Here is a 115343-nt window from a genome sequence, read left to right as displayed (position 1 = left end):
GCCCACCTGGCCAAGATCCGCCAGACCCTGGGCGAAGACGACATCACTGACGAAATGGCGGACCTGCGCCTGTAACCGGACACGGTGGCGGCGCAGCGCAGCAGTACATGGGACGGGAGCGGGAGTGCGGCATGGCCGAGCAAGTGTTGCGGCACATCCCGGTGATGCTGGGTGAAGCAGTGGAGGGTCTCGCCGTGCGGGCTGGCGGGCGTTATCTGGATGGCACCTTCGGACGCGGCGGTCACGCCCGCGCCGTGCTGTCGCGCCTTGGCCCCGACGGCCGCCTGCTGCTGATGGACCGCGACCCCACCGCCATCGCCACCGCCCAGGCCGAATTCGCCGCCGACGCGCGTGTGTCGATCCGCCACGCCAATTTCTCCAGTCTGGCCGAGTGGGACGAAACCGCCGCCGGCCTCGACGGCGTGCTGCTCGATCTGGGCGTCTCCTCGCCGCAGCTGGACGAAGCCGCGCGCGGCTTCAGCTTCATGGCCGACGCGCCGCTCGACATGCGCATGGACCCGACCCAGGGCGAAAGCGCCGCCGACTTCCTCGCCCGCGCCGACGAGCGCGAGATCGCCGACGTGCTGTGGGTCTACGGCGAGGAGCGCTTCAGCCGCAAGATCGCCCGTGCCATCGTCGAAGACCGCGCCGAGCATCCGCTGGCGCGTACCGGCGAACTGGCCGGGCTGATCGAACGCGTGATCGGCCGCCGCGAGCCGGGCAAGCATCCGGCCACGCGCAGCTTCCAGGCGCTGCGCATCCAGGTGAACGGCGAGCTGGACTCGCTCAAGCAGGGGCTGGCCTCGGCGCTGGAATGCCTGAACGTCGGCGGCCGCCTGTCGATCATCAGCTTCCACTCGCTGGAAGACCGCGCGGTCAAGCTCTTCATCCGCGACCACTCCGGCCGCGTGCAGGGCAGCCGCCGCGGCCCGCCCGTCGCCGCCGCGCCCGCGCGCCTGGCGGCGGTGGGCAAGGCGCAGTTCCCGTCCGAGGCCGAGCAGGCCGCCAATCCGCGCTCCCGCTCGGCGGTGCTGCGCGTGGCGGAGAAGCTCTCATGAAAGTGATCGGCACCATCTTCCTGCTGCTCCTGCTCGGCGCCACGCTGGCCAGCGCGGTGGGCGTGGTGTGGACGCGCCACGAGAGCCGCACCTTGTTCGTCGAGCTCAGCCGCCTGCAGAACCAGCGCGACGACCTCAATATCGAATACGGCAAGCTGGAACTGGAGCAGGCCACCTGGGCCGAGCCGCGGCGCGTGGACAGCGAAGCGCGCCAGAAGCTGGGCATGGTCAATCCCAAGCCGCAAGACATCCAGCTGGTGCGCCGATGAACATGCGCACCCGCTTCCCGACCCAGCCCACCGCCCGCCGCCGCCAGCATGGCCCCAGTCCCCGCCGCCGCATGATCGCGGTGGTGGCGATACTGTCGCTGGCCTCGCTCGGCCTGGTCGCGCGCGCGTTCGACCTGCAAGTGGTGCGCAAGGAGTTCTACCAGAGCCAGGGCGACGCACGCTTCCTGCGCGAGGTGCCGATCGCGGTTTCGCGCGGCACCATCTTCGACCGCAACGGCGAGCCGCTGGCGGTGTCGACGCCGGTGATGTCGATCTGGGCCAACCCATCCGAAGTGCTGGAAAGCGAAGACCGCCTGCCGCAGCTGGCCAAGGCCATCGGCATGGACGCGGGTGAGCTTAAGCAATACCTGATGCAGCGCTCCGAGCGCGAGTTCGTCTACCTGCGCCGCCAGATGCGCCCGGACGCGGCGCAGGCCGTGCTGGACTTAGGTATCCCCGGCGTCAACGGCCAGCGCGAATACCGCCGCTATTACCCGTCGGGCGAAGTGACCTCGCACATCCTGGGCTTCACCAATATCGACGACCACGGCCAGGAAGGCCTGGAGCTGGCCTTCGACGACTGGCTGGCCGGCAAGCCGGGCGCCAAGCGCGTGATCCGCGACCGCATGGGCCACATCGTGGAAGACGTGGAGCAGGTGCGTGCGCCGCAGCCGGGCCGCAACCTCACGCTGAGCATCGACCGCCGCATCCAGTTCCTCGCCTACAACGAGCTGAAGAACACGCTGGAGCAGTCGCAGGCCGATTCCGGTTCGATGGTGATCCTGGACGTCACCACCGGCGAAGTGCTGGCGATGGTCAACCTGCCCACCTACAACCCCAACGCCCTGCGCAGCAGTACGGCCTCGCAGCGGCGCAACCGTTCGATGACCGACGTGGTGGAACCAGGTTCCACCATCAAGCCGGTGGTCATGGCCGCGGCTCTGTCCAGCGGCAAATACACGCCGAACGGCCCGCTGGTCGACACCGGTAACGGTCATTTCTATTACATGACCCATGACATCCGCGACACCCATGCCTACGGCATGTTGTCGCCCACCGGCGTGATCCAGAAATCCAGCAACATCGGCGCCGCCAAGATCGCGATGACGCTGGACACCGGCCTGCTCTACGACACCTACCGCGCCTTCGGCCTCGGCAGCAGCACCAACAGCGGCTTTCCCGGCGAGGCTTCCGGTTACCTCAAGGTGGGCCGCGACTGGCGTCCGCTGGAAAAGGCCATCATGGCCTACGGCTACGGTCTCAACGTCACCGCGCTGCAGCTGGCCAACGTCTACGCCACCATCGGCGACGGTGGCCTGATGCACGAGCCTTCCTTCGTGAAGGGCGCCGCCGGCGAGACCAGGCAGATCATCGCGCCGGAAATCGCGCGCAAGCTGGTCACCATGCTGGAATCCACCACCCAGCCGGGCGGCACCGCCGCGCCGTACGCGTGGATCGCCAACTACGCGGTGGCCGGCAAGACCGGCACGGCGCACAAGGCGCAGGCCGGCGGCTATGCCAAGAACAACTACAGCGCCGCCTTCGCCGGCATCGTGCCGGCCAGCAATCCGCGCATGGCCGCGGTGGTGGTGATCGACGATCCGAAGAAGGGCAGCTACTACGGCGGCCTGGTTTCGGCGCCGGTGTTCGCCAAGGTGATGGACGGCGCGCTGCGCCTGCTCGATGTGCCGCCCGACAATATCGGCCGCTGGTACGTCGGCGGTCCGGTGCAGGGCAATAACGGACTGGTCGGCAGCAAGCCGCCGGACGCGCCGCTGGTCGAGGACGCGCCGGTCGAGGGAGCGACCCCATGAGCCAGCGCCTCGAACAGTTGCTGCACGGTATCGCCGACACGGACAGTGCCGGCGATATCGTCGTTTCGGGCCTGGCGCTGGATTCGCGCCGCGTGCGTGCGGGCGAGGCCTTCTTCGCGCTGCGCGGCACGCGCGGCCACGGCATCGAATTCGCCGCCGGCGCGGTGGCGCAGGGCGCGCGCGTGGTGCTGGCCGAAGCGCCGGCCACGGCGGCGCCCGCGCTCGGCGTGCCGGTGATCTGGATCGAACGCCTGCACGCGCAGGTGGGCGAGATCGCCGCCCGCTTCTACGGCCGTCCGTCCGAAGCGCTGCAGGTGGTGGGCGTCACCGGCACCAATGGCAAGACCTCCACCGTGCAGCTGATCGCGCAGGCGCTGCATCACCTGGGCCACAGCGCGGCCACCATCGGCACGCTCGGCGCCGGCCTGCACGGCCAGGTCGAGGAAGGCGAGCGCACCACGCCGGACGCCATCCACGTGCAGGAACTGCTGGCTTCGTTCCGCGAGCAGGGCGCCACGCACGTGGCGATGGAAGTGTCCTCGCATGCGCTGGAGCAGGGCCGCGTCGGCGCGGTGAAGTTCGGCACCGCGGTGTTCACCAATCTCACCCGCGATCATCTGGATTACCACGGCAGCATGCAGGCCTATGGCGACGCCAAGGCCAAGCTGTTCGCCTGGCCCACGCTGACCCATGCGGCGATCAACGTGGACGACGCCTTCGGCCGCGAACTGCTGGGCCGCACGCCGGAGCACGTGCGCAAGCTGCGCATCAGCGCGGCCGGCGACCTGGCTTCGGATATCCGCGCAAGCAACATCCTTACCTCGGCCGAGGGCCTGCGCTTCGACCTGCACACCCCATGGGGCACGCGCGCGCTGCAGACGCACCTGATCGGCCGCTTCAACGTCGACAACCTGCTCGCCGTGGTGGCGGTGCTGGGCGCGCTGGGCGAATCGTTCGAGCGCATCGTCGAGGCAGTGTCGGCGCTGCATCCGGTCAACGGCCGCATGAGCCGCCTCGGCGGCCAGCATGGCCTGCCGCTGGTGGTGGTCGACTACGCGCACACGCCGGACGCCCTGGAGCAGTCGCTGCACGCCGTGCGCGCGCATTGCGAGGGCCGGCTGATCTGCGTGTTCGGCTGCGGCGGCGAGCGCGACGCCGGCAAGCGTCCGCTGATGGGCGCGATCGCCGAGCGGCTGGCCGACGTGGCGATCATCACCGACGACAACCCGCGCGGCGAAGACGGCGACGCCATCGTGGCGCAGATCGTGGCGGGCCTGGCGCATCCGGAGGCCGCGCGCGTGCAGCGCAACCGCGCGCTGGCGATTACCGAAGCGCTGCAGCTGGCCCAGTCCGGCGACGTGGTGCTGATCGCCGGCAAGGGCCACGAAACCTATCAGGAGGGCGCGCACGGCAAGCGCCCGTTCGACGATCTTGCAGTCGCCCGAGCTGCATTGGAGCTGCACGCATGATGCGTTTGTCCGCCATCGCCCTGTGGACCCGCGGGCACCTGCACGGTGCCGACGTGGAAGTCCTGGGCGTGGGCATCGATACCCGCAAGCTGCGCGCGGGCGACCTGTTCGTCGCGATCAAGGGCGAGCGCGTGGACGGCCACGATTTCCTGGCGCAGGCCGCTGCCGCCGGCGCGGTCGCCGCGCTGGTCGAGCGCCGCGTCGATGCGCCGATCGCCCAGGTGGTGGTGAACAACACGGAGCTGGCGCTGGGCGACCTGGCCAGCGCGGTGCGCGCGCAGAGCAACGTGCGCGTGGTGGGCATCACCGGCTCCAACGGCAAGACCACGGTGAAGACGCTGACGGCATCCATCCTGTCGCGCCACGGCCGCACCCACGTCAACGCCGGCAATTACAACAACGAGCTGGGCCTGCCGCTGACCTTGCTGGCGATGCCACAGGACACCGAATACGCCGTGCTGGAAATGGGCGCGGGCAAGCCGGGCGACATCGCTTATCTCGCTGCGATCGCGCGGCCGGATATCGGCATCGTCAACACGGTGGCGCCGGCGCACCTGGAACGCATGGGCAGCGTGGAAGGCGTGGCCGAGACCAAGGGCGCGCTGTACCAGGCGCTGCCGGCGGACGGCGTGGCGGTGATCAATGCCGACGACGCTTTCGCCAAGTTCTTCGAAGGCCTGGCCACCGGCCGCCGCCAGCTGCGCTTCGGCCTGGATCATCCGGCGGAAGTGGTGGCGGAGATCCTGGAGCAGCGCGTGGACGGCTCGCGCTTCGTGCTGGCCACGCCGGCCGGCGACGCCGAAGTGAACCTGCCGCTGGCCGGCCGCCACAACATCGCCAATGCGCTGGCGGCGGCTTCGCTGGCGCTGGCGCTGGACGTACCGCTCGCCACGATCGTCGATGGCCTGGAGCAGGTGCCCGGCGTCGCCGGCCGCCTGAAGCTGGAGCGCATGCCGGGCGGCTGGACCCTGATCGACGACAGCTACAACGCCAACCCCGGTTCGGTCGGCGCGGCCATCGACACGCTGGCGCTGGCCGGCGGCGAGCGCTGGCTGGTGCTCGGCGACATGGCCGAACTGGGCCCGGACGCGAAGGCGCTGCACGCCGGCATCGGCACGCGCGCCCGCGAGCGCGGCATCCAGCGGCTGTTCGCGGTCGGTCCGCTCGGCGCCGCCACCGTGGCCGCGTTCGGCGCCAACGGCGAACACCATGCCGACAAGGCTGCGCTGGTGGCTTCGCTGCAGCAACACCTACACGGCGGCGTTACCTGCCTGGTCAAGGGCTCGCGTTCGGCGGGCATGGAACAGGTAGTGGCCGCGCTTCGCAACGCTCAACCGAAGGAGGGCGCATCCGATGCTGCTTGAACTCGCAGACTGGATGGCCCGCCACTTCACGGCGCTGCATCTTTTCCAATACATCACCTTCCGCACCATCATGGCCTCGCTGACCGCGCTGGCCATGTCGCTGCTGTTCGGCCCCGCGCTGATCCGCAAGCTGGCCGCACTGAAAGCGGGGCAGGTGGTGCGCAAGGACGGCCCGCAGACGCATCTGTCCAAGGCCGGCACGCCGACCATGGGCGGCGTGATGATCCTGCTGGCAGTGGCCATCGCCACCTTGCTGTGGGCGGACCTGCACAACCGCTATGTGTGGGTGGTGCTGGCCGTGCTGCTCAGCTTCGGCGTGATCGGCTTCTACGACGACTACAAGAAGCTGGTGCTGAAGGACAGCCGCGGCCTGGCTTCGCGCTGGAAGTATTTCTGGCAGTCGGTGTTCGGCCTGATCGCTGCGCTGTTCCTGTACTTCACCGCGCCCACCACGCCGCCGCCCTGCGTGCGCCCGGCCGTGCCGGCGGTGGTGCAGCACGTGGAGACCACGGCGACCGCGCTGGACAGCCGCCTCACCCTGGAGCCGCCGGCCAATGCCGCGCCGGTGTGCACCAAGGAAGTGGCCGAGACCGCGCTGTTCGTGCCGCTGTTCAAGCAGGTGGCGGTGCCGCTGGGCCTGTTCTTCGTGGTGCTGACCTATTTCATGATCGTGGGCTTCTCCAACGCGGTGAACCTCACCGACGGATTGGACGGCCTGGCGATCATGCCCACGGTGCTGGTATCGGGCGCGCTCGGCGTGTTCGCTTACCTCGCGGGCAACCGCGTGTTCTCCGAATACCTGGGCATTCCTTCGATTCCCGGTGCCGGCGAGCTGGCGATCATCTGCGGTGCGCTGTCCGGTGCGGGCTTAGGCTTCCTCTGGTTCAACACCTATCCCGCCCAGGTCTTTATGGGCGACGTCGGCGCGCTGGCCATCGGCGCGGCGCTGGCGGCGATCGCGGTGATCGTGCGCCAGGAGATCGTGCTGCTGATCATGGGCGGCGTGTTCGTGATGGAAACCGTGTCGGTGATGCTGCAGGTGGCGAGCTTCAAGCTCACCGGCAAGCGCATCTTCCGCATGGCGCCGATCCATCACCATTTCGAATTGAAGGGCTGGCCCGAGCCGCGGGTGATCGTGCGCTTCTGGATCATCAGCGTCGTGCTGGTGCTGATCGGCCTCGCCACGTTGAAGGTGCGCTGATGCTATTCGACGCCACCCAGGCCAAACGCCGGCAAGGTCCGCAGGGCAGCTTCGATCTGCCGCTGCTGATCGCGCTCGTCGGCCTGGCCTGCGTCGGGCTGGTGATGATCACCTCCAGCTCGATCGCGGTGGCGGACAGCCAGCACCTGGGTGCGTTCTATTTCCTCAAGAAGCATCTGATGTTCCTGGGGCTGGGCATGGTGCTGGCCGGCGCGGCCATGCGCACCGAGCTGAAGGTGCTGGAGAAGCACAGCTTCCTGCTGCTGCTGCTGGCCTTCATCCTGCTGCTGGCGGTGTTCCTGCCGTTCCTGGGCATGCGCCTGAACGGCGCGCGGCGCTGGCTCAACCTGATCGTCACCAGCTTCCAGCCGGTGGAAGCGGTGAAGCTGATCCTGGTGGTCTATATCGCCAGCTACCTGGTGCGCCACCGCGAAAGCGTGGAAACGCGCTTCCTCGGCCTGCTCAAGCCCATCATGGTGGCCGGCCTGATGGTCGTGCTGCTGCTGCTGCAGCCGGACTTCGGCTCGGCGATGCTGGTGATCTCGGTGACCATCGCGATGGTGTGGCTGGGCGGCGCGCGGCCGATCTTCCTGTTCGGCATGGGCCTGCCGCTGATGCCGCTGCTGGCGATCGCGGCGACCAGCGAAAGCTATCGTATGAAGCGCCTCACCTCGTTCATGGATCCGTGGAAGGATCCATTCAACGATGGCTTCCAGCTGACCCAGTCGCTGATGGCGATCGGCCGCGGCGAATGGACCGGCGTGGGCCTGGGCTCGAGCGTGCTGAAGCTCTCCTACCTGCCGGAAGCGCATACCGACTTCATCTTCGCGGTGATCTCCGAAGAGCTCGGCCTGGCCGGCATCCTTGGCGTGATGAGTCTGTTCGCGCTGGCCGTCGGTCGCGGCCTGTATCTGGGCCTGAAGGGCGTGGAACTGGGCCAGCGCTTCGCAGGCTACGTGGCCTTCGGCATCTCGCTGATGATCGGCCTGCAGACCATGGTGTCGATCGGCGTGAACCTCGGTGCGCTGCCGACCAAGGGCCTGACCCTGCCGCTGATCAGCTACGGCGGTTCGTCGATGGTGCTGACCTGCGCCATGGCCGGCGTGCTGCTGCGTGCCACCTACGAGATCAACCGCGCGATCGATGCGCGCCAGATGGCTACGCGCGTGCCGGCGCTGGCGGTGGCCGACGCCCATGCGGCCGCGGCGCGCGAGGCGGTGAACGCATGAGCGCGAGCAACGCACCCGTGCTGATCATGGCCGGCGGCACCGGCGGCCATATCTTCCCCGGCCTGGCCGTGGCCGAGACGCTGCGCGCGCAGGGCGTGCCGGTGGTGTGGCTGGGCGCGGATGGCGGCATGGAAACCAAGGTGGTGCCGGCGCACGGCGTACCGCTGCGCACCGTGCCGGTCGGCGGCCTGCGCGGCAAGGGCCTGAAGACCCGCGTGCTGGCGCCGCTGATGCTGGCGCGCGCGCTGCTCGCTTCGCTGCGCGTGGTCGGTGCGGTGAAGCCGCGCAGCGTGCTGTCGATGGGCGGCTATGTGGCCGGCCCCGGCGGCATCGCCGCGTGGCTGCTGCGCAAGCCGCTGCTGGTGCACGAACAGAACGGCGTGGCGGGCTTCACCAATCGCAAGCTGGCCGCGCATGCGGCGCGCGTGCTGGTGGGTTTCAACGACACCCTGCCGGGCGCGGAGTGGGTGGGTAATCCGGTGCGCGCCACCATTGCGGCATTGCAGGCTCCGGCCGCACGCATGGCCGGCCGCGACGGCAAGCCGCGACTGCTGGTGCTCGGCGGCAGCCTCGGTGCGCGCGCCTTGAACCTGGCGCTGCCGCAGGCGCTGGCGCAGCTGCCGCTGGCGGCCCGCCCCGAGGTGCTGCACCAGTGCGGCAACCGCGGCATCGACGAAGCGCGCGACGCCTATGCCAAGGCCGGCGTCGACGCGCAGATCGTGCCGTTTATCGAAGACATGGCTGGCGCCTATGCCTGGGCCGACTTGGCCGTATGCCGCGCCGGCGCGCTCACCGTGGCCGAGCTCACCGCCGCCGGCCTCGGCGCCGTGCTGGTGCCTTTCCCTCATGCGGTGGACGACCACCAGACCCGCAACGCCGAGGCCCTGGTGGCCGCCGGCGCCGCCGAAGTCGTACAGGAACGAGATTTGGACGTACAGCAGTTTGCCCAGCGCCTGGATGCGCTGTTGAACGATCGCGCGCGCACCGTGGCCATGGCCGCCGCCGCGCGTGCCCTGGCCAAGCCCGACGCCGCCGCGGTGATCGCGCGCGCCTGCCTGGAGGTGCGCGCATGACGCCCCGCCGCCTGCTGGCCCACGAAGACCTGATGACCACCTTCCGCCGCGTGCATTTCATCGGCATCGGCGGCGTGGGCATGAGTGGCATCGCCGAAGTGCTGCACAACCTCGGCTATCAGGTGTCCGGTTCCGACAGGTCGAACTCGCCGACCGCGCAGCGCCTGGCCGCGCTGGGCATCGTGGTGCACGTCGGCCACGCCGCCGAGCACATCGGCGATGCCGACGTGGTGGTCACCTCCAGCGCGATCCGCCAGGACAACCCCGAGCTGGTCGCCGCCCGCGAGGCGCGCATCCCGCTGGTGCCGCGCGCGGAGATGCTGGGCGAGCTGATGCGCTTCCGCCGCGGCGTGGCGATCGCCGGCACGCACGGCAAGACCACCACCACCAGCCTCACCGCCAGCGTGCTGGCCGAAGCCAACTACGACCCGACCTTCGTGATCGGCGGCCAGCTCAACGCGGCCGGCGCGAATGCGCGCCTGGGCACCGGCCAGTACATCGTGGCGGAAGCCGACGAGTCGGATGGCTCCTTCCTGATGCTGTCGCCGGTGGTGGCGGCGATCACCAATATCGACGCCGATCATCTGGAGAACTACCAGGGCGACTTCGCGCTGGTGAAGAAGGCCTTCGACGATTTCCTGCACCGCCTGCCGTTCTACGGCCTGGCCGTGCTGTGCGTGGACGATCCGGAAGTGGCCGCGCTGGCCAAGCGCACCACGCGCCGCGTGATGACCTACGGCATCGACTCGCCCGACGCCGACGTGCGCGCCAGCAATCTCACCCAGCACGGCTTCGAGATGCACTTCGATCTGTGGCTGCCCGGCCGCAACGAAGCGCTGCAGGTGAAGCTCAACCTGCCGGGCCGCCACAACGTGCTCAACGCGCTGGCCGCCGCCACCATCGGCTGGCAGCTGGGCGTGGAAGCGGGCTCGATCGCGCGCGCGCTGGAGCAGTTCGAAGGCGTGGGCCGCCGTTTCCACCGCCGCGGCGAGATCGCGCTGGACAAGGGCACGGCGCTGCTGGTCGACGACTACGGCCACCATCCGCGCGAGCTGGCTGCGGTGTTCTCCGCCGTGCGCGGCGGCTGGCCGGAGCGCCGCCTGGTGGCGGCCTTCCAGCCGCATCGCTACAGCCGCACGCGCGACCTGCTGGACGATTTCGCCAATGTGCTGAGCGACGTCGACGTGCTGGTGCTGACCGACGTCTACCCGGCCGGCGAAGCGCCGATCGCCGGCGCCGACGGCCGCGCCCTGGCGCGTGCGGTGCGCGCGCGCGGCAAGGTCGACCCGGTGCTGGTCGAGCATCCGCGCGAACTCAAGGAAACCCTGCCGGCGCTGCTGCGCGACGGCGACCTGTTGCTGCTGCTCGGCGCCGGCGATATCGGCGCGGCGGCGGTGGAGCTGGCTGCGGCCGGCAACCTGAGGAGCAAGAAGTGACGGCGCAGAAGAAGGGCGAGTTGAAGACGGTCAGCGACCCCGCGCAGTTCGGCCGCGTCGCCGTGGTGATGGGCGGCAGCTCGGCCGAGCGCGAGGTCTCGCTCAACTCCGGCGACGGCGTGCTGAAGGCGCTGCGCGCGCGCGGCGTCGACGCCGAGGCGATCGACGGCATCCCCGCGCTGCTCGATGCGGCGCGCGCCGGCCACTTCGCGCGCGTGTTCAACATCCTGCACGGCGGCGGTGGCGAGAACGGCGAGCTGCAGGGCGCGCTGCAGTCGCTGCGCATTCCGTTCACCGGTTCCGGCGTGCTCGGTTCCGCGCTGTCGCTGGACAAGATCCGCGCCAAGCTGGTGTGGCAGGCGCTGGGCCTGCCGACGCCGCGCTTCAAGGCGCTGCCGCGCGGCGCCGACGTGCATGCCGCGGCGCGCGAGATCGGTTTCCCGCTGATCGTGAAGCCGGCCTGGGAAGGCTCCAGCGTGGGCGTCACCCGCGTGTTCGAGGAAAAAGACCTGGACGCTGCGGTGGAACTGGCGCAGCGCTATCCCGGCGACATGCTGATGGAGACGCTGATCGAAGGCGGCGAGTTCACGGTGGGCATTCTCGGCCGCGACGTGCTGCCGACGATCAAGATCGTACCCAAGGGCGAGTACTACGACTACAACGCCAAGTACATCGCCGAAGACACGCAATACATCTGCCCCGGCCTGGAAGGCGAGGCCGAGCGCGAAATGCAGGCGCTGGCGCTGCGCGCGTTCGACGCGCTGGCCTGCGGCGGCTGGGGCCGCGTCGACGTGATGCGCGACCGCGACGGCCGCAACTGGCTGCTGGAGGTGAACACCGCCCCCGGCATGACTTCGCACTCGCTGGTGCCCAAGGCGGCCAAGGTGGTCGGCATCGACTACGAGACGCTGTGCTGGCGCGTGCTGGAAACGAGCTTCCGGGAGGGCGTGTGAGGGGAGCGATTCGCCTCGTTGCCTGGTGTCTGGCCATCGCGCTCGTGGCGCTGCCGATCGTCGGCGTGCTGCGCGGATGGTTCGCGGCCAATCGCTGGCCGGTGACCCAGTTGACGGTGCAGGCCGAGTTCAAGCACGTGAGCGCGGACGCCATCCGCGCCACCGTGCTGCCGCGCCTGGGCAAGGGCTTCTTCGCGCTGGACCTCGACGCCGTACAGAAGGCCGTGGCCGCGCTGCCGTGGGTGGAATCGGTGGAGGCGCGCAAGCGCTGGCCGGACACCTTGATCCTGCGCATCTACGAGCGCCAGCCGTTCGCGCGCTGGAACGACAAGCAGCTGATCAGCCGCCAGGGCCTGGTGTTCGACGCACCCGGCGCCGACGGCTTCGACAGCCTGCCGCAACTGCGTGGCCCCGACGCGCGCCTGGCCGAGGTGGTGAGCTTCTATGCCGAGACGCAGAAGGCGTTCGGCAGCACGCATCTGAAGATCACCGGCGTGTCGCTGACCGAGCGCGGCAGCTGGAGCCTCAGCACCTCCAGCGGCGCGCAGATCGTGCTCGGCGATCGCGACCAGGCCGGCCGCCGGCTGCGCCGCTTCCTCGACGTCTACCCCCAATTGATGGCGAACCGTCCCGACGGTTTCGCCTACGCAGACCTTCGCTATACCAACGGATTCGCCGTGCGCTGGCCGCAGACGCAAGTACCGGCCGCCGTCACCACCAAAGGCACGCCCAGCACATGAAAACCCGCAACGACAAGCAACTGGTCGTCGGCCTCGACATCGGCACCTCGAAAGTGGTGGCGATCGTGGGCGAGTACGAGCCGGGCGAGCCGATCGAAGTGATCGGCATCGGCACGCATGTGTCGCGCGGGCTCAAGCGCGGCTCGGTGGTGGACATCGAATCGACCGTGCACTCGATCCAGCGCGCGGTGGAAGAGGCCGAGCTGATGGCCGGCTGCGATATCCGCTCGGTCTACGCCTCGATCTCCGGCAGCCACCTGGAAACCAAGAACTCGCACGGCACCGCCGCCATCCGCGACCGCGAAGTCACTCCGGGCGACCTGGAACAGGTGCTCGAAGCCGCCAGCGCGGTGGCGATCCCGGCCGACCGCAAGGTTCTCTATAAGGAGTCGCAGGAGTACCGCATCGACGGCCAGGACGGCATCCGCTCGCCGGTGGGCATGAGCGGCGTGCGCCTGGAGGCGAGCGTGCACCTGGTCACCGGCGCGGCCGCCGCGGTGCAGAACATCAGCAAGTGCATCCAGCGCTGCGGCCTGAGCGTGGACGAGCTGGTGCCTTCCTCGGTGGCCAGCGCCAAGTCGGTGCTGACCGACGACGAGCGCGAGCTGGGCGTGTGCCTGGTCGACATCGGCGCTGGCACCACCGACATCGCGATCTATACGCAGGGTTCGATCCGCTACACCAAGTCGCTGCCGGTGGGCGGCGACCAGGTCACCAACGACATCGCCTACGGCGTGCACACGCCGACCGCGCATGCCGAGGAGATCAAGATCAAGTACGCCTGCGCGCTGGCCCAGCTGGCGCACGCCGAGGAAACCATCCAGGTGCCCAGCGTGGGCGACCGCCCGCCGCGCCGCCTGGCCCGCCAGTCGCTCGCGCAGAGCGTGCAGGCGCGCTACGAGGAAATCTTCGAGATGGTGCAGGACGAGCTGCGCCGCTCCGGCTACGAAAGCCTGGTCGCGGCCGGCGTGGTGCTGACCGGCGGCGCCTCGCGCATGGAAGGCGCGCTGGAGCTGGCCGAGGAGATCTTCCACAAGATGGTGCGCATCGGCGTGCCGCAGCACGTCAGCGGCCTGGGCGAAGTGGTCACCAACCCGCTGCATTCCACCGGCGTGGGCCTGCTGCTGCACGGCGCGCGCGCCGGCGGCATGCGCGCGGGCGGCTCCTCCGGCGGCAGCGTGGGCGGGCTGGTGGATCGCCTGCGCGGCTGGCTGGCGAAGAATTTCTGAGCCGGCGGGCCGTAAGGCCCGGCAGCTCGAAGCGATATCGGCGGCGCAGGACGCGCAGCCGCGGGCGACGGGAAGTCGCCCACCACTCGCGGGACCGCAAGGAGCGGAACCCGCGGGTTACAACGACAACGAAAGCTCTACGGAGGACGGGAAATGTTTGAACTGGTCGAAAAACTCGCACCGAACGCAGTCATCAAGGTCATCGGCGTGGGCGGTGGCGGCGGCAACGCCGTGGCCCACATGCTGGGCGCCAACATCGAGGGCGTCGAATTCGTCGTGGCGAACACGGATTCGCAGGCGATGAAGACTTGCGGTTCGCGTACCCACCTGCAGCTCGGCGCCAACGTCACCAAGGGCCTGGGCGCGGGCGCCAACCCTGAAGTGGGCCGCCAGGCCGCCCTGGAAGACCGCGAGCGCATCGAGGAAATGCTCGAAGGCGCGGACATGGTCTTCATCACCGCCGGCATGGGCGGCGGCACCGGCACCGGCGCGGCGCCGGTCGTGGCCCAGCTGGCCAAGGAAAAGGGCATCCTGACCGTGGCCGTGGTCACCAAGCCGTTCCCCTTCGAAGGCCGCCGCCGCATGCAGGTGGCGATGAAGGGTATCGAGGACCTGTCGCAGCACGTCGACTCGCTGATCACCGTGCCGAACGAGAAGCTGCTGTCGGTGCTCGGCCGCGAAGTCACCCTGCTGAACGCCTTCAAGGCCGCCAATGACGTGCTGCTGGGCGCGGTGCAGGGCATCGCCGACCTGATCACGGCCCCGGGCCTGATCAACGTCGACTTCGCCGACGTGCGCACCGTGATGTCCGAAATGGGCATGGCGATGATGGGCTCGGGCACCGCCCGCGGCGACGACCGCGCGCAGGCCGCCGCCGAGGCCGCCATCAACAACCCGCTGCTGGAAGACGTCAACCTCAACGGCGCCTGCGGCATCCTGGTCAACGTCACCGCCGGTCCGAACCTGACCATGCGGGAGTTCGACGAGATCGGCCGCGTGATCCACGACTTCGCCAGCGAAGACGCCACCGTGGTGATCGGCACCTCGCTCGACCCGGAAATGCAGGACGACGTCCGCGTCACCGTGGTGGCCACGGGCCTGAACCGCGCCGCGGCCGTGCGCCAGCCGCAGCGTCCGCAGGTGACCCAGCAGGTGGAGATGCGCCAGCGTCCGCGCCCGGTGGTGCTGCGCACCGGCACCGGCAACGAAGTGGTGGACTACGCCCAGCCCGACGTCGTGGCCAGCCGCAGCGATGCTGCCCCGGCCAAGGGCGCCGACCCGAGCTTCGACTACCTGGACATCCCGGCCTTCCTGCGCCGCCAGGCGGACTGAAGCCGGACTGGTCGAAATAAGGTCAATAGAAAAAAAATGTTCAAAAAGGAGTGAACAAACGTCAGATTGACTTGTCAGTCACATTACGTGCCTGGCGGCTGCTGCAAAGTTGGCCGCTTGTGCGTTCTCCCGCCCAGGGGCGGGGGAGTGTGCTGACGCCGGTCTGCGTGCTCCTGGAGGAACATGACAAGACTGTGCGTCCGGGATGACGCACGACTTGACCGGGGTATTTCCGCCCCGGCCGGTCCGACGCCCGCCACCGGATTTCCCGTCCCGGTGCGGGCGTCGTGTCGACCCTAACTAGCTGACGGAATTGAGGTATTTCGCCGTCTGTACTGCCTTCTGCTTTTCACAAGGATGAAACTGGCATGAAAGCGCGAACAGACTGTACGGGCCGGTTTGCTATTTTCAGTGGTTAAGACTGTGTTAGCATCCGTCTCCTGTTGGCTGCTGCCCCTTGCAGGTACCAAAAAAATGATCAAGCAGCGTACGCTCAAGAACATCATCCGGGCCACCGGCGTCGGTCTGCATACCGGCGACAAGGTCTACATGACGCTCCGCCCCGCCGCACCGAACACCGGCATCGTTTTCCGCCGCACGGATCTCAATCCGCCGGTGGATATCGCCGCCCGCCCCGACAACGTCGGCGACACCCGCCTGTCGACCACCCTGGTCAACGGCGACGTGCGCGTCTCCACCGTGGAGCATCTGCTCTCGGCGATGGCCGGCCTCGGCATCGACAACGCTTACGTCGATCTGTCGGCGCCCGAAGTGCCGATCATGGACGGCAGCGCCGGTCCCTTCGTGTTCCTGCTGCAGTCGGCGGGCATCGAAGAACAGAACGTCGCCAAGCGCTTCATCCGCATCAAAAAGCCGATCAAGGTGCAGGACGGCGACAAGTGGGCCAGCTTCGAGCCGTTCGAAGGCTTCAAGGTCGGCTTCTCGATCGAGTTCAACCACCCGATCATCAGCAAGCGCACTTCCAAGGCGGAGATCGATTTCTCCACCACTTCGTTCGTGAAGGAAGTGAGCCGCGCGCGCACCTTCGGCTTCATGCGCGACATCGAGATGCTGCGCGAACACAACCTCGCGCTCGGCGGTTCGATGGACAACGCCGTGGTGCTGGACGACTACCGCGTGCTCAACGAAGACGGCCTCCGCTACGAGGACGAATTCGTCAAGCACAAGATCCTGGACGCCATCGGCGACCTGTACCTGCTGGGCCACAGCCTGATCGGCGCCTACTACGCGCACAAGTCCGGCCATGAGCTCAACAACAAGCTGCTGCGCACGCTGATGGCCGACGCCACCGCGTGGGAAGAGGTCGTCTACCAGGACGATCCCGCCACGGCTCCGATCTCCTACGCGCATCCCGCCCAGGCGATCTGAAGCATTCGCCTCCGGGCGAAGCTGAACAAACTGAACGGCCGCGTCCTCCGGGACGCGGCCGTTTGTTTTGTGATATACCTCGCCCCTTCGTCCTGGCACGACTCACGTATTCGGGATGTCAACGTCTTACGTGACCGTGGAGCCATGCTATAAACCCGCCACTGCCGATCGGGCATGCGGGCGAACTGGCCGCTGGCGATCTCAGGGTGACTTGTCTGAACCGGGGTGGCGAGTCGAACTCAGCCCTTCGGTTTCCGGGAATCAGCAGTTTCGGCGATGGACGCCAGCTCGAGGAACAGACGCTGCAATTCGCTGTCTGTCTGAGAGATCGCCGCGGCCCTCAAATGGTCTGCGGCAGCAGGCGAAAGCGGTTTTGACCGATCCGGCAAGGTTTCAGCCGGTGGTAGGGGGGCCACTTTCACGGTGAGGTATCCGGCGCGCACGCCAATGGCATGCGCGGCAGCGAGGATTTGCGTCTGCATAAGACGAAGCCTCGAAGCCAACGCCGGCGTAGGAGCCAGGAACACAAGACGGCCGTCGCGCAGGTTGGCGAATCTCACCTGCTCGCGGAGCGGTGACGGCAGCGTCTGGCGCAGTGCACGATCCAACGCCTCCAGCTCACTGGCCTTGCGGGCCAGCTTGGCGAAGGGGCCACATTCGGTGAGGGATTTCAGTCCTGAGCCGGTGCGGCGGGGAGCGTAGGGAACGTCGCGCTGCATGGGTGCCGACATCTTCGACGTGGAAAAACATGCAAATCATACTCGTGTCACGCACCAAGCGGGTGCCGAAAACCCTTGATCTGGCCGACCGGCGCCTGCGCTATCGGCTGGTGGCAACGGCAGTCGCGGCGGTGCTGGCTTGTGCGGCGCTCGGCGCCACGGTGGCCCTGGCGGTCGCCAGTCCGCGCGATCGCGCGCTCGCCGAAATCAGCCAGCTCCATCAGCAGGTGTCCAAGCAGAACGTGCAGCTGGGCGACGTCCGCAAGGACGCGCAGCGCGACATCGACGCGCTCGCCGCCAAGCTCGGCCAGCTGCAGGCGCAGTCCACCCGCCTCAATGCCCTGGGCGAACGCCTGGCGCAGATGGGCAAGCTCGACAGCACCGAATTCAATTTCGACGAACAGCCCCCGGTCGGCGGCGTCGAAGACGTCAACGACAGCGCCTACGCGCTGCCGCAGGCGCTGGATGCCGGCATCGACCAGCTGGCCAGCCGCTTCGACAGCCAGCAGGCCCAGCTCTACGCGCTGCAGAGCCTGCTGCTCGACGCCAAGATCGAATCCAATCTCAAGCCCACCGGCATGCCGGTCGAAGGCTATATCTCCTCGTATTTCGGCGGCCGCCCCGATCCGTTCAGCGGACATGCGGCCTACCACACGGGCCTGGACATCTCCGCCCCCACCGGCACGCCGGTGCATGCGGTGGCAGAAGGCATGGTCACCTTTGCGGGGCTGCGCAGCGGCTATGGCGACGTGATCGAGATCGACCACGGCAACGGCTACATGACCCGCTACGCCCACAACAGCTCGCTGATCGTGCGTCCGGGCCAGCGCGTGCACGTGGGCGACGTGATCGCCAAGGCCGGCTCCACCGGCCGTTCCACCGGCTCGCACGTGCATTTCGAGGTCTGGTACAAGGGCAACGTGGTCAATCCGCTCGCCTACGTGCGCAACCATCGCTGATCTCGCGGCGGTCCGAGGCCCCGCGCGCCGGGGCCTCTTGAAACACCCCTCCAGCGCCGCCAAACACTCCACCGGGAAGGATGACGGGGTCTGCCGCAAGAGGTTGCGGCCGATACGGGCCACCGGCTGGGGCAAGCCCCGGCCCGGCGTTCGTTTGGGATCGCCCGGCGACCCTAGTATCATCAATCCTTTCGTCCCGCCCCTTCTCCGGCGGCGGGCGTCTACGACTCATGCAGATCCGGAAGATCGATGCTCAATCGCGCCCTGACCAGCCTTTTCGGTAGCCGCAACGAACGCGTGCTGCGACAGCTTTCCAAGTCTGTCACCCGCATCAACGCGCTCGAGCCCGAGTTCGAAAAGTTGAGCGACGCCCAGCTGCGCGCAAAGACCGACGAGTTCAAGGAGCGCATCGCCGGCGGCGAAGCGCTGGACAAAGTGCTGCCCGAAGCCTTCGCCGTGGTGCGCGAAGGCGCCAAGCGCGTGCTCGGCATGCGCCATTACGACGTGCAGATGATCGGCGGCATGGTGCTGCATTCGGGCCGCATCGCCGAAATGCGCACGGGCGAGGGCAAGACCCTGGTCGGCACCCTGCCGGTGTACCTCAATGCGCTGGAAGGCAAGGGCGTGCACGTGGTCACGGTGAACGACTACCTGGCCCGCCGCGACTCCGCCCAGATGGGCAAGCTGTACAACTTCCTCGGCCTGACCGTGGGCGTGGTGTGGCCCGGCATGAACCACGCCGACAAGGGCGAGGCCTACGCCGCCGACATCACCTACGGCACCAACAACGAATTCGGCTTCGACTACCTGCGCGACAACATGGCTTCGAGCAAGGACCAGCGCTACCAGCGCGGCCTGCACTACGCCATCGTCGACGAGGTGGACTCGATCCTGATCGACGAAGCGCGCACCCCGCTGATCATCTCCGGCCCCGCCGAGGATTCCCCGCAGCTGTACATCGCGGTGAACAAGATCGTGCCGAAGATGATCCGCCAGGAGAAGGAAGACTCCCCGGGCGATTACTTCGTCGACGAGAAGCAGAAGCAGGTGCACCTGTCCGAAGAGGGCATGTCGCACGCGGAAGACCTGCTTCAGCGCGCTGGCGTGATCGAAAGCGAGACCGGCCTGTACGACTCCAAGAACCTGGCCGTGGTGCATCACCTGAATGCGGCACTGCGCGCCAACGCCATCTACCACCGCGACGTGGACTACATCGTCCGCGACGGCGAGGTGGTGATCGTCGACGAATTCACCGGCCGCACCCTGGTGGGCCGCCGCTGGTCCGACGGCCTGCACCAGGCGGTGGAAGCGAAGGAAGGCGTGCCGATCCAGCGCGAGAACCAGACGCTGGCGACCATCACCTTCCAGAACCTGTTCCGCATGTACAAGAAGCTGGCCGGCATGACCGGTACGGCCGACACCGAAGCGTACGAGTTCCAGCAGATCTACGGCCTGGAAGTGGTGGTCATCCCCACCCACAAGCCGATGATCCGCAAGGACAACGCCGACATGGTCTTCCTCGGCCAGCATGCCAAGTACGACGCCGTGGTCGAAGACATCACCGACTGCCACAAGCGCGGCCAGCCGGTGCTGGTGGGCACCACCTCGATCGAAGTGTCGGAGTTGCTGTCCAAGCTGCTCAACAAGGCCAAGATCCCGCACGAAGTGCTCAACGCCAAGCAGCACGAGCGCGAAGCGCACATCGTGGCCCAGGCCGGCGCGCCGGGCTCGGTCACCATCGCCACCAACATGGCCGGCCGCGGTACCGACATCGTGCTGGGCGGCAGCCTGGAAGCGGCCGTGGCCGCGCTGCCGGAAACCGCCACCGACGCCGAACGCGCCAAGATCAAGACCGAGTGGAAGAAAAAGCACGAGCAGGTGCTGGAAGCCGGCGGCCTGCACATCGTCGGCACCGAGCGGCATGAATCGCGCCGCATCGACAACCAGCTGCGCGGCCGCTCGGGCCGCCAGGGCGACCCGGGCTCCTCGCGCTTCTATCTGTCGCTGGAGGACAACCTCCTGCGCATCTTCGCCGGCGACTGGGTCGGCCGCTGGATGCGCATGTTCGGCATGAAGGAAAACGAGGCGCTGGAAGACCGCATGGTCAGCCGCCAGATCGAAAAGGCGCAGCGCAAGGTCGAGCAGCACAACTTCGACATCCGCAAGCACCTGCTGGAATTCGACGACGTCGCCAACGACCAGCGCAAGGTCATCTACGCGCAGCGCGACGAACTGCTGGAAACCGACAGCATCGCCGACACCGTTGCCGACATCCGCGACGACGTGGTCAGCGGCGTGGTGCGCCGCCACGTGCCGGCCGACAGCATCGACGACCAGTGGGACCTGCCCGCGCTCGATCGCGAACTGGAAAGCGAATTCGGCCTGCCGCTCGACGTGAAGCACTGGGTCGAGAAGCAGGACGACGTCGACGCCGGCATGATCCTGGAGCACGTGCGCGAAGCGGTCGAGAACCTGTTCAAGGCCAAGGAAGAGCAGATCGGCGTCGACACCATGCGCCAGCTCGAGAAGCACATCATGCTCAGCGTGCTGGACAACGCCTGGAAGGAGCACCTGGCCAGCATGGATTACCTGCGCCAGGGCATCTACCTGCGCGGCTATGCGCAGAAGCAGCCCAAGCAGGAGTTCAAGCGCGAGTCGTTCGAGCTGTTCTCCAACATGCTTGACCGCATCAAGACCGAAGTGATCCAGATGCTGGCGCGCATCCGCATCCGCAGCGAGGAAGAAGTCGCCGCGATGGAAGCCGAGCAGCAGCGCATGGCCGAGCGCCTGTCGCGCCAGATGCAGGCCACCGGCGGTGGCGCCCCGGTCGGTGCGCTGGGCGCCGATCCGGAAGCCGTGGCCGCCGGCAGCCTCAGCGCCGCCGTGGCCGCGGGCAACGAAGGCCCGAAGGTCGGCCGCAACGATCCTTGCCCCTGCGGCTCGGGCAAGAAGTTCAAGCATTGCCACGGCCAGCTGAGCTGACGCCAGCCGGCATCGCGCACGAAAAAGGCGGCCATGGGCCGCCTTTTTCTTTTGCTCATCGGGCGGTGGAGTTCAGTCCTCGCCCGGCATCCGCTTGCGGTGCGGTTCGGCATCCACGGTGATGTACTGCGGCTCCTCACTGTCTAGGCGCAGCGCGGTGAGCTTGCCGCCCCACACGCAGCCGGTGTCGATGGCGTAGATGCCTAAGCCCGCGAAGCGGCCCAGCGCCGACCAGTGACCGCACACGATGCGGCCCTCGCGCCGCTTCATGCCCGGCACTTCGAACCATGGATACATGCCCGGCTTCTGCGTGCCGGGAATGTCCTTGCTCTCGAAATCGATGCGGCCCTGGATGTCGCAGTAGCGCATCCGCGTAAAGGTGTTGATCGAGGCGCGCATGCGCTCGATGCCCTGCAGGCGGCTGGTCCAGGCTGCCGGCCGGTTGCCGAACAGGTTCTTCAGGATGCGGCCGTGGCGTGGGCTGGACAGCTCGCGCTCCACTTCCTGCGCCGAGCGCAGCGCCTGGCGCAGGGTCCAGATCGGCGCCAGGCCGGCGTGCACCATGGTCCAGCCCAGGGCTTCGTCGTGGTGCATCAGCTTCTGCGAGCGCATCCACTCGAACAGCACCGGCGCGTCGTCCGCGAACAGCACTTCGCGCAGTTCGGGATTGACCTTGGACTGCGCCTCCGGCCGCCGCTGCGCGATGGCCAGCAGGCTCAGGTCGTGGTTGCCCAGGGTGAGCACCACCTGCTCGCGCAGGCTGTGGATGAGGCGCAGCGTGTCCAGCGACTGCCCGCCGCGGTTGACCAGGTCGCCGCAGAACCACAGCCGGTCGGCGGCCGGGTCGAAGCGCAGTTTTTCCAGCAGGCGTTGCAGTTCGGGGAGGCAGCCCTGCACGTCGCCGATCGCATACGTAGCCATCAGTGCAGCGTACGCGGAATGGACAGGGTGAACGGCGCGATCGGTGCCTCGAAATGGGTGCCGTCGTCGGCCAGCATCTGGTAGCTGCCCTGCATGATGCCTACCGCGGTCTCGAGCACCGCGCCGGAGGTGTATTCGTAGTCGTCGCCGGGACGCATCCACGGCTGCTCGCCGACCACGCCTTCGCCGCGCACTTCCTCCACCTTGCCATTGGCATCGGTGATCACCCAGTGGCGGGCGATCAGGCGCGCGGGCACGTCGCCGGCGTTGTGCAGCGTGACGGTGTAGGCGAACACATAGCGGTTGTCGCCGGGCTTGGATTGGTCGGGGACGAAGCGTGTTTCGACCTGCACGTCGATCGTGTAGGAGGCTTTCTCGGTCATGACGGGATTGTAAGGCTTGCCGACACGCATGGAGCAAGCCTGACCGCGCACGCCTGAACCGGGCATGCCCGCGGCGCGCTTGTCACGTCGCGGTTGGCACCTTGGCCAGCCGGACGAAATCCAGCGGCGCCAGGGTTTCGGCGCGCGCCTTGGGGTCGATGCCGGCCGCTTCGATCGCGGCCGCATCCATCAACTGTTTCAGGCCGTTGCTGAGGGTCTTGCGCCGCTGCGCGAAGGCGGCCTTGACGATGGCGTAGACGCGCTCGGGATCCGCATCGTGGCGCTGTTCCGCCGGCAGCGGCACCACACGCACCACGGCCGAATCCACCTTCGGCGGCGGACGGAACGCGCCGGGCGGCACGGTGAACAGCGGCTCCACCCGGCAGGCCAGCTGCAGCATCACGGATAGACGTCCATACACCTTGCTGCCGGGCTCGGCCGCCATGCGGTCGACCACTTCCTTCTGCAGCATGAAGTGCATGTCCTGGATTGCCGCGGCGTGGTCCACGCAATGGAACAGGATGGGGCTGGAGATGTAGTACGGCAGGTTGCCCGCGATGCGCACGCGCTCCACGCCGAGCTCGCGCGCCAGCGCGGTGAAATCCACCTTCAGCACGTCGGAGTGCACGATGCGCAGCTCGCCCACCGCATCCGCGCGCGCCTGCAGGCCGGGGATCAGGTCGGTGTCGAGTTCGATCGCGGTGAGCTTGCCGGCCGCGGCCAGCAGGGGCAGGGTGAGCGCGCCCTCGCCGGGGCCGATCTCCACCACCACGTCCGCAGGCTTGGGCGCGATCGAGCTGACGATGCGCTCGATGTAGCGCTTCTCGTGGAGGAAGTGTTGGCCGAAGCTTTTCTTGGGACGGGCGTTCATGGCATTCCGGAAAGCGGGCTCAGCCGCGTGCGGCGCGGCGGGCGGACAGGTCGAGCGCCATGCGCGCGGCGGCAATCAGGCTGGACGGATCGGCGCGGCCGCTGCCGGCCAGGTCCAGCGCCGTGCCGTGGTCCACCGAGGTGCGGATAAAGGGCAGGCCGAGCGTGAGATTGACGGTGCGGTCGAAGGCTTCGCTCTTGAGCACCGGCAGCGCCTGGTCGTGGTACATCGCCACCACCGCGTCGTAGCCGGCGCGCTGCGCGGGCACGAAGGCGGTGTCGGCCGGCAGCGGGCCGAGCAGCTGCATGCCTTCGGCGCGCAGCGTTTCCATCACCGGCGCGATCGTGTCGATCTCTTCGCGGCCCAGGTGCCCGGCCTCGCCGGCATGCGGATTCAAACCCAGCACCGCGATGCGCGGCGCGGCGAAGCCGAACTTGTCGCGCAGCTCCGCATGCACGATGCGCAGCGTGCGGGCCAGGCTTTCGGCGGTGATGGCGGCGGACACCGCGGCCAGCGGCAGGTGCGTGGTGGCCAGCGCCACGCGCAGTTCCGGGCTGGCCAGCATCATCACCACGTCGCTGCGGCTGCGCTCGGCGAAGAATTCGGTGTGGCCGCTGAAACGGATGCCGGCGTCGTTGATCGAGGCCTTCTGCAGCGGCGCGGTGACCACGGCCTCGTAGCGGCCGCTCATGCAGCCGTCGGCGGCTTCGGCCAGGGTGGTGAGTACGTGGGTGGCGTTGCGCGGATCCGGCTGGCCGGGGCGTTCCTCGGCGGCCAGCGGGATATGCCGCACGCGCAGCGTGCCGGCGGGGCGCTCGCTGAGCGGGGCGCCGTCGTCGTCGATCAACGCGATGGGGCTGCCGCAGCGGCGCGCGGCGCGTTCGAGCAGGCCGCGATCGGTAACCGCAATGAAATTGGCCGCCAGCGAAGTGGCGGCCAATCGGATCAGCAGCTCGGGGCCGACGCCCGCCGGTTCGCCAGCGGTGACGGCGAGCCGGGGTAGCGCGACCGCGTTCAAGGCATCCCTCAGGAGGACTTGCCCGGCGCGGGATCGCGCAGTTCCGGCACCAGGATGTTGACGTAGGCGCTGGAGCGCATGTCGCGCAGGAAGTCCTCGTAGGCCTGCTCGGCCTTGCGGTTGCCGATGGCCTGGCGGGCCTGGTCGCGCGCGATCTGGTCGGTCAGGTCGCTCTGGCGCATGCCCAGGCGCTGCATGATGTGCCAGCCGGCTTCGCTCTGGAACGGCTTGGAGACTTCGTTGTCCTTCAGATCGGTGATCTGCTGGGCGATGGTGGTGCCCCAGGCCTGCTGCGGGAACCAGCCCATGTCGCCGCCGTTGTTGGCGGTGGTGTTGTCCTTGGACTCGTCCTTGGCCAGCTTGGCGAAGTCTTCCTTCTTGTTGACGATGCGGTTGTACAGGTCCTCGGCCTTCTGGCGAGCCTGCTCCGGCGTCACGATCTCGCTGGGCTTGATCAGGATCTGGCGGGCGTGGAATTCCGGCACCACCTGGCGGGTCGGCGCGCGCTGTTCCATCAGCTTGATGATGTGGAAGCCGGTCGGGCCGCGCAGGGCCGGGCTGACGTCGCCCACCTTCATGCCGGCGACGGCGTCGGCGAAAGCCGGCGGCACTTCGTCCATGCGGCGCCAGCCGAGGTCGCCGCCTTCGAGGGCGTCCTGGGCGTCGGAGTAGCGGATCGCCGCGGCCTTGAAATCCATGCCGCCCTGCACCGCGTTGATGGCTTCCTCGGCCTTCTTCTGCGCCGCGGCGATCGCCGCGGCGTCGCCGCCGGAGGGCACGCCGATCTGGATGTGCGCGAGGTGGATCTCGCCGGCCTTGTAGGTGGGGCTGGCCAGCAGGTTGTTGATCTCGCTGTCGGTGACGTTGACCGAATCGCGCACCACGCTCTCGTGCAGGCGCTGGGCGATCAGCTGCTCGCGCAGCTGCTGGCGGAACGCGGCGAAGCTGGAGCCTTCCTGTTCCACCGCGGCGCGCAACTGGTCGGCGGACATCTTGTTCTGCTGGGCCACGGCGCCCACGGCCTGATCGACGTCGGCGTCGGACACGCGGATGCCCTGGTCGTCGGCCTTCTGCACCTGCAGCTTCATCAGCACGAGGCGGTCGAGCACCTGGCGCTGGAGCACGTCCATCGGCGGCAGCTGGCCCGGTTGGCTGGCGTACTGCTGCTGCACCGAGCGGACGGCGTCATTGAGTTCGCTCTGCAGGATCACGCCGTCGTCCACCACGGCCACGATGCGGTCCAGCGGCTGGTTGGACTGGGTGCCGGGCAGCAGCTGGGCATGGGCGGGAACGACGACCGCGGCGGCAACCGCGAGCAGGAACAACGCGAAAGGCTGTTTCATTACGTTTGGGACCTTCAATCGCCTCAGGCGGCGACCGGGAAGTTATTGATAGCCAAGGATACCACGGCGCAGCACCCCTTCCGTCTGGCCGTTGAAGGCGCCCAGACCCTTGAACTGCAGCTCGAACATGATGGCGTTGTTGGCGCGGGCGTTGGCGGTGGTGAAGTTGTAGGTGTTGACGTAGTGGCGGCCCACCACGCGCACCGCGACGCAGCAACTGTCGTACTCCACGCCGGCCAGCGCTTCCACCGTCCGCTTCTCCATCACCGAATACGTCCAGCGGCCGACCAGGCGCCAGCGTTCGGAAACGGGGTAGACCGCGGAGGCGTCGTATTGTTCCAGCAGGCCGCGGCGGTAGCGGTAGGTGAAGTTGAGGATGCCGTCCGTGCCGATCCGGCGCTGCACGCTCACCGCCGCCAGGTCCGTGCTGCGGCCGATGAAGTACGCCTTGCCGGTGATGTCGACGCCGCCCTGCTGGCGCTTGTGCGGGTCCCACTGGTACTGCGTGCTCACGCGCCAGTTGTCGTCCAGCTGCATGTTCAGCTGGGCCACGTAGTTGGAGCCGGACCAGTCGGTCGGCGCACCCGTGGTGTTGTTGGAGTTCGGCAGCTGCACGCGCTGCTGGTTGAAGTAGCGGATCTGGCCGAAGCTGGCCGACAGGCGTTCCACGCCGTTGTCGTCCAGCAGGCGCGTGGTCAGCGCCGCGGTCAGGTTGTTCGCATTCATCTGGCGGTCCGCGCCGGAATACTGGTTCGGCGAGAACAGCTGCCAGTAGTCGAACGACATCAGGTTGGTGTCGAACAGCGGCAGGTTGTTCTGGTTGCGGTACGGCACGTACAGGTAGTACAGCCGCGGCTCCAGGGTCTGCGTATAGCCCTTGCCGAACAGCGTGGTGAGGCGGTCGAACACCAGGCCGGTGTCCAGGCTGGTGATCGGCACCGAGCGGCTGGGCGAGCGGTTGCTGAAGGGCGAGGTCTGCCCGGCGGCCAGCGGCGTGTAGTAGCCGTAGCGGTCGTAGCCGCCGCTCAGCTCATACGTGGTGTAGCGGTAGGCCACCTTCGGCCGGATGAACCACGCGGCGCCGCGGAAATCCGCCGCCAGATAGGGGTACAGGTCCAGGCGGTTGCCTTCGACCACGTCGTCCTTGCGGAACGCCACGGCCTCGGTGCTGGCGCCGAATTCCAGCCACTTCTGCAGCGGCACGTTGACGTTGAAGGTGGCGCGCGGCCAGCGCTTGTACTGCACGGCGCTGTCCGGCAGCGTCGGGTCCACGTTCTGGTAGCTGTCCGCGCCGAACGTCGCGGTCCACCAGTTGCCGCCGCCGACGATGTAGGCGCTGGAGGTCAGCGTGCCGATCGCCGAGGTATACAGGTCGTTGCCGAAGTCGCGCAGGTAGTTGCGGTCCGACGCACGGTTGATGCTGGTGGTGAAGGTCCACGGGCCGATCAGATGCGACTGGTCGTTGAACTTCACCAGGTAGCGGTCGTCGCCCTTGGTCTGCTCCACGCTGTCCGGGTCGTTGGCGCCGCGGTCGTTGTGCAGGTATTCGATGTTCAGCTGGCCGGTGGTGCCCGGGATCAGGTTCAGATAGCGGAACTCGCCGGCCAGCATCAGGCCGCGCGAGGTGTAGATGCGCGGCTCCAGCGTGGCGTCGTAGTTCGGCGCCAGGTTGAGGTAGTACGGCGCGCCCAGCATGAAGCCGGAGCGGTTGGAGTTGCTGAAGGTCGGATACAGGAAACCGCTCTTGCGCCGGTCGTCGATCGGGAAGGTGAAGTAGGGCAGGTACAGGAACGGCACGTTGGCAAAGCGCATGGTGGCGCCGTGCGCCGTGCCCACGCCGGTTTCCTTGTCGATGCGCAGGTCCTTCGAGCGCACTTCCCACAAGTGGTGGCCGACATCGCAGGTGGAGTAGCTGACGCGGGTGTAGTGGGTGCGCTGCGCATCCAGCATCTGGCCCTGCTGGGCCGTGCCGTTGCCGCGCGAGGCGAGCATCTGGTAGCGCACCGTGTCGGCGATGCCGGTGCTGGAATCGGTATTGCCGCGGATGTGCTCGGCGTTCAACAGCTGGCCGGCTTCCTGATAGCGCACATTGCCGCGCGCGTCGTAGTCGGTGCTGTCGCTGTTGTAGTCGGCGGTGTCCGACTGCAGCTTCTGGTCGGCGCGCTCCAGCAGCACGCGGCCCTGCAGGTGGTAGACGGTCTGGTCAGAGCTGTCGACCTGCTCGGCGTACACCTCGGTGTTGGCGGTGTCGCGCAGCGTGGTGTCCTTGGGCAGCGCCGGGTCGTAGAACTCCAGCAGCGCGTTCGGACGGCACATGGTGTAGTTCAGCGGGCGCGGCTTGCAGTGGAACGAGCCGAGCGGGCAGGACGGCGTGTCCGGAGTCTGGTTCTCGGCGCCCTGGGTCCCGTCAGAGGTCGACTGGGCTTCGGCCTGGCCGCCCATCAGGGCGAGGGCCGCGGCGACGGCCAGCAGGCGGCGCGGGGGCAGGTGGCGCGAGGTCGGCTTGGGCGTCACGATGGCGGTCTGCTGGTTTCGGAAAGGTCGTTAAGCTAGCAGAAAGACCCCATATACGGCAGGCAAGCCCTTCCCCCTAAGCACGAGGATTCAGCATGAGCGAGACCAAGCTGACCAAGACCGATGCCGAGTGGCGCGCCGAGCTCACCCCCGAGCAGTACGCCGTCTGCCGCTGTTCCGCCACCGAGCGCCCGTTCAGCGGCAAGTGGTACCAGCACCACGACGCGGGAACCTACGTCTGCGCGGCCTGCCACAGCCGCCTGTTCGGCTCGGATGCCAAGTACGACTCCGGCTCCGGTTGGCCCAGCTACTACCAGCCGGTCGAGCCGGGCACGGTCACCGAGCATGCCGACGACAGCCACGGCATGAGCCGCATCGAGGTGCGCTGCGCCCACTGCGATTCGCACCTGGGCCACGTCTTCCCCGACGGCCCGCAGCCGACCGGCCTGCGCTACTGCATCAATTCGGCGGCCTTGGATTTCAAACCCGCCGGTTCGTAAGAACTCAGTCCATCAGCTCGGCGACGTGCGCGCCGACGCTGGCCGCCAGGGCCTGGAGGTCGTAGCCGCCCTCCAGGGTCGAGACCAGGCGGTCGGCGGCGTGCGCGCGGGCCAGGTCGAGCAGGCGGCCGGTGATCCAGGTGTAGTCCTCGGTGCCCAGCTGCAGCTGGGCCAGCGGGTCGGCGCGATGGGCGTCGAAGCCGGCCGAAACCAGCACCAGCTGCGGCCTGAAGGCGAACAGCTTGGGCAGCAGGGCGCCTTCCCACAGTCCGCGGAATTCCTCGGAACCCTCGCCCGCGGCCAGCGGCGCATTGACGATATTGCCGACGCCGCGCTCGTCCGCGCGGCCGGTCTGCGGATACAGCGGTGATTGGTGGCTGGAGACGTACATCACGCGGCCATCGCGCTCGAAGATGTCCTGCGTGCCGTTGCCGTGGTGCACGTCGAAATCGACGATGGCCACGCGCTTCAGGCCATGCTCGGCGATGGCATGCGCCGCGGCCACGGCCACGTTGTTGAACAGGCAGAAGCCCATCGCGCGATCCGGCGTGGCGTGATGTCCTGGCGGGCGTACCGCGCAGAAGGCGCGTCCGCCGCCGGCCATGGCCATGTCCACCGCCGCCACCACGGCTCCGGCGGCGCGCAGGGCGGCCTCGGCGGAGCCGGGCGACATCAGGGTGTCCTCGTCCAACCGCACGGTGCCTTCGGCCGGGGCGATGGCGAGGATGCGCTCCACGTGCTCCGCCGCATGCACGCGCAGCAGCTGCTCGCGCGTGGCGCGCGGCGCCTCGATGCGGTCCAGTCCGGCGTAGCGGTCGTGGTCCAGCGCGCGCAGCACGGCGCGCAGGCGCGAGGGCGATTCGGGATGGCCTTCGCCGGGGTCGTGCTGCAGGCAGGCCGGATGGGTGTAGAGCCGCAGCATGCGGCGGCTCAGCCCGCGGCGGGCTTGCGGCGGCGCTCGTGCTGCCACAGCACTTCGCCGTGGCCGCCGGCGCGCGCCAGCACGCGGCAGATCACGAACAAAAGATCGGACAGCCGGTTCAGATAGCGCTGCGCCTGCGGGCGCACCGCTTCCACGCGGGCCAGCGCGATCACTTCGCGCTCGGCGCGGCGGCACACGGTGCGCGCCAGGTGGCAGCAGGAGGCGGCCATGCCGCCGCCCGGCAGGATGAAATCCTTCAGCGGCGGCAGCGGTTCGTTGAAGCCATCGAGCACCTGTTCCAGGCGGTCGATGTCGCTGTCGTCGATCATCGCCATGCCGGGAATGCACAGCTCGCCGCCCAGATCGAACAGGTCGTGCTGCACCTGGGTGAGCGCCTCGCGCACGGCGTCGTCCACGCCGTCGCTGGCCAGCACCATGCCGATGGTGCTGTTGAGCTCGTCCACCGTGCCGTAGGCGCCGACGCGCAGCGAATCCTTGGCCACGCGCGAACCGTCGCCGAGGCCGGTGCTGCCGTCGTCGCCGGTGCGCGTGTAGATCTTGGAAAGACGATTGCCCACGCCGGAACTCAGCGCGTCAGCTTGGAATGGTCGGCATGGCCGAGCGTGCGCGAGAGCTGGGTGGCCAGCGCATGCACCACCAGGCCCAGGCCCGCCCACAGCGCGGTGGTTTCCAGGAAGAACAGGTACCAGTCGGCCATGTTGGCGAACCAGGCCGCCACGCTGCGCGGCTGCGGCACGGTGGCGCTCAGCCAGTAGTAGCTGCCGTTGGAGACCACGTAGCAGGCCGCCCAGCTCACCAGCAGGGCGCCCACCGCCAGGCCCAGGCCGCGCAGGTTCAGGCCCGGCTTGCGCGCGGCCAGCCAGCTGCCGCCCATCCACAGTGCGAAGTACGACGGCACCAGGAACCAGTAGCCGGCCGAGACGCAGTAGTGCTGCCAGAAATCGATGCCCTGGCCGGTGATCACGAAATAATCGGCCAGCACCGCCAGCGCCATCAGCAGCGGGAAGGCCCAGCGCGCCGAGCCGCGCAGCCAGAAGCCGGCCAGGAAGAACACGCCCCAGGAGGCGTCCCACACGTCGTGGTGCAGGATCGAGATATGTACGCGGGTGGCGGCCATGACCAGGGCGAGGGCCGCGAAGATGCCGAGGCGCTGGGATTGCGTCGTAGCCATGAGCTGCTCCAGAAGAAAGTGTCACTAGAAAATGCAGACGCGAAGTCTATCGCAAGTGGGTGCTGGCTTGATTGGCCGGGGCTGGCGGTAAGCCCCTCTCCCGCTGGGAGAGGGGTTGGGGTGAGGGTACGGCCGGAGCGCAAGAGTGATATGCACCGCTCCGGCCGGACCCTCATCCGGCTGCCGCCACCTTCTCTCCCACGGGGACTACCTTCGGGTCGCCGATGGGAGAAGGCTCCGACCTGAGGGACTGAGGCAAAGACCAACTGGCCGAGCGCGTATCATCCCGGGACCCTTCCCCCGGTGCCCCGCCAGCGATGACTTCGTCCCCGCCTTCTTCCGCCCGCTCTCCCGTGCTCATCGTCGGCGGCGGCCTGGTCGGCGCCAGCCTCGCCATCGCGCTGGATGCGGCCGGGGTGGATGCCGTCATGGTCGAGGCCGCCGCGCCGCGCGCGGATGCCCAGCCCAGCTACGACGAGCGCAACCTCGCGCTGTCCCGCGCCACCGTCAACGGCCTGCAGGCGATCGGTGTGTGGCGGCATGCGGCTGCGCTGGCTACGCCGATCCGGCATATCCACGTCAGCCGCGCCGGCGATTTCGGCAGCGTGCGGCTGGCGGCGGAACGCGAAGGCGTCGACGCTCTGGGCTGGACCTTGCCCGCCCGCGAACTCGGCAACGCCCTGCTGCGCCGCCTGGACGAATGCCAGCACCTGCGCCGCCTCGCCCCGGCCCGGCTGGAGGCGCTGGAGCCGCTGGCCGAAGGCTGGCGTGCGCGGATGAGCACGGCGGAAGGGACGCAGCAGATCGACGCGGCCCTGCTGGTCGGCGCCGACGGCACGGCTTCGTCGGTGCGTGACCGCCTCGGCATCGATGCCGAAACGTACGACTACGGCCAGACCTTGTTCGTCTGCACCATCACCCCCGAACGCCCGCACGCCAACCGCGCCTACGAGCGTTTCGCCGACCACGGCCCCGTGGCCCTGCTGCCGCTGGCCGAGCGCCGCTGTGGCCTGGTGCTGACCGTGCCGACGGAACAGGCCGCCGAAGTGACGGCGCTGGACGACGAGGGTTTTCTCGCCTTCGCGCAGCAGCGCTTCGGCTGGCGCCTCGGCCGCCTGGCGCGGCCGGGCAAGCGGCATCCATATGCGATCAAGCGTGTGGCGGCGGGGCGGCTCACCGGTCCGCGTGCCGTACTGGTGGGCAATGCGGCGCAGACGGTGCATCCGATCGGCGCGCAGGGTTTCAACCTCGGCTTGCGCGATGCGCTGACCCTGGCGGAACTGGTCGCCGCGGCCGCCGACCCCGGCGCGCCTGCGCTGCTGGAGCACTACGCCGCGCGTCGCGCGCCGGACCGCGAAGGCACCATGGGCATGAGCCACGGCCTGGTGCAGCTGGCCTGCCTGGAACAGCCATTGCTTGGCCCGCTGCGCTCGCTGGCCCTGCTGGCCTGCGACCGCGTGCCGCCGCTGCGCAGCCTGCTGGCGCGCAAGGGCATGGGCTTCCGCGCCGAGCCGCCGCAGGCGGTGCTGGAGCGCCTGCCATGAATCAGGCGATGGCACGTGGTGAAGCGCGTCGCCGCGCTCCGGCGCTGGATGTGGCAGTGGTCGGTGGCGGTATGGTCGGCGCGGCTGCCGCGCTTGCGATGGCGCGTGCGGGTTTCGCCACCGCACTGATCGAGGCGCGCGAACCGGCACCGTGGTCGGCGGAGCAGGAAGTCGATCTGCGCGTGGTGGGACTGGCGCCATCGTCCATCGCGTTGCTCGACGAACTCGGCGTGTGGGCGTCCATCCGCGAATCGCGTTCCAGCCCCTACGCGCATATGCATGTGTGGGACGCCGAAAGCGGCGCCGCCATCCATTTCGACGCGGCCAACGAAGGCCGCGACCTGCTCGGCCATATCGTCGAGAACAGCCTGGTGCAGTGGCGCCTGTGGCTGGCGCTGGATGCGGCCGGCGTGCAGCGGCTGTGCCCGGCGGAAGTCAAAGGCTTCGAAGCGCAAGAAGACCGCATCCAACTCGATCTGGCCGACGGCCCATCCATCGCCGCACGCCTGCTGGTCGCCGCCGACGGCGCCGGCTCGCCGCTGCGCAAGCTCGCCGGCATCGACACGCGCGGCCGCGATTACGCACAGCGCGCAGTGGTGGCGCATGTACACACCGAGCGGCCGCACGATGGCACCGCGTGGCAACGCTTTCTTCCCGACGGCCCGCTGGCGCTGCTGCCGCTGGCCGATGGGCGCAGCTCCATCGTGTGGTCGCTGCCGGAAGATGAAGCGAAGCGCGTGCTCGCGCTGGACGACGCAGCCTTCCTCGCCGAACTCGGCACCGCCAGCGATTTCCGCCTGGGCCGCATCGTCGGCGCCACGAAGCGCGCGGCGTTCCCGCTCAAGCTGCAGCTTGCCGAAACCTACCAGGCCGAACGCTTCGTGCTGCTCGGCGACGCCGCGCACGCGGTGCATCCGCTGGCGGGGCAGGGCGTGAATCTGGGCCTGCGCGACGTGGTGGAACTGCGCGACACCTTGCTCGCCGCGCGCGAAGCCCACCGCGATATCGCCGCCGCCCACGTACTGCGCCGCTACGCGCGCCGCCGGCGCAGCGCCGACACGCTGGACGCGCTGGGCTTCGACGCGCTGGCACGCATCTACAGCTGGCGCGCTTCGCCGCTGGTCGCCGCGCGCGGCCTGGGCGTGCGCCTGGTCGACAAGCTGTCGCCGCTGAAGCGCCGCCTCGCGGAGCATGCCGCCGGGCGCTGAGCCGCCGTCACCGCAAGCTTTCTTCGTACACCGTCAAGGAGTGGATCATGCGTATCGCACGACTCGGTTGTCTGCTGTTGCTGTCCGGCCTGGCCTTCGCCGCGCAGGCGAAGATGGTGCACAAGCCGGTGGAGTGGACGCTGGACGGCACCAGGTTCCACAGCGTGCTGGTCTACGACGACGCGGTGTCCGCCAAGCGCCCCGCGCTGGTGATGGTGCCGAACTGGTACGGCGTGAACGACCTGGCGCTGACCAAGGCCGAAGGCATCGCCGGCAAGGACTACGTCATCCTGGTCACCGACATGTACGGCGCCACCGTCCGCCCGAAGAGCGACAAGGAAGCGCAGGCCGCGGTAAAGCCGCTGTACGGCGATCGCGCGCTGATGCGCAAGCGCGTGTCCTACGCATTGGACCAGCTGAAGGCGCAGGCCAAGGACGCGCCGATCGACGTATCGAAACTCGCCGCGATCGGCTTCTGCTTCGGCGGCTCCGCCGTGCTGGATCTGGCCCGCGCCGGCGCCGACGTGGCCGCGGTGGTTTCCTTCCACGGCGGCCTGGCCACCGACAACCCGGAACTGGCCAAGCAGATCAAGGCCCGCGTGCTGGTGTTCAACGGCGCCGACGACAAGGGCACCATGCCCGACGCCGACAAGTTCATGGACGAGATGCGCGGCAGCAAGGCCGACTGGCAGTTCGTAGTGCTGGGCAATGCGGTGCATTGCTTCACCGAGACGGACCAGCACCGCGAAGGCTGCGCGTATGACGAGCGGGCGGCGAAGCGGAGCTATCGGATGATGGGGGATTGGTTGCGGGGGGCGTTTACCAATACCCCATAAACCCCGGCGCCAGACGTAGGTTGGGGTGAGCCGCAGGCGAACCCCAACGTTGCGAGACGCATGAAGGTAGCGATGTTGGGGTTCGCCTGCGGCTCACCCCAACCTACGCCAGCGGTGCGATGCGCGGATCAGTAACTCCGCTGCACCGAATAATCAGCCAACGCCGCCAGCGCATCGCGATACCGCGACGGCGGCAGCGCTTCCAGCGCATCCCGCGCCGCATGCGCATGGAACACGGCGCGCTCGTGCGTGCGGTCCAGCGCACCGGAATCGCGGATCGCCGCGATGATCCGCTCCAGCGAATCCAGCCCGCCATGCTCGATGGCGTGGCGCAGCGACTGCACCTGTTCCGGGTCGGCCTTCTGCATGGCGTAGATCAGCGGCAGGGTCGGCTTGCCCTCGGCGAGGTCGTCGCCGATGTTCTTGCCCAGGGTGTCGGCGTCGCTGACGTAGTCGAGCAGGTCGTCGGCGATCTGGAACGCATAGCCCAATTCCATGCCGTAGCGGCGCAGCGCGGCGATCTGGTCTTCCGGCAGGCCGCCGAGCACGCCGCCCAGTTCCGTAGCGGCGGCGAACAGCACGGCGGTCTTGCGCTCGATCACCGCCAGGTAGGCGGCTTCGTCCACGTCGGCATTGCCGATATTGAGCAGCTGCAGCACCTCGCCCTCGGCGATGGTGTTGGTGGTGTCGGCCAGGATGCGCATCACGCGCATGTCGTCCAGTTCCACCATCAGCTGGAACGAGCGCGAATACAGGAAGTCGCCGACCAGCACGCTGGCCGCATTGCCCCACACCGCGTTGGCGGTCTTGCGGCCGCGGCGCAGGTCGGATTCGTCGACCACGTCGTCGTGCAGCAGGGTGGAGGTGTGGATGAACTCGATCACCGCAGCCAGCTTGATGTGCTGCTCGCCGCCATAGCCGGCGGCACCGGCCGCCAGCACGTGCAGCATCGGGCGCAGGCGCTTGCCGCCGCCGGCGATGATGTGGTCCGCGATCTGGTTGATCAGCACCACGTCGGAAGAGAGCCGGCGGCGGATCAGGGCGTCTACCCGCTTCATGTCGTCGTCGGCCAGCGCGCGCACGTCGGCGAAATCGGTCGGGCGGATGGCGGTGGCGGGCATCGTGGTCATGGCGGGGTCGCGGCTTCGTAGCGAACGATTATAGGGGGAGGCCGCGCCATTTCGCCGCCGGGAGGTCATGGTGCGTCTGGAGACACAGCCTGTTTCCCCGCTGGAACGTTTGCAAACCGGCCGCCGCGCCCCAATCATCGCGGTACTCAAACCGGCCTCGCGCCGGCTATCCCGGGGTGCCGACGATGGCCCATGAAATCATTGCCCTCCTGGCCGAATACGGCCTGGTGCTGGTGTTCTTCAACGTGCTGGTCGAGCAGGCCGGCGCGCCCGTGCCGGCGGTGCCCACCCTGGTCGTGGCCGGCGCCCTGGCCGCCAACGGCCAGCTGCCGCTGCTGGGCGTGGTGGGGCTGGCCCTGCTGGCCTGCCTGCTGAGCGACCTGGTCTGGTACTGGGCCGGCCGCCGCTACGGCGCCGGGGTGATGCGCACCCTGTGCCGCATCTCCCTGTCCCCCGATTCCTGCGTCAAGCAATCCGAACTGCGCTTCCAGCGCTGGCGCGGGCAGGTGCTGCTGGTAGCCAAGTTCGTGCCCGGCCTGTCCACCGTGGCCCCGCCCCTGGTCGGCGCGCTGGGCCTGCGCCCGGCCATGTTCGTGCTGATGGACGGCCTGGGTTCCCTGCTGTGGCTGGGCCTGGCCGTGGGCCTGGGCTATATGCTGGCGCCGCAGATCGACCAGGTGCTGGTGGCGCTGGGTAATGCCGGCACCATCGCGCTGGAAGTGGTCGGCAGCCTGCTGGCGCTGTACATCCTGATGAAGTGGTGGCAGCGCCACCGCCTCATCGCCACCCTGCGCATGGCGCGCATCACCGTGGACGAACTCAAGCGCGCCATCGACGAAGGCCTGGAGCCGGTGCTGGTGGACGTGCGCTCGCCGGCCTCCCGCATGGTCGACACCCGCGTGATCCCCGGCGCCCTGCTGGCCGACGTGGCCGGCATCGACCGCGCCGTGCACGACGTGCCGCTGGACGCCGAACTGGTCATCTACTGCAGCTGCCCCAACGAGGCCTCCGCCGCCGTCGCGGCCAAGAACCTGATGCAGCAGGGATATCGCCGCGTGCGCCCGCTGCTGGGCGGCCTCGATGCCTGGGAAGCGGCCGGCTTCGCCATCCTGCGCCTGCCGCCGGAAGGCGCCGACGCCGAGGACGGACACCTGCCTACGCAGCACGCGGCCTGAGGCTTACCCGGGGCGAGGGCGTGCAGTCCTGACTCTTGAGACCCTGGGACCAGTATCATGACCGGCCATATCAACCCCGGCCGTACTCATCCCTATTTACGGCCGGCCAACAGAGGACATTCATTCCATGGCCCGTGGCATCAATAAAGTCATCATCGTCGGCAACCTGGGCGCCGACCCCGAAACGCGCTACACCAGCAGCGGCACCGCGATCACCAGCCTGCGCATCGCCACCTCCGAGCAGTGGACCGACAAGCAGAGCGGCGAGCGGCAGGAGCGCACCGAGTGGCACCGCGTGAAGCTGTTCGGCAAGCTGGCCGAGATCTCCGGCGAATACCTGAAGAAGGGCCGCCAGGTCTATATCGAAGGCTCCCTGCGCACCGACAAGTACACCGACAAGGACGGCGTCGAGCGCTACAGCACCGACATCATCGCCAACGAGATGCAGATGCTTGGTGGTGGCGGTGAAGGCGGTGGCGCGGGTGGTGGTGGCGGCGGTTACCAGCGTTCGCAGGGCGGCGGTGGTGGCGGTCAGCGTCAGAGCGGCGGCGGTGGTGGTGGCTACGGCAACCGCGGTGGTGGCGGTGGTGGTGGCGATTACGGTAATCGCGGCGGCAGCGACTTCGGTGGCGGCGGCGCCAGCGGTGGCGGCAACCGCGGCGGCAACGACTACGGCTCGCGCCAGTCTTCTCCGCCGCCGGTGGAGAACAACAGCTTCGACGACGATGACATTCCGTTCTGAACAACCCGCACTCGGAAGCGTCGATCCGAACTTAAAAGCCCCTGCTCACGCGGGGGCTTTTTCTTTTCCTCGCTTTTCCGCGCCTCGCTTCCGCAGACGGTCTACAGCGTCTTCGATGTGCGCTGCGTTATCCCCATAACCTGCATCACCGCCTTGACCACCGCCTCCGGCTGATCGATCTGGATGTCATGCGAGCTATCTGCAACATGCACCAGCGTACCGCCTTTGGAAGTGGCGACGATCTGCGCCTGCGTGCGCGCCTTGGCTTCCTCCAGTCCTCCGCGATCACGCGGCAATGCATCGGCATAGGTGTTGGCCGCGGACAGCACGATCAGCGGCGTCGAACCGTGCGTCTCTTGCTTCGACACCGGCGGCTTGAACACCACGGCATTGTTCTGCAGTACCGACAACACCGTGTGCCAATACGCAGGCTTCGACATGAGCGCGAGGTTCGCCGCGTTGACCTTCGCGCTGGCGTTCGGATCGGGCTCGCCGAGACACCGGCTTAGTTCCTTATCGGTGGACGGCAATGCGTGCTTTTCGGCAGCAGCCGCGCACTGGCGAAGAAACGCGAAGCGCTGCACCGAGAGAGTGTCCTCATCCTTCTGCCAGCCGGGAGCAAACCGCCCGATGTCCTGCGCAGGCGGGTCCAGCAGGACGATTGCGCTCACCTCCGCCGGATAGCGGCTCGCATACTGCCGAACGATATTGCTGCCCAGCGAATGCCCCACCATCACCAGAGGAGTCGCCAGTCCAGCGTGCTGGATCAATGCGTGCAGATCCGACACGTCAGCGTCGAGATCTCGCGGTAACGGCCACTCGCTGCTGAAGCCGAAGCCTGCCCGATCGTACGCGCAGACGCGTGCGTGGGCTGCCAGCAGTGGCTGCACCTTGAACCACGTGGAGGAATCGGCGAGCGCTCCAGCTTCCAGCAGCACAGTCTGCGCCCCGCTGCCCGAACAACGCAGATTGAGCTGGCGGCCATGACCAAGGTCGATCAACTTCGCCGCTTCCGCATAGCTGTCCGGTATGCGCTGCGGCATGGGCTTGGAGTCAGCAGCCACAGCCTGGCCGAACATCACGGCCAGCAGCAGGGTGCAACCCGCTCTGAGGTACATCGTGTTCAAGGTGTGTCTCCCCTCGATGGCCCGGCCAGCGCGCCAGGCAGGCCCCTCCATCGACACGAGGCGGCACACGAAGTTCAGGGGCGCCACGCGAACACCGCAGCGCATCGCAACTTAATTCCGCAGCACGCCGCAACTTTATTCCGCAGGCAAACCCAGTTGCGAAAGCACCTGCACATACCGATCGGACGCCGCGAGAAAAACCGGGCTGCCGTGCTTTCTTGGTAACTGGACATTGCCGGCGTTCGAACCCGGCCTCAATTCCAGACCCTTGGAAAACGCCACCCTCGCGTCCTCATCGCGACCGAGCTGCTGATAGCCCACCGCCAGCGCGAAATGCGTACGTCCCGTACCCGGCGTCACCGCAAGCGATCGCTCCAGCCACGGCAAGGCCTCGGCGTAACGCTCCAGCAGCGTGTAAGCCATGCCCACGCCGAGCAGCCAGGTCCAGCGCGCGAAAGCCGGCGTGTCGAAAGTGTCGGCCTGCTTGAAGGTCGCCAGCGCTTCTTCGAAACGGCCTTGCCGGGTTTGCGCGATGCCCAGATGGAAGAGCGCGATGCCGTGCCATGGATCGAAGCTGAGCATTCTGCCGCAGGCGATCAGGGTCTCCGGCAACTGGCCGGCCATCGTCAGCAGCCGGCAATAGGCTTCGAGCACCGGGATGTAATGCGGCTTCGCCTGCATGGCGCGTTCGAGCAGGGCTCGCGCGCGCTCATGGACCGAGTCGGTATCGGCCGGGTCGTACCACGCCGTCTGCGTGCCGCGCAGCAGATGCCCGGCCAGCGCGGCCAGCAGATCGACGTCGTCGGGATGATCGGCGAGCGCCTTTTCCAGCATCTCCTGCGCAACCTGGAAGCGCTCGCGCGTGGTCTGGTTGATGATGGCCGTGGCTTGCTCGATCACCACCTTGGCGTAAGCCGCCGGCAGTTCGTCCTCGCCGCCACCTTGCATCCAGGCGCCGCAATTCTGCAGGGCATTGATGCGCAGCGCGAGCGGATGGCCGAGCCCGGCGACCAGCCGTGAGCGCTGCAACGCCGTATCGCCTGCTTCGGTGGAGACGGTTACCGAGCCGCTCCAGCGCACTTCGCCGGTGGCGGTGGAGGTCATGCGCGCATGCGCTTCCCAGGCCGCACCGCTCTTGTGCAATTCGCCGCTGACCACGAAGTCCGCGCGCGGGTCAGCGTCGGCGTCCTGCGCCAGCGTGATCACGCGAATGCGCTCGATCCTGGCAAGGCCGTCGGCGAGGCGCTCGCAGACCTTGGTCGCCGCTTCGAGCGATGGCGCCGCATCCGCCGATACCTTCATCGGCCGCACGGCGATCGTCAGGGCGCTGGCGGCGGATTCGCGTCCTGCCGCGATCCGTTCGAGCCCGTGCGTCACCTCGGCATCGAGCACATAACCCCGCCCGGGCAGCAGACGGAGCAGTTCGTGGCGGTCGTCGCCCAGGGCGCTGCGGATCTCGCGGATGCACTGAAACAGGCCGTTCTCGCTGATGTGGACGTTCGGCCAGATCGTCTCGATCAGCTCCTGCTTGCCCAGCACGCGTCCGGCGCGGGTGGCGAACAGCCACAGCATGTCGAAGGATTTCGACCGCAACTTGATCGCCTCGCCATCCGGGCCGCGCAGCTCGCCACGCTCCCGGTCGAGTTCATAGCCTGCCAGATACAGCACGCGGACCCTGCTTCTTGCCCCCCTAGGTCTGGCCAGAATATCAGCAAAGCCCGCGCATCTCATGGCGGCTGCGATGCGGCCCCATGGGGCTGAATTTCAGCAAATTTCAGTGAAATTTCAGAGTGGACAGCGAGATTCCGTGAAAGGATGCGCAGCGAGCCGGATGCCGCTCATACAGGGGGCGAGCGAAAAGCCATAAGCGGCCAGTACGCGCCGCGATTTCAAAGCTGTGGTCAGAAGAGCCTGCGCGTCCATCGCGCCCGGGGCAGGGGGGACTGCTGCCGCCATGGCCGCACGCGGCCATGGCGGCGGTGATCTCCGCGCGTTCCACGCTCATCGGCCTTACTCCGTTTCGAGGCGCCTCATGAATCGTTTTGCCCAGCCCGTTCGCCGCACGCTGCTCGCACAGATGATTGCGGCCGCCTTCGCTTCGCTGCCGCTGATCGCCACGGCGCAGTCGCTGCCCAAGGGCGCGACGGTGGTGGCGGGCAACGTGACGATCAGCCAGTCCGCGCCGAACCGGCTGGATATCCATCAATCGTCCGACACGGCGATCACTAACTGGCAGAGCTTCTCCATCGGCGCGGGCAACACCGTCCAGTTCGTGCAGCCCTCCGCGTCGAGCGTTTCCTTGAACCGCGTGGTCGGCAACAACCCCTCGGAGATCTACGGCAACCTCGTCGCCAACGGCCAGGTGTTCCTGATCAACGGCAACGGCATCCTGTTCGGCCGCGGCGCCCAGGTCGATGCCGGCGGCCTGGTGGCTTCGACGCTGAATCTCTCCGACCGCGATTTTCTGGCGGGCAACTATGCGTTCTCCGATCCCGGCAATACCCGCGCCGTGGTCAACCAGGGCACGCTCAAGGCCAGCAACGGCGGTGTCCTCGCCTTGATAGGCCACCAGGCCGTCAATCTCGGCAGCATGCAGGCCAGCCTCGGCAGCGTCGTGCTCGGCGCCGGCGGCACCGCGCAGCTCACCCTGGCCGGCAACAAGCTGATCCGCTTCGAGGTGCAGCAGAACGCTCTCGGTGCGCTGGCGCGCAACGGCGGCCTGATCGACGCCGGCGGTGGACAGGTCATCCTCACCGCGGGCGCCAGGGACAGCCTGCTGGCCAGCGCGGTCAACAACGACGGCGTCATCGAGGCGCGCACTGTGCAGGGTCAATCCGGCCACATCCTGCTGCTCTCCGGCATGCAGGCCGGCACGACGCAGGTCGCCGGCACGCTCGATGCCAGCGCCCCCGGCGGCGGCGACGGCGGCTTTATCGAAACCAGCGGCGCGCACGTGCAGGTCGCCGACGGCACGCACATCACCACCCGCGCCGCCGCCCAGGGCCGTAACGGCCAGTGGCTGATCGATCCCACGGATTTCACCATCGCCGCCAGCGGCGGCGACATGACCGGCGCCGCGCTCACCACCGCGCTGGCCGGCGGCAACGTCGTCATCCAGAGCACCAGCGGCGCCAGCAGCGGCTCCGGCGACATCAACGTCAATGACACCGCGAGCTGGAGCGCCAACACGCTCACGCTCAACGCGCAGCGCAACATCAACATCAATGCCGCGCTCAACGGCAGCGGCAGCGCCGGTCTTGCGCTGTGGTACGGCCAGGGCGCGGTGGCGGCAGGCAACACCGCCAGCTACAACGTCAGGGCGAAGGTCAACCTGGCCCGCACCGGCAGCTTCCAGACCCGGCTGGGCAGCGATGGCGGCCCGATCAACTGGACCATCGTCACCGGCCTGGGCACGCTGGGCGATACCAGCGGCACCACCTTGCAAGGCATGAGCGGCAACCTCGCCGGCTACTACGTGCTGGGCGCAGACATCGACGCCAGCGTTACCGCCGGCTGGGCCTCGGGCTTCGGCGTGGGCTTCACGCCTATCGGCATGATCTACGGAGGCACCAACGGCCCATTCACTGGCGCCTTCGACGGGCTCAATCACGTCATCAGCAATCCGACCATCAATATTCCCGGCAACAACGGCACCGGCCTGTTCAGCTCGATCCAGAACGCCACGCTGCGCAACATAGGCATCGTCGGCGGCACCTTCACGGGCGGCAGCAACACGGCCGGGCTGACCGGCGTGGCCTACGGCAACAGCGTTATCGACAATGCGTATGCCACGGTCGCCATCAACGGCGGCGGCTCGGGCACCGCTCATGTCGGCGGCCTGGTGGGCTGGAACGAAGGCAGCATCACGCATTCCCACGCCGGCGGCCGTGTTACCAACGCCTATCAGATCGGCGGCCTGGTGGGCTATTTGAACGGCGGCAGCATCAGCGATTCCTACGCCACGGGTAACGTCAGCACCAGCATAACCACGGCCAATAACGACACCAGCTCCTCGGCGGGCGGCCTGGTGGGTTACGTGGGGAGCGGCAGCATCAGCAGCAGCTACGCCACGGGCAGCGTCCAGGGCTATTCGTCGATGGGCGGCCTGGTGGGCAAATTCACCAGCGGCACCATCAGCAATGCCTACGCCACGGGCAACGTCAGCGGCGGCATCTCCCGCGGCGGCGGCCTGATCGGCTATCTGACCGGCGGCACCATCAGCAATGTTTACTCGACGGGCGCCGTCACCCTTCCAGGGCCGGGCGATTCCTTAGGCGGCCTGGTCGGTTTCATCGCCGGTGGCGGCATCAATAACGGCTTCTATGCCACGACCAATGCCGGCGGTGGCGCCATCAACAACAGCGGCACCGTCAACGCTTTCTGGGGCGGAAATTCCCTGGGCGCGGGCGTGACCTATGCGCAGCTCCAGTCGCTGTCCACCTTTGCAAGCTGGGGCAGCAGCATCGACAACCAGGGCGGCACCGGCAGTGCCTGGCGCATTTACGATGGTTACACCACGCCCCTGCTGCGTTCCTTCCTCACGCCGCTTGCCGCCACGCTTCAGGGCGGCCTGGGCAAGACGTATGACGGCGCCGCTGCCAGCGGCAGCGTCAGCTATACGCTGAGCGATCCGAGCGCCAGCATCAGCGGCGGCAGCAGCGTCAGCTATGCCACCGGCAGCAAGAATGCCGGCACTTACAGCGTGGCCAATGGCAAGCTGGCGGTCACCGGAAATCTGTATTCCAACCAGAACGGCTACGACATCAGCTATGTCGGCAGCTATGTGATCGCCCAGAAGCAGCTCTCCGGCACGGTCACCACCAGCAACAAGGTCTATGACGGCACCACCGCGGCCGCGGTGAACGGCAGCCTGCAGACCGCGGGCATCATCGCCGGCGACGTGGTGAGCCTGAACACCTTCGGCGGCAGCTTCGCCGACAAGAATGTCGGCAACGGCAAGGTGGTGAATGTGAGCAGCGCGCTGCAAGGCGCGGATGCGGGCAACTACCTGCTGGTCAATACCGGCGGTGCCTTGACCGCCAACATCACGCCCAAGCAAGTCACCGTCAGCGGCCTTGCCGCCGACAACAAGACCTATGACGGCACCACGGCCGTCAGCCTGAGCAACTGGGGCAGCGTGAATACCGGTATCGCCGGCGCCACGCTGACGCTGACGCATGGCACGGCCAGCTTCGCCAGCGCCAATGCGGGCAACGGCCTGGCCGTTACGGCGACAGCCTACGCCCTTGCGGATGGCAGCGACCTTGCCAGCAACTACCTGTTGACCAGCAGCAGCGCCGCCACCACGGCGAATATCACACCGGCAACCCTGATCTACACGTCCAACGCGGCGAGCCGTACCTATGGCGCTGCCAACCCGGCGTTCAACGGCACGCTTGCCGGGTTCGTCAACGGCGAGACTCAAGCAACGGCCACCACTGGCAGCTTGAACTGGATGACTGCGGCCAACAGCAGCAGCAACGTGGGCAGCTATGCGATCAATGGCAGCGGCCTCACCGCGAATCATGGCAATTACATTTTCACCCAGGCTGCGGGTAATGCCTCGGGGCTAACGGTGACGCCGGCGGCGTTGACGATCACGGCCAGCGATGCGAGCAAAGTCTATGGACAGACCCCGACGCTGACGGGCTTCACCAGCAGCGGGCTGAAGAATGGCGAGACGATCGGCAGCGTGACGGAGTCCAGTGCCGGCACGGCGGCCACGGCGAGCGTCGCTGGCGGCCCGTATGTCATCACCGCCGGCAACGCCACCGGCGGCACTTTCAACGCAGGCAACTACACGATCGCCTATACGAACGGCAGCCTGACCGTCACTCCCGCCGCGTTGACGGTAACGGCTTCCGACACCAGCAAGATCTATGGGCAGACGGCGACGCTCGGTGGCTTCACCAGCACCGGCCTGCAGAACGGCGAGACGATCGGCAGCGTGACGCAGTCCAGCACCGGCGCTTCCGCCACGGCGAACGTGGGTGCGTATGCGATTGGCGCCAGCAACGCGACGGGCGGTAGCTTCGACGCCGGCAACTATGCGATCAGCTTCGTCGATGGCCACCTGACCGTGACGCCGGCCACACTGATCTACACCGCCGATACGGCAAGCCGCACTTACGGTGCAGCCAACCCGGCATTCAGTGGCACGCTTACCGGGTTCGTCAACGGCGAGACTCAGGCGACCGCCACCACCGGCTCGCTGGGCTGGGCGACCTCGGCCACCAACACCAGCAACGTGGGCGGCTATGCGGTCAACGGCAGCGGTCTCGCGGCGAATAATGGCAACTACATCTTCACCCAGGCCGCAGGCAACACCTCGGCGCTGACCGTGACGCCCGCAGCGTTGACGATCACCGCCAACGATGCGAGCAAGATCTACGGCCAAAGCCCGACCTTGAGCGGGTTCACCAGCAGCGGCCTGCAGAACGGCGAGACGATCGGCAGCGTGGCGGAATCCAGCGCCGGCACCTCGGCCACGGCGAGCGTGGCTGGCGGTCCATACATCATCACCGCGGGCAACGCCGCCGGTGGCACGTTCAATGCGGGCAACTACGCGATCAGTTACGTCAACGGCAGCCTGGTAGTTGTGCCGGCCGCGCTGACGGTGACGGCCAGCGACGCGAGCAAGATCTACGGACAGACGCCGGTGCTGACGGGCTTTACCAGCAGCGGCCTGCAGAACGGCGAGACGATCGGCAGCGTGACGGAGTCGAGTACAGGCGCTTCCGCCACGGCGAACGTGGGCACGTATGCGATCGGTGCCGGCAACGCGACGGGCGGTACGTTCGACGCAGGCAATTATACGATCGCCTACACGAGCGGCAGCCTGACGGTGGCTCCCGCGGCGTTGACGGTGACGGCGAACAACGCAAGCAAGGTCTACGGGCAGACTCCGGTGCTGAGCGGCTTCACCAGCAGCGGCCTGCAGAACGGCGAGACGATCGGCAGCGTGACGGAGTCGAGTGCGGGTGCTTCCGCCACGGCGAACGTGGGCGCGTATGCGATTGGCGCCAGTGGTGCAACGGGTGGCAGCTTCAACGCTGGCAACTACACGATCACTTACCTCGATGGCAGCCTGGCGGTGACGCCGGCAACGCTCACGTACACATCCAACGCGGCGAGCCGTACTTATGGCGCCGCCAACCCGGCGTTCAACGGCACGCTCACCGGATTCGTCAACGGAGAGACCCAGGCGACCGCCACCACCGGCGCGCTGAGCTGGGTGACTCCGGCCACCAACACCAGCAACGTGGGCAGCTATGCGGTCAATGGCAGCGGCCTCGCGGCAAATAATGGCAACTACGTCTTCACCCAGGCCGCAGGCAACACCGCGGCGCTGACCGTGACGCCAGCAGCATTGACGGTGACGGCCAACGACGCGAGCAAGGTGTATGGACAGACACCGACGCTCACGGGCTTCACCAGCAGCGGCCTGCAGAACGGCGAGACGATCGGCAGCGTGACCGAGCTCAGCACGGGCACATCCGCGACGGCGAACGTGGGCTCGTATGCGGTGGGCGCAAGTAACGCGACGGGCGGCACGTTCAATGCGGGCAACTACGCGATCAGCTACATCGACGGCAGCCTGGTCGTGACGCCGGCCGCGCTGACGGTGACGGCCAGCAACGCCAGCAAGATCTACGGACAGACACCGGTGCTGACCGGCTTCACCAGCAGCGGCCTGCAGAACGGCGAAACGATCGGCGGCGTGACGGAGTCGAGCGTCGGCACCTCGGCTACGGCGAGCGTGGGCACGTATGCGATCGGGGCCAACAACGCCACGGGCGGAACGTTCAACGCGAGCAACTACGCGATCGCCTATATCGACGGCAACCTGACCGTCACTCCCGCCGCATTGACGGTAACGGCGAACAACGCGAGCAAGGTCTACGGACAAACGCCAAGCCTGAGCGGTTTCACCAGCATCGGCCTGCAGAACGGCGAAACGATCGGCAGCGTGACCGAGTCGAGCGCCGGCACGGCCGCGACCGCGAGCGTCGCGGGTGGTCCGTACGCGATCACGGTCGGCAACGCCACGGGCGGCACGTTCGACGCGGGCAACTACGCGATCAGCTATGTCGACGGCAGCCTGGCGGTGACGCCGGCCGCGCTGACGGTGACGGCCAGCAACGCGAGCAAGGTCTATGGGCAGACGCCGATCTTGAGCGGTTTCACCAGCAGCGGCCTGCAGAACGGCGAAACGATCGGCAGTGTGACCGAGTCGAGTGCCGGCACCTCCGCGACCGCGAGCGTGGATGGTGGTCCATATGCGATCACCGTCAGCAACGCCGCGGGCGGTACGTTCGACGCGGGCAACTACACGATCCACTACATCGACGGCAGCCTGGCGGTGACGCCGGCGATGCTGACCTTCACGGCAGCATCGGCCTATCGCACCTATGGCGACAGCAATCCGCTGCTCGGTGGCTCCGTCACCGGCTTCGTCAACGGCGAGAACGTCGCCTCCGCCACCACCGGCACCCTGGCCTGGACGACGCCGGCCACCAGCACCAGCCACGTGGGCAGCTATGCCATCGACGGCGGTGGCCTGGTCGCGAACAACGGCAACTATGTCTTCAGCCAGGCCGAGCACAACGCCTACGCGCTGACCATCACGCCCGCGGAGTTGACCGTGACGGCCGCCGACGCCAGCAAGGCGTACGGCCAGACGCCGACCTTGAGCGGCTTCACCACCCACGGCCTGCGCAACGGCGAAACGATCGGCAGCGTGGCGGAGAAGAGCGCCGGTACGGCGGCAACGGCGAGCGTGGCCGGCGGCCCATATGCGATCAGCGCCAGCAACGCTAGCGGCGGTACGTTCGACGCCGGCGACTACACGATCACCTATGCCGACGGCAGCCTGACGGTCACCCCGGCGGCGTTGACGGTAGCCGCCACCAACCTGAGCAAGGTGTATGGGCAGACCGCGACGCTCGGCGACTTCAGCAGCAGCGGCCTGCAGAACGGCGAGACGATCGGCAGCGTGACGGAGAGCAGCGCGGGCACGGCGGCGACGGCGAGCGTGGCGGGTGGTCCTTATACGATCACCGTTGGCAACGCGAGCGGCGGTACCTTCGACGCGGGCAATTACACGATCACCTATGCCGATGGCAGCCTGACCGTCACGCCCGCGGCGTTGACGGTGACGGCGGGCAACGCGAGCAAGGTATACGGGCAGACGCCGACCCTGAGCGCCTTCAGCAGCAGCGGCCTGCAGAACGGCGAAACGATCGGCAGTGTGACCGAGACGAGCGCAGGCACCTCGGCGACGGCAGGCGTGCTGGGCGGCCTCTATGCGATCCGCCCCGGCAACGCGAGCGGCGGTACGTTCGATGCGGGCAACTACGCGATCACTTACATCGACGGCAGCTTGATCGTCACGCCGGCGGCGTTGACGGTGACCGCCGCCAACGCGAGCAAGGTGTACGGACAGGCGCCGGTCTTGAACGGCTTCACCAGCGTCGGCCTGCTGAATGGCGAGACGATCGGCAGCGTGGCGGAAGCCAGCGCCGGCACGGCGGCGACGGCGAGTGTGGCGGGCGGTCCTTACGCCATCACGGCCAGCCATGCGAGCGGCGGTACGTTCGACGCGGGCAACTACCTCATCACCTACCTCGGCGGCAGCCTGGCGGTGATTCCCGCACCGCTGACCATTACCGCGAACAACGCCACCCGGATCGCCGACGGCACGCCCTACGCGGGCGGCAATGGCATCACGGTGACGGGTTACGTCAACGGCGAAGACGCCAGCGTGCTTGGCGGCACGCTGACCTATGGCGGCAGCTCGCAGGGCGCGGTGACGCCGGGCAGCTACGTGATCGCTCCCGGTGGCCAGACGGCAGCCAACTACGCGCTGACCTTCGCCGACGGCACGCTGGCGATCGTCCAGGCATCGCAGTTGTACAGCTATCCCGGTGCGCAGGGTGCCGTTGCGGCGGTGCAGTCGGGCGCGGTGGGCGACTGGGCCGCGCGGCCTGCAGAGGCGCGGCCGAGCCGCGCCCTGGGCAGTGGCCTGATCCGATCCGTCGGCGCGGGTGTCCGCTTGCCGGCTGGCGTGAATTGATGGTGCCCGCCTGAGCGGCGCCTGGCTTGGTGGTTCTGGGGATTCCGGTTGAGATCATGATGCGATTCGCTAAAGCAAGCCCGCTTGCCCTTTCCTTGTGCGCCGCCCTGGCGATGCCGTGCGCGTTGCACGCCCAGCAGGCCCACCCCGATGCCGGGTCGACATTGCGCGACATCGAGCAGCGCCCGCTGCAGGTGCCGCGCGCCAGCCCGGCCTTGCCGAGCCTGCCCGCGCGTCCGGCGCTGGAGGCGGACGAGAACGTGCGTTTCACCGTCAAGGCCGTCAGCGTCAGCGGCAATACCGCATTCGATGCGGCGACGCTCGCTGCGCTGGTGAACCACGATCTGGTCGGGAAGCGCGTTTCCCTGGCCGACCTGCAGGCCGCAGCGGCAAAGGTCACGGCGTATTACCGCGCACACGGCTTTCTGGTGGCGCGCGCCTATGTGCCGGCGCAGAAGATCGACGAAGAAGGCGCGGCAGTCGAGGTCGCGGTGATCGAGGGCAGGCTCGGCACCCTGACGGTGAATAACCAATCGCGCCTGTCGGCAGCGACGGTGGCGCGTTTCACCGCGCCGATGCATGCCGGTGCGCTGGTGACGGAAGAGACGCTGGGGCGCCAGATCCTGCTGTTGTCCGATCAGGCCGGTGTGCCGCCGTCGGGCGGGGTCGAAGCGCTGCTGCGCGCCGGCCGCGAAACGGGGCAGTCCGATCTGGATCTGAACATCGGGCGCATGCCTTTGCTCACGGGGCAGGTGGGCGTGGACAACTATGGCAGCCGCTACACCGGCGCCACGCGCACCAACGGCCAGCTCAGCCTGTTGTCGCCGTTCGGCCTCGGCGACTCGTTCACGCTCAACTATCTCGATTCGTTCGACGGCCTGCGTTCGGGCAGCCTCGGTGCGTCCGTGCCGGTCGGTGGCGACGGCTTGAGTGTCGGCGCCAGCTATGTCGATGCGAGCTACCGCTTGGGCCAGGATTTCGCCAGCCTGCAGGCCTCGGGTACGGCGCATGCCGCCGGCGTGTCCGTCGCCTATCCGTGGGTGCGCAGGGAGCGCTGGAATATCGGCGTCAGCCTCGGCGCGGATCACCACTGGTTCGTCGACCGCTTCGGCAGCACGCACAGCGTGACGCACAAGCAGGTGAACGTGGTGAACCTGGCTTTGAACGGCGATCTGCGCGACATGCTGGCAGCCAACAGCATCTTCTCCTGGAAAGTGGCACTGGAGTCCGGCCACGTCGGCATCGACGCGCAAGACGCCAGCCCGACGGGGCCGCGGACCGAGGGCCAGTTCCACAAGTTCAATGCCTCGCTGCTGTACCTGCAGGCCCTGTCGCGCGACTGGACGGTCTACGGCAGTCTGACCGCGCAGCGCTCCAGCAAGAATCTCGACAGTTCGGAACAGCTGACCTTGGGCGGCCCCTATGCTGTGCGCGCTTTTCCGATCGGGGCGGCGGCCGGCGACGAGGGCGAAGTCGGCAGCATCGAACTGCGCTACAGCCTGCCGCAGATGGGAGGCATGGCGCCGGGGCTGGTGGCGTTCGTCGACCGCGGACTCCTGCGCATCAACCACACCCCGTTCGCACCTGGCACCAACAACCTCTCCCGCGGAGCGGCGGGCCTGGGCTTTACGCTGGCCACTGCGGGGAACTTCAGTGCGCGGGTGTATTGGGCGGTGAAGACCTACAGCTCATCGCCGAGCGCTGACGCGGGGCGCTCGAATCGGGTGTGGGCGCAGGTGATGATGAATTTCTAAGTGATGAGTCCTTGATCTGGAAACGTGGCTAGAGCCGCATCCAGCGGAGATGAGTGTTCGCCTCGGCCCCCGAGGCAAATGGTCAGCCTTCTAAGAATGCTCAGGCCTCTCCAACCTCATGGCCCTGAATTCCTGCGGCGCCACCCCATACGCCCGACGAAACGCCCGAGTGAAATCCGCCGCATAGCTGAAACCCAGTCGCCCGCCAAGCTCGCCGATCGCACCGGAGCGCGAACCCGCCAGTTCGTCCGCCGCCTTGCGTAACCGGCAGTTGCGGATATACGCGTGCAGCCCGCCTTCGGCTTCGAACAGCCGATACAGCGTGGCCCGCGCCAGCGGAAAACAACCGAGGATTTTTTCCGGCACCAGTTCCTGCGAATGCAGGTGCGCGTCGATGTAGTGCTTGATGCGGCCGAGCATCGCCGCGCGTGCGGCGCCGCGTGCGCTGTGGCTCTGGCTGGCCGCCTTGCGAAAGGTCGTGAGTATCAGTGCGGCCGCCACGTGCAGCGCATGATCCGCTTCGGCATCGCTCATCGCCGGCAAGGCATCGCACATGTTCTGCAGATGCACCCGCAACTGCCGTGTCGACGACGCGGTGTAGCCCACTACCTTGCCATGCAGCGACTCGGCCTGCGGAATCGCCGCTTCCACCACGGCACGCGGAAGAAAGAACGCGAGGGCGCGTGCGCGCGTCGGGCGCCGCATGGTCATCGGCTGGCCCATGTCCAGCGCCAGGATGCCCGGCACGAACTGCGTGGTGCTGCGCCGCTGGGCGGTGCCGGTTTCGGTCTCGGCAATGCCTTCCATCAGCACGTGGAAGCAGTAGTCGCGCATGTCGTCGGCGGCGATCTTCTGCGCGGAGCGTTGCAGCGTGGTCGGATCGGTGCGGCTGTCCAGGTAGACGATGTCCGGCAGCACATAGGTATCGAGTTCGGCCTGGAAGCCGCCGGCGATCTGCGCCGGCGCCACCGGCACCTCCAGCATGCCGGCCAGCCGGTCGCGCCAGGCCAGCAGTTGCCGTTCCCTGGGTTCGCCGGCCACGCTGAAGCGCTGGCGGCGCAGCGCGGTATCCGCGGAGCCCTGTTCCCTGTGCCGCGCCCACGCGGCTGCGCGCGCCGCATCGCCGCGGAGCGGATCCTGCCAGAAGGTGTGCATGCTCCTGCCCCTGTCGATGCGACCTGCCGTGGTCCGGTATCGTGGGAAAGGGGGCGCCGGTTTGTCTGTAGAACAAACACGCTACAGGAGCCGCCGCCGGCCGCTGCGCACAATGCGCTTCTTCAAGGAAACTTAGGGATCTGTCATGGAACCACCGGCCACTGGCCAGACCCCGCCGCTGATCCACGTGGCGATCGTCGAGGACGACCTGGGTTTCAGGCGCGCCCTGAGCGAAGCCATCGACAGCACGCAGGACCTGCGCCTGGCCGGCGTCGCCGGCACGCGCGCCGAAGGTTTGCAGCTGCTGCTGGGCGCGCCGGTGGACGTGCTGCTGGTGGACCTGGGCCTGCCGGATGGCTCCGGCATCGACGTGATCAAGGCGGCCGTGCAGCAGTGGAGCAGCTGCAGCGTGGTGGTCAGCACCAACTTCGGCGACGAGACCCACGTCATCCGCTCGATCGAGGCCGGCGCCTCCGGCTATCTGCTGAAGGACAGCTCGCCCGCCCGCATCGTCGACGAGATCCGCAGCGTGGCCAGCGGCGGCAGCCCGATCAGCCCTATCATTGCGCGCCAGGTGCTGGCACGGTTCCGGCAGATGGGGGCGGGGGGCGCAAGCCGTCCCCAGAAACCGGACGAAGCGGCGCAGCTTCTGTCCGCGCGCGAGAAGGAAGTGCTGGAGCTCATCACCAAGGGTTTCACGGCGAATGAAATCGCCCGGCTGATGTCGTTGTCGCCTTTCACCGTGCGCAGCTTCGTGCGGCGTATCTACAGCAAGTTGAATGTGACATCCAAGGCGGAAGCGATTTATGAGGCCAGGAATCAGGGGATTCTGGACGGCTGACTCGACCGGCAAAGCGGAAGCGGTGGATGAGCGGGCGCCGCGTCCGTCGGTGAAAAGCGTTCCCGCCGCGGCGGCGCTGTTTTTCTCGGTGGCCTTGCTGGCCGCGCTGGGGGCCTTTCTTTCGCTGGCGGTCAGCGGCATCGAGCGTTCGGGCGAATGCCTGCATCTGACGCAGGGCAGCTGGCAGGACGTGCCGGCGACGGGTTTCAGTGCGATGCCGGCGACACAGGACAGCCAGAGCCTGCCGTCCGACTGGCACAACGCCGACTTGCCGCTGGCGATGCCGGCGAGCGTCGAGGCCTCGAAGACATCCGCTTACTTCACCACTTGGGTAAGGCTCAAGGTCGACGAAGCACAAGCGCTCACCGCTTCGCGCGCCTTGTACGGCGTGCGCCTGAAGACCGACGGCCCCATCGCGATCTATATCAACGGCAAGCTGGCCTATCGCGCGCAACAACGTGGCCAGCAGTGGAACAGCCTGTTTACGCCGCTGTGGATGAACCTGGAGCCCGGCACGAGCGATGCGCCGGTGCATGACATCCTGATCGGCTTGCAGCACACGTCTACTTATCCGGTAGCCGTCTCTTCGCTGTGGCTGGGGCCCGCCGACGCCTTGCGCGGCCGCTACCAGGTGCGCCAATGGCTGCAGTCGGGACTGCCGGCGATGTTGAACGCGGCGTTCCTGGCGGTGGGCATCTTCGCGCTGTTCGTGTGGTTCAAGCGCCGCGAGGACGCCAGCTATCTGCTGTTCTTCTGCCTCGCCGCCACCGCCTTCGCCGGCCATCTGCATTACTACGTGGACCTGCCGATCGCCCGCGACTGGTTCGGCTGGCTGGTGATCAATTCGTTGTGCTGGGGGCTGACCTCGCTGCATTTCTTCCTGCGGTTGCTGCACGGGCGCCCGTTGCGCTGGCTGGGACGTGCGGTGGTGGCCACCGTGGTAGCGATCGGATTGGCGACGATGCCGCTGCCATGGGCCTTGCCCAATTCCTCGCCGATGCTGGCGACGATCTACGCGCTCGAACTGCTGCTGGCGCTGGCGATCTGCATCGTGGGCGGCGCCGCCACCTGGCGTGCGTCGCGGGAAGGGCGGGTGGTGGTGCTGGCGCTGGCCATCTGCGAGCTGCTCGGCATGTCCGACTGGATGCTGCACAACAATGTGGTGGGGCCGGAGGGCTGGTTCCTCGGCGCGTACACCAATGGCGTGACATTCATCTTCTTCGGGCTGCTGATGTATCGGCGCTATGTGCGCGCCATCGAAGAAGTCGAACGGGTGAATGCCAGCCTGGCCGAACGCTTGCGCTTGCGTGAGGCGGAACTGGAAGCAAGTCACCAGCGTCTGCGCGAGATCGAACAGCGCCAGCTGCTGAGCGACGAACGCCAGCGCCTGATGCAGGACATGCACGACGGCCTGGGCTCCACGCTAATCAGCGCGATCCGCTCGGTGGAGCAAGGCCGCATGCGCGACGTCGAAGTCTCGCGGCTGCTCAAGGACTGCATGGATGACCTGAAGCTGGCGATCGACTCGATGGAGCCGGTGGAGGCGGACTTGCTTTTGCTGTTGGCAACCTTGCGTTTTCGCCTGGAGCCGCGCATGGAAAGCGCCAACGTCGCGCTGGTGTGGGATGTAAAGGAACTGCCTGCGCTGGATTGGCTGGATCCGTCGAGCGCGTTGAATATCCTGCGCATCGTGCAGGAGAGCGTTGCGAACACTTTGCGCCATACGCGGGCCACGGTTATCCGTGTTGCTACCGCCGTCGAAGGCGATGGCGTGCAGGTGGTCATCGAGGACAATGGGCAAGGCTTCGATGTGGCGGCCGCGCTCAGTCGCGTCGGCGGTCGCGGGTTGCACAATCAGCAACGACGCGCGCAGGTGATCGAAGGAAGGGTGGCGTGGGTATCGGGTGACAGCGGTACCCGCTTTATCTTGTGGCTGCCGTTGCAGCGAGAGAGTGCGGTGTTGCGGCATTCCGTGCCGCAATAGCTTGCGAATCCGTTCCCTTCCTTGACAGCCCCGATACCCCCCGATAGAAAATCGACAGCCGGACGCAAGGTCCGGCATGACCAGGGATCGGGAGTACGAAGGCAGCGCATCGCCGCCGCACTTCCCGCGAATCATGTCGAGCAGATGGGATGTCTGTGGAGTTTCAGGGGGAAAGCATGCATCGGAGTGGCCCGGCATTGAGGGCGGTTGGTTTGTGGCTCGCGCTTTGCGCGCCGGTACTGGCCACCGCGCAGAATGGCCTGCCGCCAACGCATGCCGTGGCGCAAGACCTCACTTACAACGCGCAGTTTCCGCCGCGTTTCCCGCCGGGTGCCGCCCAGGCCGGGCACTTCGGGAAAGTGCTGCTGATGGTTCTGGTCCGGGCCGATGGCAGTACCGGCGAGGTCAAAGTCGAACGCAGCAGTGGTTTTGCGGACCTCGATGCCAGTGCGGTGAACGTGGCGAAGCATTGGCGCTTCATGCCCGCGGCGAGAGACGGCGTGCCGGTGGCCGGCTGGGCGCGGGTGCCGGTGGATTTTCATGCCGATGCGCCCGCGGCCGCCGGCAGCAGCGCGCAGGCCGGCGGTGGCGATCAGGCGGATCGCCTCGAAGCCGATCGCCTGTTGCTGGCAGCGGTCGCGGGTGACGATGAGGCGAAGCAACGCCTGGACCATACCGATGCCGCCAAGCTGCCTGCGCTGGAGGACGGCAAGCTGTTCGTCCTGTCGAAGCAGCAACCGGATCAGCGCGCTGCGCTGATCGAGCGCGCGTCGCATGGCGACACGCTTGCCCAGTATCTGGTCGGAGCCATTTACGAGACCGGTTATGGCGTCGACAAGGATCCCACCGCCGCGGTCGACTGGTTCCGCAAATCCGCCGATGCCGGTAACCCGGTAGGGCAATACAAGCTCGGCCAGCTTTACGAAAGCGGGTGGCATGTTTCGAAAGACCCCAAGCAGGCGTTCGAGCTTCATATGAAGGCGGCCAGGCAGAACATGGCGGCCGCGCAGCATGCGGTCGGCCGGTTTTACGAGCACGGCCTCGTAGTCGCGCAGGATTATCAGGAAGCTCTTTCCTGGTACCGGAAGTCCGCGGCTGCGGGTAATCCGAATGCGCAGACGAGCCTCGGCTATTTGTACCAGCAGGGACTGGGCGTGCCTGCCGACGAGAAGACCGCTTTCGACTGGTTTCAGCAGGCGGCGCGGCAGGGGCAGCCCGTGGCGTCGTTCAACCTGGGCTTGATGTACGTCAAGGGACAGAGCGTGTTGCCAAACCGCCGGGCGGCGATTCCGCTGTTCGAGAAGGCGGCGGAAGCGGGGCTGGCGCCGGCGCAGTACAGCCTTGGGCTGATCTATGAGCAGGATGTCGAGATTCCCGCCGACTATGCCAAGGCTCTTCAGTGGTTTTCGATATGCCTGGCCGGCGGCGACCAGCAATGCTCCGATCACCTCGAAACGGCTCACCAGCACGCCACCCCCGCGCAGGTGGCGGAAGGCGAATCGGCGGCGCGCGACTGGCTGGCGCATCACCCGGCGCGTGCTGTGCGTTGACGCTTTGGCGGTAGCTGGGACGGCGTGACCGCACATCCAAACGCTGCGTGCATCGAGGGGGCATGGTGACTGCTGCTGCTACGAAGCCTGACGAAGATATCGGGACCATGTACCTGATGGTGATTTACATGGGCCTTGTCATGCCACTCGGCCTGATAGCTGTCCTCATGAGCCAGGACGGCGTCAGTCTCTTCGCTGGCGCCACAAGATACGTCGCCATTCCCGCCGGCGGCATCGCCGGCTTCCTTGTGGCTCTTCACCTGTGGAAGTCGTTCAAGGCGAAGGACTTCATGTATGTCGACAAGGATGGCGACACCGTCCAGAGAGAGCCTTTGGCCGCTGCCTTGCTGACGGTTTTTCTCGCGTGCTTTCTGGGTGGCGTGGTTGCTTTCGGCGTTCGAGCGGTGCTTCGTTGTGCGGTCAAAGTCATGCCCGGCCGGCCAGTCGCCTTTCAAACGCATGTGACCAGCCTGTGGTCCGCGCGAGGTTGCCATATCAACGTGGAGTACGCCGATCTCGCCACTGCGGGTTCGGTGACGGTCTGCACGGAGTGGGCGCCGGGAAAGCGATGGATCGGCGAGCCGGTGACGGTGCGCGAATCGGTCGGGTTGTTGGGGGCGAAGCTCGATCGCCTGAAATATGACGATGCCGATGACACCAGCCGGCTACCCCCGGCCGCGCAGAGCCGCTAGGATCGGCGGGCTTCGACAAGGGGATAATCAGGATGATTAAGGGTTCGATACGCCGGATGGCGTGTGGCGCGCTCGCGCTGGTCTTGCTGCAGATGTCCGTGCCAGTGCTGGCACGCAACGAGGCCGCCATGGCTGCTTTCGAGCGCGGCGACCTCGATACAGCGAAGAAGCTTTTCCAGGCCGATGCCAGCCGCGGAGACGCCGATGCCGACGCCTTCCTGGCTTATATCCAGCTGAAACAGCTCGACGCCAAACAGCATGCCGATGCGGATGGACTGGAGCATCTGCGGCAGTTGAGTCAGAAGAAGCTGCCTACCGCCCAGGCGCTGCTCGCGCAGGTGTATCTCACCGGTTATACGAAGCGGCATTTCGAGGATTACAACAGCGCGTCGCTGCTCGAAGTGCCCGCCTTGCTGCGCGATGCGGCGGAGGCCGGCAGCGATGTGGCGCAGACCGACCTTGGCACGCTGCTGATCTACCCGACCACGATCGACGGCAAGCAGCCGATCGAGCCAAAGGTTCCGGAAGGCGTGGAATGGCTGAAGAAGGCCGCGGCGCAGGGCAACTTGACCGCGCAGTTCAGCCTCGGCCAGATCTATGCGTCGGCGATGGCCGGCGAGCCCGATTTTGCCGAGGCCATACGCTATTACGGCATGGCGGCCGGGCAGGGCGATGCGCGGGCGGAGAAGGCGCTGGCGCAGATGCATGAGGAAGGCGTCGGCGTGGCGAAGGACGAGCAGAAGGCGCGGGCCTTATATCTGCAGAGTGCGATGCACGAGACGGACAAGGAAACGTCGGCTTATGACGTTGCTTTCCAGACGCTGCGCAGCGCCCATTTCAAAGAGGCTGCGCTTCAGTTCGCGGAGTTCATTCGCGCTTATCCCGACAGCAAGAAGCGGCCGGATGCGGAGTTCTGGCTGGGCGAGACCTATTACGCAACCGGGAATTACGAAGTGGCGGGCCGCCAGTTTCAGCGGGTGGCCAGCGAGTATCCCCAGAGCGGCAGGGCAGCGAAGGCGCTGCTCCGGCTGGCTACCTGTTTCGAGAAGACGGGGCGCGCGAGCGATGCGAATGCGGCTAGGACGAATCTTGCCGTGCAGTATCCGGATACGCAGGAAGCGGATGAGGCGCGGAAGTTGATCAAGCCGGTGGGGTATGGGAATCGCTGAGGCGCGAGATACGCGTTCCTGCTTGGCGTCAAGACCGAAATGCCATCGGATATGTCTGTAAATGATGCCGATTGGGCACAACGTATGGGTGCGCCTACAGACAACCCAAAATCGATTTGATAGCTTCGCAGGCGTTGCTCGCGGTGTGTTTTCAAGTCGCGTCGCGAGCAGCCATGGCAGTAATGCTGTGAGAAGCGCGGGCCAAGGGTGCAGCAACACCCCTGACCCGCTGACCATCACCAACTAACCAGGAGTTGATCATGGCTATGCCAGATCATACGGGATTCGCACGCTCGCCGATCCCCAGGGCGACACACCCACCGGCCATCCGGGCCGTCCGACGTCCACGCGGACGCGGTTGAAGAACCGCGGTTTAAGAATTTTCGTAGGAAAGAATCCGAGCCGTCTTACCCGGCACGTCGCCTTGCGCGACGGCGAAAACCTCTAAAGCCGCAACCCACTTCCTCAATCAAGCCGCCCGGCACCCCTTCCATGGGCCGCCGGTAAACCCCGAGTCCGTAAGGTCGGCGGCGCGTCGTGCTGTCTGGCGGCGCGCCGTTTTACGCGGCGAGGGCGCGGTGCTTAGCAAGGAGTTGCTTATGGATATGTTTGGCGAACCGTGGATCGTGCGTAACGCTGTTTATTATTCCGACCCCGAGGCGGAGCCGGATGCTTTGTTGAACGACGCGACGGAGTGGCTGCAGTACGCGTATCACTCGATTCGGGTTCTCGCGGATTTGGTGCAGGAGAACCGCGATATCGATGCGAAGCGCTTGCCCGTGATGCTGGAGGGGATCGGGGTGTTTATCGATATGGGCGCAAGGTGTGCGGCGCAGGCGCATTTGCGGATGCAGTGGTTGGAGGTCGAACGCGATGCGGCCTGTTCGACAACCGAGGCCGATCCGGACGCCTCATAAACTTACTCGCGACACCCTCTCAACCCCCTCTCCCCGCCGGGGAGAGGGTTGGGGTGAGGGGCCGGGCGGAGCGATGCGCGGAGGGTCGCTACAAGCGGCAAAGCTTTTCTCATCGCCCCGTAGAAGCGTTGCCGCGAGCACCCGCCCCTCATCTGCTGCGACCGAAGGGAGTCCCCGTGGGACCGGCATCTTCTCCCCGGAGGGGCGAAGAGTTCCAACTTGGGAACTACGTTTCCCGATCACCTCAACGCGCCCCCTCTCCCCGCCGGGGAGAGGGTTGGGGTGAGGGGCCGGGCGGAGCGGAGTGCTCGTATTTCTTTATGCCTTCTATACGCCGCAAGCCCCCAACGCATACCGCTTCTTTATGCGCGCCGCCGCCACAATGGCGGCATGAATTCCATCCTCGCGCGGACGCCCCGCTCTTCACTGCGCGGCCTGCTCCCCGCCGTGGTTGCCTGCGCACTCGCCACCGCAGCGGCTGGCCTGTTGCTGCGGGTGTTCGACCTATCCAACGTGGTCGCGCTGTTCTTGTTCACCGTAGTGCTGGTGGCATTGCACTGGGGCAAGCTGGCCGGTGCCGCGGCGGCGCTGGTGGGCGTGCTCAGTTTCGATTTCTTCTTCGTGCCGCCGGTTTATTCCTTCCACGTATCGGACGCGCAATACCTGTTCACCTTCGCGCTCACCGTGGCGGTGGCGTTCGTCACCGGCCACAGCGCAGAGCTCGCGCGCGAAGCGCGGTTGCGGGTGGAAGGGGAGCGGTTACGGCATGCCCTGCTTGCGGCGGTTTCGCATGATCTGAAAACGCCACTTACGGCGATACGTGGCCTGGCCGAGACGCTGGAATCGCCGGATCGAAGGCAGGCCGACGTGGCACGTGCCATTCGCCAGCAGGCGGACGCGCTGCATCGGCAGGTGGGCAATCTGCTGGATATGGCGCGGATGCAGGAGCAGGGCGTGCGGCTGCAGCTGGAGTGGCAGGCGGTCGGCGAGGTGGTCGAGTGTGCGTTGGCGACGGTGGTGGGGCTTGGCGAGCGAAAGATTCGAGTCGATATGCAACCGGCGTTGCCCTTGGTGGAACTCGATGCCTGTCTATTCGAGCGCGTGCTGATCAACCTGCTGGATAACGCGGCCAAGTACACGCCGCATGACGCGACGATCGAGATTGGCGCTCGCGTGGTGGGCAGGGAGTTGTGTCTGCATGTGCAGGATGACGGCCCAGGCCTGCCACCTGACATGGCGCCAGAAGTGCTGTTTCAGCCATTCACGCGTGGTGTTCGCGAGTCATCCATCGGTGGCTCGGGGCTGGGTCTGGCGCTATGCAGGCGCATCGTGGAAGCCCACGGTGGTGTGATGCACGCTGTCCCGGGCCTTCCCGCCGGCGCTCGCTTCGAGATACGCCTGCCTTTGCGGCGTCCTCCTTCCATCGAACGGGAACGTGATTGATGAGCCGGCCACGCATCCTGCTGGTGGAAGACGAGCCGGATATCCGCCGCTTCGTGCGCATGGCCTTGGAGCGCGAAGGGATGGCGGTGTTCGAAGCAGGCAACGTGTGGGATGCCCGGATCGCCGCCGCGACTCGGCAACCGCAAGTCGTGGTTCTCGACCTCGGTTTGCCCGATGGCGACGGCAAGGACTTCATCCTCGACCTGCGCGGCTGGTCCAGCGCGCCGGTGCTGGTGCTGTCGGCACGCGAGCATGAGCAGGAGAAGGTGGCGGCGCTGGAAGCCGGCGCCGACGATTATCTGGCCAAGCCATTCGGTGTGGCGGAGCTGATTGCGCGCGTGCGCGCACATCTGCGTCGGGCAAGCCTGGTAGCGCAGCATGGAGCGGAGCTGTCGACCATCTACTTCGGCGAAGTGACGGTCGATCTCGCCACTTACGAAGTGCAACGCCACGGCGCACCAGTCCATCTCACGCCCATCGAATTCCGTCTGCTCGCGGCGCTGATCCGCGGTGATGGCAAGGTGCTCACCTATCGCCAGTTGTTGTTGGCAGTGTGGGGTCCGGGCTATGCCGACCGGCCCCACTACGTCCGCGTCTATATGAACAACCTGCGCCAGAAGCTGGAACACGATCCCGCACGTCCTTGCCATCTGATTACCGAGTTGCAGGTGGGTTATCGGCTGGCGGGCATCCGGCGCGAAGACGCCATGCCTTCGCTAGAACGTCGCCTTGACGCCCGCCACCACGCGTGAGCCATAGATATCGCCGGAGCCATGCGCGCTGGTGTCCCAGTAACGCAGGTCGAGCGAGGTATGGTCGTTGATGGCCCAGGTCAGGCCGAGGTTCCAGGTGTTGTAGGCGAAGCGGCTGGCGCTGCCGTCTTCGTGGATAGTGGCGTGGGCGATGGATTGGCGGCCCCAGGCGGCGGATGCGCTCCAGGTGGCGTCGATGGCGTAGCTGATGCTGGCCTCGCCATAGGTGGCGCGCCTGGAGATGCCTGGGAAGTTGGGCGAGTGGTAGGCGGCGACGCCAAGCGTAAGCGGGCCGAAGGCGTGCGAGGCGCGCAGATAGGTTTCCGCATACGACTCGCGTAGGTCGCGGGGCTGGTGGCGGTAGCCGTAGTAGATGTAGCCGAGGTCGAAGTTGATGCCGGCAACGGTAGGGCGCCAGCCGCCGTAGAGATCGATCTCCTGGCTGGTGCGGGTGTCGCCGGAAGGCGAGAAGTCGACATTCGAAGTCCACGCGCCCAGATACCACTGCTTGTCGTAGGTGACGTCGGCGCCGGCGAAGCCGGAGGGGCGCTCGTTGGTCTGGCTGATGCCGCGGAAAACATAATCGGATTGCGCGCCGGCGTTGAAGGTGGCCTGCCATGCGCTGGCATCTTGCGCATGGGTTTGCGTGACGGCACCGGCTAGCAGTGCGGCCAGTGCGAGAGAAGAAACGTGGTTCATTGTGATCATCCGCAGGAAGCGGTGTGCATGCGGGGTTGCGCACCGAGTGGAAACTGCTGCGGATGCTAGGAATGGCCGTCTAAAGACGGTGGTGGATTTTGGCGGCGGATATCAAGGCCGCATCAAGAACTCTCGTGAGCCGCCCGCTCTTGCTCCCTCTCCCCTCCGGGGAGAGGGTTGGGGTGAGGGGCCGGGCGGAGCGGTGAGCTGAGGCTCAAAAAAGCCTAAGAGCTTTTTCCTCACTTCGTAGGAAGGCCGTGGCTAGAGCGGCCCCTCATCCGGCTGCCGCCACCTTCCTCGCTCCTCAAAACCGCGCACATCCCTGTGCGCTCCCCGCGTGCTCCCCGGAGGGGCGAAGGGGTTCTACGTCTGGCGTCGTCAAAGCCACCAGGCGGCGACATCTTCGATAATCGCCTCAAGCGGAGCTGTCGCGTGTACCGACAATACCCGCTGCTCATCGAATGGCGGCTCCAAATCCCGAAACTGACTCCCGATCAACGTCGCCGGCATGAAATGCCCACTACGATGCGCCACCCGCTCCCTGGCCTCATCCGGTGTCAACTCCAGATACACAAAGCCCAGCTCAGGCACCGCCGCACGCAGCATGTCCCGATAACGCCGCTTCAACGCCGAGCAAGCCAGCACCACGGTTTCGCCATCGGCCACCGTCTTGGCCAATTCCTCGCCAAGCCGCGTCAACCACCCCGCGCGATCCGCATCGTCCAGCGGAATGCCCGCACTCATCTTGCGAATATTGCTTTCCGGATGAAACGCATCGCCTTCGATCATGCGCGCGCCGACACGTTCGCACAGCGCAATGCCAACCGTGGACTTGCCACAACCGGCCACGCCCATCACCACTAAGGCAGGCGATTTGGGAGCGATGCCGAGTTTGGTCATCTGAGCTTTCGCGTCACTAAAGCGACCGGGCAATCACTGTTTGCATAGCCCGCGCTTTGAGCGCGAGCGACGTTGCCGAGTGCCTTGGCGATAAAGGCATTGTCGCCATCGCTTTCAGCAACACAGGCTTCAAGATAGAGCGCGATTTCCTCAGGGGTTCGGAGGTGTTCGGCGACATCATACTTGGCGATACGTAGCTTCTCTTCGGTCATCCCGCTTCTCTCCGGCACCAAAGTAGAACTCTTAGCGAGAGCTTGCTACTTAAAGAACGTCGCATTAAACATCACCCCAAGCACATGCATTGCCGCCTCGTCGGTCAGCTCCTTCGGGATCGTCTCGTTGAAGAAGCGCATACCGTCGATCAAGGCCATGGTGCCGAACGCCAGATCCTTCGGCGGAGCGGGCGGTTCCGTGCCCATCATCTTGTAGAACTGCTCGATGATCGACGCGATGTCGTCGCGCTTTTCCAGGCAATAGGCATTGAGGCGGGCGCGGAACTTGGCGTCGCGCAGGGCCAGTACGCGGGCTTCGGCCCACAGGATGAAGTTCTTTTCGTCGCGGTAGACCTGCACGTAGTACTGCGAGATCTGCACCTGCATGTCCGCGATGGACAGGGGGGCGTCGAGGATCTTCTGCAGATCCTGCTGCACGCACTGGTGGTCCTGGCTGAGCAGGGCGATGAACAGCTCGGCCTTGCTCTTGAAGTTGGAATAGAACGCGCCGCGGGTATAGCCGGCATGCGCGGCGATGTCTTCGACGCTGGCGGCGGCGAAGCCTTTCTTGGCGATCACATGGGCGGCCGCTTCGAGCAGACGCTGGTTGGTCTGGTCGCGGCTTTCTTCGCGGGTCAGTCGTTTACGTGCCATGGCGCGATCCTAGCACGTAGGCCGAAAGTCACCATTTGGATGCTTTCTTGAATTCAAATACAACACTGTATTAGAGTGCGTCGACGTATCAGGGCGCCGGCCGCGAGATGGCCTGGCGCTGGCATCCCCATCCCCGTCTCAGCAGGAGTTGGCTCGTGACCTATCCACTATCCACGGCGGGCGCCCGCCGCTCCGCGGCGTGGCTGGCTGTTGCCGCGGCGCTGGCGCTGCTGGCCGGCTGTGGCCACAAGGCCCCGGAAGCCGAGGCCGCGCGGCCGGTGATCGCGCTGCCGGCGCCGGCGGCCGACGGCGCGCAGACCCTGCGCTTCCCCGGCGAAATCCACGCCCGCTACGAAATGCCGCTGGCCTTCCGCGTCCCCGGCCAGCTGATCTCCCGCGAAGCGCGCCTGGGCGACACGGTGAAGAAGGGCCAGGTGCTGGCCCGCCTCGACGACGCCGATGCCGGCAAGAACGAAGCCGCCGCCCGCGCCGCGCTGGACGCGGCCGAGCACCGCCTGAGCTTCGCCACCCAGCAGCGCGACCGCGACGAGGCGCAGGCCAAGGAAAACCTGATCAGCCAGCTGCAGCTGGACCAGACGCGCGATGCCTACGCTTCGGCGCTGGCCGCGCAGACGCAGGCCAAGCAGCAGTACGAACTGGCGCGCAACCAGAGCCGCTACAACGCGCTGGTCGCCGACCGCGACGGCGCCATCACCAGCGAGCACGCTGAAGTCGGCCAGGTGCTGGCGGCGGGACAGGCGGTGTTCGGGTTTGCGTGGTCCGGCGAGCGCGATGTGTACGTGGACGTGCCGGAAGACCGCGTCGCCAAAATCCAGCCGGGGCAGCCGGCCAAGGTGAGCCTGCTGTCGGTGCAGGGCCAGCCGCTGGCTGCGCACGTGCGCGAGGTGGCGCCGGCGGCCGATCCGCAGACGCGCACCTATCGCGTGAAGCTCGGCCTCGATGCACCGGATCCGCATGTGCGGCTTGGCATGACGGCCGACGTGGCGCTCGCGGGCGATGCGCCCACGGCCAAAGCCGTGCGCCTGCCCGCCACCGCGCTGTTCCACGAAGGCGAACGCCCCGCGGTCTGGGTGGTGCGCGCCGCGGATGCCACGCTCGAACTGCGCCCGGTCACCGTGCTGCGCTACGGCGAGCGCGACGTGCTGGTTGGCAGTGGCCTTGAAGCCGGCGAGCGCGTGGTGATGCAGGGCGTGCATGCGGTGAGCGCGGGCGAGAAGGTGGCACCGATGGCGCCGCCGCACGCCGAGGACAGCCCGCTATGACGCAGCCGTCCAACCAGGAAAGCGGCCACGAAGAAGGCCGCTTCAATCTCTCCGCGTGGGCGCTGCGCCATCAGTCCTTCGTGATCTTTTTGATGGTGATGATCACCGTCTTCGGCATGCTCTCGTACAGCCGGCTGTCGCAGTCGGAGGATCCTCCGTTCACCTTCAAGGTGATGGTGATCCAGAGCTTCTGGCCCGGCGCCGACGCCAAGCAGGTGCAGGACCAGGTCACCGACCGCATCTCGCGCAAGCTGCAGGAAACGCCGTCGATCGATTTCCTGCGCAGTTATTCGCGTCCTGGCGAATCGCTGATCTTCTTCAACATCAAGGATTCCGCGCCAGCCTCCAGCGTGCCCGACACCTGGTACCAGGTGCGCAAGAAAGTGGGCGATATCCGCGCGCAGCTGCCACCGGGCGTGCAGGGGCCGTTCTTCAACGACGAATTCGGCGACGTCTACACCAACATCTACGCGTTGGAAGGCGACGGCTTTACGCCAGCGCAACTGCACGACTACGCGGACCAGCTGCGCGCCGAACTGCTGCGCGTGCCGGGCGTGGGCAAGGTCGATTTCCTCGGCGACCAGAACCAGCGCATCACCATCGAGATGCAGAACGCGCGCCTGTCCAAGCTCGGCATCAGCCCGCAGCAGATTGCCGAAGCGATCAATGCGCAGAACGCGGTGGCTTCGGCCGGCGTGATGAGCACGGCGGACGACCGCGTCTATGTGCGCCCCAGCGGCCAGTTCAACGACATGGCCGCGCTGGAAAACACCTTGCTGCGCGCCGGCGGGCAGACCTTCCGCCTCGGCGATATCGCCACCATCCGCCGCGGCTACGACGACCCGCCCGGCCAGCAGATGCGCTTCATGTCGCAGCAGGTGCTGGGCGTGGGCATCACCATGCAGCCGGGCGGCGACGTGATCCATCTGGGCAAGGCGCTGGACGAGGCCACGGCCAGGTTGCAGCAGCGCCTGCCCGCGGGCCTGAAGCTGGCGGAAGTGACCAGCATGCCGCACGCCGTGGCGCATTCGGTGGACGACTTCCTGGAGTCGGTGGCCGAAGCCGTGGCGATCGTGCTGCTGGTCAGCCTGCTCAGCCTGGGCCTGCGCACCGGCATGGTGGTGGTGATCTCGATTCCCTTCGTGCTGGCCGCCACCGCGCTGTGCATGGAACTGATGGGCATCGGCCTGCACAAGGTTTCATTGGGCACCCTGGTATTGGCATTGGGCCTGCTGGTGGACGACGCGATCATCGCGGTCGAGATGATGGCGGTGAAGCTGGAGCAGGGCTGGAGCCGGGCGCGTGCGGCAGCCTTTGCCTATACCAGCACCGCGTTCCCGATGCTGACCGGCACGCTGGTGACGGTGTCGGGCTTCCTGCCCATCGCGTTGGCCAAGTCGGGTACGGGCGAGTACACGCGTTCGATCTTCGAGGTGTCGGCGATCGCGCTGCTGCTCTCGTGGCTGGCGGCGGTGATCGTGATTCCGCTGCTGGGCTATCACTTCCTGCCGGAGCATCACGCGCGCGTGCAGCCGGGCAGCGAGTGGTGGGCGCGCTTCATGCCGGCGCGCTGGAACGAGGCGCGGCGGGCGAAGGCGAAGACGCGGCCGGAGCATGGCGGCGATATCGAGATCTACGACACCGCGTTCTACCAGCGCTTCCGCCGCATGCTCGATTACTGCCTGAAACACCGCGTGCTGGTGCTGGTGGTGACGGTGGCGCTGTTCGTGGTGGCGATGGCGGGTTTCGGCCTGGTGCCGAAGCAGTTCTTCCCCAGCTCCGACCGTTCCGAGCTGCTGGTCGATCTGCGCCTGCCGGAAGGTGCCTCGTTCGACGCCACGCTGGTCCAGGTCAAGCGCATGGAGAACGTGCTGAAGGACCGCAAGGAAGTCGCGAACTATGTCAGCTTCGTGGGCAGCGGCGCACCGCGCTTCTACCTGCCGCTGGACCAGCAGCTGGCGCAGCCTAACTTCGCGCAGTTCGTGGTCACGGCGAAAGATGTGGAGAACCGCGAGGCGCTGGCCAAGGTGCTCGACGGCGTGCTGGCCCGCGACTTCAGCGCCGTGCGCACGCGCGTGAGCCGGCTGGAGAACGGCCCGCCGGTGGGCTTCCCGGTGCAGTTCCGCGTCAGCGGCGACGATATCGCCACCGTGCGCGGCATCGCCGAGAAGATTGCCGGCGTGATGCGCGCCGACGGACGCACGCGCAACGTGCAGTTCGACTGGGACGAGCCGGCGGAGCGTTCGGTGCGCTTCGAGATCGACCAGACCGCGGCGCGCCGCCTGGGCGTGAGTTCGCAGGACGTGGCCGACTTCCTCGCCATGTCGCTGTCCGGCACCACCATCACGCAGTACCGCGAGCGCGACAAGCTGATCGGCGTGGATCTGCGCGCGCCGAAGAACGAGCGGGTGCATCCGGATCAGATCGAACGCCTGGCCTTGCCGACCCCGGGTGGCGCGGCCATTCCGCTCGCGCAGCTGGGCAAGGTCCATTACGGCCTGGAATACGGCGTGATCTGGGCGCGCGATCGGCAGGCCTCGATCAATGTGCAGTCCGATACGCGCAACGGCGCGCAAGGCCTGGACGTGACCAATGCGATCGATGCCAAGCTGGGTGAGCTGCGCAAGGGCCTGCCGGTGGGCTATCGCATCGAAGTGGGCGGTTCGGTGGAGCAGAACGCCAAGGCGCAGGGTTCGATCAACGACCAGATGCCGCTGATGGTGATCGCGGTGCTGACCTTGCTGATGATCCAGCTGCAGAGCATCGGCCGCACCTTCATGGTGGTGCTCACCGCGCCGCTGGGGCTGATCGGCGTGATCGTGTCGCTGCTGGCGTTCCGCCAGCCGTTCGGCTTCGTGGCGATGCTGGGCACGATCGCCATGTTCGGCATCATCATGCGCAACTCGGTGATCCTGGTGGACCAGATCGAGCAGGATATCCGCGAAGGGCATCCGCGCTGGGAGGCGATCGTCGGCGCGACGGTGCGGCGTTTCCGGCCGATCACCTTGACCGCCGCCGCGGCCGTGCTGGCCTTGATTCCACTGCTGCGCAGCAACTTCTTCGGGCCGATGGCGACGGCGTTGATGGGCGGCATTACGGTGGCGACCATCCTCACCTTGTTCTATCTGCCGGCGCTGTATGCGGTCTGGTACCGCGTCAAATCGGACGAAGTGTCGAAGGAGGTGCGGCCATGATGCGCATACGCTGGGCACATGTGGCGGCGCTGGGTGTGGTGGTGGCCTTGGCGGGGTGTTCGTTCGCGCCGTCGGCGAAGCCTCCGAAGATGGCCGATCCTGAGCACTACGCGGTGGCGCCGACGCCGGAGGCCACGGCGGAAGCGGCTGGCGTGGCGCAGCGCTTCAGCCTTGGCCAGCGAGCCGTGCCGGAGTGGTGGAAGGCTTATGGCTCGGCGAAGCTGGACGCGCTTGTGGATGAAGGCCTGCAGCACAGTCCTTCGCTGGAGGCGGCGCGGCATACGCTGGAATCGGTGCGGCAGCAGTACCGCGCGGTGGTGGGCGATGCCTTGTGGCCCGCGCTCGATGCGGGCGGGCAGGTGAGCCGGCAGCGTGCCCTGGGGCTGCCGAATCTCGGCAAGCCGACCAATATCTACAACGTCTATGCCGGGCAGTTGCAGTTGAGCTACGACTTCGACCTGTTCGGCGTGTCGCGCAATGAAGTGAAGCAGGCTGCGGCGCAGGTGGATGCGCAGTCGTATCAGTTCGATGCGGCGCGGCGTGCGCTGGCGGCGAATATCGTGATCTCGGCGGTGACGGCGTCGGCCTTGGCGGAGCAGGTCGAGGCCACGGAGCGGTTGGCGGCCTTGTCGCGCGAGCAAGTGGAGCTGACCGGCAAGGCGTATCGGCTGGGTGCGGCGGCGAACGAGGATCTGCTGGCGGCGCAGCGCAATGCGGCGACGATCGAAGGCAGCCTGCCGGGTTTGCGTGCGCAGGCTTTGCGCGAGCGCCATGCGCTGGCGGTGTTGTTGGGGCGTACACCGGATCAGGCGCCGGAAGTGTTTCCGCTGGCGGAACTGAAGTTGCCGGCGGAGGTGCCCGTGTCGGTGCCGTCGGAACTGCTGCAGCAGCGGCCGGATGTATTGGCGGCGGAAGCGGCGGTGCGTGCGGCTTCCGCGGAAGTGGGCGTGGCGACCGGCAATCTGTTTCCGCACCTGTCGCTGTCGGCTTCGCTGGGTTCGGCGGCGTTCGACCGTTCGAAGCTGTTTACCGGGGCCAGCACGATCTGGGGCGCCACGGCTTCGCTGACGCAGCCGATCTTCCACGGCGGTGCGCTGTGGGCGCAGCGCAAGGCGGCCATCGCTTCTTACGATGCGTCGCTGGCGCAGTACCGGCAGACGGTGCTGGGGGCGTTTCAGAACGTGGCCGATACCTTGACGGCGTTGGAGCAGGATGCGCTGGCGCTGCAGGCGGCGCAGAGCGGGGCGACGTCGGCAAAGCAGTCGTTCGACGATGCGCGTAGCCGTTATCGGCTTGGTTCCGTGTCGTATCCGATGACGCTGGCGGGCGAGCAGCGTTGGCAGAACGCGCGCTTGCAGGAGATCCAGGCGACGGCGCAGCGGTTGGTGGATACGGCGGCGTTGTATCAGGCGATGGGTGAGCCGGCCAATCGTTCGGTCGAGCGATAAAGCCCCTCTCCCGCCGGGAGAGGGGTTGGGGTGAGGGTACGGGCGAAGCGCAAGAGTGATGTTCACCGCTTCGGCCGGACCCTCATCCGGCTGCCGCCACCTTCTCCCGGTGGGAGAAGGATTCTTTCCTTGCGTGCTGACGTTGCTTGAACTTTTACAGCATCTATATGCCTAACCACCCGCGCCGCATCGCTTCTTTACAAGCATGCGGCGCATCATTCCCGCTTCGATGCCGGGAAGGCTTGCGACCGGAGGCCACGGGTCGGGTTTGCGGGCAGCGCCCTGTACCCGCGGCTCCGGCCGCAAACCTTCCCGGCATCGTTGTTTTTTCGTTGGCGCTCAGACGAAGCGGCGGATGACTTCTTCCAAGCGGTCGCAAGATCGCGCCACATGTTTTTCCGGCGACGTTGCAATGCCCAGCAACAGCCCTGACTTCGCCGCATCCGGCTGCGCATACCACGGCGACAGCGGTGCGGGTGCGAGGCCGAAGGGCAGCATGGCCTTGATGATCGCCATATCCGGCGCGCCATCGGGCAGATGCAGCAGCATGGCGAGGCCTGCTGTCGATACTTCGAAATCGCGTTCGGCAAGACAGGCCAGCAAGGCGTTGCGCTGGGCGGAATAGAGGTTCTTCATGCGGCGCAGATGGCGCATGTAGTGGCCGTCGCGAATGAAGTGCGCGGCCGCCAATTGCACGGCCGGCCAGGGCGCCGGTGCGAGGCAGGCGGCTACTTCGGCGAACTGCGCAACCAGCGGAAGCGGAACGACGATAAAGCCCAGGCGCAACGCAGGGCTGATGGTCTTGCTGAACGAGCCCAGGTGAATGACGCGCTGGCCGTGATCCAGCGAGGCGAGTGCCGGTGCGGCGCGCGAGGCGAGTTGAAGTTCGCTCAGATAATCGTCTTCGATAATCCAGGCGCCCTGCTGTCCGGCCCAATCGAGCAATTGCAGACGCCTGGCCAAGGAAAGCGTCGTGCCGAGTGGCGCTTGTTGTCCGGCGGTGACCACCACCAGGGCCGCATCCGGCGCACGCGCGATGCCTGCATCGATATTCAGCCCTTCGGCATCGACGGGCACCGGTGCGATCTCCAGCTTCGCCAGTTCCAGGCCGTGCCGGGTGAATGGAAAACCGGGGTTCTCCATCCAGACCTTTTTGCCGTCCAGACCCAGTGCGCGCAGCGTCAGGCCAAGGCCGCCGCTGAAACCGCTGGTGATGACGATCTGCGCAGGCAGGCAGTGGATGCCGCGTGCGATGGCCAGGTAGGCGGCAATCTCGCGGCGCAGTTCCGGTTCGCCGCGTGGGTCGGGGTAAACCACCGACGCATTGGATTCCGCCCGCAGCGCAAACGAACGCACGTTGGTGAACAGCTTGGCCGGCAGCGTTTCCTGCGCGGGCACGCCCATCTGGAAAATCGCCGGCCCCGCGGTGAGTTCTTCGTACATCTCCATGAAGGGGCCGGCGGAGGGCTGTTCGAGTTTTTTCGGCGGGCTGGATGGCCGGTCGGCGACGCGGGTGCCGTTGGTGCGCGAGGCTTCGATCAATTGCGCATCGGCAAGCCGCTCGTAGGCCTGGCGCACCGTGCCCCGGGCAACACCCAGTTGCGTGGCCAGGTCGATCCACGATGGCAGGCGCGCACCCGGCGCCAGCAGGCCGGCTTCGATCGCGGCGGCGATGGCGGCGCGGATCTGTTCTGCCAGCGGCGTCCTGGCGGAGCGGTCCAGCGCTATCTGCAGGGGTTTGGCCATGGCGTCATGGTACACACGGAAAGTTGATTCTTGGTTCTTTTCGATGGCCCAGGCGCGGCTCACACTGCGCGCATCCCGAGGAGAACCAACGCCATGAAGATCCGTTCTGCCGTTATCGCAACGCTTGTCGCCCTGGCTCTGGCCGGCGCGGCCCAGGCCCACAACGCCGGTGAAACCGTCACGCCGAATTTCGAACACGCCCTGCCCAATGTGCCGGGCAAGTCGGTGGTTTCCGTGGTGGTCGATTACGCGCCGGGCGCGGCTTCGTCGCCGCATACGCATGCCAAGTCGGCGTTTATCTATGCCTACGTGGTGGCGGGCGCGATCGAGTCGCAGGTGAACGATGGCCCGGTCAAGGTCTATCGCGCGGGCGAAAGCTTTTACGAGGAACCGGGCGCCACGCATCGCGTCAGCCGCAATGCCAGCCGCACCGAACCGGCGAAGCTGCTGGCGGTGTTCGTGGTGGACAGCAATGACAAGACGCTGACCACGCCGGTCAAATGATTCGATGCATTTTGAGGAAACGCAGATGAGCAACCGATTGGATTACAGCAAGGTCGCGCCGGGCGGCGTCAAGGCGCTGGGCGGGGTGTATGGCTATGTGACGCAGAGCAGTCTGCCGCCGGTTCTGGTCGACCTGGTTTATCTGCGCGTTTCGCAGATCAACAACTGCGCGTATTGCCTGGATATGCATACGCGGGATCTGCTGAAGAAGGGCGTGAAGGTGGAGAAGCTGGCCTTGCTGCAGGCCTGGCATGAAGCCGGCGAGCTGTTCGATGAGCGCGAGCGTGCGGCGCTGGCGTGGGCGGAGTCGGTGACGCGGGTGGCGGAAACCGGGGTGCCCGATGAGGATTATGCGGCGGTGCGTGAGGTGTTCGATGAGCGGGAGCTGGTGGATCTCACTATCGCCATCGGGTTGATGAATACGTACAACCGGATGGCGATCAGTTTCCGCAATACGCCGCAGGCGGTGCTTGATCTGTAACAGCTGGTGCTGGCGGCGTAGGTTGGGGTGAGCCGCAGGCGAACCCCAACATCGGCAGGTTCAAACGCATCGCATTGTTGGGGTTCGCCTGCGGCTCACCTCAACCTACATCAGATGGGCGCCAGTTCAGGGCTTTCCGCCAGCGCGGATAAGCTCCATCACCTCATAGCAAGCGCCCATGGTGTGGTAATCCACCTTGCCCGCCGGGCTCTTCTCATCGTCGTACTTGCGGTTGTCGCGAGTAAGAATGCGGAACCACGCACCGTACTTGTGATCGACGAAGTGCTCCCACGAGTAAGCCCACAGCTTCTGATACCACTCGTCGTACTTCGCCTCGCCCGTACGCGCATGCAGTAGCGCCGCCGCGGCCAGCGACTCCGCCTGCACCCAGAAATACTTGTCGTCGTCGCACACGCTGCCATCCGGCGCGAAGCCGTAGGCGATGCCGCCGTATTCCTTATCCCACGCACGATCCAGCGCGGTGTCGAACAGATGCTGCGCCGTCGGCACCAGCCACTTCTCCTCGCGGTTGCGTTCCAGCAGCAGCGGTTCGAGGATCAGCAGCAGCTTCGCCCATTCGGTCTGGTGGCCGGGCTGGAAGCCCCAGGGGCGGAACAGGTGCTTGGGATTATCGAGGTTGTATTTCCAGTCGATATTCCAGTTGACGTCGTAGTGCTCCCACACCAGCCCTTCGGCCTTGGCAGCCTGGCGGCGGGTCATGTTGTCGGCCAGGGTGAGCGCGCGTTCGAGATAGCGCGGCTCGTCGCTGGCCTGGTACGCGGCGAGCATCGCCTCGCACATATGCATGTTGGCGTTCTGGCCGCGGTAGCCGCTGAAGTTCCAGTGCTCGTCGGCCTCGTCGCGGTACAGGCCGAAGTCGGCGTCCCAGTAGCGCTTTTCCAGCAGCTCCCAGGTTTCGTCCATCCACGGGCGCACTTCGGTGAGGCCGGCTTTCAGCGCGGTGGAGTAGGCCAGCAGCACGAAGGCCACGCCGTAGGCGTGATAGGTGCGGTCTTCCGGCTTGCCGTCGCGGATGGTCCAGGCATAGCCGCCGCTGGCTGCGTCGCGATGCACCTCGCGCAGGTAGCGCAGGCCGTGGCGGGCGGCGTCGAGGTATTCGGCGCGCTTGTCGTCGAATTCGCGCGCGGCCATGGCGTAGTTGAAGACGAAGCGCGTGCTGCTCACCAGGTGGCGGTGGCTGCGGTCGTAGATGGTGCCGTCGTCTTTGTAGTAATGGAAAAAGCCGCCGGCCGGGTCGATCGCGTGCGGATGGTAGAAGGCCATGGTGTGCGCGATATGCGCGCGCAGAAAGGCTTCGCTGCCGAAATTCGGGGTGTTATCGGGGGAATTCATGCGTGGGCGTCCATGAAAGCGAGCACCTCGGCTTCGTCCGGCATGGCGGCGAACGAACCCAGGCGGGTAACGGTGAGGGCGCCGCAGGCGGCGGCGAAGCGCAGCATGGCGTGCAGGCGCGGCAGTTCGGCGACGAGGTGGTCGAGCTGGCCTTCGCCTTTCTCCACCGTGGCCAGGCGATGCAGCAGGCCGCCGACGAAGGCGTCGCCCGCGGCGGTGCTGTCCACCGTGGGCACGGCGTAGACCGGCATTTCGCCGGAGGCGTCGGGATGGAACCAGCGCAAGGTGCGCGAGCCGTCGGTCACCACCAGCAGGCGCGCGCGGCCGGCCCACAGGCGTTCCAGCGTGGCTTCCTCGCCGGCGTCGCCGGCCAGCCAGTGGAATTCCTCGGCGCTGAGCTTCACCACGTCGGCCAGGTGCAGCGCGGGCCAGAGTTCGTCGTGCGAGGCGCTCTGATTCGGCCACAGCGCGGGGCGCAGGTTGAGATCGAAGCTCACCCACGCACCGGCCGCATGCGCGCGGCGCATGCCTTCGCGGGTGGCTTCGGCCAGCGCGGGTTCGGTCATGCTGTTGGAGCACACGTGGAACACAGCCGCGTCGCGGAAGCTCTCCTCGCGGAAGTGCGCGGGGCGGAACAGCAGGTCGGCCGAGGGCGGGCGGTAGAAGCTGAAGCTGCGCTCGCCGTGGCTGTCCAGCGCGACGAAGGCCAGCGCGGTGTTGGCCTCGCCGGTGCGCGCGACGCCGGCGGTGTCGACGCCGGCGCGGTGCAGGCTGTCCAGCAGGAAGTCGCCGAACATGTCCTGGCCGAGCATGCCGGCGAAGGCGGCCGGGCCGCCCAGGCGCGCCACGGCGACGGCGACATTGGCGGGCGCGCCGCCGGCGAAAGGAATGAAGCTGCGCGGGAAGCCTTGCGCGTTACGCCCTTCGGCGTGGAAGTCGATCAGTGCTTCGCCGAAGCACAGGATATTGCGTGCCATCGAATGGGGATCTCAGTGGGTGGCGGCGACTGGGGTGTCGCTCTTGATGCGCGAGCCGTAAAGGCCATAGAAAACGATGTAGGCGTAGCACAGCAGCGGCAGGAAGAACGCGTGCTGCACGCCGATGCGGTCGGCGAACAGGCCCTGCACGTAAGGCACCAGCGCGCCGCCGACGATGGCCATGATCAGCAGGCTCGACGCCTTGCCGGTCAGCGGGCCCATGCGTTCGATGCCGAGCGAGAAGATGGTGGGGAACATGATCGAGTTGAACAGGCCGATCGACACCACGCTGTACATCGCGACCTGGCCCTTGGTCGACATGGTCACCACCACCAGCAGCATGTTGATCATGGCGAAGATCGCCAGCAGCTTGCGCGGCGACAGGCGCGCGAGCAGCGCCGAGCCGATGAAGCGGCCGACCATCGCGCCGCCCCAGTAATACGCCACGTAGTTGGCGGCGGCCTGCTCGGTCATGTTGCCGATGTCGGGCATCGACAGGTAGTTGACCAGGAAGCTGCCGATCGCCACCTCGCCGCCCACGTAGAAGAAGATGCCCAGCACGCCGAACAGCACATGCGGGTGGCGCAGCGCGTCGATCAGCGTGTGGTGGCCGGTGTCGGCCTGCTCGGTGCTTTCTTTCAGCGTGGGCAGGCGGAACAGGTAGACGAAGATCGCCAGCAGGAACAGCACCACGGCCAGGCCCAGGTACGGGCCCTGCACGGTCTGCGCTTCCTGCGCGCGGTAGGCCAGCTGTTCGGCGGGCGAGAGCTTGCCGATCTGGTCGGCGCCGAGCACCGCGGCGGAGAGAATCAGCAAGCCGCCGAACTTCGGCGCCAGGAAGGTGCCGAGCGAATTCAGCGCTTGCGCCAGGGTGAGGCGGCTGGAGCTCGTCTTCTCCGGGCCCAGCAGCGCGACGTAGGCATTGGCCGCCACCTGAAGCACGGTGATGCCGGTGGCCAGCACGAACAGTGCGCCGAGAAATGCCGGATACGAATGCAGGCCCGCGGCCGGCCAGAAACCCACGGCGCCGACGCCGGCAACGGCCAGGCCGGTGACGATGCCTTTCTTGTAGCCCAGGTGCGCGACCACGCGGCCCGCCGGTAGCGACATCAGGAAATACGCCCCGAAGAAGGTGAACTGCACCAGCATCGCCTCGGCGTAATTGAGCTGGAACACCGCCTTCAGATGCGGAATCAGGATGTCGTTGAGGCAGGTGAGAAAGCCCCACATGAAGAAGATGCTGGTGAGCACCCCCATCGCCATCGGGTAATCGGTGTAGCGCTCCTTGGCCGCCCCGGGGAGCGCAGTGTTCGACGGGGCGGGTGGTGAGGCGAAAGCCATGGGTGGTTTCCTCGGAGTAGGAATCAGGTCGTGCGCGGTGCGCCGCTGCTTTCGCGCACCACCAGGGTCACCTGCGCAACCGTGGTGGTGGCATCGGCCTGCGGCTTGCGCAGGCGCGCGAGCAGGAGTTGCGCGGCCTGGCGGCCGCGGGCGCGCGGATCGGTGGCCAGCGTGGTGAGCGGCGGCATGCTGAAGGCCGCCTCCGCCACGTCGTCGAAGCCGGTAAGCGCGAAATCGCGGCCCGGCTGGATGCCGCGCTGATTGAGGCCGAGCATCAGGCCCAGCGCGACCGCGTCGTTGTAGCAGACCGCCGCGGTAGGCGCGGGCTTGGCGGCGAACAGGTCGGCGCAGGCGCGCGCGGCGTCCATTCGAGTCGGCAGGGTTTCCACGCGCCAGCGCGGCGCGATCGGCAGGCCGGCCGCGTTCATCGCTTCGACATAGCCGGCATGGCGCTGGCGGCACGAGCTGGAATCGCCGTGGCCGCCGAAGAACGCGATGCGCTTGTGGCCCTGCGCGATGAGATGTTCGGTGGCGAGCTTCGCGCCGTGCTGGTTGTCCAGCATCAGGCGGTCCCAGTGCGCGTATTCGGGCAGGTTGCCGCCGAGTTCGCGGTTGAACAGCAGCACCGGCGTCTGCGCACCCACCGCGGCGAGCACGCGCTCGGCGGCGCTGCCTTCGGCGGGGGAGAGAATGATTCCACCCGGGCCATGTTCGATCAGCGAACTCAGCACCGCCTGCTCGCGCTCCACCGATTCGCCGGTACTGCCGAGCAAGGTGACGAAGCCGGCCTGGCCGAGTGTTTCATCCACGCCCGCGGCGAATTCCGCGAAGAACGGATTGCCGAGTTCGTTGAGCACCAGCGCGATGCTCGACGACGTGCGGCGGCGCAGATTGGCCGCGGCGCGGTTGTAGACGTAGCCCTGCTTGCGCAGTTCTTCTTCTACCCGGGCCCGGGTGTGTTTGTTCACCAGTGGACTGCCGCGCAGCACGAGGGACACAGTGGCGCGCGACACGCCGCAGCCGGCGGCGATGTCGTTCAGGGTGATCTTGCGGCGGATCGAGGTCGAGCTTTCCATGGTTCTCGCGGCCATTAGAACGATCCAAAAGTAGTCGATTCCATAAGGATAGTGATCTCGCAGTGCAGCATGCACCGGCCATCGGTGGGGTGTTAGCTTCCCCGGTTTGGAACGATCCAAACTTGCCGGCCAGGACGGTCGACCAAGCAGCAGGCACCTCGGTCGACCGGAATTGCGCCGTAAACCACGTCCAGGGGAGATGCCGATGGTCAAGTTTTCGTTTAAGCCGGCCTGTGGGCCCGTCGCACTGGCGCTGGCCTTGTCGCTGGCTGCCGGCGCCGCTCAGGCAGCCGACCGCGCCGCGGAGCCGGGCCACGCCGCGGACGTCGATCCGCGCATCGGCACCGGCGGCGACGGCCACACCTTCCCGGGCGCCACGGTGCCGTTCGGCATGATCCAGCTCTCGCCCGACACGGCCATGCCGGATTTCAAGCACGCCTATAAGTGGGCTGCCGGCTACCAGTACGGGGACACCAGCCTGCTCGGCTTCTCCCATACGCATTTCTCCGGCTCCGGCCATTCGGACCTGGGCGACGTGCTGGTGATGCCGGTCGCCGGCGAGCCGAAGCTGGAGCCGGGCGACCCGGCCCAACCCGGCAGCGGCTACCGCTCGCGCTTCAGCCACGACAGCGAAAAGGTGGAAGCGGGCTACTACGCCGTCACCCTCAGCGACTACCAGGTGCGTGCCGAGCTCACTGCCGGCCGCCGCGTGGGCTGGCACCGCTACACCTTCCCGGCCGGGCAGCCGGCGCATCTGCTGCTGGACTTGCGCCCGAGCATCTACGACTACGCCGGCAAGGTGCTGTGGTCGTCGCTACGCGTGCACAAGGACGGCGCCGTCACCGGCTGCCGCCAGACCCGCGGCTGGGCGCCGGGCCGCGAGCTGTGCTTCGCCATGCGCTTCTCGCAGCCGCTGGCCGCGCGGCATCTGTACGACCGCGAGACCGACGTGGCCTACAAGGGCTTCAAGGGCCCGGGCCACCAGCCGGAAGACCAGGACGCGCAGCAGGGCCGCGCCATCGTCGGCGTGTTCGACTTCGGCCAGCTCAAGCAGCCGCTGCAGGTGAAGGTGGCGATTTCCTCGGTGAGCGAGGCCAATGCGCTGGCCAATCTCGACACCGACGGCAAGGGCTGGGACTTCGACGCCCGCCGCGCCGAGGCGCGCAGCGCGTGGAACCAGGTGCTGGGCGTGGTCGACGTGGACGCGCCGAAGGAGCAGCGCACCAGCTTCTACACCTCGCTGTACCACGCCATGCTGTCGCCCACGCTGAGCATGGACGTCAACGGCGACTACCGCGGCCCGGACAACGCCGTGCACCGCGCGCAGGGCTTCGAATTCCATTCCACCTGGTCGCTGTGGGACGTGTACCGCGCGCAGCAGCCGCTGATGGTGCTGTTGCAGCCGCAGCGCAGCGTGGACTTCGTGCAGTCGCTGATCGCCGCGCGCGAGGCCAGCCCGTTCGGCATCCTGCCGGTCTGGGCGTACCAGGGCCTGGAGACGTGGTGCATGATCGGCTATCACGCGGTGCCGGTGATCGCCGACGCCTATGTGAAGGGCATCCGCGGCTTCGACGCCAAGGCCGGCCTGGATGCGATGGTGGCCAGCGCTACCTATGCGCCGTACGGGGGCCTCGGCGAATACATGCAGCGCGGCTACGTGCCGATCGACAAGGAACCGGAAGGCGCCTCCAAGACGCTGGAATACGCCTACGACGACTGGACCATCGCGCAGATGGCCAAGGCCATGGGCCGCCAGGACGTGGCAGCGCAGTTCGCCAAGCGCGCCGGCAACTGGCGCAACGCCTACGACGCCAAGACCGGCTTCATGCGCGCGCGCAAGACCGACGGCAAGTTCCGCGAACCGTTCAATCCCGACGTGGCCGGCTATGGCAGCGACTACACCGAGGGCAATGCCTGGCAGTACTCCTGGTACGTGCCGCAGGACGTGGCCGGGCTGATCGCGGCGATGGGCGGCGACCAGGCCCTCGTGCAGAAGCTGGACAGCGTGTTCGACGCCAAGGTCGATCCCAAGCAGTTCGCCCACGTGGAAGACATCACCGGCCTGATCGGCTGGTACGCCCACGGCAATGAGCCCAGCCATCACCTGGCTTACCTGTACGACTACGCCGGCGCGCCGTGGCAGACCCAGCAGCGCCTGAAGCAGATCATGGACAGCCAGTACGCGCCGCGCCCCGACGGCCTGGCCGGCAACGACGACCTGGGCCAGATGTCGGCCTGGTACGTGTTCACCGCGCTGGGCTTTTACCCGGTCGCGCCCGGCAGCGACGAATACGCCATCGGCCGCCCGTTCGTGCAGAAGGCCACCTTGCATCTTCACGGCGGCAAGACCTTCACGGTGTCTGCCGAGCCGCTGGACGACGCCCATCCCTACGTGGGCGAGGTGACCCTCAACGGCAAGCCGCTGGACCGCGTGTTCCTGCGCCACGGCGAGATCCTGGCCGGCGGCGAGCTGCACTTCCGCATGCAGGCGCAGCCGAACCGCAGCTGGGGCCAGGCGGCCGCCGCGCGGCCGGCGGCGATGAGCGCCTACGTGAAGTAGTTCGCTCGAATGTGAAACCCTTCTCCCTTCGGCGACCCGAAGGTAGTCCCCGTGGGAGAGAAGGTGGCGGCAGCCGGATGAGGGTTCGGCCGGAGCGGAGCGCATCACCCTCGCGCTCCGCCCGTACCCTCACCCCAACCCCTCTCTCCCACGGGGACTACCTACGGGTCGCCGGAGGGAGAGGGGCATAAGCCGCAGGCAAATCGCCGCGCCGTGACATCTCCGCTGGCAGGCATCAGATGATTCTGTAACCATCGGCGCATGCCGCACTCCCCGTGGAAACTTACGCCGGTCACGCGACCCCGGATGCGGGATCGCGTGGCGCTGCGCTGGCGCCTGGGCGGGCTGCTGTTTGCGGTGCTGGTGATCGTGGCGCTGCCTTACATGGTGACCCGCAGCGGCTCGCGCGACGCGCTGGACGCCAATGCCCGCGTGACCCATTCCTCGGAAGTGAAATCGCTGACCTACCGCATCGCCTACGTCACCCGCGACGGCGAGGCGGCGCTGTACCGGCTGCTGGACGGCGACGACAACCCGCAGGTGCGCGTGCGCGCCGGCCGGGCCAGCAAGGAGATTCCCGGCCTGCTCGCGCAGCTGCGCGACATGACCCGCGACAACGCCGACCAGCAGGCGCGCATCGGTGCGCTCGGCAGCATGGTCAGCGGCCGCCTGGCCCTGCTCGACCAGGCCATGCTGCGCTACCGCCAGGGCGACGTGCGCGCCGCCAACGAGGCGCTGCGCGATTCCGGCACCTTGTTCAAGATGGACGACCTGATCGACGGCATCGTGCAGAGCGAGGACGACACCTTGCTCGCGCGGCGCAGCCAGGCACGCGCGGCTTCGTCCAATAGCAGCCTGGCGCTGACCATCACCGCCAGCGCGCAGGTCTTGCTGCTGGCCATCGTGGTGATCGTGTCCGAGCGGCAGATCAGCCGGCGCCTTCAGGCGGAAGAACGCGAAGGCCAGGCGGTGCAGCGCTCGCAGTTGATCGTGCAGGCGGTGCGCGAACCGATCGCGCTGCTGGACAGCAAGCTGTGCACCTTGCTGGTCAATGCGGCGTTCGGCGAGTTGTATGGCATTCCACCGTCGAACCGGCATTCGTTGCCGCTGGTGGAGATCGGCGACGGCGCCTGGCGCGACAGCGCGCTGCAGCAGCGGCTCAACGACGTGCTGTTGCTGGATCGCGAGCTGTGGGACTACGAACTGCTCCAGCGCACCGTCGACGGCGTCGACCGCCACGTGGTGATCAACGCCCGCCGCCTGCAGCAGGACGACGGCGGCGAGCCGGTGCTGCTGCTCACGGTGAGCGACGTCACCGCGCGCGCCCTGGTCGAGCAGCAGGTAAAGGAACTGAACCGCCAGCTGGAAGGCAAGGTGGCCCAGGTCTCCGACGTGAACCGCGAGCTGGAAGCCTTCAGCTATTCGGTCTCGCACGACCTGCGCGCGCCGCTGCGCCATATCGCCGGCTTCGCCAGCAAGCTGGAACAGCATCTGGGCGAGGGCGCGGACGACAAGTCGCAGCACTATATCGACGTGATCAGCGACGCCGCCCGCCGCATGGCCCAGCTGATCGACGACCTGCTGGTGTTCTCGCGCCTGGGCCGCGGCGCGCTGCGCCTGCAGCCGGTGGACATGCAGTCGCTGGCGGAAGAGGCCCGCGTGCTGGCCGAATCCGAAGTGCACGGCCGGCGCATCCTGTGGGCGATCGCGCCGCTGCCGATCGTGATCGGCGACGAGAACATGCTGCGCACGGTGTGGCAGAACCTGCTCGGCAATGCGGTGAAGTACACCGGCAAGGTCGACGTGGCGAATATCGGCGTGGAGATGCGCCGCGGCGACAACGGCGACTACGAGTTCGTGGTCAGCGACGACGGCGCCGGCTTCGACATGCAGTATTCCGGCAAGCTGTTCGGCGTGTTCCAGCGTTTGCACCGCGCGTCGGAATTCCCCGGCAACGGCATCGGCCTGGCCAATGTGCGGCGCATCGTGCAGCGCCATGGCGGCAAGGTGTGGGCCGAGGGCAGCCCCGGCGAGGGTGCGCGGTTCCACTTCACCTTGCCGGCCTCCGACCTGGCCGATGCGTTCGCGCAGGAACGGCAATGAGCCTGGGCACGGTCACGCGCAACGCGCCGGCGCACGGCATCGTGCGCAGCATCCTGCTCGCCGAAGACAGCCCTGCGGATGCCGAGCTGGCGCTGGAAGCGTTGCGCAGCGCGCATCTGGCCAATCCCATCGTGCACGTCGAGGACGGCGTGGACTGCCTGGACTATCTGCACGGCCGCGGCGCCTGGGCCGGACGCCCGCCGCTGGATCCGGCGGTGGTGCTGCTGGACATCAAGATGCCGCGCGTGGATGGCCTGGAAGTGCTGACCGAGATGCGCGCGGACGAACGCTTGCGGCGCATCCCGGTGGTGGTGCTGTCGTCCTCGCGCGAGGAAAGCGACCTGGCTCGCAGCTGGGACCTGGGCGTGAATGCCTATGTGATCAAGCCGGTCGACGTCGACCAGTTTTTCGAAGCGGTGCGCACGCTCGGGCAGTTCTGGGCGGTGCTGAACCAGGCGCCGGATTGAAGGCGCCGCGCCGCGAAGGTATTGCTTACATGCCAGATAAACCGAACATTCCTCTGCCGCCGCCGTTTCCCCGCATCCGCGTGCTGCAGATCGAGGACAGCCTGCCCGACGCCGAACTGGTGATCTCCGAACTCGAAGCCGATGCGATCGACTTCGAAGTGCGCCTGGTCGACGACGAGATCGGCTACACGCGCGAGCTGGAGGACTTCAAGCCGCATATCGTGCTGTCGGACCTGAGCATGCCCGGCTTCTCCGGCGAACGCGCGCTGGAACTGCTGCGCGAGCACGACCGCGACCTGCCTTTCATCTATGTCTCGGCCACCCTGGGCGAGGAAGCGGCGATCGCGGCGCTGCGCAACGGCGCCACCGATTACATCCTGAAGCAGAACCCCGCGCGCCTGGCCAGCGCAGTGCGCCGCGCTCTGCGCGAACACGAAGCGCAGAAGGCGCAGCGGCGCGCCGAGGCGGAGCTGATCCGCGCGCAGCGCTTCGAAAGCCTGGCCATGCTGGCCGGTGGCTTGAGCCACGACCTGCGCAATCTGCTGCAGCCGCTGCTGCTGGCCGGCGAGAGCCTGCAGGATTATCAGGACGATCCGCGCCTCGCACGCCTGGGCAAGCTGGTGCGCGATTGCGGACGGCGCGGCCTGGACATGGTGCAGTCGATGCTGTCGTTCGCCCGCGGCGCGCGCCGCGCCGAACAGGTGCGGGTGGGCGCGCTGCTCGATGCGCTCAACCTGCTGCTGCAGGGCAGCGTGCCGCGCAATGTCGCGCTGGAGCTGGCGGTGGACGATCCGGAGCTGAGTTTCTCGGGCAACCACACCGAGCTGCAGCAATGCCTGCTCAATCTGAGCCTCAACGCGATCCAGGCCATGCCCGGCGGTGGCGAGCTGCGCATCGAGGCGGGGCAGCAGCTGCTGGCGAGCGATTTTTTCCAGGAAGGCGAGAGCGCGGAAGAAGGCCGCTATCTGCGCCTGAGCGTGATCGACACCGGCTGCGGCATGGACGAGGCCACGCTCGCGCATTTGTACGAGCCGTTCTACACCACCAAGGAAGGCGGCACCGGCTTAGGTCTGCTCTCGTGCAAGCGCATCGTGGCCAGCCACGGCGGCGCGATGCGCGTGGAGAGTGCGCTGGGGCAGGGCACGGGGTTCCATCTCTATCTGCCGCTGGGCGCACAGCCCGAAGAAATGCCCGAGGGCGAGGACGACGAGCATCTGCTGGGCAATGCCGAGCGGGTGCTGGTGGTGGTGGAGGAGGCGGCCCAGCTGTCCCTGCTGGTGGATACGCTGGATGCGTGGGGGTATCAGGCGCATGCCAGCCAGAGCGGTACGGCGGCATTGCAGTGGATCGAGGCGCATGGGGTGCCGGATCTGGTGGTGATGGATGCCGATATGAATTTGTTTACGGGGGTGCGCACGTTGGCGGCGCTGATCGAGCATGGGTATCGGCGGGCGGTGGTGTTGTTGACGCGGCCGGATGCGCCGCCGGATCTGGATGAGATGCCGGAGGTGGAGCGGCTTTATCTGGTGGATAAGCCGGTGGCTACTTTCAAGTTGTTGGGGACTTTGCGCGAGGCGCTTGATGGGGAGGGGTGAGGTTTTGCTCGTCATCCCGGCGTAGGCCGGGATCCAGTGGCGATCACGCGCGATTGTCGCGTTAGCGCGGACTGGCCGCTTATGCAGCGGGCATTTCGGACGCCTGCCGGCGCCCGAGTCACTTTTTCTTTGCTGGCCCAAAGAAAAAGTAACCCAAAAGAAATGGCCTTAGAGCCAAGGCTCGCGACGCGACTAGAAGGAGCGGTGGGCGGCCGCGGCAACGGATTAACCAGAGTCGACACGAAACGACAGTGCGTTTACGTAGCGGGTGCTTCAACGTGCCGTTGCGAAGAGGACGTTCAAGGACTGGCGCCAGCTTTTGCTCTTCGTTCCTGCCTGCCTCACGACATCACCCCTCTCCCCTCCGGGGAGAGGGCAGGGTGAGGGGCCGGGCGGAGCAGGGAGGTGGGGTCAGTCGATCCCGAGCTTCTTGAGCTTGTAGCGTAGCGCGCGGAACGTAATGCCGAGCTTCTTGGCGGCTGCGGTCTTGTTGTACCGCGACTCTTCCAGCGCCTTGATGATCGCGGTGCGCTCGATGTTGCTGATGTAGTCGTCGAGGCCGCCGTCGGCGGTGGGAGGCGGTGCCGATTGTGCCGGGCCGGCTGCGGGTACGCCGGGTGGTGGCGGAACCGCTGCATCCGCGGCGCGTGGTGTGCGCTGGGGCAGCATCAAGTCGGCTACGTCGACTTCGTCGCCTTCGCACATGGCCATGGCGCGTTCGAGGATGTTTTCGAGTTCGCGTACGTTGCCGGGGAAGTCGTAGCCGTCCAGGGCCTGTTGGGAGGCGGGGAGGAGGCGGCCGGGGGTGCCGCCGCTCTTGGTGGCGAGCTGGCGGAGGATGTAGCTGGCGAGGAGGGGGACGTCGCCGCGGCGTTCGCGCAGGGGCGGGACGCGCAGTTCGATCACGTTGATGCGGTAGAACAGGTCCTGGCGGAACTGGCCTTGCTCGACCAGGGCCGCGAGATTCTTGTGCGTGGCCGACAGGATGCGCACGTCGACGGGGATCTCCTCGCGCGCGCCGATCGGGCGCACGGCCTTTTCCTGGATCGCGCGCAGCAGCTTCACCTGCATGTGCAGCGGCAGTTCGGCCACTTCGTCGAGGAACAGGGTGCCGCCGTTGGCGGCCTGGAACAGGCCTTCCTTGTCGCTCACCGCGCCGGTGAAGCTGCCCTTGCGGTGGCCGAAGAATTCGCTCTCCATCAGCTCGGACGGAATCGCGCCGCAGTTCACCGGCACGAAGGGGCCGGCCGCGCGCGGGCCTTGCTCGTGGATCAGGCGGGCGACCAGTTCCTTGCCGACGCCGGATTCGCCGGCGATGTACACCGGCGCCTGGTTGCGCGCCAGCTTGCCGATGGTGGCGCGCACCTGCGCCATCGCGGGGGAGTCGCCGATCAGGCGGTCGCCGGCATTGGGCGCCTTGGCGGCACCGCCGCCGGCGCGCTTTTCCTCGGCCAGGCGCAGCGCGGTGCGCACCAGCTGGCGCAGCATCTGGATGTCGACCGGCTTGGACACGAAGTCGAAGGCGCCGGCCTTCAGCGCGCTCACCGCGGCGTCGACGTTGCCGTAGGCGGTGATCATCGCCACCGGCATGTCGGGGTGCTTGGCCGCGATCAGCTCGATCACCTCGTGGCCGGTGCCGTCGGGCAGGCGCATGTCGGTGAAGCAGAGGTCGTAAGTGCGCTCTTCCAGAGCGCGACGCGCGTCCGCCACCGTACCCACCGCATCGACCTGCAGGTCCATGCGACCCAGGGTGATGGTCAGCAGTTCGCGAATATCGCGCTCGTCGTCGATGACGAGGACGGTCTGTTGGCTCATGTCATCCAGCTGGCTTTCAGGTGCAGGCTAGGATACCCGCCCCCTCCCCGAGGGGCAAAGCCTGCCCGTCCGGCGCGTTCTCAGTGCCCCAGGTGCCGGTCGAAGAAACGCCAGATCACGCGGTAGGCATCCTTGGATTCGGGCATGTCGGGGTCGGAGAAGAACGAATGCCACATGCCGTCCCACACGTGCAGTTCCACTTCCACGCCGGCCCGGTCCAGCAGCGTCTGGCTGTGGATCACCGCGCTCATGGCCATGTCGCGCGTGCCGGAAATCAGCAGGGTGGGCGGGAATTTCGCCAGCAGTGCGGGCGAGTTGGCCGGGAATACCAGCGGATCGCCACTGCTGGCGCCCTTGAAGTAGGGCAGGTCGCCGAGCTGCAGCGCTCGCGGGGGGATCGGCTTGCCGTTGAGCGGCGAGGCGATATAGCTCTCGTCGCCGTCCAGCGGCGTCACGCCGGCGCAGAACATGCCGATCGCGCCGGGCACCGGCAGCTGGTCGTGGATCAGCCTGGCGGTGACCTCGCCGGTGAGGATGCCGCCGGCGGAGCAGCCGTAAATGCCCACGTTGGCCGGCTTGTAGTGCTTGAGCAGCTCGCGGTACACCGCCACCACGTCGTCGGTGGCGGCGGGAAAGACATGCTCGGGGCCTTCGCGGTAATCCACCGTCACTACCTTCACGCGCCCCACGCCGGCGATCGGGATCGCCTCGACCAGGCCGCCGCTGTGCGCGCCCCACAGGAAGGCGCCGCCGTGCAGGTTGATCAGCACCCGCGCCTGGTTCGCCGGCGCCACGCCTTGGGCGGGCAGTACCACGTCCACCGCCACGTTGGCGATGCGCTCGGCGGTGATCTTCACCGCGTAGAGCTGCTGCATGCGCGTGGCGCGGGCGCTGTTCATGCGGTCGTAGAACGCGCGGTTCTGCTCGATCGGCGCGGTCAGCGGCGGCGCCTTGTCGCCTTCGGCCAGCATCTTCGGGAAGAACGCGCGCGACTCGGGGGAGGCGAACACGGAATACGGCACGGTGGCGTTGCCGATGAAGATGCTGGCGTCGGCTTTGTAGCCGGTAGCCGGCGGCGCGGCCTGCGCGCTTGCGAGGTTGGCGCCGGACATCAGCGCGGCGGCGACGCAGGCAAGACGGAACGTGCGCATGGCGAAGGCTCCCCGATTCATGGCGTGGTTCCGGTGGCGCGCTGCTTCTGCGCCGGCGCGTTCTTCTGCAGGATCTCCTGCAGCTTCAGATACACCCCGTTGGTCCAGCCGAAGCCGATCACGTTCTCGCTGTAGCCGGCGCTGACGCGCACGTCGGCATTGCCCTTGGCCATGTTGTATTTCTCGCGGATGGTGCCGTCGTCGGCGAGGCCGCGGTCCACCGTGGCGGTGAACTTGCCGGCGAGGCGGCGCGCGTCGTCGTGGAAGCCGTAGTCGTCCAGGCCCTTGATCGCCAGCCAATTGGTCGGCGCCCAGCCGAACGGATCGTTCCACTGCACGCCGGCGGGCTGGTTGTCCATCGACAGTCCGCCGCGGCGCTCGAATACCGGCAGCTTGCCGCGCACGGCTTCGGCCTGCTGCGGCGAGGCGGCGCCGGCCCATAGCGGGTAGTAGGTGTTGAGATAGGGCGTGGGCGAGGGTTTGCCAGCGACGAAGTCGTAGTCGCGGTACATGCCGTCTTCCGCGCGCCACAGGTATTTGTCCATCGCCTGCTTGCGTGCCGCGGCGGCGGCCGTCCAGCGTTCGGCGTCCTTGGTGTTGCCCAGGCGCTTGGCGAAGGCGGCCAGGTCCAGCTCGTAGCGGTAGAGCAGGCTGTTGAGATCGACCGAGGCGTAGTGATGGGTGGAACCGCCGAACGGGCCGAAGTGGAAATTGGTGTCGTAGCCGGATTCGCGCATGGCGCGATCGCCGTGGTAGTAGTCGGCCGTGAGGCGGTAGCCGTCGTACCAGTTGCCCAGGCACACCTTCGAGGCGCGCACGTCGCAGCTTTCCTTGGTCAGGCGCGTGGCTTCCGCATCGTCCGGCTTCTGCGCGCCCTTGAGCAGATAGCCCGGATCGTCCTTGGGATGCGCGCGCAGCCACTTGATCACCTTCACGTAGAAGTCGTCGCTGTTCTGCGCTTCCAGCACCGGGCCGTCGCCCAGGTCGTAATAGCGCGCCAGGCCGGTATCGCCGGCGCGGTGTTCCTCACGCGTCCACACGTCGTGGTTGCGCACCGCCAGTGGATAGGCGTTCTTCAGCCAGGTGTTGCGCTCGGTGTCGGAGGCGAAGGCGTCCGGGTCGTCCAGCACGGTCGCCATCATCGCGGTGAGGAAGGGCGGCTGCGAGCGGCTGAGGTAATAGGTGCGGTTGGCGTTGAGCACCGCGCCGTAGTGCTCCACCTCGAACAGCGCGTTGTCCACCATGTCGCGCGCCAGCTTGCCGCGCTGGTCGGCGGCCAGGCCCAGCACGATGAAGTAGCTGTCCCAGCCGTACATCTCGTTGAAGAAGCCGCCGGGCACGACGTAGGGATGCGGGAGGTAGAGCAGGCCTTGCGCGGGGAGCTTGGTGGCGTCGATGTCGCCGAGGCGCTGGATGGCGCGCGGCAGCGGGTGGATGTCGACGCCGCAGCGTTTGCCGATATCGGCAAGGGCGGGCGGCACCTTCATTTCCGCCGGGACGTAGAGCACGGGGTGGCCGACGATCTTGGGGTCGGTCAAGGCGTTGCACTGGTCCTGGGAGCGGGTGAGGGTGGTCCAGGCTTTGTCGATGTAGGTGCGGGTTTTGGCGGGGTCGGGCGTGGCCGCATGGGCAGTGGCAGTGGCGAAAGCTGTTACGAACAGCGCGGTACGTAGCAAGTGGGGAGAGCGGGTCATGAGTGGGGTCCTCGCTTCGGGAATTGCTTGTCCTCAGTCTTCAAACTCGAATCCTTCTCCCTCCGGGAGAAGGTGGCGGCAGCCGGATGAGGGTTCGGGCGGAGCGCAGCTCACCACTCCGGCCGTACCCTCACCCCAACCCCTCTCCCGACGGGAGAGGGGCTTAAATGCCTCAATCGCTCCGCGCCGTGCGCGTCAGCTTCGCCTTCCCATCCGCACCATGCTCGATGCCGATGTCGAACACCTTCCCGCGGTAATGCACCCCCTGAAGCTTCACCGACTTCCACGCCGGCGGCAGCACCGGCGCGTACGCCTCGCTCAGGCCGTTGTCGTCGATGCGCAATCCGCTCAAGCCATACACGAAGCTCTGCACGAAGCCCGCCGAGGTGGACAGGATGTAACCCGCGTTATTCGCCACCGTCTCTGTGCGCACATTGAACGGCGGTTTCAGGAATCCGGTGAGGTTGCGATGGATCCACTCGCCCGCGGTCTTGCCATCGCCCAGTTCAGCCGCGCCCACCGCAAGCATCACCATCATCATCTCGTTCGGATCGTCGCCGTGCACCTTCAGCTCGTGCAGCTGGAAGTCGAAGTTGTTGCGGCGGATCTGCGGCGTCATCGGCAGGTCGAGGTTGGGATACATCAGCCAGATCAGCGATGAACCCATCCAGGTGATCTTGTCGTGCGGCACCGAGGCGTCGAAATCGAGATGACGCTGGTTCTGCTGGTCGAACGGGATATACATCTTGGCGACGATCTCGGCCCACTTCGGGTCCGCCGTCTCGCCCACCTTCCTGGCCGCTTCCTGCGCGATGCGCAGCGCCTTGGCCGCGGCGGCATTGGTGAAGGAGTCGTTCGGCACGTCGTTATAAGCCTCGTCGGGCGAGGTGACGTGATGGATCTCGTAGCGGTCGTGCGCCTTGTCGTAGGTGACGCGGCTGACCCAGAACTCGGCCACCTCGCGGATCACCGGCCAGCCGTACTGCTTCAGCCAGGCCTCGTCGCCGGTGGCCTGGTAGTACTGCCACTGGGCGATCGCCACGTCGGCGTTGACGTGGATCTCGCGGTACACGTCGTAGGCGAAATGCGGCGTGTAGTCCTTGCCGGTTTCCGGATCGGCTTCCCACGGATACATGGTGCCGCTCGCGCCATACTGCTTGGCGCGTTCGCGCGCCGGCTGCATGGTGCGGTGGCGGAACATCACGATCGGCTTGGCGCGCTCCGGATGCAGCAGCAGCAGCGCCGGGAACACCCAGGAATCGCTGTCCCAGAACGCATGGCCGGCATAGCCCGGGGTCAGCGCGCAGGCGCCCATCGGCCAGGCGGTGCCGACGGTGGAATTGGCCAGCAGGTAATACAGGTCGGAATGCACGGCCTTCTGCACGGCCGGATCGCCGTCGACCACGATGTCCGACTTCCACAGCTCATGCCATGCGGCCTTGTGCGCGGCCAGCAGCTGGTCGAAGCCGGTGGCGCGCGCCTGCTTGGCCAGCGCCAGCGTGGCCTTCGCATCGCCGCCCCAGCCCTGGCGTGACAAGGCGGCGTACTTGGTGAACGCGTAGGTGCGGCCTTTTTGCACGCGCGCGGTGACGTTGAGCGAGATGCGGAACGGCGTCTTCTCCAGCTTCACGTCTTCGACTTTCAAACCGGCGGGCAGGCTGACGGCAATCGCCTCGGCCATAGCCAGGCCCTGCTCGGCGCGGCCGTCCAGCCACAGCGTGAGGTCCTTGCTGTCGCCGTCGCTGGCGGCGATGCGCGTCACGCCGTGGTACCACACGGCGGCGCGGTCCGGCGTGGGCACCGGCTTGTTGTTGAGGTTCTGGCCGCTGGCGATCACCGACTCGATCATCTGGTCGCCGGTGAGCTTGCCGATGGGAAAGCGCGGCTGGTGCTCGGACCACAGGCGGATGGGAAAGGTCAGCTGCACGCTGCCGTCGAACTGCGGCGTGATCGTCAGCCGCGTCGCGGCGACGTGGCTGGCATCCTGGCTGACGAACGTGGTGACCTTCACGTCGGTGGACTTGTTCGCATAGACGAAACGGTAGCTGGTGGCGAGCGTGGCGTCGCGCATGTCCAGCGTCTGTGCGTAGTCGGTGAAGATTTCCTTGCCCAGGCGGGTGGAATTGAGCCAGCCGCCGCCGGGGTTGTAGTCGATCTCGCTCCAGCCCGGTATCGCCGCGGGCCGCGCGATATCGTCTTTGGCGTAGTCCATGAAGGCGACCATGTAGCCCATCGCGGGCTCGGTGCCGCGGGCGGTGGTCATGCTGGAGAAATAGCCGTTGGCGAGGTAGCCGGGGAAGTAGCTGTCGAAGTCGGCCGAAGTGCCGGTGAGCACGAAGCTCGGGTCGCTTTTCGCGTCCTGCGCCAGGGCGGGGCCGGCGGCGGCAAGTATGAGCAGGGCGGCAAGACCCAGGCGGCGACAGCGTATTGGCATGGCTACTCCCATCATCGAATCCTTGCAGGGCTTATTCCGGAGCGAGGTCGGACGGCGCGGGCAGCGCGCCCGCGCGATCGGCTTCGCGCTTGAAGAAGAACAGCGCCACCAGCACCAGACTCATCGGCACCAGCGAGAAGTAAAAGGCGTGGATGCCGCCGAAGCTGGCGAACACCACCGCGGTGATGCGCGACCCCAGGGTGCCGCCCAGCGCGGAGAAGATCACGATCAGACCGGTCATCGCCGCATGCAGCGGTTTGGGCAGCGAGCTCAGCGCCACCGAATTGATCACCGGATAGATCGGCGCCATCAGCAGCCCGATCAGCGGCAGCAGGTAGGCCGCCGGCGGCGCGTTGAGCCAGCCGATATCCGCCCGCGGCACGATGTGCTGCGCCAGCGGCAGCACCAGCAGCACCAGCACGCCCATGCCGATCACGCACAGATTCAGCAGCGTGTGCCACGGCATGCGCCGCAGCACCTGGCCGGCGGCGATGCGGCCCAGCGCGGTGCAGCCGGCCAGGATGCTGGCGAGCTGGATGCTCATGGCATTGGGCAGGTGCAGGATCTCGTTGTTGAAGGTGGGCAGCCAGGTGCCGAAGCTCTGCTCGATCAGTACATAGAGGAAGGCCGAGATCAGGAACACGTTCACCAGCGGCCGCAGCATCAGCTTGAACATGGCCGCCGCCGAGCCGCCCAGCGACGGCACGCCGCTGCCATGCGCGGCCGACTCGTCCAGCCGGGTGCCGGCCAGCAGCACGAACACCAGCACGCACAGCACCGCCAGCAGCCAGTACACGCGGAACCACACCGGGTTGGCCGGATCCGCATGGTCGATGAAGGCGCTGAAGATCCAGCCGCTGAGCAGCACGCCCAGCATGAACAGGCCTTCGATGGTATTGGTCAGGCGGCCGTGCTCGGCGCGGTCGCGGGTGAGCAGGCCGATCGAGGAATACACCGAGACCTTGGTCAGCGCGAAGGCGACGCCCACGCAGGTGAACAGCAGCTCGGTGGTGTGGAAAGAGGGGTACAGCGGCATCAGCGCGCAGGCGCAGCCGACGATGGCCAGCGCGATCATCATCGCCCGGCGATAGCCGAGCATGGGCAGGAAGGAGGCGACCAGGAAGGAGGTGACCGCGATCGGCAGGTCCTTGAACAGCTCCAGCAGGCTGGCCTGGGGCTTGTCGATGCTGAAAGTGTGGATCGTCTGCAGGATCACCGTGCCGACGCTGTTGAGCAGGATCGCGAAGATCATATAGATCAGCGCGAGCGCAGCGATCATGCGGAATCGGTTCATGGCCACTCGCTTGCGGGTCGGGTCAGACGGCAAAAAAGGGCGGTCCGGGCTGTCACGCGCCCGGACCGCCTTCAGGGAAAAACTAAAGCATCAGAAGTTGTACTTGACCTGGAAATTCACCTCGCGCCCTTCCAGCGGACGCGCCAGGATCACGCCGCCCGCGCCGGCCGCCGAGCCGAAGATACGCGAGTTGCTTTCGGTCAGGCCCAATTCGTTGGTGATGTTGGTGCCCTGCAGGCGCAGTTCCCAGTGGTCCTGCACGTTGGCCACCACGCCGAAATCCAGCGTGTCGTACGAGCCCAGCTGCTGCAGGCCGGACAGGTCCTGGGTATGGTCGCCGACGTGGGTGTAGGTGACGAAGGCGGTGATGTCGCCCCACGGGAACAGGAAGCGGTAGCTCGGCGTGAACATGTAGCGCACCTTCGGCTGGCGCTGCAGCTGCTTGCCGTTGATGAAGGCGCAACCGTTGCCCGCCACCTGGTTGATGTAGGGAATGCAGGCCGAATAGTGCGAGTAGTGGCCGTCCAGATAATTGGCCACCACCGCCAGCTTCAGGTTGTCGATCGGCATCACCGCGCCGCTGAGGTTGATGCCCTTCGAATCGGAGCCGTACAGCAGTGGCGTGCCGACCGGCGCGCCGGCCGCATTGGTCGGCTGGTAGGGCAGGCCGTTGAACTGGCGGTGATACACGCTGATGTCGGCGTACAGCAGCTTGGACTGGTATTTGAAGCCGGCTTCGAAGTTCTGCACCTTCTGCAGCGGCGGCGTGTTGCCGGTGGTGTTGCCGCGCAGGGCGTTGTCGAAGTCGCCGAAGTGCACGCCCTTGTTGACGCGGCCGTACACGCTCATGTTGTCGGCCAGCTCGTAGTTCGCGCCGACCGTCCAGGAGGTATGCGTCTTGTCGTACTTGGTGGTGGCGAAGGTGCCGTCGCACACCGGCACGGCGTTGTCGTAGAGCGTGGCGTTGTTGCCGTCCAGGTTCACGTTGTGCAGGTTGCACACGTGCACGGTGGAGTCCTGGTTCTCCAGGCGCGCGGACACGTCGAAGATCCAGCGGTCGATCTTCCACACGTCGGACAGATAGAACGCCTTGTTGGTGGAGGTGCCGTTCTCGGCGATGTTGTACGCGCCGTAGTCGAGGAAACCCTGGTAGTCGGTGACTTGGTCGCCGTTGGCGGCGACGACCTTGATCGGGCGTGCGTTCGGCGTGTTGGTCATCAGCATCTGGTTGCCCAGCGCCCACTTGTCGTTCATGGTGTAGTGCGCCAGGTACAGGCCGGCGGTGAGCGTGTTGCCTTCGAACAGTTCCTTGCTCAGGCGGAAATCGTTGTTCATATTCTTCAGGCGCTTGTGGATGTACCACCAGCCCTGGTGGATCACGTTCTGGTTCGGATCGACCACGCCGCCGCCGTTGATATAGGTGGCGGTGGCGCCCGGCGCGATCTGCAGGCCGCCGAGATCCTTGGAGGTGGTGTACAGCGTGCCGTTGAGCGTGTCCGGATTGGAGCCGGAGAACAGGGCGTTGGTATCCATGTCGCCCTGGTCGATCAGGAACTTGTCGGAGATGCTCCAGCCGCCGTCCAGGTCGTAGTCGAAGTTGCCGCCGAAGAAGCGCATCTTCGCGCCGCGGCCGTTGGCCAGGTTGGCGCTGGTGCCGCCCGGATAACCCGGCAGGTTGACGTGCTGGATGTACTTGCTGTTGTAGGTGTCGGTGAGCGGATCGAAGCCCGGATAGGCCGAGAAACTGTCGCTGCCGTGCTGCAGCAGCGGGATCGGCGTGATGAACTGGTTGCGGTCGTTGAGCACGCGCGTCCACAGCATCAGCGAGCCTTTCTCCATGGTGTGCGAGAGAGTGGCAGTGAACTGGCCGCCCTTGTCCGCGGCGAACTGCGGATCGCGCACGCCGTCGGACTTGCGCCAGAAGCCGCCCACGCTGCCGAACCAGTCGTCGGCCACCTTGAAGCCGAGGAAGCCGTCGGCGCGCCACAGGCCTTCGTTGCCGTAGGTAAGGCCGATGCTGCCCGAAGGCTTGGCCGTGCCCTGCTTCAGCATGAAGTTGGCGGTGGCGCCGATCTGGCCGTCGCCGAACACCACGGACGGGCCGCCCTGCAGGATTTCCACGCGCTCGACGGTGTCGTCGAGGCGGAACATCGAGGTGGTCTCCATGAACGACAGCGTGGGCATGCCGTACAGCGGCGAGCCCATGATCTGCGTGGTGAAGTAGGGCGCGTCGCCGCCGCCCGGGAAGCCGGCGATTTCGATGTTCGCGCCGGTCTGGCCGCCGGTGGATTCCGGCCACAGGCCGGGTGAGATCTTCAAAAGATCCGCGGTGCTCTTCGGATTGGCCTGCTTGATCGCCTCGGCGTCGGCCGCGGTGATCGAGTACGCGGCGTCGATCTTGCGGATGCCGCCGATGGTCGGCGTACCGGTGACCACCACCTGTTCCAGCGTCTTGGTGTCTTTCTTGCCCTGCGGCGGCGCCGGAGCCGGCGGCGCGGGCGGCGCCGGGGGCTGCTGCTGTGCGTTGGACGACGCGCTGTCTTGCCCGTGCGCGGTGCCGAGCATTAGCGCCGCGGCGATGGCCGCGGCGAGCAACTGTCGAGTGATGCCTTGGCGATGCATGGTCGAACCTCCCCACCCATGTTGTCGGGCTTTATGTGGCGAAATCGCTGGCCGCTTCCCCTGATGCGGCGTGCGACGCTTCTTCACTGCTGATGAAATCCTCGATGCGGAACGCGCTGAGTCCTGGCAGCACGGTGTCCGCCTGGGTCAGCGCCGCGGGCTGGCCGATGCCGACGGCGGCCATGCCGGCGGCGTGGATGCTGGCGACGCCCGCCGCGGCGTCTTCCACGCCCAGGCAGGCAGCGGGCGCCACGCCCAGGCCCGCGGCCGCGGCCAGGAAGATTTCCGGATCGGGCTTGGAGCGCTGGATCCGCGCGGCGTCCACGATGTAGTCGAACAGCTGCGCCACGCCCAGCCGCTCCAGCAGCAGCGGCGCGTTGCGGCTGGCCGAGGCCAGGCCGACCTTGAGGCCGGCGGCGCGCACCGCGGCGATCGCCTCGCGTGCGCCGGGCAGCAGCTGGTCCGGTCCGAAGCGCTGGATCTGTTCGCGGTAGTAGTCGTTCTTGCGTTCGCCGAGCGCGTGTTTTTCTTCGTCGCTGTAGGTGCGGCCGGCGCGTTCCAGCAGGATTTCCAACGAGCCCATGCGGTCGACGCCCTTCAGGCGCTCGCCGATCGAAGCGTCGAACGGCAGGCCGGCTTCTTCGGCCAGGCGGCGCCAGGCGGCGTCGTGTACCACGGCGGTGTCGGCGATCACGCCGTCGAGGTCGAAGATCACGGCGGCGAGCGGCGGCTGCGTACGACGGTCGGGGGTCGCGTCGGCGCGCGGCAGCTGCAGCGTTTCGCCCGCATGCAAGGTGTATTCGCGGCCTTCGTGGCGGAAGCTGAGCGCATCGCCGCGCGGCAGCGTGTAGCGCACGCCGTCGGCATCCACTTCCAGGCGCAGCTGCGCGCAACCCCAGCGCAGGCCGAAGCGGTAGCCGTTCCATGCGGCAGGCAGGCGCGGCGACAGCGCGGGCTGGCCGTCGACCACGCGGAAACCGCCGAAGCCCCATTGCAGGCCCAGCCAGCTGCCGGCCATCGCGGCCATGTGCACGCCGTGCGCGGCATTGCCGTGCGAGTCGTCCAGGTCCACCCGCAGGCTGTCCTGGAAATAGCGCCAGGCCTTGCCGGCCAGGCCGACTTCCGCCGCGATCACGCCGAAGGTCGAGGCGGACAAGGTGGAGTCGTGCACGGTCACGCCTTCGTAGTAGTCGAAGTTGCGCCGCTTGGCTGCGCGGTCCACGCCGTCGCCGGCCAGCATCAGGGCCAGCAAGGTGTCGGCCTGCTTGCACACCTGGTGGCGATAGATGGTGAGCGGATGCAGGCGCAGCAACAGCGGGTGCTTGCCTTCGCCGGCCTTGGCGGCGAGATGCGCGGGCAGGCGCGGACGCTCGAGGAAACCGTCGTCCTGCGCGAACACGCCCAGGCGCGGGTCTTCCTGCAGATACATGGCTTCGGCGGCGCGGCGCCATTGCGCCACTTCGTCTTCGCCCAGGCCGATGCGCGCGCACAGCGCGGCGTAGGCCACCGGCGCGGCGCCGGCCATCCACAGCGCGGTGTCGGCGGCGTCGCGCAGATGCCGCTGCGCCATGCGGTTGGTGTAGTGGTTGTTGTCGACCAGGGCGGAGTATTCGTCCGGCCCGGTCACTTCGTGGATGCAGAACGCGCCGCCGCGGCGCGCGTTGAAATGGCCGATGTCCAGCCACACACGCGCGGTCTCGAACAGGATCTCGGCGCCGTGGTCGCGCAGGAAATCGGTGTCGCCGCTGGCATCCACGTACAGGCTGATCGCCCAGGCGATCGCCGCATTGATGTGGTACTGCGCGGAGCCGCCGGGGTAATAGGCTGAGCACTCGTCGCCGCTGATCGTGCGCCAGGCGTACAAGGCGCCGCGCGGATGATTGAGTTCGCGCGCATGCAGGCGCGAGCGTTCCAGGATGCGATGGCGGTACAGCAGCATGCCGCGCGCCAGTTCCGGCGCGACGGTGGCGAGCACCGGCAGGATGAACGCCTCGGCATCCCAGAAGTAGTGGCCTTCGTAGCCTTCGCCGGTAAGCCCCTTGGCCGCCGCGCTGCCGTGGCCGTCGCGGCAACTGGACTGGAACAGGTGGAACAGGTTGAAGCGCAGCGCCTGTTCGGTGGCGGCGTCGCCGTCGATGGCCAGATCCGCCGCGTCCCATAGCGGGGCCAGCGCCTGGCGCTGGCGTTCCAGCAGGTTGGCGTAGCCGAGGTGGGTGGCGGCGGCGAGGATGCCGCGCGTGCGGGCGAGCAATGCCTCGTCGGCATCCTCGCCGTGCGGTTCGGTCCAGGCGTAGGCGACGTATTTCTCCAGCGTCACCGCCTGGCCCGGCGCGAGCGTGCCGGTATAGGTCTGCACCACGCCGTGCTGGGCGAGGTTGGTGAGGTGGCAGTCCAGGCTGCCGTCCTGCGCGCGGTGCGTCTGCGCACAGGCGAGGCGAATGCCGCTGTGGGTGCTGCGCTGGGTGACCCAGGCGACGTCGGCTTCGGCCGCGGCGTCGGTGGTGTGCAGGCCGCCGTCCAGGCGCGTGCCGATGCGCGGGTCGTCGCCCTGTTCGGCAGCGTCGCGCGCGGTGCTGATCGAGGATTCGAGCGTGATCGGGCCGCTGTAGTCCAGCGAGCGCACGCGGTAGCGCAGCGCCAGCAGGCCGGGTTCGTCGAGGCTGACGATGCGCTCGGCGTCGATCTCCAGCGTTTCTCCCGCCGGCGAGCGCCAGCGCAGCAAGCGGCGGTAGCAGCCGTCGCGCAGTTCCAGGCGGCGTTCGAAATCCAGCCATTCACCCTCGCTCAGCCGTACCGGCACGTCGCCCAGGCGCAGCTGGATGCGGGTGGCATCGGCCACCGGGATGCGCGTGTCGGTGCTGGCGGCGAAGCCGGGGAAGCGCTCGTGGTAGTCGATCGGCGTGCGTTCCCACGCCGCCGACAGAAAACTGGCCTGACTGGGGCTGTCGCCTTCTTCCAGCCCGCCGCGCACGCCCAGGGCGCCGTTGGCCAGGGCGAACAGGCTTTCGTCCTGCGCGAAGCCGGCCGGATCGGTGCCGCGGCGGATCAGCGTCCAGGGGTCGGGCACGCCGGCAGCACCCACCCCGGAGGTGGGCACGACGTCGACGGCCGCGGCGGGCGCGGTGGCAAGACGGTCGAGCATGAAGTCCCCAGCAATCTTCTTGGTTGTTCTCGGCGGGGCGCCTGCGGGCGCTGCCGGTCCATTGGGGGCGGAGCTTCGCAGCAAATGATATCGATATCAAGATATCGATATCATTTGCTGCGGCGCGGAATCACGCGGCTTTGAGCCGGGCTGCCGCAGGCTCGCCGGCGGCATCGCGGACAGGCGGGCGGGGGCAGCGTCTCGGCGGTCCGTTGGACGCACCGGGCGCAAATCGACACACTGCGCGCTGCTGCGGACGCATCTCCCGGGAGCAGAGCAATGGAAGTGGCCGAGGTCCGGTCTTGAGTCGAAGCAAACGAAACCCCCCACGATCGGGCACGCCGGCCAACCTCACCATGGCCGACCTGGCCAAGCTGGCCGGGGTCTCCAAGATCACCGTCTCGCGCGCGCTCAGCGACAGTCCGCTGGTGAATCGCGAAACCCGCGAGCGCATCCAGGACCTGGCGCGCGAGCAGGGCTACAAGCTCAACGTCAGCGCGCGCAACCTGCGCCTGCGCCGCAGCCACACGGTGGCGGTGATCGTGGAGATGAAGCCCAGCAACGACCGCACCATGTTCGATCCCTACCCGCTGATGCTGCTGGGCGGCATCTCGCAGGAGCTCACCGCCGCCGGCTACAGCGTGCTGCTGACCACCCGCCAGGGCGCCAGCGCCGCGGCGGTGCAGGCCGCCGACGGCATGATCCTGCTCGGCCAGGGCGTGCGGCAGGATGCGGTGCGCCGCTTCGACAAGCTCGGCCTGCCGATGGTGGTGTGGGGCGCCCAGAGCGACCACGACAACCACGTGGTGGTGGGCAGCGACAACCGCCAGGGCGGCCGCGCGGTGGCCGCGCATTTCATCGGGCTGGGGCGGCGCAATCCGGTCTTCGTCGGCAATCCCGGGCATCCGGAAATCTTCGAGCGCCTGAGCGGCTTCGTGGATGCGCTGGCCGAGCACGGCGTGAAGCCGCTGCTGATCCGCCGCGACGAATTCACCCTCGCTTCCGGCATGGACGCGGTGCAGTCGCTGGCCGCGCGCCACGTGACGTTCGATGCACTGTTCGCCTGCAGCGATCTATTGGCGATGGGCGCGGTGCGCGCGCTGGAGGAACTGGGCCGCCGCGTGCCGCGCGATGTCTCGGTGGTGGGCTACGACGACATGCCGCTGGCGGCGAGCTTCCAGCCGCCGCTGAGCTCGGTGCGCCAGGACTGGCAGGAAGGCGGCAGCCTGCTTGCGCGCAAGATGCTGGCGATGATCCACGACGAGGCCGCGCAGTCCGAAGTGCTTCCGGTCAGCCTGATCGTCCGCGCGACCTGACGGTTTTTCAGGCGATCGCCGCGCCCGCGGCATCGCTGCCCGGCACCCGCGCCGGCGGGGTCAGCACCAGGCGGAAACAGCTGCCGCCGCCGGCCACGCGCACGTATTCCAGCGAGGACTGGTTCGCCTCGGCCATCTGGCGCGCCAGGTACAGCCCCAGACCCGTGCCGTATTCGTGCGTGGTATAGAACGGCTCGAAAATCTGCGCGGCCACCTTCGGCGCGATGCCCGGGCCGCGGTCGATCACTTCCAGGATCGGCACCGCGTGCTCGCCGTGGCGCGCCACCACCATCACCCGCGCCGGTTCGCCCGGCATGCGCCCGTAGCGCAGCGCGTTCTGCACCAGGTTCCACACCACTTGTTGCAGCTGCTGCGGGTCGGCCACCGCGGCCACCGGCTCGCTGCCGTTGCTGATCACCCGCAAGGTGTCGTTGCCCAGGTCGTTGCCCTGGCGGTATTCCTCGACGAAGTTCTCGGCCCAGCGGCCCAGGTCCAGCGTCTCCGGGCGCGAGCGCTCGCGCCGCGACAGCTGCAGGATGTTCTCGATGATGTCGTTCAGGCGCACGCAGTGGTTGTTGATGATCTCCACCATGCGCAGGTCGGTGCCGCCCAGGTCGCGCGATTCGGCCAGCAGCTGCGCCGAATAGCGGATCGCCGCCAGCGGGTTGCGGATCTCGTGCGCGATCGAGGCGGAGAGGCGGCCCAGCGAGCTGAGCGTGAGTTCCTCCGCGCGGCGCGAGACCAGCGAGGTGTCGTCGAGAAAGATCAGCACCAGCGCGTCGTCGTTCGGCGCCAGGCGGCTGAAGCGCGGGATCACCTCCGGCACGCCGTCGGCGAGCTGGGTGGCGGTTTCGTCCAGCTTGCCCGAGGTGGTCCAGTGGTACAGGCGGCGCGAGAGTTCCGGCGCCACGCGGCCGAGGTCGCGCTGGTCGGCGCTGGGATTGCCCAGCAGCATCCAGGCCGATTCGTTGATCTGGTGGATGCGGTTGGCGTCGTCCACCAGCATCACGCCGGTCTTCATGCGGCGGATGATCAGCTCGTTGACCTGGGCCAGGTTGGCCAGGTCGATGCTGCGCTGCTCGGCCAGCGCCTCGCTGGCGCGCAGCTGGCGGCTCAGCACGTAGCACAGCATGGTGATGGCGAAGTAGGCCAGGCCGAACAGGCCGGCCTCCAGCAGCTGGCGGTCGGCCACGCCGGCGTCGCCCTGCGGGTTGAACAGCGAGTGGCCGAGCATCCCCAGGGTGGCGAGCGCCGCGAAGAACAGCGCCAGGCGCAGCGGCAGCAGCAGGGCGCCGGCGGCCAGGTTCACCGCCAGCATCATGGCGATGCCGATGCGCGCGTCCTGCATGGCGCCGGTGGCCAGCACGGCGGCGACGATATCGATCACCAGCGAGGCCGAGGTGACCAGCCGGGTCCACGGCATGGTGCGCCGGGTCAAGGCGGCCACCGCGATGGCGAAGCCCAGGAAGCACAGCGCCACCACGCGGGCGGCGTCGGTGTCGTTCAGGTGCGGCCAGCCCAGGGCGGGCGGGCTGAAGGCCAGGCCGGCATAGACCAGGGCCTGCGCCAGCCGGAAGTAGTTGAGGAAGAACAGCTCGTGGCGCACGGCCTCGGTGGCGGCGCGGGAGGGGGCGAAGGCGGGCGGCGCGGTATGGGGCACGGGGCCTGGCACTCTCGGCGGGCGGGTCGGTCCGCAGTATAGGGGCGTAGGTTGGGGTGAGCCGCAGGCGAACCCCAACTTCGGCGCCTCGTGGCGCGCTGCACGGTTGGGGGTTCGCCTGCGGCTCACCCCAACCTACGCCATCGGGTTTGCCATCCCGCCCGCCTTCCGCGAAAATACCGGGCCGTATTGCGCGGTTTTCGCCATGTCGAGACATGGCGGCGGCGCACTGCAACCCCGGTAGCGCCTGCATTCGACGCCGTCGCCGTCCGTCCCCCTCAAGCCCGTCCGGTCCTCCCCGCACGGGCGCCATGTTTTTCCCCGTTCGCTCGAGGTATCGAATGAATTTCCACGAGTACCAGGCCAAAGAACTGTTCGCGAAGTACGGCATCGCCGTGCCCCCGGGCAAGGTCGCCAACTCTCCCGATGCCGCTGTCGACGCCGCCAAGCACCTTGGTGGTTCGCAGTGGATGGTCAAAGCTCAGATCCACGCAGGCGGCCGCGGCAAGGCCGGCGGCGTGAAGTTCTGCAGGAGCCTCGATGACGTGCGCGCAGCGGCCAAGGGCATGCTGGGCACCAACATGGAGACCTACCAGTCCGCCGGCCGCGCGCTGCCGGTGAACCTGGTGCTGGTCACCGACGCCACCAACATCGCCAAGGAGCTGTACCTGTCGATCCTGGTGGACCGCGACACCAAGTCCGTGTCCTTCATCGCCTCCAAGCACGGCGGCGTGGACATCGAGCAGGTCGCCAAGGACACCCCCGAAGACATCCACACCATCGTGGTGGACTTCGTGGAAGGCCTGCAGCCGTACCAGTGCCGCCAGCTCGGCTTCGCCATGGACCTCAACGCCAAGCAGGTCGGCCAGCTGACCAAGATCATGCTGGGCCTGTACAAGCTGTTCAACGAGAAGGACCTGGCCCTGGTCGAGCTGAACCCGCTGGCCATCCTCGAGGACGGCAACCTCGCCGCGCTCGACGGCAAGGTCAACTCCGACGACAACGCCGAATTCCGCCACGCCGACCTGGCCGCCATGCGCGACCTGAGCCAGGAAGACGCGGCCGAGGCGGCTGCCGTGCAGCACAACCTCAACTACGTGACCATGGACGGCACCATCGGCTGCATGGTCAACGGCGCGGGCCTGGCCATGGCCACCATGGACGTGATCAAGCTGGCGGGCGGCGAGCCGGCCAACTTCCTCGACGTCGGCGGCGGCGCCACCAAGGAGCGCGTGACCGAGGCGTTCAAGCTGATCACCTCCTCCGACAAGGTGAAGGCCATCCTGGTCAACATCTTCGGCGGCATCGTTCGTTGCGACATGATCGCCGAGGGCATCATCGCGGCCGTGAAGGAAGTGGGCCTGAAGATCCCCGTGGTGGTGCGCCTGCAGGGCACCAACGTGGAGCTGGGCCGCGAGCTGCTGGCCAACTCCGGCCTGGCGATCACGCCGGCCGACGATCTCAACGACGCGGCGCAGAAAGCCGTGGCCGCCGCGAAGTGAGGAGCAATCGAGCATGAGCGTTCTCGTCAACAAGAACACCAAGGTGATCGTGCAGGGCTTCACCGGCCAGCAGGGCACCTTCCACGCGCAGCAGGCGCTGGACTACGGCACCAAGGTCGTCGGCGGCGTCACGCCGGGCAAGGGCGGCAGCGAGCACATCGGCCTGCCGGTCTTCAACAGCGTGGCCGAAGCGGTCGACGACACCGGCGCCGACGCCTCGGTGATCTTCGTGCCGCCGCCGTTCGCGGCCGACTCGATCCTCGAAGCGATCGACGCCGGCATCAAGGTGATCGTGGCCATCACCGAGGGCATCCCGGTGCTGGACATGCTGCGCGTGAAGAACGTGCTGGCGCAGCATCCGGAAACCGTGCTGATCGGGCCGAACTGCCCCGGCATCATCACCCCGGGCGAGTGCAAGATCGGCATCATGCCGGGCCACATCCACCAGCCTGGCAAGGTCGGCATCGTGTCGCGCTCCGGCACGCTCACCTATGAAGCCGTGTTCCAGACCACCAACGAAGGCCTGGGCCAGTCCACCTGCATCGGCATCGGCGGCGACCCGATCAACGGCCTGAGCTTCATCGACTGCCTGAAGCTGTTCCAGGACGACCCGCAGACCGAAGGCATCATCATGGTCGGCGAGATCGGCGGCAGCGCCGAGGAAGACGCCGCCGAGTTCATCGGCGAGTACGTGACCAAGCCGGTGGTGTCCTTCATCGCCGGCGCGTCGGCTCCGGCCGGCAAGCGCATGGGCCACGCCGGCGCGATCATCTCCGGCGGCAAGGGCACGGCCGCGGCGAAGTTCGCCGCGCTGGAGAAAGCGGGCGTCACCACGGTGAAGTCCCCGGCCGACCTGGGCAAGACCCTGGCGGGCCTGCTCAAGAAGTAAGCGTTCCGGCTTCGCAGGAAGCCACGAAGAAGGCCGCGGCGACCCCGCGGCCTTCTTTTTTGGGCGGCCCCGGCCACGCTGGCATTTGACTAAACGTTTGGTTCGGGTCTACACATAGCGCCGCGCACGCCCGGGATGGCGGCACCGCCCGGACAGCACTCGCATCGCTCACGAACCTCAGGGGATTCGACATGAAGCGTTGGCAGCAGCTGTGTTCCGCCTTGATCTTCGCCGGGGCCGCCTCCGCGGCACCCGCCGCCGTCTACAACAACGGCACCAGTCCCGCGACCTTCACCGTTTCGCTCACGCTGCAGGCCAACTGCACCATCGGCGCCAGCGCGCTGGCCTTCGGCAGCTACGGCGTGCTGGGCTCGGCCATCAACCAGCAGACCACGGTGCAGGTGACCTGCACCAACACCACGCCCTACAACGTGGGCCTGGATGCGGGCGGGGTCGCCGGCTCCACGGTTTCCGCGCGCTTGATGGCCGGCACCACCGCCGGCAATACCAGCACCACGGTTGGCTTCCAGCTCTACCAGGACGCCGGCCACAGCACGATCTGGGGCAATACGCAGGGCACCGACACCGTCGCCGGCACCGGCAGCGGCTCGGCCCAGCCGATCACCGTCTACGGCCAGGTGCCCAGCCAGGCCACGCCGAAGCCGGACACCTACCAGACCACCGTCACCGCCACGGTCTATTTCTGAGGCCATGCGGCGCCTGACCGCCGCCGCGCTGGCTGCCGGCGCCGCCCTGGCGGCGCATGCCTCGTCGCTGCAGATCTCGCCGGTGACAGTGGAACTGCCGCCCGGCCAGAACGCCTCCGCCCTGACCCTGCGCAACCCCGGCAAGGAGCCGGTCTACGGCCAGGTGCGCGTGTTCCGCTGGGATCAGGCGCCGGACGACGACCGCCTGGAACCCAGCGAGGACCTGGTCGCCAGCCCGCCTTTGATCCGCATCGAGCCGCAGGGCGAGCAGCTGGTGCGGCTGGTGCGCCGCGACGGCTCCGCCGTGGCGGAAGAGCGCTACTACCGCGTGCTGGTCGACGAGGTGCCCAACCTGGACGCCGCACCCGGCAACGGCGTGAACATCCGCCTGCGCTATTCCGTGCCCGTGTTCCTCGAGCCCGCCGGCGCGCCCGCGCTACCGAAGCTGAGCTGGGAGCTGCGCCGCGAAGGCGCCCAGTGGCAGCTGCGGGTGAGCAATACCGGCGGACGCCGCGCCCAGCTCGCCGCCGTGCGGGTGGTGGGCGCCGACGGCGCGGCGCAGGAGATCAACCCGGGCTTGCTCGGCTATGTGCTGGCGGGGAGGACGCGGCAATGGACGATCGCGCTGGACGACAAGCTGGCGGCCCACGGGCCGCTGAAGCTCCGCGCCAACCTCAACGCCCAGCCCATCGAGACGGAGCTGAGCGTCGCCGCGCGGCCATGACGCATGCATCCGGCGCGCTGCCCCGATGGAACGGCGCGAACGGATGAACGGCGGACGGGCGTGGGCCGCTGCCTCCTTTGCTGCGCACTCGCCCTGGCGCTGCCGGCGCGGGCCGACGACCTGCCGCTGCCCGCCGCGCTGGACATGGCGCAACCGCAGGAGGTCTTCCTCGACGTGATCCTCAACGGCCAGCCCAGCGGACGGATCCTGCGCTTCCGCGCCACCGGCGAGCGCCTGGCCTGCGATGCCGCGGAGCTGGCCTCGCTGGGCCTGGATCCCGCGCGGCTGGGCCGGACCGGCGAGGTGCCGCTGGACGAGGTGCCCGGTCTTTCCTACCGCTACGACGCCGCCACGCAGCGGGTGGAACTGACCGCGGCCGACAGCCTGCGCATGCCCTTCGTGGCCGATGCGCGCCAGCTCGGCCGCACGCCGCCGGCGCAGAGCGGGCGCGGCCTGCTGATCAACTACGACGCCTATGTGCAGAGCGGCAGCGGTGCGCGCCTGGCGCTGTGGTCGGAGCTGCGCTACTTCGCGCCTTCCGGCGTGTTCGATAACACCGGCACGTACTACGACGGCGGCGGCCAGCATCGCTACGTGCGCTACGACACCGCGTGGACGCGCTCGAATCCGGCCACCACCAGCGTGCTGCAGATCGGCGACAGCATCACCTCCGCGCTCAACTGGTCGCGCCCCGTGCGCTTCGCCGGCGTGCAGTGGCGCAGCGATTTCGGCTTGCGGCCGGACCTGATCACCTTTCCGCTGCCGTCGCTGGGGGGCTCGGCCGCGGTGCCGTCGGCGGTGGATCTGTACGTCAACAATGTGCGGCGTGCGAGCGTGGATGTGCCCAGCGGCCCGTTCGTGCTGAACCAGGCGCCGGGCATCAGCGGCGCGGGCCAGGCCACCCTGGTGACGCGCGATGCGCTGGGCCGCACCGTGACCACCGCGCTGCCGCTGTACATCGACGCGCGCATGCTCGCCGAAGGACTGGACAGCTACGGCGTCGAAGCGGGTTTCGTGCGGCGGCGCTACGGGCTGGCTTCGTTCGATTACGCCTCGCACCCTTCCGCCAGCGGCTCGTGGCGGCATGGCGTGAGCGATGCGCTCACCGTCGAAGTGCATGGCGAAGCCACCGCGGGCCTGGCCAATGCCGGCGGCGGCGCGCTGGTGCGGCTCGGGCAGGCCGGCGTGCTGAGCGGTTCGCTGTCCCTGAGCTGCGGCCGCGAGACGGGGCGGCAGGCCAGCTTCGGCTACCAGTGGATCCGGCCCGACGTGGCGATCGATGCCGAACTGACCGAGCGCACGCCGGACTACGCCGACCTCGCCTCGCGCGAAGGCGCGCCCGCGCCGCGGCGGCTGGCGCGTTTCACCGTGTCGGTGCCGTTCGCGCAGGGCCAGAACGTGGCACTCAGCTATATCGCCCTGCGTTCGCCCGGCGCGCCGCCTTCGCGCATCGGTGCGCTGACCTGGATCTGGTCGGTGGCGCGCTGGGCCTCGTTGAACCTGAGCGCCTACCGCGACTTTGCGCGGCCTTCGGCGAGCGGTGCTTTCCTCAGCCTCAATCTCTCGCTGGGCGGACGCATCACCGCCAGCGCGCTCGGCGGCAGCCAGGGCGGCCAGCCGTACCGCAACGTGCAGGCGCTGCGTCCGGCCGACTACAGCGGCGGCTGGGGCTGGGGCGTGCAGGACGGGCGCAGCGGCGGCCTGAATTTCAGCCAGGCGCAGCTGCAATACCTGGGCAGCGCGGGCCAGCTCACCGCGCTGGTGCAGGACACCGATGGCCATCGCACCGCGTCGCTCGATGCCTACGGCGCCCTGGTCTGGATGGACGGCAGCCTGCAGCCGGCGCGGCGCATCTACGACGGCTTCGCCCTGGTCTCCACCGACGGCGTGCCCGACGTACCCGTGCTGCACGAAAACCGCCCGATCGGCCGCACCGACCAGGGCGGCCATCTGCTGGTGCCGGATCTCAATGCCTACCAGGCGAACCATCTGGCCATCGACAGCTTGTCGTTGCCCGCCGATACGCGGGTGGACTCGGTGTCGCAGGACGTGGTGCCGCAGGCGCGTTCGGGCGTGCTCGCGCATTTCCCGCTGTCGCGCTATGCGGCGGCGTCGATCGTGCTGGTGGATGGAAGCGGCCAGCCCTTGCCGGCGGGCACGCGCGTGCATCACGGCGAAAGCGGCATGGACACCGTGGTGGGCTACGACGGCATCACCTTCGTCAGCGGCCTGCGCGAGCGCAACCGGCTGCAGCTCGAAGGCGATGGCTGGCATTGCGCCGTGGCCTTCGACTACCGCCGCCCGACGGATGGCTCGCTGCCGCGCATCGGGCCGCTGAGCTGTCCGAAGCAGCCGGAGTCCGCGCGATGATGCGCTGGTTCGCCGTGCTGCTGCTCGGCTGCAGCCTGATGTGCTGCGGCGCGGTGCGCGCGCAGACCTGCACCGCCACGCCGAGCAATCTCGATTTCGGCAACGTCAATCCGATCGCCGGCGCCGCCGTGTCGCGCAGCGGCACCATCAACGTCACCTGCAACTGGGGCCTTATCTCGCTGGCGCCGAATGCACTGGTATGCCTCAACCTCAGCACGGCGACCGCGCGTGCGATGGCCAATGGCGGCAACACCATGCAGTACGGCTTGTTCCAGGACGCGGGCAATACGCAGCTGTGGGGTTCCACCGTCAGCGGCAATACGCCGATCTCGGTGAGCATCGCCAAGCCGCTGCTGGGTACGTCGGCGGGAGCGACGGTGAACTACTACGGGCAGATCACCGCCGGCCAGACCACCGTGCCCACCACCGGCAATGCGAACACGGTGTACAGCCAGAGCTTCAATGCGGAGACCGTGCTGGCCTACGGCTACTACCTGCTGGCAGCGCCCACCTGCGCTTCGCTCAGCTCGGCCGGAAGTTTTCCTTTCACGGTCAGCGCGACGGTGACCAACAACTGCACTATCAGCGCGACCAACCTCAGCTTCGGCACCGCGGGCGTGATCGGCGCGGGCATCAATGCGACCAGCAGCCTCAGCGTCACTTGCACCAATAACGATGCCTGGCGCATCTCGATCAACGGCGGCGGCAGCGGCAACGTGGCGGCGCGTGTGATGCAGCGGACGGGCGGGGGAGGTTCCGTCAACTACCAGTTGTATACCGACAGCGCGCGCACCCTGGCCTGGGGCGACGGCACCGGCGGCACCACGCGCGCCACCGGCACCGGCACGGGGCTGGCGCAGAGCGTCACGGTGTACGGGCGCGTGCCGTCCCAGACGACACCGATGCCGGGGAGCTATGGCGACACGGTGACGGCGACGATCGAGTTCTAGAAGGTCACTTGCCAGCGGGCCGGCGCGAGGCGGTGCGTGGAGGACGGCGCAGGCTTGGCATCGTTCGCCTGCACGCGGTACGGGGAATCCAGCGCGCAGTTCACCACCGGCGGCTCGCGTTCCTGCTCGCGGCGGTCGACCTGGCAGCTTTCCTTGATAGTGAGGCTGACATCGAGCGTGGTGGATTCGGTGGCGGCGAAGCTGGCGCAGGGCAACAGCAGCAGGGCGAGCAGGGGCAGACGGGACATGCGGCGGGGAAGTGAGGGGGTCTCCCTCCTTGATCGGCGGATCCGGCCCGTTCTTTAAGCGCCGTCGCGCTGGCGCAGCTCCTTGGCGGCAGCGGCGAGCAGGGCGGCGGTGAGCCGCTCCAGCGTGGCCGAGCGCACCGACCAGTGCTGCCAGTACAGCGGCACGTCCAGCCAGCGCCCGGGCGCGATGGCCTGCACGGTGCCCTCGCGCAGCGGTTTGTGCAGCATCGATTCCGGCGCCATGCACCAGCCCAGGTCCAGTCCCGCGGCATCGACGAAGCCGGTGGAGGAGGGCAGGTAGTGGGTGGGCGGGGCCAGCCGGGCGCGGGTGATCTTGCGGATAAAGCGTCGCTGCAGCGCGTCCTTGCGGTTGAACACCACCATCGGCGCGCTGCCGAGCGCGGCGGCATCCACGCCGTGCGCGAAGTGGCGCGCCACGAAGGCCGGCGAGGCGATCGGCAGGTAGCGCATCGCGCCCAGCGGCCGCGCGGTGCAGCCCTGCACCGGATGAGCGTCGGCGGTGATTGCGCCGAGCACGCTGCCGTCGCGCAGCAGGTCCAGCGAGTGGTCCTGGTCTTCCACCCGCACGTCGAACAGCAGGCCGTGGCGTTCGTGCAGCGCGGCCAACGCGCCGAGGAACCAGGTGGCGAGCGAGTCGGCGTTCACCGCGATGGCCAGCGTGGTCGGCGCCTGGTCCGCCGCGCGTTCCACCGCGAAGGCCTGCAGGGTTTCCGCTTCCAGCAGCTGCATCTGCTGCACGCTGCGCAGCAGGTGTTCGCCGGCGGCGGTGGCGCGGCAGGGCGCCTGGCGCAGGATCAGCACCTGGCCGAGCCGGTCCTCCAGCGCCTTGATGCGCTGGGACACCGCCGACGGCGTCACCGACAGCCGCCGCGCGGCACCTTCGAAACTGCCTTCGCCGAGCACGGCGGCGAAGGCGGCGAGCTGGGGATTGAGCAGGGTCATGGCGGGATGCCTTCGATGAAGAAAATCTAATTCAGGATAAGTCGATTTAGTTTTACTGAAATGAGGGTGTGCCGCATCCTGGCGGTCTATCTCGCTGGACTCCCCCTTATGCAGACCTCCGCTTATCTGGCGGGCCTCGCCGCTGGCGCAGGCCTGATCATCGCCATCGGCGCACAGAACGCCTTCGTGCTGCGCCAGGGCCTGCAGCGCCGGCACGTCGGGCCGGTGGTGCTGGTGTGCATCGTGGCCGACACGGCGCTGATCCTGCTCGGCGTGGCCGGCATGGGCCTGCTGGTGAAGGAGATGCCCGGACTGCTGCAGGTGCTGCGCTATGCCGGCGCGGCCTTCCTGCTCGCCTATGGCGCCTTGGCATTGCGCCGGGCCTGGAACGGCGAGAGCGGCCTGCAGCCGTCGGAAGACGGCTCCGCCGGCCGCCGCCGCGCACTGCTGGCCTGCTTGGCCTTCACCCTGCTCAATCCGCACGTCTATCTCGACACGGTGGTGCTGCTGGGCAGCCTGTCCACGCATTACGAAGGCGCGGGGCGCTGGTCGTTCGCGGGCGGCGCGTGCACGGCCAGCGTGCTGTGGTTCACCGCGCTGGGCTATGGCGCGCGCGCACTGCTGCCGGTGTTCCGCAGCCCCATGGCATGGCGCGTGTTCGACGTGCTGGTGGCGGCTTTCATGGTGACACTGGCGGTGCTGTTGCTGACCCGGCCGCTGGCCTGAGCCGCGCCCGCGGGGAAGGGCTGCGAGTATCATTGGCGGCCCACTCCCCGCGGATTTCCAGGCATGACCACCCTGCGCCTCGCCCTCGCCCAGTTCGATTTTCCGGTAGGGGCGGTTGCCGCCAATGCGGCCCGCGTGGGCGACCTGCTGGCGCAGGCGCGCGATGGCGGGGCCGACCTGGTGGTGTATCCGGAGCTGACCCTGAGCGGCTATCCGCCGGAAGACCTGCTGCTGCGCCCCAGCTTCCTGGCCGCCTGCGACAGCGAGCTGCACGCGCTGGCCGCCGCCACCAACGGCGTGGCCGCGCTGGTCGGCCATCCGCACAGCGAGGGCGAGGTGTACAACGCCGCCAGCCTGCTGCGCGAAGGGCGCATCGAACTGACCGCGCACAAGCAGGCGCTGCCGAACTACGGTGTGTTCGACGACAAGCGCTATTTCCGTCCCGGCCACGAAACCGCGGTGAGCAGCATCGAAGGCGTCACCGTCGGCCTGCTGATCTGCGAGGACATCTGGCAGCCGGAACCCGCCGCGCAGGCCGCGCGTGCCGGCGCCGAACTCATCGTCGTGGTCAACGCTTCGCCGTGGGACGGCGCCAAGCAGGCCGAGCGCGAAGCCGTGCTGAGCGCCCGCGCGCAGGAAACCGGCTGCGCCATCGTCTATCTCAACCTGGTCGGCGGGCAGGACGAAGTGGTCTATGACGGCGGCTCGCTGCTGGTCAACGGCGACGGCAGCATCGCCGCGCGCGCGCCGGCGTTTACCGAAGTGCTGCTGTGGGCCGATTTCGACGCGCAGGCGCGCACGCTCAGCGCCGACGCCTGGCCCGCCCGGGCGGACGACGCGCCCGAAGCCACGCTGTACGCCGCGCTGGTGCGCGGCATCCGCGACTACATCGAGAAGAACGGCTTCGGCGGCGTGCTGCTGGGCCTGTCCGGCGGCATCGACTCGGCGCTCACGCTGGCGCTGGCTGTGGATGCGCTCGGGCCCCAGCGCGTCACCGCGGTGATGATGCCCTCGCGCTATACCTCGCAGCTGTCGCTGGACGGCGCGCGCGCGCAGGCCGAGCAGCTGGGCGTCGAGTACCACATCATCCCGATCGAGCAGACCTTCCAGAGCTTTATCGACGCGCTCACGCCCGCCTTCGGCGGCAAGCCGGCGGACCTCACCGAAGAAAACCTGCAGTCGCGCACCCGCGGCGCCATGCTGATGGCGCTGAGCAACAAGCACGGCCGCCTGCTGCTGGCCACCGGCAACAAGAGCGAGATGGCGGTGGGCTACGCCACGCTGTACGGCGACATGTGCGGTGCCTATGCGCCGCTGAAGGACGTCTACAAGACCGTGGTCTATCGCCTGTCGCGCTGGCGCAATGCGCATGCCGAGCGCTTCGGCGGCGGCGAAGTGATTCCGCCGGCGGTGATCGAGCGTCCGCCGTCGGCCGAACTGCGCGACAACCAGACCGACCAGGATTCGCTGCCGCCGTACGACGAGCTCGATGCGATTCTCGAGCGCTTTATCGAAGGCGAGCTGTCGCAGGCCGAGATCGCCGCGCAGGGTTTTCATTGCGACACCGTGCGCCGCGTGGTGCGCCTGGTGCTGCTCAACGAATTCAAGCGTAGGCAATCGGCGCCGGGGCCGCGCGTGACCACGCGTGCGTTCGGGCGCGAGCGTCGTTATCCGATTACATCCGGGTGGCGTTGAGGCTCGCGCACCGACGAATTCACGTTTTTGCATGTCGCGCTTGACAGCGCGGGGTAGTCTTTGGAACGATCCGCGGCCTTCCGAATCGGAGGTGCGCCATGATTGTCATCGCCTCACGCAAGTCCGCCGTCGCCGCTGCCGCGCAGATCGCTGCCTGCTGACGCCGTCCACCGGTTTTCTCCGCTGGACCGTTCACTAAGTCCGTTCTGACGGCCGCGTTCGCGGCCCCCGCATCCGTACCCGAGCCTCGCGGTTCGGGCGATCCGGCATGTCCTGTCGCTGCCCGCGCCGGGACGAGACTGAGTACCCCACCCATGACAATGCATGACCGCACGGCGCTGAGCCGTGTCTCCGCCTATCTGCGCGCCCGCATAGCGCTGCAGCAGGGCAACCGTTGCCTGCAACCGTTCCACGTCACCCTCGACTCGGCCAGCACCGAACCCGGATGGAACTACGCCACGCCGGTGGACGGCGCCGCGCCGAATGCGCACGAACTGGCCTCGCTGATCGACCTGTTCGACCGCAAACAGCGCAAGCCGCGCCTGGAATACATCCACGAAATGGCTCCTGAGGTGCTGCCGCGCCTGCTCGATGCCGGCTTCTTCCGCGAGGAGCCGCTGGCGCTGATGACCTGCACGCCCGACAGCCTCGCCGCCGATGGCGATCTGGACGGCGTGGAGTGGCTGCTGGCCGAACGCGAGCACGAACTGCACGCGGCCGCCGAGGTGCAGAACGCCGCTTATGGCGTATCCGGCACCTGCGCGGCCGATGTGGAACGGCTGGCCGGCGTAGTGGAAAAGGGCGGCGTGGTCGCCCTGGCCCGCTGCCGCGACGGCAGCGGCGCACTCGGCGCGGGGCTGTATTCGCCCCCGCTCGAGGGCGTCACCGAGATCGCGGCGATCGGCGTGCGCGAGGATGCGCGCGGCCGCGGCATCGGCGGCGCGGTCACCGCGCTGCTGGCGGACCACGCCTTCGTGCAGGGCGTGAGCTTCCCGTTCCTGATGACGGCGGCCGGCAACGAGAACCGCGTGTATGCGCGGGCCGGGTTCCACCGTTTCGGCGAGCTCATAGGTGTAACGCGGTGAACGGCCGCGCAAACGAAAACGCCACGGCGCTGGCCGCGGCGTTTTCGGATGCGGGATTGGATTCCCGCCTTTAGCGATGGCGCTTAGTGGTGGCCGGAGAACGGCACCATCTTGCGCAGCGTGGACGGGGCGTGCGGCCACTTCTCGTCCGTCAGGTAGGGGTGGTTCGGGTAGTTCAGCGCCAGCACCTTGCGGGTCTGCTCGGCCAGCTGCGGACGCTCCAGGCCGATATAGCTGCGGGTGAGGATGGCCAGCGCGTCGCCGGTCTGCGGCGCCTGCTGGTAGTGCTCGATCACGTACTGGGCGCGGTCGGCCGAGGCGATGTAGGCCTTCCGGCGCAGGTAGAACTCGGCCACGTTGACCTCGAACTGGGCCAGCACGTTGCGCAGGTAGATCATGCGCTGGCGGGCGTCGGCCGAGTAGGCGCTGTCCGGGAAGCGGCGGGTCAGCTCGGAGAAGTCGTCGAAGGCCTGCAGGTTATAGCCCTGGTCGCGGCGGGCCTGGCTCTCGGTGCGCTGGAACACGCGCTCGATAAAGCCGCCGGTGCGATCGAAATTGATCAGGCCGCGCAGGTAATAGGCATAATCCACATGCTTATGGGTCGGATACGTCTTGATGAAGCGGTTGACCGTGGAGTAGGCGTCGTCCGGCTGGTTGTCCTTGTACTGCGAATAGGCCAGGTCAAGCTGGGCCTGTTCGTTGAAGTCGCCGGACGGGAAGCGCGCGATCAGTCGCTGGTAGGCCTTGGTCGCGGCGGCGTAGTCGGAATGGACCAGGGAGTCGTGCGCGGTGCTGTACAGCTTCTCCACCGGCATGGTGTCGATGGTTTCCTTCTTGCTCCGGAACATGGAGCACGCGCTCATCGTGGCGACGACGGCGAGCACCACCAGTACTTTGAAGACCTGCAGCTTGGTTACGCGCATGGGAAAGGGTTCAGATGTTTGATCGAAAAGGGATGATAGCCGAAACCACCGGAAACCCGGGCGGCCGGCCATGACGACCATCCGCCATGAGGCCACCGTGCCGCTGTCGGCAGCCGGGTGGCGCTTCGACCGGGCCTTGGCCGAGATGTTCCCGGACTACTCGCGATCCCGCCTGGCGGCGTGGATCAAGGCCGGGGCGGTGACCCTGGATGGCGCCGCGGCGCCCCCGCGCCAGCTGCTGCGCGGCGGCGAGCAGGTGCGGCTGGAGGCCGAGCTTGCGGCCGAGGTCGAGCTGGAACCGGAAGATATCGCGCTGGAGGTGGTCCACCAGGACGAGCACCTGCTGGTGCTGAACAAGCCGGCCGGCCTGGTGGTCCACCCCGGCGCCGGCAATGCGGCCGGCACCTTGCTGAACGCCTTGCTGCACCACGACCCGAAGCTGGCCGAGCTGCCGCGCGGGGGCATCGTGCACCGCCTGGACAAGGACACCTCCGGCCTGATGGTGGTGGCCCGCTCGCTGCCGGCCCATACCGCCCTGGTCGACATGCTGTCCCGCCACGAGGTGGAGCGGCAGTACGAGGCCGTGGTGATGGGCCTGCTGGTGGCCGGCGGCACGGTGGATGCGCCGATCGGCCGCCATATGGGCGACCGCCTGCGCCAGGCCGTGCGCGACGAGGAGGACGGCAAGCGCGCCGTCACCCACTACCGCCTGCGCGAACGCTTCCGCGCCCATGCCCTGCTGCAGTGCAGCCTGGAAACCGGCCGCACCCACCAGATCCGCGTGCACATGGCGCATATCGGCCACCCCCTGGTCGGCGACCCGCTGTACGGCGGCGGCCTGCGCCTGCCCAAGGGCGCCTCGCCCGAGCTGGTGGCGGCGCTGCGCGGCTTCCGCCGCCAGGCCCTGCATGCCGAGCGGCTGGCGTTCGAGCACCCGGTCAGCGGCGAGCCGCTGTCGTTCTCGGCGGCGCGGCCGGCGGACCTGGACGCGCTGGTGAACACCCTGCGCGAGGATGCCGCCCACGCGGATCCTTACGATGCCTACTGAGGGCTGGCTGCGCCCGGACTGGCCGGCGCCGGCCGGCGTGCATGCGGCGGTGAGCACCCGTGACGTGCCCGGCGCCTCGGCCTCGCCGTTCGAGCGCTTCAACCTCGGCAGCCGCTGCGGCGACGCGGCCGAGGCGGTAGCCGCCAATCGAGCGGCGCTGGCATCCATGCTCGACCTGCCGGCACCGCCACGCTGGCTGCGGCAGGTGCACGGCATCGCGGTGGCCGACACCGGCGCGGAAGGCGAGCCGGAAGCGGATGCCTCGGTGACCCGCACGCGCGGCGAGCCGCTGGCCATCCTCACCGCCGACTGCCTGCCGGTGCTGTTTTGCGCGGCGGATGGCGGCGAAGTCGCTGCGGCTCATGCCGGTTGGCGCGGGCTCGCGGCCGGTGTGCTGGAGGCGACGCTGGGCCATCTGCGCGCCCGGCCCGGCGCTGTGATGGCGTGGCTGGGGCCGTGCATCGGTGCGGCTTCGTATGAAGTCGGTGCGGAAGTGCGCGAGGCTTTTATCGCCGACGATGCGGGTGCCGAAGCCTGCTTCGTTCCAACTCGCCCGGGTCACTGGCTGTGCGACCTCGCTGGACTGGCGCGCCGCCGGCTGGAGCGGGCCGGCGTTTCCGCCATCTACGGCGGCGGCTTCGACACCCTGGCCGACCCGCGCTTCTACTCGTATCGCCGCGACGCGGCACGCAGCGGACGTTTCGCCACGCTGATCTGGCTTCAGTAACCGGCGTAGGTTGGGGGGGGGGGGGGGGGGGCCCCCCCCCCCCCCCCCCCCCCACCCCCCCCCCCCCGGGGGGGGGGGGGGGGGGGCGCGG

General features: G+C 67.5%; 88 protein-coding genes (1 of these 88 cut by a window edge). 54 read left to right on the top strand and 34 right to left on the bottom strand.

Features of this window, described 5'->3' with window-relative positions; genetic code table 11:
• From mraZ to lpxC, 15 genes are all read left to right on the top strand, one after another.
• On the top strand, positions 1-75 hold the end of the coding sequence (gene mraZ / locus KK141_RS07905; RefSeq protein ID WP_214569210.1) for a division/cell wall cluster transcriptional repressor MraZ. 372 nt of this gene lie to the left of the window's left edge; 75 of the gene's 447 nt are visible here — the last part of the coding sequence; its start codon lies off the left edge, out of view; its stop codon occupies positions 73-75.
• 56 nt (positions 76-131) lie between these two features.
• A complete protein-coding gene (gene rsmH / locus KK141_RS07900; protein ID WP_214569209.1) occupies positions 132-1058 on the top strand; it encodes a 16S rRNA (cytosine(1402)-N(4))-methyltransferase RsmH in 927 nt (308 codons plus the stop codon).
• Between the two features lie 5 nt (positions 1059-1063).
• Positions 1064-1327: a cell division protein FtsL gene (ftsL, locus tag KK141_RS07895; protein ID WP_214569452.1), complete on the top strand. Its 264-nt coding sequence runs from the start codon at positions 1064-1066 to the stop codon at positions 1325-1327.
• A complete protein-coding gene (locus tag KK141_RS07890; protein ID WP_250901615.1) occupies positions 1324-3141 on the top strand; it encodes a penicillin-binding transpeptidase domain-containing protein in 1818 nt (605 codons plus the stop codon). The genes ftsL and KK141_RS07890 overlap by 4 nt, the downstream gene beginning before the upstream one ends.
• Positions 3138-4610, top strand: coding sequence for a UDP-N-acetylmuramoyl-L-alanyl-D-glutamate--2,6-diaminopimelate ligase (locus tag KK141_RS07885; protein ID WP_214569208.1), 1473 nt, complete (start codon positions 3138-3140; stop codon positions 4608-4610). The genes KK141_RS07890 and KK141_RS07885 overlap by 4 nt, the downstream gene beginning before the upstream one ends.
• Positions 4607-5974: a UDP-N-acetylmuramoyl-tripeptide--D-alanyl-D-alanine ligase gene (murF, locus tag KK141_RS07880; protein WP_214569207.1), complete on the top strand. Its 1368-nt coding sequence runs from the start codon at positions 4607-4609 to the stop codon at positions 5972-5974. Before KK141_RS07885 ends, murF begins: the two co-directional genes overlap by 4 nt.
• Positions 5964-7175: a phospho-N-acetylmuramoyl-pentapeptide-transferase gene (gene mraY, locus KK141_RS07875; RefSeq protein WP_214569206.1), complete on the top strand. Its 1212-nt coding sequence runs from the start codon at positions 5964-5966 to the stop codon at positions 7173-7175. The genes murF and mraY overlap by 11 nt, the downstream gene beginning before the upstream one ends.
• The gene (gene ftsW / locus KK141_RS07870; protein ID WP_214569205.1) at positions 7175-8404 is read left to right on the top strand and encodes a putative lipid II flippase FtsW; all 1230 of its coding nucleotides are present in this window, start codon (positions 7175-7177) and stop codon (positions 8402-8404) included. The genes mraY and ftsW overlap by 1 nt, the downstream gene beginning before the upstream one ends.
• On the top strand, positions 8401-9477 hold the full coding sequence (murG, locus tag KK141_RS07865) for an undecaprenyldiphospho-muramoylpentapeptide beta-N-acetylglucosaminyltransferase (RefSeq protein ID WP_214569204.1): 1077 nt from the start codon (positions 8401-8403) through the stop codon (positions 9475-9477). Before ftsW ends, murG begins: the two co-directional genes overlap by 4 nt.
• Positions 9474-10913, top strand: coding sequence for a UDP-N-acetylmuramate--L-alanine ligase (gene murC / locus KK141_RS07860; RefSeq protein WP_214569203.1), 1440 nt, complete (start codon positions 9474-9476; stop codon positions 10911-10913). Before murG ends, murC begins: the two co-directional genes overlap by 4 nt.
• Before the next feature lie 20 nt (positions 10914-10933).
• The gene (locus KK141_RS07855) at positions 10934-11866 is read left to right on the top strand and encodes a D-alanine--D-alanine ligase (protein ID WP_214569450.1); all 933 of its coding nucleotides are present in this window, start codon (positions 10934-10936) and stop codon (positions 11864-11866) included.
• A complete protein-coding gene (locus tag KK141_RS07850) occupies positions 11863-12606 on the top strand; it encodes a cell division protein FtsQ/DivIB (RefSeq protein ID WP_214569202.1) in 744 nt (247 codons plus the stop codon). The genes KK141_RS07855 and KK141_RS07850 overlap by 4 nt, the downstream gene beginning before the upstream one ends.
• Positions 12603-13835: a cell division protein FtsA gene (ftsA, locus tag KK141_RS07845; protein ID WP_167252479.1), complete on the top strand. Its 1233-nt coding sequence runs from the start codon at positions 12603-12605 to the stop codon at positions 13833-13835. The genes KK141_RS07850 and ftsA overlap by 4 nt, the downstream gene beginning before the upstream one ends.
• 153 nt (positions 13836-13988) lie before the next feature.
• A complete protein-coding gene (gene ftsZ / locus KK141_RS07840) occupies positions 13989-15167 on the top strand; it encodes a cell division protein FtsZ (RefSeq protein ID WP_167252478.1) in 1179 nt (392 codons plus the stop codon).
• Between the two features lie 474 nt (positions 15168-15641).
• Positions 15642-16556, top strand: a complete 915-nt coding sequence (gene lpxC, locus KK141_RS07835; RefSeq protein ID WP_214569201.1) for a UDP-3-O-acyl-N-acetylglucosamine deacetylase — start codon at positions 15642-15644, stop codon at positions 16554-16556.
• A gap of 239 nt (positions 16557-16795) precedes the next feature.
• On the opposite strand, the gene KK141_RS07830 is transcribed toward lpxC, so the two are convergent.
• A complete protein-coding gene (locus KK141_RS07830) occupies positions 16796-17275 on the bottom strand; it encodes a DUF721 domain-containing protein (RefSeq protein ID WP_167252476.1) in 480 nt (159 codons plus the stop codon).
• Positions 17276-17304: 29 nt separating this feature from the next.
• On the opposite strand from KK141_RS07830, the gene KK141_RS07825 reads away from it, so the two are divergent.
• Both KK141_RS07825 and secA read left to right on the top strand, forming a co-directional pair.
• A complete protein-coding gene (locus KK141_RS07825) occupies positions 17305-18234 on the top strand; it encodes a M23 family metallopeptidase (RefSeq protein ID WP_214569200.1) in 930 nt (309 codons plus the stop codon).
• A gap of 249 nt (positions 18235-18483) precedes the next feature.
• Positions 18484-21216: a preprotein translocase subunit SecA gene (secA, locus tag KK141_RS07820; RefSeq protein ID WP_214569199.1), complete on the top strand. Its 2733-nt coding sequence runs from the start codon at positions 18484-18486 to the stop codon at positions 21214-21216.
• Between the two features lie 72 nt (positions 21217-21288).
• Here the strand turns inward: secA and KK141_RS07815 are convergent, their stop codons facing one another.
• The 6 genes from KK141_RS07815 to lptD form a co-directional block, all read right to left on the bottom strand.
• On the bottom strand, positions 21289-22137 hold the full coding sequence (locus KK141_RS07815; protein ID WP_214569198.1) for a symmetrical bis(5'-nucleosyl)-tetraphosphatase: 849 nt from the start codon (positions 22135-22137) through the stop codon (positions 21289-21291).
• The gene (gene apaG / locus KK141_RS07810) at positions 22137-22520 is read right to left on the bottom strand and encodes a Co2+/Mg2+ efflux protein ApaG (protein ID WP_167252472.1); all 384 of its coding nucleotides are present in this window, start codon (positions 22518-22520) and stop codon (positions 22137-22139) included. The genes KK141_RS07815 and apaG overlap by 1 nt, the downstream gene beginning before the upstream one ends.
• A gap of 82 nt (positions 22521-22602) precedes the next feature.
• The gene (gene rsmA / locus KK141_RS07805) at positions 22603-23391 is read right to left on the bottom strand and encodes a 16S rRNA (adenine(1518)-N(6)/adenine(1519)-N(6))-dimethyltransferase RsmA (RefSeq protein ID WP_214569197.1); all 789 of its coding nucleotides are present in this window, start codon (positions 23389-23391) and stop codon (positions 22603-22605) included.
• 19 nt (positions 23392-23410) lie between these two features.
• A complete protein-coding gene (gene pdxA / locus KK141_RS07800; protein ID WP_214569196.1) occupies positions 23411-24409 on the bottom strand; it encodes a 4-hydroxythreonine-4-phosphate dehydrogenase PdxA in 999 nt (332 codons plus the stop codon).
• Between the two features lie 8 nt (positions 24410-24417).
• On the bottom strand, positions 24418-25752 hold the full coding sequence (locus KK141_RS07795; protein ID WP_214569195.1) for a peptidylprolyl isomerase: 1335 nt from the start codon (positions 25750-25752) through the stop codon (positions 24418-24420).
• Between the two features lie 42 nt (positions 25753-25794).
• Entirely contained in the window at positions 25795-28266 is a 2472-nt protein-coding gene (lptD, locus tag KK141_RS07790; protein ID WP_345777536.1) for an LPS assembly protein LptD, read from the bottom strand.
• Between the two features lie 95 nt (positions 28267-28361).
• On the opposite strand from lptD, the gene msrB reads away from it, so the two are divergent.
• Positions 28362-28766, top strand: coding sequence for a peptide-methionine (R)-S-oxide reductase MsrB (gene msrB, locus KK141_RS07785; RefSeq protein ID WP_214569194.1), 405 nt, complete (start codon positions 28362-28364; stop codon positions 28764-28766).
• 4 nt (positions 28767-28770) lie between these two features.
• Here msrB and KK141_RS07780 read toward each other — a convergent pair whose 3' ends face one another.
• Genes KK141_RS07780 through KK141_RS07770 form a run of 3 tightly spaced genes read right to left on the bottom strand, consistent with a single transcriptional unit; the run spans position 28771 to position 30880 of the window.
• Positions 28771-29685: a histone deacetylase family protein gene (locus tag KK141_RS07780; protein WP_214569448.1), complete on the bottom strand. Its 915-nt coding sequence runs from the start codon at positions 29683-29685 to the stop codon at positions 28771-28773.
• 11 nt (positions 29686-29696) lie between these two features.
• Positions 29697-30266, bottom strand: coding sequence for a cob(I)yrinic acid a,c-diamide adenosyltransferase (locus tag KK141_RS07775; RefSeq protein WP_167252466.1), 570 nt, complete (start codon positions 30264-30266; stop codon positions 29697-29699).
• Positions 30267-30274: 8 nt separating this feature from the next.
• Complete coding sequence (locus KK141_RS07770; RefSeq protein WP_214569193.1) at positions 30275-30880, bottom strand: hypothetical protein; 606 nt, start codon at positions 30878-30880, stop codon at positions 30275-30277.
• Positions 30881-31197: 317 nt separating this feature from the next.
• Here KK141_RS07770 and ubiH point away from each other — a divergent pair, with 317 nt between their 5' ends.
• The 3 genes from ubiH to KK141_RS07755 are packed head-to-tail and all read left to right on the top strand — an operon-like array spanning position 31198 to position 34468.
• Positions 31198-32424, top strand: a complete 1227-nt coding sequence (ubiH, locus tag KK141_RS07765) for a 2-octaprenyl-6-methoxyphenyl hydroxylase (RefSeq protein ID WP_214569192.1) — start codon at positions 31198-31200, stop codon at positions 32422-32424.
• The gene (locus KK141_RS07760; protein ID WP_214569191.1) at positions 32421-33632 is read left to right on the top strand and encodes a UbiH/UbiF/VisC/COQ6 family ubiquinone biosynthesis hydroxylase; all 1212 of its coding nucleotides are present in this window, start codon (positions 32421-32423) and stop codon (positions 33630-33632) included. The genes ubiH and KK141_RS07760 overlap by 4 nt, the downstream gene beginning before the upstream one ends.
• Before the next feature lie 47 nt (positions 33633-33679).
• A complete protein-coding gene (locus tag KK141_RS07755) occupies positions 33680-34468 on the top strand; it encodes a dienelactone hydrolase family protein (RefSeq protein ID WP_214569190.1) in 789 nt (262 codons plus the stop codon).
• A 128-nt stretch (positions 34469-34596) separates the two neighbouring features.
• Here KK141_RS07755 and KK141_RS07750 read toward each other — a convergent pair whose 3' ends face one another.
• Positions 34597-35598: a polyprenyl synthetase family protein gene (locus KK141_RS07750; RefSeq protein ID WP_214569189.1), complete on the bottom strand. Its 1002-nt coding sequence runs from the start codon at positions 35596-35598 to the stop codon at positions 34597-34599.
• Between the two features lie 185 nt (positions 35599-35783).
• Here KK141_RS07750 and KK141_RS07745 point away from each other — a divergent pair, with 185 nt between their 5' ends.
• Together KK141_RS07745 and ssb are read left to right on the top strand one after the other, a co-directional pair.
• A complete protein-coding gene (locus tag KK141_RS07745) occupies positions 35784-36773 on the top strand; it encodes a DedA family protein/thiosulfate sulfurtransferase GlpE (protein ID WP_214569188.1) in 990 nt (329 codons plus the stop codon).
• Positions 36774-36900: 127 nt separating this feature from the next.
• Complete coding sequence (ssb, locus tag KK141_RS07740) at positions 36901-37515, top strand: single-stranded DNA-binding protein (RefSeq protein WP_214569187.1); 615 nt, start codon at positions 36901-36903, stop codon at positions 37513-37515.
• Between the two features lie 101 nt (positions 37516-37616).
• Here ssb and KK141_RS07735 read toward each other — a convergent pair whose 3' ends face one another.
• Together KK141_RS07735 and KK141_RS07730 are read right to left on the bottom strand one after the other, a co-directional pair.
• A complete protein-coding gene (locus KK141_RS07735) occupies positions 37617-38633 on the bottom strand; it encodes an alpha/beta hydrolase (RefSeq protein WP_250901642.1) in 1017 nt (338 codons plus the stop codon).
• A 144-nt stretch (positions 38634-38777) separates the two neighbouring features.
• On the bottom strand, positions 38778-40310 hold the full coding sequence (locus KK141_RS07730; protein WP_214569185.1) for a tetratricopeptide repeat protein: 1533 nt from the start codon (positions 40308-40310) through the stop codon (positions 38778-38780).
• A gap of 364 nt (positions 40311-40674) precedes the next feature.
• Here KK141_RS07730 and KK141_RS07725 point away from each other — a divergent pair, with 364 nt between their 5' ends.
• Together KK141_RS07725 and KK141_RS07720 are read left to right on the top strand one after the other, a co-directional pair.
• On the top strand, positions 40675-48717 hold the full coding sequence (locus tag KK141_RS07725; protein WP_214569184.1) for an MBG domain-containing protein: 8043 nt from the start codon (positions 40675-40677) through the stop codon (positions 48715-48717).
• 164 nt (positions 48718-48881) lie between these two features.
• A complete protein-coding gene (locus KK141_RS07720; RefSeq protein ID WP_214569183.1) occupies positions 48882-50471 on the top strand; it encodes a ShlB/FhaC/HecB family hemolysin secretion/activation protein in 1590 nt (529 codons plus the stop codon).
• 90 nt (positions 50472-50561) lie between these two features.
• On the opposite strand, the gene KK141_RS07715 is transcribed toward KK141_RS07720, so the two are convergent.
• The gene (locus KK141_RS07715) at positions 50562-51626 is read right to left on the bottom strand and encodes a helix-turn-helix domain-containing protein (protein WP_214569182.1); all 1065 of its coding nucleotides are present in this window, start codon (positions 51624-51626) and stop codon (positions 50562-50564) included.
• Between the two features lie 145 nt (positions 51627-51771).
• On the opposite strand from KK141_RS07715, the gene KK141_RS07710 reads away from it, so the two are divergent.
• The 8 genes from KK141_RS07710 to KK141_RS07675 all read left to right on the top strand — a co-directional run bounded on the left by KK141_RS07710 (position 51772) and on the right by KK141_RS07675 (position 60974).
• Complete coding sequence (locus tag KK141_RS07710) at positions 51772-52467, top strand: response regulator transcription factor (protein WP_214569181.1); 696 nt, start codon at positions 51772-51774, stop codon at positions 52465-52467.
• Between the two features lie 49 nt (positions 52468-52516).
• A complete protein-coding gene (locus KK141_RS07705) occupies positions 52517-54451 on the top strand; it encodes an ATP-binding protein (RefSeq protein WP_214569180.1) in 1935 nt (644 codons plus the stop codon).
• A gap of 176 nt (positions 54452-54627) precedes the next feature.
• Entirely contained in the window at positions 54628-56001 is a 1374-nt protein-coding gene (locus tag KK141_RS07700) for a TonB family protein (protein ID WP_214569179.1), read from the top strand.
• Positions 56002-56063: 62 nt separating this feature from the next.
• Positions 56064-56693, top strand: coding sequence for a hypothetical protein (locus tag KK141_RS07695; RefSeq protein ID WP_214569178.1), 630 nt, complete (start codon positions 56064-56066; stop codon positions 56691-56693).
• A gap of 32 nt (positions 56694-56725) precedes the next feature.
• Positions 56726-57862: a tol-pal system protein YbgF gene (gene ybgF / locus KK141_RS07690; RefSeq protein ID WP_214569177.1), complete on the top strand. Its 1137-nt coding sequence runs from the start codon at positions 56726-56728 to the stop codon at positions 57860-57862.
• 599 nt (positions 57863-58461) lie between these two features.
• Positions 58462-58779, top strand: coding sequence for a hypothetical protein (locus KK141_RS07685; protein WP_214569176.1), 318 nt, complete (start codon positions 58462-58464; stop codon positions 58777-58779).
• Between the two features lie 390 nt (positions 58780-59169).
• Positions 59170-60222 carry an ATP-binding protein gene (locus tag KK141_RS07680; protein ID WP_214569175.1) on the top strand — a complete coding sequence of 351 codons (1053 nt, stop codon included), beginning with the start codon at positions 59170-59172 and terminating at the stop codon, positions 60220-60222.
• A complete protein-coding gene (locus KK141_RS07675; protein WP_214569174.1) occupies positions 60222-60974 on the top strand; it encodes a response regulator in 753 nt (250 codons plus the stop codon). The genes KK141_RS07680 and KK141_RS07675 overlap by 1 nt, the downstream gene beginning before the upstream one ends.
• On the opposite strand, the gene KK141_RS07670 is transcribed toward KK141_RS07675, so the two are convergent.
• The 4 genes from KK141_RS07670 to KK141_RS07655 all read right to left on the bottom strand — a co-directional run bounded on the left by KK141_RS07670 (position 60939) and on the right by KK141_RS07655 (position 63439).
• The gene (locus tag KK141_RS07670) at positions 60939-61673 is read right to left on the bottom strand and encodes a TorF family putative porin (protein ID WP_214569173.1); all 735 of its coding nucleotides are present in this window, start codon (positions 61671-61673) and stop codon (positions 60939-60941) included. The two genes, KK141_RS07675 and KK141_RS07670, sit on opposite strands and share 36 nt — an antisense overlap.
• 378 nt (positions 61674-62051) lie before the next feature.
• On the bottom strand, positions 62052-62573 hold the full coding sequence (locus tag KK141_RS07665) for a gluconokinase (protein ID WP_214569172.1): 522 nt from the start codon (positions 62571-62573) through the stop codon (positions 62052-62054).
• The gene (locus tag KK141_RS07660; RefSeq protein ID WP_214569171.1) at positions 62570-62785 is read right to left on the bottom strand and encodes a hypothetical protein; all 216 of its coding nucleotides are present in this window, start codon (positions 62783-62785) and stop codon (positions 62570-62572) included. The genes KK141_RS07665 and KK141_RS07660 overlap by 4 nt, the downstream gene beginning before the upstream one ends.
• A 45-nt stretch (positions 62786-62830) precedes the next feature.
• Entirely contained in the window at positions 62831-63439 is a 609-nt protein-coding gene (locus KK141_RS07655; RefSeq protein WP_214569170.1) for a TetR/AcrR family transcriptional regulator, read from the bottom strand.
• Positions 63440-63594: 155 nt separating this feature from the next.
• Here KK141_RS07655 and KK141_RS07650 point away from each other — a divergent pair, with 155 nt between their 5' ends.
• From KK141_RS07650 to KK141_RS07640, 3 genes are read left to right on the top strand one after another with little or no spacing between them, the layout of a single operon-like run.
• Positions 63595-64722 (top strand): efflux RND transporter periplasmic adaptor subunit, encoded by a 1128-nt coding sequence (locus KK141_RS07650; RefSeq protein WP_345777535.1) that lies wholly within the window; start codon positions 63595-63597, stop codon positions 64720-64722.
• Entirely contained in the window at positions 64719-67916 is a 3198-nt protein-coding gene (locus KK141_RS07645; protein ID WP_214569168.1) for an efflux RND transporter permease subunit, read from the top strand. The genes KK141_RS07650 and KK141_RS07645 overlap by 4 nt, the downstream gene beginning before the upstream one ends.
• Positions 67913-69364 carry an efflux transporter outer membrane subunit gene (locus KK141_RS07640; RefSeq protein ID WP_250901614.1) on the top strand — a complete coding sequence of 484 codons (1452 nt, stop codon included), beginning with the start codon at positions 67913-67915 and terminating at the stop codon, positions 69362-69364. Before KK141_RS07645 ends, KK141_RS07640 begins: the two co-directional genes overlap by 4 nt.
• Positions 69365-69703: 339 nt before the next feature.
• Here the strand turns inward: KK141_RS07640 and KK141_RS07635 are convergent, their stop codons facing one another.
• Positions 69704-71272 carry a PLP-dependent aminotransferase family protein gene (locus KK141_RS07635; protein WP_214569167.1) on the bottom strand — a complete coding sequence of 523 codons (1569 nt, stop codon included), beginning with the start codon at positions 71270-71272 and terminating at the stop codon, positions 69704-69706.
• On the opposite strand from KK141_RS07635, the gene KK141_RS07630 reads away from it, so the two are divergent.
• Together KK141_RS07630 and KK141_RS07625 are read left to right on the top strand one after the other, a co-directional pair.
• Entirely contained in the window at positions 71204-71614 is a 411-nt protein-coding gene (locus KK141_RS07630) for a cupin domain-containing protein (protein ID WP_214569166.1), read from the top strand. The genes KK141_RS07635 and KK141_RS07630 overlap by 69 nt on opposite strands.
• A gap of 25 nt (positions 71615-71639) precedes the next feature.
• Positions 71640-72095, top strand: coding sequence for a carboxymuconolactone decarboxylase family protein (locus KK141_RS07625; protein WP_214569165.1), 456 nt, complete (start codon positions 71640-71642; stop codon positions 72093-72095).
• 126 nt (positions 72096-72221) lie between these two features.
• On the opposite strand, the gene KK141_RS07620 is transcribed toward KK141_RS07625, so the two are convergent.
• From KK141_RS07620 to KK141_RS07605, 4 genes are all read right to left on the bottom strand, one after another.
• A complete protein-coding gene (locus tag KK141_RS07620; RefSeq protein WP_214569164.1) occupies positions 72222-73448 on the bottom strand; it encodes an AGE family epimerase/isomerase in 1227 nt (408 codons plus the stop codon).
• Positions 73445-74425, bottom strand: coding sequence for a carbohydrate kinase (locus tag KK141_RS07615; protein ID WP_214569163.1), 981 nt, complete (start codon positions 74423-74425; stop codon positions 73445-73447). The genes KK141_RS07620 and KK141_RS07615 overlap by 4 nt, the downstream gene beginning before the upstream one ends.
• 12 nt (positions 74426-74437) lie before the next feature.
• Positions 74438-75688, bottom strand: a complete 1251-nt coding sequence (fucP, locus tag KK141_RS07610; protein ID WP_250901637.1) for an L-fucose:H+ symporter permease — start codon at positions 75686-75688, stop codon at positions 74438-74440.
• 101 nt (positions 75689-75789) lie between these two features.
• On the bottom strand, positions 75790-76842 hold the full coding sequence (locus KK141_RS07605) for a LacI family DNA-binding transcriptional regulator (RefSeq protein ID WP_214569161.1): 1053 nt from the start codon (positions 76840-76842) through the stop codon (positions 75790-75792).
• A gap of 205 nt (positions 76843-77047) precedes the next feature.
• On the opposite strand from KK141_RS07605, the gene KK141_RS07600 reads away from it, so the two are divergent.
• The 4 genes from KK141_RS07600 to KK141_RS07585 all read left to right on the top strand — a co-directional run bounded on the left by KK141_RS07600 (position 77048) and on the right by KK141_RS07585 (position 83567).
• A complete protein-coding gene (locus KK141_RS07600; RefSeq protein ID WP_214569160.1) occupies positions 77048-79402 on the top strand; it encodes a GH92 family glycosyl hydrolase in 2355 nt (784 codons plus the stop codon).
• 306 nt (positions 79403-79708) lie between these two features.
• Positions 79709-81505 (top strand): ATP-binding protein, encoded by a 1797-nt coding sequence (locus KK141_RS07595; protein ID WP_214569159.1) that lies wholly within the window; start codon positions 79709-79711, stop codon positions 81503-81505.
• Positions 81502-81972: a response regulator gene (locus KK141_RS07590; RefSeq protein WP_214569158.1), complete on the top strand. Its 471-nt coding sequence runs from the start codon at positions 81502-81504 to the stop codon at positions 81970-81972. Before KK141_RS07595 ends, KK141_RS07590 begins: the two co-directional genes overlap by 4 nt.
• A gap of 29 nt (positions 81973-82001) precedes the next feature.
• Positions 82002-83567, top strand: a complete 1566-nt coding sequence (locus tag KK141_RS07585; protein ID WP_214569157.1) for a response regulator — start codon at positions 82002-82004, stop codon at positions 83565-83567.
• 411 nt (positions 83568-83978) lie between these two features.
• Here KK141_RS07585 and KK141_RS07580 read toward each other — a convergent pair whose 3' ends face one another.
• The 7 genes from KK141_RS07580 to pgmB form a co-directional block, all read right to left on the bottom strand.
• On the bottom strand, positions 83979-85382 hold the full coding sequence (locus tag KK141_RS07580) for a sigma-54 dependent transcriptional regulator (protein ID WP_214569156.1): 1404 nt from the start codon (positions 85380-85382) through the stop codon (positions 83979-83981).
• Between the two features lie 80 nt (positions 85383-85462).
• Positions 85463-86533 (bottom strand): alpha/beta hydrolase fold domain-containing protein, encoded by a 1071-nt coding sequence (locus KK141_RS07575; protein ID WP_250901613.1) that lies wholly within the window; start codon positions 86531-86533, stop codon positions 85463-85465.
• 17 nt (positions 86534-86550) lie between these two features.
• Positions 86551-88227 carry a trehalase family glycosidase gene (locus tag KK141_RS07570; protein ID WP_214569155.1) on the bottom strand — a complete coding sequence of 559 codons (1677 nt, stop codon included), beginning with the start codon at positions 88225-88227 and terminating at the stop codon, positions 86551-86553.
• 172 nt (positions 88228-88399) lie between these two features.
• Positions 88400-90661 carry a glycoside hydrolase family 65 protein gene (locus KK141_RS07565; RefSeq protein WP_214569154.1) on the bottom strand — a complete coding sequence of 754 codons (2262 nt, stop codon included), beginning with the start codon at positions 90659-90661 and terminating at the stop codon, positions 88400-88402.
• Positions 90662-90692: 31 nt separating this feature from the next.
• Positions 90693-91955, bottom strand: coding sequence for an MFS transporter (locus KK141_RS07560; protein ID WP_250901612.1), 1263 nt, complete (start codon positions 91953-91955; stop codon positions 90693-90695).
• A gap of 90 nt (positions 91956-92045) precedes the next feature.
• Positions 92046-94577 carry a TonB-dependent receptor gene (locus tag KK141_RS07555; RefSeq protein ID WP_214569153.1) on the bottom strand — a complete coding sequence of 844 codons (2532 nt, stop codon included), beginning with the start codon at positions 94575-94577 and terminating at the stop codon, positions 92046-92048.
• Between the two features lie 31 nt (positions 94578-94608).
• Complete coding sequence (gene pgmB, locus KK141_RS07550; RefSeq protein ID WP_214569152.1) at positions 94609-97719, bottom strand: beta-phosphoglucomutase; 3111 nt, start codon at positions 97717-97719, stop codon at positions 94609-94611.
• Between the two features lie 356 nt (positions 97720-98075).
• Here pgmB and KK141_RS07545 point away from each other — a divergent pair, with 356 nt between their 5' ends.
• Positions 98076-99035: a LacI family DNA-binding transcriptional regulator gene (locus KK141_RS07545; RefSeq protein WP_214569151.1), complete on the top strand. Its 960-nt coding sequence runs from the start codon at positions 98076-98078 to the stop codon at positions 99033-99035.
• Between the two features lie 7 nt (positions 99036-99042).
• Here the strand turns inward: KK141_RS07545 and KK141_RS07540 are convergent, their stop codons facing one another.
• The gene (locus KK141_RS07540; protein ID WP_214587339.1) at positions 99043-100695 is read right to left on the bottom strand and encodes a HAMP domain-containing sensor histidine kinase; all 1653 of its coding nucleotides are present in this window, start codon (positions 100693-100695) and stop codon (positions 99043-99045) included.
• Positions 100696-101036: 341 nt separating this feature from the next.
• Here KK141_RS07540 and sucC point away from each other — a divergent pair, with 341 nt between their 5' ends.
• The 6 genes from sucC (at position 101037) to KK141_RS07510 (ending at position 107837) form a co-directional block, all read left to right on the top strand.
• Complete coding sequence (sucC, locus tag KK141_RS07535) at positions 101037-102197, top strand: ADP-forming succinate--CoA ligase subunit beta (protein WP_214569149.1); 1161 nt, start codon at positions 101037-101039, stop codon at positions 102195-102197.
• 13 nt (positions 102198-102210) lie between these two features.
• Positions 102211-103086, top strand: coding sequence for a succinate--CoA ligase subunit alpha (gene sucD / locus KK141_RS07530; RefSeq protein WP_214569148.1), 876 nt, complete (start codon positions 102211-102213; stop codon positions 103084-103086).
• A 191-nt stretch (positions 103087-103277) separates the two neighbouring features.
• Complete coding sequence (locus KK141_RS07525) at positions 103278-103793, top strand: spore coat U domain-containing protein (protein ID WP_214569147.1); 516 nt, start codon at positions 103278-103280, stop codon at positions 103791-103793.
• 4 nt (positions 103794-103797) lie between these two features.
• Positions 103798-104517 (top strand): molecular chaperone, encoded by a 720-nt coding sequence (locus tag KK141_RS07520; protein WP_214569146.1) that lies wholly within the window; start codon positions 103798-103800, stop codon positions 104515-104517.
• Between the two features lie 60 nt (positions 104518-104577).
• Complete coding sequence (locus KK141_RS23110) at positions 104578-106887, top strand: fimbria/pilus outer membrane usher protein (RefSeq protein WP_214569145.1); 2310 nt, start codon at positions 104578-104580, stop codon at positions 106885-106887.
• Positions 106884-107837 carry a spore coat U domain-containing protein gene (locus tag KK141_RS07510; protein WP_214569144.1) on the top strand — a complete coding sequence of 318 codons (954 nt, stop codon included), beginning with the start codon at positions 106884-106886 and terminating at the stop codon, positions 107835-107837. Before KK141_RS23110 ends, KK141_RS07510 begins: the two co-directional genes overlap by 4 nt.
• Here the strand turns inward: KK141_RS07510 and KK141_RS07505 are convergent.
• Positions 107834-108085, bottom strand: coding sequence for a hypothetical protein (locus KK141_RS07505; protein WP_214569143.1), 252 nt, complete (start codon positions 108083-108085; stop codon positions 107834-107836). The two genes, KK141_RS07510 and KK141_RS07505, sit on opposite strands and share 4 nt — an antisense overlap.
• 54 nt (positions 108086-108139) lie before the next feature.
• Positions 108140-109048, bottom strand: coding sequence for a LysR family transcriptional regulator ArgP (locus KK141_RS07500; RefSeq protein ID WP_214569142.1), 909 nt, complete (start codon positions 109046-109048; stop codon positions 108140-108142).
• Positions 109049-109156: 108 nt separating this feature from the next.
• On the opposite strand from KK141_RS07500, the gene KK141_RS07495 reads away from it, so the two are divergent.
• The 3 genes from KK141_RS07495 (at position 109157) to KK141_RS07485 (ending at position 112554) form a co-directional block, all read left to right on the top strand.
• Positions 109157-109774 (top strand): LysE/ArgO family amino acid transporter, encoded by a 618-nt coding sequence (locus tag KK141_RS07495; RefSeq protein WP_214569141.1) that lies wholly within the window; start codon positions 109157-109159, stop codon positions 109772-109774.
• Positions 109775-109837: 63 nt separating this feature from the next.
• Entirely contained in the window at positions 109838-111469 is a 1632-nt protein-coding gene (locus KK141_RS07490) for an NAD+ synthase (RefSeq protein WP_214569140.1), read from the top strand.
• Positions 111470-111783: 314 nt separating this feature from the next.
• Entirely contained in the window at positions 111784-112554 is a 771-nt protein-coding gene (locus KK141_RS07485; RefSeq protein ID WP_214569139.1) for a GNAT family N-acetyltransferase, read from the top strand.
• 83 nt (positions 112555-112637) lie between these two features.
• Here KK141_RS07485 and KK141_RS07480 read toward each other — a convergent pair whose 3' ends face one another.
• A complete protein-coding gene (locus KK141_RS07480; protein ID WP_167252408.1) occupies positions 112638-113477 on the bottom strand; it encodes an outer membrane protein assembly factor BamD in 840 nt (279 codons plus the stop codon).
• 70 nt (positions 113478-113547) lie between these two features.
• Between KK141_RS07480 and rluD the strand changes: the two genes are divergently transcribed.
• The gene (gene rluD, locus KK141_RS07475; RefSeq protein ID WP_214569138.1) at positions 113548-114525 is read left to right on the top strand and encodes a 23S rRNA pseudouridine(1911/1915/1917) synthase RluD; all 978 of its coding nucleotides are present in this window, start codon (positions 113548-113550) and stop codon (positions 114523-114525) included.
• Entirely contained in the window at positions 114515-115252 is a 738-nt protein-coding gene (gene pgeF, locus KK141_RS07470) for a peptidoglycan editing factor PgeF (protein WP_214569137.1), read from the top strand. The genes rluD and pgeF overlap by 11 nt, the downstream gene beginning before the upstream one ends.
• The last annotated feature ends 91 nt before the right edge of the window (positions 115253-115343 follow it).

The sequence above is a fragment of the Dyella sp. LX-66 genome, from assembly GCF_018599165.1.
Taxonomy (GTDB): Bacteria; Pseudomonadota; Gammaproteobacteria; order Xanthomonadales; family Rhodanobacteraceae; genus Dyella_D; species Dyella_D marensis.
The sequence above is the reverse complement of the archived record's forward strand: the minus strand, read 5'-3'. Positions and strand labels throughout refer to the sequence as shown.

What these genes read in the sequence shown, in the direction of transcription:
- rsmH (WP_214569209.1), top strand. Translation starts at nt 132, where the DNA reads ATGGCCGAGCAAGTGTTGCGGCACATCCCGGTGATGCTGGGTGAAGCA.
- KK141_RS07890 (WP_250901615.1), top strand. Translation starts at nt 1,324, where the DNA reads ATGAACATGCGCACCCGCTTCCCGACCCAGCCCACCGCCCGCCGCCGC.
- KK141_RS07885 (WP_214569208.1), top strand. Translation starts at nt 3,138, where the DNA reads ATGAGCCAGCGCCTCGAACAGTTGCTGCACGGTATCGCCGACACGGAC.
- murF (WP_214569207.1), top strand. Translation starts at nt 4,607, where the DNA reads ATGATGCGTTTGTCCGCCATCGCCCTGTGGACCCGCGGGCACCTGCAC.
- mraY (WP_214569206.1), top strand. Translation starts at nt 5,964, where the DNA reads ATGCTGCTTGAACTCGCAGACTGGATGGCCCGCCACTTCACGGCGCTG.
- ftsW (WP_214569205.1), top strand. Translation starts at nt 7,175, where the DNA reads ATGCTATTCGACGCCACCCAGGCCAAACGCCGGCAAGGTCCGCAGGGC.
- murG (WP_214569204.1), top strand. Translation starts at nt 8,401, where the DNA reads ATGAGCGCGAGCAACGCACCCGTGCTGATCATGGCCGGCGGCACCGGC.
- murC (WP_214569203.1), top strand. Translation starts at nt 9,474, where the DNA reads ATGACGCCCCGCCGCCTGCTGGCCCACGAAGACCTGATGACCACCTTC.
- ftsA (WP_167252479.1), top strand. Translation starts at nt 12,603, where the DNA reads ATGAAAACCCGCAACGACAAGCAACTGGTCGTCGGCCTCGACATCGGC.
- ftsZ (WP_167252478.1), top strand. Translation starts at nt 13,989, where the DNA reads ATGTTTGAACTGGTCGAAAAACTCGCACCGAACGCAGTCATCAAGGTC.
- lpxC (WP_214569201.1), top strand. Translation starts at nt 15,642, where the DNA reads ATGATCAAGCAGCGTACGCTCAAGAACATCATCCGGGCCACCGGCGTC.
- KK141_RS07830 (WP_167252476.1), bottom strand. Translation starts at nt 17,275, where the DNA reads ATGCAGCGCGACGTTCCCTACGCTCCCCGCCGCACCGGCTCAGGACTG.
- KK141_RS07825 (WP_214569200.1), top strand. Translation starts at nt 17,305, where the DNA reads ATGCAAATCATACTCGTGTCACGCACCAAGCGGGTGCCGAAAACCCTT.
- secA (WP_214569199.1), top strand. Translation starts at nt 18,484, where the DNA reads ATGCTCAATCGCGCCCTGACCAGCCTTTTCGGTAGCCGCAACGAACGC.
- KK141_RS07815 (WP_214569198.1), bottom strand. Translation starts at nt 22,137, where the DNA reads ATGGCTACGTATGCGATCGGCGACGTGCAGGGCTGCCTCCCCGAACTG.
- apaG (WP_167252472.1), bottom strand. Translation starts at nt 22,520, where the DNA reads ATGACCGAGAAAGCCTCCTACACGATCGACGTGCAGGTCGAAACACGC.
- rsmA (WP_214569197.1), bottom strand. Translation starts at nt 23,391, where the DNA reads ATGAACGCCCGTCCCAAGAAAAGCTTCGGCCAACACTTCCTCCACGAG.
- KK141_RS07795 (WP_214569195.1), bottom strand. Translation starts at nt 25,752, where the DNA reads ATGAAACAGCCTTTCGCGTTGTTCCTGCTCGCGGTTGCCGCCGCGGTC.
- msrB (WP_214569194.1), top strand. Translation starts at nt 28,362, where the DNA reads ATGAGCGAGACCAAGCTGACCAAGACCGATGCCGAGTGGCGCGCCGAG.
- KK141_RS07770 (WP_214569193.1), bottom strand. Translation starts at nt 30,880, where the DNA reads ATGGCTACGACGCAATCCCAGCGCCTCGGCATCTTCGCGGCCCTCGCC.
- ubiH (WP_214569192.1), top strand. Translation starts at nt 31,198, where the DNA reads ATGACTTCGTCCCCGCCTTCTTCCGCCCGCTCTCCCGTGCTCATCGTC.
- KK141_RS07760 (WP_214569191.1), top strand. Translation starts at nt 32,421, where the DNA reads ATGAATCAGGCGATGGCACGTGGTGAAGCGCGTCGCCGCGCTCCGGCG.
- KK141_RS07755 (WP_214569190.1), top strand. Translation starts at nt 33,680, where the DNA reads ATGCGTATCGCACGACTCGGTTGTCTGCTGTTGCTGTCCGGCCTGGCC.
- KK141_RS07750 (WP_214569189.1), bottom strand. Translation starts at nt 35,598, where the DNA reads ATGACCACGATGCCCGCCACCGCCATCCGCCCGACCGATTTCGCCGAC.
- KK141_RS07745 (WP_214569188.1), top strand. Translation starts at nt 35,784, where the DNA reads ATGGCCCATGAAATCATTGCCCTCCTGGCCGAATACGGCCTGGTGCTG.
- ssb (WP_214569187.1), top strand. Translation starts at nt 36,901, where the DNA reads ATGGCCCGTGGCATCAATAAAGTCATCATCGTCGGCAACCTGGGCGCC.
- KK141_RS07735 (WP_250901642.1), bottom strand. Translation starts at nt 38,633, where the DNA reads ATGTACCTCAGAGCGGGTTGCACCCTGCTGCTGGCCGTGATGTTCGGC.
- KK141_RS07725 (WP_214569184.1), top strand. Translation starts at nt 40,675, where the DNA reads ATGAATCGTTTTGCCCAGCCCGTTCGCCGCACGCTGCTCGCACAGATG.
- KK141_RS07715 (WP_214569182.1), bottom strand. Translation starts at nt 51,626, where the DNA reads ATGCACACCTTCTGGCAGGATCCGCTCCGCGGCGATGCGGCGCGCGCA.
- KK141_RS07710 (WP_214569181.1), top strand. Translation starts at nt 51,772, where the DNA reads ATGGAACCACCGGCCACTGGCCAGACCCCGCCGCTGATCCACGTGGCG.
- KK141_RS07700 (WP_214569179.1), top strand. Translation starts at nt 54,628, where the DNA reads ATGCATCGGAGTGGCCCGGCATTGAGGGCGGTTGGTTTGTGGCTCGCG.
- KK141_RS07695 (WP_214569178.1), top strand. Translation starts at nt 56,064, where the DNA reads ATGGTGACTGCTGCTGCTACGAAGCCTGACGAAGATATCGGGACCATG.
- ybgF (WP_214569177.1), top strand. Translation starts at nt 56,726, where the DNA reads ATGATTAAGGGTTCGATACGCCGGATGGCGTGTGGCGCGCTCGCGCTG.
- KK141_RS07685 (WP_214569176.1), top strand. Translation starts at nt 58,462, where the DNA reads ATGGATATGTTTGGCGAACCGTGGATCGTGCGTAACGCTGTTTATTAT.
- KK141_RS07680 (WP_214569175.1), top strand. Translation starts at nt 59,170, where the DNA reads ATGAATTCCATCCTCGCGCGGACGCCCCGCTCTTCACTGCGCGGCCTG.
- KK141_RS07675 (WP_214569174.1), top strand. Translation starts at nt 60,222, where the DNA reads ATGAGCCGGCCACGCATCCTGCTGGTGGAAGACGAGCCGGATATCCGC.
- KK141_RS07670 (WP_214569173.1), bottom strand. Translation starts at nt 61,673, where the DNA reads ATGAACCACGTTTCTTCTCTCGCACTGGCCGCACTGCTAGCCGGTGCC.
- KK141_RS07665 (WP_214569172.1), bottom strand. Translation starts at nt 62,573, where the DNA reads ATGACCAAACTCGGCATCGCTCCCAAATCGCCTGCCTTAGTGGTGATG.
- KK141_RS07660 (WP_214569171.1), bottom strand. Translation starts at nt 62,785, where the DNA reads ATGACCGAAGAGAAGCTACGTATCGCCAAGTATGATGTCGCCGAACAC.
- KK141_RS07655 (WP_214569170.1), bottom strand. Translation starts at nt 63,439, where the DNA reads ATGGCACGTAAACGACTGACCCGCGAAGAAAGCCGCGACCAGACCAAC.
- KK141_RS07645 (WP_214569168.1), top strand. Translation starts at nt 64,719, where the DNA reads ATGACGCAGCCGTCCAACCAGGAAAGCGGCCACGAAGAAGGCCGCTTC.
- KK141_RS07640 (WP_250901614.1), top strand. Translation starts at nt 67,913, where the DNA reads ATGATGCGCATACGCTGGGCACATGTGGCGGCGCTGGGTGTGGTGGTG.
- KK141_RS07630 (WP_214569166.1), top strand. Translation starts at nt 71,204, where the DNA reads ATGAAGATCCGTTCTGCCGTTATCGCAACGCTTGTCGCCCTGGCTCTG.
- KK141_RS07625 (WP_214569165.1), top strand. Translation starts at nt 71,640, where the DNA reads ATGAGCAACCGATTGGATTACAGCAAGGTCGCGCCGGGCGGCGTCAAG.
- KK141_RS07620 (WP_214569164.1), bottom strand. Translation starts at nt 73,448, where the DNA reads ATGAATTCCCCCGATAACACCCCGAATTTCGGCAGCGAAGCCTTTCTG.
- KK141_RS07615 (WP_214569163.1), bottom strand. Translation starts at nt 74,425, where the DNA reads ATGGCACGCAATATCCTGTGCTTCGGCGAAGCACTGATCGACTTCCAC.
- fucP (WP_250901637.1), bottom strand. Translation starts at nt 75,688, where the DNA reads ATGGCGATGGGGGTGCTCACCAGCATCTTCTTCATGTGGGGCTTTCTC.
- KK141_RS07605 (WP_214569161.1), bottom strand. Translation starts at nt 76,842, where the DNA reads ATGGAAAGCTCGACCTCGATCCGCCGCAAGATCACCCTGAACGACATC.
- KK141_RS07600 (WP_214569160.1), top strand. Translation starts at nt 77,048, where the DNA reads ATGGTCAAGTTTTCGTTTAAGCCGGCCTGTGGGCCCGTCGCACTGGCG.
- KK141_RS07595 (WP_214569159.1), top strand. Translation starts at nt 79,709, where the DNA reads ATGCGGGATCGCGTGGCGCTGCGCTGGCGCCTGGGCGGGCTGCTGTTT.
- KK141_RS07590 (WP_214569158.1), top strand. Translation starts at nt 81,502, where the DNA reads ATGAGCCTGGGCACGGTCACGCGCAACGCGCCGGCGCACGGCATCGTG.
- KK141_RS07585 (WP_214569157.1), top strand. Translation starts at nt 82,002, where the DNA reads ATGCCAGATAAACCGAACATTCCTCTGCCGCCGCCGTTTCCCCGCATC.
- KK141_RS07580 (WP_214569156.1), bottom strand. Translation starts at nt 85,382, where the DNA reads ATGAGCCAACAGACCGTCCTCGTCATCGACGACGAGCGCGATATTCGC.
- KK141_RS07575 (WP_250901613.1), bottom strand. Translation starts at nt 86,533, where the DNA reads ATGCGCACGTTCCGTCTTGCCTGCGTCGCCGCCGCGCTGATGTCCGGC.
- KK141_RS07570 (WP_214569155.1), bottom strand. Translation starts at nt 88,227, where the DNA reads ATGACCCGCTCTCCCCACTTGCTACGTACCGCGCTGTTCGTAACAGCT.
- KK141_RS07565 (WP_214569154.1), bottom strand. Translation starts at nt 90,661, where the DNA reads ATGCCAATACGCTGTCGCCGCCTGGGTCTTGCCGCCCTGCTCATACTT.
- KK141_RS07560 (WP_250901612.1), bottom strand. Translation starts at nt 91,955, where the DNA reads ATGAACCGATTCCGCATGATCGCTGCGCTCGCGCTGATCTATATGATC.
- KK141_RS07555 (WP_214569153.1), bottom strand. Translation starts at nt 94,577, where the DNA reads ATGCATCGCCAAGGCATCACTCGACAGTTGCTCGCCGCGGCCATCGCC.
- pgmB (WP_214569152.1), bottom strand. Translation starts at nt 97,719, where the DNA reads ATGCTCGACCGTCTTGCCACCGCGCCCGCCGCGGCCGTCGACGTCGTG.
- KK141_RS07545 (WP_214569151.1), top strand. Translation starts at nt 98,076, where the DNA reads ATGGCCGACCTGGCCAAGCTGGCCGGGGTCTCCAAGATCACCGTCTCG.
- sucC (WP_214569149.1), top strand. Translation starts at nt 101,037, where the DNA reads ATGAATTTCCACGAGTACCAGGCCAAAGAACTGTTCGCGAAGTACGGC.
- sucD (WP_214569148.1), top strand. Translation starts at nt 102,211, where the DNA reads ATGAGCGTTCTCGTCAACAAGAACACCAAGGTGATCGTGCAGGGCTTC.
- KK141_RS07525 (WP_214569147.1), top strand. Translation starts at nt 103,278, where the DNA reads ATGAAGCGTTGGCAGCAGCTGTGTTCCGCCTTGATCTTCGCCGGGGCC.
- KK141_RS07520 (WP_214569146.1), top strand. Translation starts at nt 103,798, where the DNA reads ATGCGGCGCCTGACCGCCGCCGCGCTGGCTGCCGGCGCCGCCCTGGCG.
- KK141_RS07510 (WP_214569144.1), top strand. Translation starts at nt 106,884, where the DNA reads ATGATGCGCTGGTTCGCCGTGCTGCTGCTCGGCTGCAGCCTGATGTGC.
- KK141_RS07505 (WP_214569143.1), bottom strand. Translation starts at nt 108,085, where the DNA reads ATGTCCCGTCTGCCCCTGCTCGCCCTGCTGCTGTTGCCCTGCGCCAGC.
- KK141_RS07500 (WP_214569142.1), bottom strand. Translation starts at nt 109,048, where the DNA reads ATGACCCTGCTCAATCCCCAGCTCGCCGCCTTCGCCGCCGTGCTCGGC.
- KK141_RS07495 (WP_214569141.1), top strand. Translation starts at nt 109,157, where the DNA reads ATGCAGACCTCCGCTTATCTGGCGGGCCTCGCCGCTGGCGCAGGCCTG.
- KK141_RS07490 (WP_214569140.1), top strand. Translation starts at nt 109,838, where the DNA reads ATGACCACCCTGCGCCTCGCCCTCGCCCAGTTCGATTTTCCGGTAGGG.
- KK141_RS07485 (WP_214569139.1), top strand. Translation starts at nt 111,784, where the DNA reads ATGACAATGCATGACCGCACGGCGCTGAGCCGTGTCTCCGCCTATCTG.
- KK141_RS07480 (WP_167252408.1), bottom strand. Translation starts at nt 113,477, where the DNA reads ATGCGCGTAACCAAGCTGCAGGTCTTCAAAGTACTGGTGGTGCTCGCC.
- rluD (WP_214569138.1), top strand. Translation starts at nt 113,548, where the DNA reads ATGACGACCATCCGCCATGAGGCCACCGTGCCGCTGTCGGCAGCCGGG.
- pgeF (WP_214569137.1), top strand. Translation starts at nt 114,515, where the DNA reads ATGCCTACTGAGGGCTGGCTGCGCCCGGACTGGCCGGCGCCGGCCGGC.